This window comes from Burkholderia sp. AW33-5 (genome assembly GCF_053427615.1).
Window position 1 is genome coordinate 115,344 of record NZ_JBSAXA010000003.1, and the last position, 114,338, is coordinate 229,681.

The following is a 114,338-nucleotide window of genomic DNA, read 5'->3' on the forward strand; positions in this document are numbered from 1 at the left end:
CGTGATCCCGGAGCTGAAGCAGGCGAAGGTGTCGGCGCTGCTGCTGCCGGGCATCGGGACCGTCGAACACTTGCGCATGGCGCACGAACTCGGCGTCGGCACGATCCGCGTGGCCACGCACTGCACCGAAGCGGACGTGTCGGAACAGCACATCGGCCTGGCGCGCACGCTCGGACTCGATACGGTCGGATTCCTGATGATGGCGCACATGTCGTCGCCCGAGCAGCTCGTCGTGCAGGCGAAGCTGATGGAGTCGTACGGCGCGAACTGCATCTACATCACCGATTCGGCCGGCCACATGCTGCCCGACGACGTGACCGCGCGGATCGGCCAGGTGCGCGCCGCGCTGAAGCCGGAGACGGAACTCGGCTTCCACGGGCATCACAACCTCGCGATGGGCGTCGCGAACTCGGTCGCGGCGGTCGCCGCCGGCGCGAACCGGATCGACGCGGCCGCAGCCGGCCTCGGCGCGGGCGCGGGCAATACGCCGATGGAAGTGTTCGTCGCCGTGTGCGACCGGATGGGGATCGAGACGGGCGTCGACGTGTTCGCGATTTCCGACGTGGCCGAGGATCTCGTCGTGCCGATCATGGACGCGCCGATCCGCCTCGACCGCGATGCGCTGACGCTCGGCTATGCGGGCGTCTACTCGTCGTTCCTGCTGTTCGCGAAGCGTGCGGAAGCGAAATACGGGATTCCGGCGCGCGACATCCTCGTCGAACTGGGTCGCCAGCGGCTCGTCGGCGGGCAGGAGGACATGATCGAGGATGCGGCGCTGACGATGGTTCGCGCGCGGGAGGTGGCGGCGCAACCGGCGTGATCGACGATATCGGGCCGCCATCGCCCGATACGTCGGCGAATCTGCGGAACGGAGCGCGATGCGCCCCGTTGCCGTCAGCCGTCAACCACAACCACGCACCGCATCAGCGGTGCTTTCCGCCATGCCTGCGTCGCCGATGCGCCGCGCGCGCCTGCAGCAGCGTCGGCATCAGCTCCTCGATGTACTGCCGCGCCTGTCCGCGCGTGACGATCTCGCTGAACCGCCGATGCGCGTGGTCGTGCCCGACCAGCGCCGCATGCGCCTTCTTCAGGATGTGCAGATACGCGATCAGGCTGGTGCCGTCACGCACGGGCAGCGCATCGCGCGGGTCCGTCGCCGAAGTCGTGTTCATGAGCCGATCCTCGTCGGGCAGTCGGTGCGGCAGGTCGTGGTCACAAGCGACAGCAGGTCGTTCGCGGCGCGATCGCGGTCGGTCAGCGGCGCGAGACCGAACAGGCGCCCGAGCGTCGCGACCACCGAGCTGTGATCGTACGGCGTGTGATCGACGTGCCCTGCCGCAACCCACGGCGACACGACGATCGCGGGCACCCGCACGCCATACACGTCGAAGCCGAAACCGCTCGCGTTCAGCGTCGCGGCCGCGCCGTCGTTCGGCGGCGGCGCCGCGCCCGGCCGGACCGAATCGTAGAAGCCGCCGTGCTCGTCGTAGACGATCACGAGCAGGCTGCGCTCCCACACCGGAGAATTGCGGATCGCGTCGTACACGCGCGCGGCGAGCTGGTCGCCGCCGGCAAGGCCGTCCATCGGATGTTGCGAGCTGCCGTTCTGGTAGGTGCCGTGCACGATGTCGCCGTAACCGGGCTCGATGAACGTGTAGCGCGCGGTATAGCCGGCCGCGAGATCGGCTTCGAAGTGGGCCAGATCGTCGACGTCGAAGAAGCTCACGCCCTTCAGCGAGGCCACCTGCGGCACGTGGCCGAGCGGATCGCCCGACTGGTCCTGGTAGATGCGCCAGTTGTCGTCGCCGAGTGCGGCGAAGATCGAGCCTTTCGGATAGGGGAAGCCGTCGAACGTATCCCATCCGGCCATTTCTTCGCGGGTCGGCGAATGGTCGAGGCCGGCGGACGACGCGCCGTGCAGGAAGAAGCGGTTCGGCCAGGTCGGCCCCGGCATCGACGCGTGCCAGCGGTCGCACAGCACGAACGCGTTCGCGAGCGCGTACAGCGACGGCGCCTGCGTGCGCACATCCACACCCTGCATGATCGCGCCAATGCTGCCCGGTTGCGGCGGCGTGCCTTCGGAATGCGACGTCGCGTAATTCGACACGAATCCCGAATTGTCGACGCTCGGATAAGGCCGCCCTTTGACGAACGGCACGCCCGCGCCGCACAACTGTTCGAGCACGTCGGTGAATTCGTGGCACGGATCGGTCGGCATCCGGTCCGGCGCGCCGCCGCCGAACGGATGGACGGTGCCGCCGTATGCGTTGCTGTCGCCCGGCGTCGCGGCCGTGATGCCGGCGATGCCCGAGAGCGCGAACAGATGGTCGAACGAGCGGTTCTCGAGCATCAGCACGAACACGTGCCGGATGCGGTCCTGAACCGACTGAACTGCGGGAACGGAAGGAACTGCGGGGGTTGCGTCTGCACTCATGGCGCCTCCTGGCGTCGCGCGACGAATATCCGGCTGGCACGATCGCGGCGGCACGGAAAGAAACCGAAAGGAAAGGCGCTGCAACGTGCGCGGGCCGCGAATTGCCGACGAGTGTACGGCTACGCCGGCCCGCGCGTAAAGCCGGTTACGGCGCGCGGCAAGACGCGTGCATTCAGCCGGCGATCAACGTGGAAGAGAAAAGTGATGCGCGGCGAATCGGCGAGTGCGGGGAAAACGAGACGAATCGGGCGATTCGACCGGAGAGAATGCGGCCTCGGCCGCCGCGGCACTGCCCCGCCGCCGGCGACCGTCGAACGGCGCGAACCGCGCCGTCCATCCGGTGTGCCCGGCCGCATGAACGGGCCGGACGGATTTCGATCGGTGCGGCGTTGCGCTGCCCGATCGCTACTGCTTCAGCGACGCGGTTGCCCGGTTCGCGGCGGACGCGGCGAATTCGCGTCCTTGTGGCGGAAGTTGATGCGGCCCTTCGTCAGGTCGTACACCGACAGTTCCAGCGTCACACGGTCGCCCGCGAGAATGCGGATGTGGTTCTTGCGCATGCGGCCCGACGCATACGCGCCGACCACGACGCCGTTTTCCAGCGTGACACGGTATTTGCTGTCCGGCAGCACTTCGTCGACGATTCCGTCCAGTTCCAGCAGTTCTTCTTTTGCCAAACCAATTCCTCCAGACAAGGTGATGACCGCGGCCGCGGCGAACTCACCGGCGCCGTGCCCCGCAACGGGACGGCGGCCGGCGGGATGCCGGGGATCAATTCGTTCAGACGGGCGACGCGCCCGTCTTGCAATCGGAGCCCGGCGCAATGCGGCGGTCGGTGGCGGCGATGCGATCGGCACCGCGCAAAGTCGGGACCGCGCCGCGTGCGGCATGGCGACGGTCTACTCGGGTTCAAGCATGGGCCGCTGGCGATGCGGCGAGCGCGTCGCGAGGGCGTTGGATCGCACGTCGTACGGACCTGCGATGGATGAGGGAAGCACACGACCGATGCATCGTGAATTCCGCGATGCATCGGTCGTGTGCGTCGAAACGCGCAGGACGCCGGCTCGGGCCGGCCTCCGCGCGAAATCCGACCGGCAGCGGCCGCCATTCGACGGCCGGTGCCGAAGCGGCTTACTGCGGCGTGATGTTCGACGCTTGCAAACCCTTCGGGCCACGCTTCACTTCGTAGCTGACCTTCTGGCCTTCGGCCAGGGTCTTGAAGCCCGTGCCGCGAATTTCCGAGAAATGGGCGAACAGATCGTCGCCGCCGTTGTCCGGGGAAATGAAACCAAAGCCCTTGGTTTCGTTGAACCACTTGACGGTACCGGTATCCACAAATACTTCCTTAATACGAATAATTGAACATGCGCCCCGTGACGGGCACAGAAAGAATCAAAAGAGGGAGAGACCAACGACTGCCGCACGCCGTGCGGCCAATGATGAGCAATCGAACTTCTTGAAGACTTCGGTCTCGGACACTACGCGGTACAGGCCGATCCGTCAAGCTCTTTCGATGCGTTGCAGGCGCGCGGCGGCGCGCGCGCCTTGCCTGGCGGGCGTCGGCGGCGATCGGGACATGAAACGATGCGCCCCCTATTTTCGCCGCGCTTCGCCGCTCCTGCCCGTCACCGCGGCTCGAACACGTGATGCAGCGGCGGCGGCGCCGCACCGTCGCGGATCTTCATCTCGAACGTCTTGCGCGCGACGCTCGACGGCCGCACGTCGGCCGCGTCCAGATAGAACTGCGAATACCAGTCGCGCATCTGGTACAGCGGCCCGTCGCCTTCGCACAGCAGCGGGTTGTCGATGCGCGTCTTGCTGTGCCAGATGTCGACGTCCTCGTAGAACGCGCGCTGCGCTTCCTTCACATATGCGTTCGCGATCTCCATGTTCTGCGCGTCGCTCAGGCCGGCCACCTTCTTCACGATCACGCCGTAGCGCAGCTCGAAGCTGTTCATGTCGATCGGCACGTGGCAGTTCAGCAGCACCGAATGGATCGGCTGCCCGCCGCTCTGCCCCGTCATCTGCGTGATGTGCACGGCCGGCCCGAAATACGTCGACAACGCGGTCAGGCTGTCGCCGCCGAGCTTCTCGCTGCGGCCGACCATCAGCTGCGTCGCCTTGTGATCCTCGAACAGGTTCGCGAAATAGTCGATCGGCGCGTGGTGCACGGTCGCGAAGTGCGCGACGTCCGAGATGTTGTCGACCAGCTCGCGGCAGTTCGCCTGAATCACCATCTTGTCGACGACCCAGTCCGACCATTCGCCGGAGAAACACACGTCGAGGCGCGGAATCGCGACTTCCGGCGGCGGCGCATTGCCTTCCGGGTCGTTCCACACGAACAGCAGGTTGTTTTCCTCGCAGGTCGGCCACGCGCCGATGCGCGCCTTCGGCGGAATCCGCTTGCAGTACGGGATCGACGCGCACTGCCCGTCGCCGTTCCACGCCCAGCCGTGGAACGGGCAGACGAGATTGTCGCCTTCGACCGTGCCGAGGCTCAGGTCGGCGCCCATGTGCGGGCAATACGCGTCGACGACGTTGATCTTGCCGGTCGAATCGGCGAACGCGGCGAGCTTGCGGCCGAAGACGTTCAGCGTGTGCGGCTTGCCGTCCTTGTAGTCGCGGGCGAGCCCGAGGCAGTGCCAGCCGCGCGCATAGCGCTGCGCGAGCGGCTGGGCTTCGATCTTGTAAGGGCGTGCGGACATGTGGGTTGACTCCTCTTTGGGGGACGCGCGGCGGCCCGCCGCGCACCGGGGTAACGGGGTTGCGTCGCTCAGCGCACCGGATTGCCGGGTTCGAGCGTGCGCGTCGGCTTGAGCGCGGGGGCCGGCGCGGCCTGCGGCGATGCCGGCTGCGGCTCGCGCGACACGCGGCGCTCCGCCCGCTCGACGCCGAGCCATGCGGCCAGCGCGGGCAGCAGGAACACCGCGCCGAACAGGTTCACGAGGAACATGAACGCGAGCAGCACGCCCATATCGACCTGGAACTTCAGCGCGGAGAACGCCCAGGTGCCGACGCCGATGAACATCGTGACGGCCGTGAACAGCGCCGCGGTGCCGCGCTGGCGCATCGCGTCGGCGAATGCGTCCGGCAGCGTCGCGCCGTGGCGGATGTCGTGCTGCAGGCGTTCGTACAGGTAGATCCCGTAGTCGACGCCGACCCCGACGCCGAGCGTGATCACCGGCAGCGTCGCGACCTTCAGCCCGATGCCGAGCCGCGCCATCACCGCGTTGCACAGGATCGACACCAGCGTGAGCGGCACGATGATGCACAGCACCGCGCGCCACGAGCGGAACGTGACCGCGCAGAGCAGCGCGATCGCGCCGAAGATCGACAGCAGCATCGCGATCTCCGCGTCGCCCACCGCCTCGTTGGTCGCGGCCATCACGCCGACGTTGCCGCCCGCAAGCCGGAACGCGACGTTCGGCGTCGGGTTCTCGGCCGCGAAGCGCTTGATCTCGTCGACGATGTGCGCGATGGTCGTGCCTTCGTGGTTCTGCGTGTAGATCAGCACCTGGATCGCCTTGCAGTTCGCGGTGTTCATCCCGTTGTCGGGATCGAACGCATTGGAGCCCTGCGTGAGCCCGTCGCTGGAGCGCGGCAGCGCGGCCCAGCGCGGGTTGCCTTCGTTGAACGCGGCGATGAACACCTTGCCCTGCGACGACACGCTCGTCACCGACTGCACGCCGGCCACGCCGCGCATGTTCATCTCGAACTTCTCGATCGCGCTCATCACCGGGTAATGCAGGCACGCATCGTCGAAACCGGTCGTCTCGACGATCACCGACAGCACGTCGACACCGATGTTGTACTGGTGCGTGATGGCCGCGTTGTCGATGTTGTAGCGCGAGTTCGCGCGCAGTTCCGGCGCGCCGGTGCCGATGTCGCCGATCTCCAGCTTGCGCGACTCGAGCGTGCCGTATGCGAGCAGCGCGAGCGCCACCGCGAACACGCCGAGCGCCGGCGCCGGCCGCGCGAACACCGCGAAGCGCGACCACTTCCCGCTGCCGCCGGCCGCCGCCGAGCGCTGGGCACGCGCGAGCGTGCCGCGCTCGAGGCGCGTGTACGACAGCAGGATCGGCAGAAACACCTTGTTGGTGACGATCATCAGCAGCACGCCGAGGCACGCGGTGATGCCGAGTTCGCGCACGATGTCGATCTTGATCCGCATGATCACCATGAAGCCGAGCGCGTTGGTCAGCAGCGCGACCGTGCCCGGCACGAACAGCTTGCGGAACGCGTCGCGCGCGGCCTCGACCGACGACGCGCCGCGCACCAGCGCCTGCTTCCACGCGTTGGTCATCTGCACCGCGTGCGACACGCCGATCGAGAAGATCAGGAACGGCACGAGGATCGACATCGGGTCGATGCCGAGCCCGAGCAGCGGCAGCGCGCCGAGCAGCCAGACGACCGGCAGCAGCGCGACGACGAGCGCGAGCACGGTGGTCTTCAGCGAGCGCGTATAGGCGAACAGCAGCGCGGCCGTCACGAGGAACGCCAGCGCGAAGAACGCCATCACGCCGGCGATTCCGGCCTCGACGTCGCCGACCAGCTTCGCGAAGCCGATGATGTTGACGTCGATGCCCTGCCTTGCGTAGCGCGCGCGGATTTCCTCGAGCTGGCGCGCGACCGCGCTGTAGTCGAGCCGCTTGCCGGTGGCGGGATCGGTCTCGCGCAGTTCCGCGCGGATCAGCGCCGACTTCAGGTCGTTGCCGACCAGCCGGCCGATCTGCCCGGAGCGCGCGACGTTGCGGCGCACCTTCGCGAGATCGTCCGGGTTCGCGCTCGAGAACTGGCCGGGCACGACCACGTCGCCGCGAAAGCCGGCCTCGGTCACTTCGGTGTAGTGGACGTTCGGCGTGAACAGCGAGAACACGCGCGAGCGGTTCACGCCGGGGATGAAGAACACGTCGTCGGTCGCGTGGCGCAGCGCGTCCATGAACGTCTGGTTGTAGATGTCGCCGTCGCCCTTCCAGCGCAGGCTGACGAGGATCGTGTTCGCGCCGGGGAACGCGCCGGCGTAGCGCTCGAACACCTGCATGTACGGGTGCTGCATCGGGATCATCTTGTTGAAGCCCGGATCGAGCTTCAGGCGCGTCGCGGACAGGCCGAGCGCGAGCGTCGCCGCGATGCACAGCAGCATCAGCAGCCGGCGCTGCCGGATGATCGTGTCGGCGCAGCGCTCGACGAACGCGGCGAGGCGCGATGCGGGAACGGCTTCGGTGGGGCGTGACAGGTCGTTCATGGATTTCTCGGGTCGGAACGGACGGGACGGACGATGCGGGCGGTACGGGTCGGCGCAGCGACGCGAACGGATGCGGGCGGCGGCAAGCGCCGCCGCCGCGCATCAGGACGGCGACGCGGCGAGCGGCGCGACGCCGGCCTCGCCGCCGAGCAGCAGCGCGCCCCGGCCCATGTCGAGCACGGCCGCGAGGCTCTGCACGCCGCCGAGCTTGCGCACGTCGAAGGTCAGGCCGCCGTCGCGCGACGCGACGATCGCGCCGCCCTGGCCGACCAGCACGAGTTCGCCGTCGGCAAGCTGGGTCGCGCCGAAGTACGACACCGGCACGTGGCTGTCGACGTGCGTCCAGGTCATGCCGCGATCGCTGCTGCGCAGCACGTTGCCGCGCATGCCGTACGCGATCCAGTCGCCGTTCGCGAGCATCAGCGCGCCGAACAGCGAGCCTGCGTACGGCGACGGGCGCTTGTCCCAGGTCACGCCGTTATCGGTCGAGCGCAGCAGCGTGCCGCTCTCGCCTGCGATCAGCAAATTGCCGTGGCCGTCGCCGACGATCGCGTTCAGGTGGCGGTCGCCCGCCGGTGTCTTCAGCGGCTGCCACGTGAGCCCGGCGTCGTCCGAGCGCAGCAGCTGGCCGAAACTGCCGGCCGCGAACAGCGGGCCGTTCGCGCTGCCCCAGACGGACAGCAGCGGATCGGAATGCGCGTTGTCGCTGTGGACCGCGCGCCAGTGCACGCCCGCATCGTCGCTGCGCACGATCCGGCCGTCGTGGCCGACCGCGATGCCGAGCGTCGGCGTGACGAAGCTCACCTGCGTGAGCGTCGAGCCCTGGTCGGGCGTGACCGATGCCGGCCGCCAGCGGCGGCCCGCATCGTCGCTGAGCAGAATCACGCCGCGCTCGCCGACCGCGACGATGCGCGTGCCGGCCCGGGCGAGCCCGTTGATCTGCAGGCGGTCCGCATGGATCGCGGTGACCGGGAACGCCGGCAGCGGGCGCGGCGAGAACGCGAACAGCGCGGCGCCGAGCACGAGCGCCGACATCGCGAGTCCTGGCAAGGTACGTTTCATCGGTTGTCTCCTGTCCTGGCAAGCGGCCCGGGCCCGCGCCGACGCGCTCGCCCTGCCGCTGCAAGTCTCCGGGCCGTCGGTCGTTGCCGCGGCCTCGCATGGTTCCGAATGGATGGCGGCCGAACCGGGTTGTCGGTCCACCGCCGGTGCGGCTGCGTCGAACGCCGTTACATGCCGTTACGCGCCGACTTCGAACAGCGCGGCGGCACCCATCCCGCCGCCGATGCACATCGTCACGACCGCATGCCGTACGCCGCGGCGCGCGCCTTCGAGCAGCGCATGCATCGTCATCCGCGTGCCCGACATCCCGAACGGGTGGCCCAGCGCGATCGCGCCGCCGTCGACGTTCAGCCGCTCGTCGGGAATGCCGAGCGTGTCGCGGCAATACAGCGCCTGGCACGCGAACGCCTCGTTCAGTTCCCACAGCCCGATGTCGCGCACGGTCATCCCGAAGCGCGCCAGCAGCTTCGGAATCGCGAACACCGGGCCGATGCCCATCTCGTCCGGCTCGCAGCCGGCCACGGCCAGCCCGCGGAACGTGCCGAGCGGCGCGAGCCCTCGACGCGCGGCCTCGGCGCGCGACATCACGACCACCGCCGCCGCGCCGTCCGACAGCTGCGATGCGTTGCCGGCCGTCACGAACTCGCCCTGCTCGACGACCTTGCCGCCGCTCCACGACGGCTTGAGCCCCGCGAGCCGCTCGGCCGTCGTATCGGCGCGCACGCCTTCGTCGCGCGCCGCGCGCACGGCCTCGTGACCGGTCGGGTTGCCTTCCTTGTCGAACAGCGCGCGCGTCACGTCGAGCGGCGCGATTTCCGCGTCGAAGCGGCCGGCCGCCTGTGCGTCGGCCGTGCGCTGGTGGCTCTGCAACGCGAATTCGTCCTGCGCCGCCCGCGAGATCCCGTAGCGGCGCGACACGATCTCGGCGGTTTCCATCATCGCCATGTACGCGGCCGGCTGGTGGTCGAGCACGGCCTGCGAACGCGCGCGGTAGCCGTTCTTGTGCTTGTTCTGCGTGAGCGAGATCGATTCGACGCCGCCCGCGACGACGATCCGCGCGTCGCCCGCGCCGATGCTGCGCGCGGCGCTCGCGATCGACATCAGGCCCGACGAACACATGCGGTCGATCGACATGCCGGGCACCGACGCCGGCAGCCCCGCCGCCGCGGCCGACAGGCGACCGATGTTGTAGCCCTGCGTGCCCTGCTGCGCGGCGCAGCCGATCAGCACGTCGTCGACGTCGGCCGGCGCGACGCCCGCGCGTTCGAGCGCGGTACGCACGACGTGGCCGCCCAGCGCGGGCGCCTCGGTGTCGTTGAACATGCCGCGAAACGCCTTGCCGATCGGCGTGCGTGCGACGGAAACGATGACTGCGTCTTCCATGAGCTGGCTCTCTGAATCTAGAAGTAGTAACGGCTGATCGTGTCGGCCACGCAGCCGGGTTTCGCGTCGCCTTCGATCTCGACGGTCACGCGAATCCATGCCTGCACGCCGCCGTCGAGCGGCTCGACGCGCAGCAGCTCGCCGACGCCGCGCACGCGTGCGCCGACCTTCACCGGCGCCGGGAAGCGGATCCTGTCGCAGCCGTAGTTGACGCCGAGCCGCGCGCCGTCGATGCGCACGATCTGCGGCAGGAAATGGTTGACGAGCGACAGCGTCAGGTAGCCGTGCGCGATGCACGCGCCGAACGGGCCGTCCTTCGCGCGCACCGGGTCGACGTGCACCCACTGGTGGTCGCCCGTCGCGTCGGCGAAGCCGTCGATGCGGATCTGGTCGATCGCGAGCCACGCGCTCGCCCCGAGCGTGTCGCCGACGGCCGCCGCGAGTTCATCGGGATGCGCGAACACGCGGGGCGTCGCGCGCACGGGGTCGAGGGTCGTCTCCATCATGCGTGCTGGCTGCTGACCGACAGCACTTCGCCCGTCATGTACGACGCGTAATCGCTTGCAAGGAACACCATCACGTTCGCGACCTCCCAGACTTCGGCGGCGCGCCCGAAGGCTTCGCGCGACGCCAGTTGATTCAGCAAGTCGGCCGGGGCCGACTTCTTCAGAAAATCGTGCATCGCGATGCTCGGCGCGACCGCGTTGATGCGCACGCCGTAAGGCGACGCCTCGAGCGCCGCGCAGCGCGTGAGCGCCATCACGCCCGCCTTCGCCGCCGCGTAGTGCGCCTGTTCCGCCTGCGCACGCCAGCCGAGCACCGATGCGTTGTTGACGATCGCGCCGCGGCCGCGGGCCTGCATGTGCGGCAGCATCGCGCGCGTCATCCGGAACGTCCCGGTGAGGCTAATGTCGATCACCCGCGACCATTCGGCATCGTCCATTTCGACGATGCGTTTGGCGCCGCCGAGCCCGGCGTTGTTGATCAGCACGTCGACGCCGTCGAGCCTGTCCTGCGCATCGGCCACGAGCGCCTGCACGTCGTCCTCGACCGCGACGTTGCACAGGCGGCCGTAGATCTGCTGCAGCCCCGTTTCGGCGCGCAGCGTCTCCACGGCCTGTTCGAGGCGCTTCTCGTGGATGTCGGAGATGAACAGCGCGCGGCAGCCTTCCTCCGCGCAGCGGCGCGCGGCCGCGAAGCCGATGCCGGCGCCGGCGGCGGCCGTGATCAGCACCGATTTGCCGGCGAGCAGCTGGTGGCCCGGCACGTAGGCCGGCGCTTTCTGGATCTGGGGTTCGGTCATGCTGTGCCTCGTGGTTCCCTGGGCATGCCGAGCCCGCGCTCGGCCATGATGTTGAGCTGGATTTCGTTGGTGCCGGCGTAGATCGTGTCCGCACGGGAGAACAGGAATACGCGCTGCAGATGGGTGAGCTTCTCGTCGGCCGGATCGATCACGTTCGCGCGGGGCCCGAGCGCGTCCATCGCGAGCTGGCCGAGGTCGCGGTGCCAGTTCGACCAGAAATACTTGTAGATCAGCGCCTCGCGGCGCAGCGGCGCGGTGGCGCCGTTCGCGTCGTCCGCGCCCGACAGCATCCGCAGCGCGTTGTAGCGCATCACGCGCAGCCCGGCCCACGCGCGGCCGATCCGCTGGCGCAGCACCGGGTCGCGATCGGCGCCCGTCTCGCGCGCGGCGTCGATCACCCATTCGAGCTCGCGGACGAACTGCATCTGCTGGCCGAGCGTCGACATCCCGCGCTCGAAGCCGAGCAGCGTCATCGCGATGCGCCAGCCGTCGCCCGACGCGCCGACCAGGTCGCGTGCTGCCGCGCGCGCGCCGTCGAAGAACACTTCGTTGAATTCGGCGCCGCCGTTGAGCTGCCTGATCGGGCGGATTTCGATGCCCGGCTGGTCGAGCGGCAGCAACAGGAACGACAGCCCCTTGTTGCCCTTCGATGCCGGATCGGTACGCGCGAGCACGAAGATCCAGTCGGAATCGTGCGCGAGCGACGTCCACACCTTCTGGCCGAACACGCGCCAGGTGCCGTCGGCGTCCTGCTCGGCACGCGTGCGCACGTTCGCGAGATCGGAGCCCGCGCCCGGCTCCGAGTAGCCCTGGCACCAGAACTGCGTGCCGGCGAGAATCCCGGGCAGGAAGCGCGCGCGCTGGTCGTCGGTGCCGCACGCGACGAGCGTCGGCCCGAGCAGCCCCTCGCCGATATGGCCCATCCGGCCCGGGCCGCCGGCACGCGCATATTCCTCGTGGAAGATCACCTGCTCGGCGACCGTGAAGCCGCGGCCGCCCGCGTCGGTCGGCCAGCCGAGGCCGGTCCAGCCGCCGTGCGCCAGTTCCCGTTCCCACGCCTTGCGCAGTTCCGGAAACGCTTCCTCGTCGCCGGGGCCGCCGCGGTATTTCAGGCACGCGAATTCGCCGGTCAGGTGCGACTGCACCCAGTCGGCGACTTCGTGCCGCAATTGCTGTTCGCGCGTTTCGCTGTTCATTGGCGTGCTCCGGTGCGCGCGGCGGACGGACGCGTGGCGATCGACGCCTGTGGCGACGCCAATGCCGCCTCGCGCCGCGACGTGTCGCCGTCGATCGCATGGCGTGCGATCCATTCGAGCAGTTGCGGCGTGCTGCCGAACTGCGTGCCCGACGCCTGTGCGCGCTTGAAGTAGAGATGCGGGTCGTATTCCCACGTGAAACCGACACCGCCGTGCAGCTGGATCGCTTCCTGCGCGCAGAACGCATATGCGTCGTTCGCGGCGGCTTTCGCGGCCGCAACGTCGGCGCGCAACGCCGCGCCCGGCGCCACCCCGCCCGCTTCCGCATCCCATGCGTGCGCCGCGCCGAGCACCGCCGAGCGTGCGGATTCGATCAGCACCATCATCTGCGCGCAGCGATGCTTGACGGCCTGGAACGACGCGATCGCACGGCCGAACTGCACGCGCTGGCCCGTGTAGTCGAGCGTCAGGTCGAGGCAGTGCTGTGCGCCGCCGAGCTGTTCGGCGGCCAGCGCCAGCGCCGCGAACCATGCGGCACGCTCGAGCACCTGCGCGGCGACGGTGCCGCCGGCGAACAGCGCGTCGCGGTTCACGCGGATGTCGTCGAGGACGATGCGCGCGATCGGCCGCGTCGCGTCGAGCGTGTCGAGCGGCGCGATGCTCAGGCCGGGCGCCGTCGCGACGTCGATCGCGAACAGGCCGATCGACTGCCCCTCGTTCGCGATCCGCGCGGGGATGAGCAGCAGATCGGCGCGCGCGCCGTCGATCACCTGTTCGATCGTGCCGGACAACGCATAGCCGCCCGCTGCTTCTTCCGCGACGACCGGCAACTGCCATGAACCTGCGGGCAGCTCGAACGGCAAGGCCAGCGTCGCGCTGCACGCACCTTCGGCGATCTTCGCGAGCCAGCCCGTCGCGAGCGGCACGTCGGAGCAGCTCGCCAGCGCGGTCGCGGCCAGGCACGCGGTCGAGAAATACGGCACGCACGCGACGCGCCGGCCGAGCTGCTCCATCAACAACGTCTGCTCGACCGCGCCGAGCCCCATCCCGCCTGCCGCCTCCGGCAGCGACAGCGCGTTCCAGCCGAGCTCGCCCGCGAGCGCGGCCCACAGCGTGTCGTCGCGGCCGGCCGATTGCTCGAGCGCGCGTCGCACGTCGGCGGACGCGCTGCGTTCGGCGAGCACGTCGGCCGCCGCGTCGCGGATCATCGCCTGTTCGTCGGTGAGCGCCAGATCCATGCGTCAGCTCCCGTATACGCGCTGCGCGGGACGCGCGTCGGCGATCAGCCGCGCGACCGCCGGGCCGACCTCGGCCGGCGCCCAGCGCGCGCCGCGGTCGACGCTCGGGCCGGTGCGCCAGCCTTCGGCGACCGCGATCATCCCGCCCGCGACCTCGAACACCTGGCCCGTCACGTCGGCCGACAGCGCACTGCCCAGCCACACGACCAGCGGCGCGACGTTGGCCGGATCGAAATAGTCGAAGCCGCCGTCCTCGGGCTTCTTCATCATGTCGGCGAATACGCCTTCGGTCATCGACGTGCGCGCGGCCGGCGCGAGCGCGTTCACGCGCACGCCGTAGCGCTGCAGCTCGGCCGCCTGCATCAGCGTGAGCGCCGCGATGCCGGCCTTCGCCGCGCCATAGTTCGACTGACCGATCGACCCTTGCAGCCCGGCGCCGGAACTCGTGTTGACGATCCGCGCGTCGACCGCGTGGCCGGCCTTCGCGGCGTCGCGCCACACGCGCGCCAGCACGCTCGACAGGCAGAAGTGGCCGCGCAGATGCACGCGCATCACGTCGTCCCAATCGGTTTCCGTCATGCTGGTGAACATCTTGTCGCGGCAAATGCCCGCGTTGTTGACCAGCACGTGCACGTCGCCGAACGCTTCGCGCGCGGCATCGACGATCCGCTGCGCGGTGTCGATCCGCGTGATGTCGTCGGCATTCGCGAGCGCGCGGCCGCCGCGTCGTGCGATCTCGTCGCACACGGCCTGCGCGGCCTCGTGACGGATGTCGTTGACGACGACCGCCGCGCCTTCGGCCGCGAACGCGAGCGCGTATTCGCGCCCGAGGCCGCCGCCCGCGCCGGTGATGATGGCGGTGCGTCCGTTACAGATTCCCATGCTTGTGCCTCCTGGATCGAGAGATCGTGAAAGTGCCGCGCTCACAGGCGCTCGATGATCGTGACATTCGCGAGGCCGCCGCCTTCGCACATCGTCTGCAATCCGTAACGACCGCCGGTGCGTTCCAGTTCGTGCAGCAGCGTCGTCATCAGCCGTGCGCCGGTCGCGCCGAGCGGGTGGCCGAGCGCGATGCCGCCGCCGTTCGGGTTGGTCTTCTCGTGCGGGAAGCGCGTGTCCGCGAGCCACGCCTGCGCGACCGACGCGAACGCCTCGTTCATCTCGACGACGTCGATCCGCGACCAGTCGAGCCCGCTCTTCTTCAACGCGGCCCGGGTCGCCGGGATCGGCGCGGTGAGCATCCAAAGCGGATCGTCGCCGAGCACGCTCAGGTGGTGAATGCGTGCGCGCGGCGTGAGCCCGTAGCGCTTCAGCGCATCCTCCGACACGATCAGCAACGCGGCGGCCGCATCGCAGGTCTGGCTCGCGACGGCGGCCGTCAGCGAGCCGCCCGGCATCAGCGGTTCGAGCGTCGCCATCTTTTCGAGCGACGTGTCGGGGCGCGGCGTCTCGTCATGCAGCACGCCTTCGAGCGGCACGATTTCCCGCTTGAAATGGCCTGCCTCGATCGCCGCGACCGCGCGGCGGTGGCTTTCCAGCGCGTAGCGCTCCATCGCATCGCGCGACAGGTTCCAGTGATCGGCGATCCGCTGCGCGGCAACGAACTGCGACACCGGCGCGTCGCCGAAGCGCGCGCGCCAGCCGGCGCTGCCCGAGAACGGATCGTTGAAGCCGAGCGGCGCTGCGCTCGTCATCGCGGACGAGATCGGGATCTGCGTCATCGTCTGCACGCCGCCCGCGACCACCACGTCCTGCACGCCGCTCATCACGGCCTGCGCGGCGAAGTGCACGGCCTGCTGCGACGAGCCGCACTGGCGATCGACCGTCACGCCCGGCACCTGCAGCGGCAGCCCGGCCGCGAGCCAGCAGGTGCGCGCGATGTTGCCGGCGAGCGGGCCGATCGTATCGACGCAGCCGAATACCACGTCGTCGTATTCGTCGGCCGGGATCGCGTTGCGCTCGACGAGCGTCTTGAGCACGAAGCCGCCGAGGTCCGCCGCATGCACGTGCGCGAGCCCGCCCTTGCGGCGGCCGGTCGGCGTGCGCAGCGCGTCGACGATATAGGCTTGTTTCATCGGTGGGTTTCCTCGAAGTCGAAGGTCTGCGCGGGGCCGATCGGCAATGCGTCGCCGAGGATCGCGTCGGCCACGCGGGCCTTGTGGAATGCGTTGTCGCCCCAGCTGCCGGAGAGCGCCCAGATCCGCTTCATGAAGATCTGCAGGTCGAGCTCCCACGTGTAGCCGATCGCGCCGTGCACCTGCATCGTGTGACGCGCGGCCAGTTGCGCGGCGGCGGTCGCCGCGAGCTTCGCGTGCGACACCAGCACCGCGCGCTGCGGGTGATCGTCGGCGATCGCCCGGGCCGCGCGCGCCACCACCGGCCGCGCGAACTCGTAGCGAATCGCGACGTCGGCGAGCAGATGCTTGAGCGCCTGGTATGAGCCGATCGCCTTGCCGAACTGCTTGCGCTGCGCGCTGTAGTCGATCGCGACGTCGAGCACGCGCTGCGTGAGCCCGAGCAGTTGCGCCGCGACCGCGAACGCGCCGTGGTCGAGCGCGCGATCGAGCAGCGGCGCGGCTTCGTCGGCGCGCGCGATGCGCGTGGCCGCCGACGGCTCCCAGTCGAGCGTGAACAGGCGCCGCGACGGGTCGACGCTGTCGACCGCGCGCCACGCGCACTGCGCGGGATTCACGCGGTGCAGCTCGCCGCGGTGCTCGCACAGCAGCGCTTGCGCGACGTGCACGTCGGCCGCATACGGGTTCACCGGATGCACGAGCGCGACGCGCGCGTGCCCTTCGGCGATGTCGCGCAGCAGCGCGTCGCGCCAGTCGGCGGCGGGCAGCCGCGCGAGCACGCCGGCCGACACGAGCGCGGTGTCGAGCAACGGCTCGGGGCTGCCGAAGTAGCCGTAGGTCTGCGCGAGCAGCGCCCATTCCACTTCGGTCAGGCCGAGACCGCCGTGCGCCTCGGGCACCGACACGGCGGTCAGCCCCTGCGACGCGAACAGCGACCACAGCGCGTCGGAGCGGCCCGTCGGCGTGGCCCACAGCTCGCGGATCAGCTCCGGGGTCATCTCGGTCATCAGCAGGCGCTTCACGCTGTCCGCGAGCGCCTCCTGGTCTTCATCGAATACGAAATCCATACGATGTCCGTTCAGTGAGGTTGGCGCCGGCGCGCTTACGCGCGCGGCATGCCGAGCATCCGTTCGGCGACGATGTTGCGCTGGATCTCGTTGGTGCCCGCGTAGATCGGACCGGCCTGCGCGAACAGGAAGCCGTCGAGCCAGTGGCCGAGCGTCGCGTGCTGCGCGGCCGTCTGCGGGACGACCTCGCCGTGCGCGCCGAGAATGTCGAGCGCGGTCTGGTGCATCCGCAGGTCGAGCTCCGACCAGAACACCTTGTTGGTGCTCGACTCCGCGCCGATATGGCCGCCCTTCAGCAGCCGGCTCGCGGTCGCGTAGGTCGACAGCGCGTACGCCTGCGCATCCATCCATGCGGCGACCACGCGTTCGCGCAGCGTCGGGTCGCGATCCGCGCTGTCGCGGTGCGCCAGATACAGGTCGCGCAGCGCCTGCGCGGTGCGCTGGAAACGGGCGGGCGAACGCAGCATCAACCCGCGCTCGAAGCCGGCCGTCGCCATCGCGACCTGCCAGCCCGCGCCTTCGGCCGCGAGGCGGTTCTCGACCGGCACGCGCACGTCGTCGAAGAAGATTTCCGCGAAGCCCGTCTGCCCGTTCAGCTGGCGGATCGGTCGCACGGTGATGCCCGGCGTCGACAGCGGCACCATCAGGAACGTGAGCCCGTGGTGACGCGACGATTCGGGATCGCTGCGGAACAGCCCGAACAGCCAGTCGGCCCACACCGCGCGGGTCGACCAGATCTTCTGGCCGTTGAGCACGTATTCGTCGCCGATGCGGATCGCCGTCGTGCGGATCGCGGCCATGTCCGAGCCCGCGTTCGGCTCCGACCAGCCCTGCGCCCACACGTGCTCGCCTGCGGCCATCGCCGGCAGGAAGCGCGCCTTCTGCTCCGCCGTGCCGAAATCCATCAGCGTCGGGCCGAGCAGGAAGATGCCGTTCTGGTTCACGCGCATCGGCGCGTCGGCGCGCCAGTACTCTTCCTCGAAGATCAGCCACTCGATCAGGTCGCAACCGCGCCCGCCCAGCTCGCGCGGCCACGTGACCATGCTCCAGCGGCCCGAATGCAGCGTGCGCTCCCATTCGCGGTGCGCGATGAAGCCTTCCTCGGTGTCGAAACTCGGCAGCCGCTCGCGCGGCACGTGCGCGGCGAGCCATTCGCGGATTTCCGCGCGGAACGCCTGCTGTTGCGGCGTATAGGTCAGGTTCATGCGCGTGCCTCCTCGACGCTGGTCCGTGCGTCGAAATGCGCGTCGCGCTTCTCGACGAACGCGGCACGCGCCTCCGTCGAGTCGTTGGTCATGTACGCCTGCAGCGTGAAGCCCTGCTCCCAGCGGTACTTGTCCTCGAGATCGCCGTCCTCGACGCCGTTCAGCGCCTCCTTCGCGAGCCGCACCATCGCCGGGCTCTTTTCCGCGATCTTGCGGGCGATCGCGAGCGCCGCGTCGCGCAGCGCATCGCGCGCGACGACCTGCTCGACCGCACCGAGCCGGTATGCCTCGGCCGCGTCGATCATCTCGCCCGTGAAGTACATCGCGCGGACCTTCTGCACACCGAACAGTCGTTGCAGATGCGCGCCGCCGCCCATCGCGCCACGGTCGATCTCCGGCACGCCGAAGCGCGCGCAGTCGGCCGCGACGACGATATCCGCCGCGCCGCAGATGCCGATCCCGCCGCCGAGCACGAAGCCGTGCACGGCCGCGATCACCGGCTTCGGGTTGCGGTGCACCGCGCGGAACGTCTCGTAGTTGCCCGCGTTGACCGACACGATCCGTTCCGGATGCGCGGCCAGCTCCTTGATGTCGACGCCCGCGCAGAAGCCGCGGCCTTCGCCGCGCACGACGATCACGCGCACGTCGTCGTCCTCGCCGAGCGCATCGAGCGCCCGCGCGAGCGCGTGCCAGCCCTGCGCATCGAGTGCGTTCACGGGCGGATGGGCGATCACCAGTTCGGCGATGCCGTCGGCGCGCTCGATCCGGAACGGCATCGCGCCGCCCGGTTGTTTGGATGTAGTCATCTCCACTGCCTCCCTGTGATGTCTTTCAAGCCGCGTGGGCCGCCGCCACGCCGCGCAACGCGGCCAGCGCGTCGAGCCGCTCGCCGGCCTCCGCGACGATCCGCGCGATCAGCGCGTCGCACGATTCGATCGCGCCGATCATCGCGGCCGCCTGGCCGCTCGGCAGCACGCCCTCGTCCGGCCGCCCCTCGACGATCGCGCGCTGGATCAGGAACGGTGCGTTCGCGGCCATCAGCGTCTGGCTCGCCGTGTAGTCGTGCGAGCGCAGCGCCTTGATCGCGAGGCCCAGCATGTCGGTCGTGCGCAATCCGTTCTGACGGCGCCACGCTTCGGCCGTCTTCAGCGCGAACAGCGTGCGGCGCAGCGGGCCGAAGCGTTCGAGCTTCAGCAGATACGGGTTGTCGATCATGCGTTGCGGCAGCCCGTCGAGCGCGTCCGACACGCGGATCCGCGCCGGATCGCCCACCGCGACGTAGCGCTCGAGCGTCGCGCGCGGCACCGGCGATTCGGCGCTCATCAGGAAGCGCGTGCCCATCGCGATGCCGGCCGCGCCGTACGCGAGCGCGGCAGCCAGCCCGCGCCCGTCGAAGAACCCGCCGGCCGCGACGACCGGCACCCGCACCGCGTCGAGCACCTTCGGCAACAGCAGCGTGGTCGGCACCGAGCCCGTATGGCCGCCGCCTTCCGCGCCCTGCACCGTCACGATGTCCGCGCCGAGCTCGACCGCCTTCGCCGCGTGCTTCGGCGCGCCGACGGTCGGCATGCAGACGATGCCGGCGTCCTTGAAGCGGCGGATCGTCTTCGCGTCCGGCCCGCGCCCGTAGCTGACCGCGCGCAGCCGATGCTCGATCGCGAGATCGACCACCTGCGCGGCGTTCTTCTGAAACATGTGGAAGTTGATGCCGAACGGCTTGTCGGTCAGCGCCTTCACCTTCAGGATCTCGGCCTCGACCTGCTCCGGTTCGAGCGTCGCGCCGGCCAGGAAGCCGAAGCCGCCGGCGTTGGCGGTGGCCGCGACGAGCCGCGCGTCGGCTACCCAGCCCATCGCGGTCTGCACGATCGGGTAGCGGCAGCCGAGCAGGTCGCACAACGGGGTATGCAGCGTCGTGCTCATGCGGCGGCTCCGTTGACGGCGGCCGCTGCCGCATCGGTCCGCCCTTCGCCTTCCGCCTGCTCCGGCCTGCGCTGCGAGCTGGCCATCTTGCGCGCGTCGTAGCCGCCGAGGCGGTCGCCGCTGACGAGCTCGTTGTGCGCATGCGCGAAGTGATGCCATGCGAAGGCCGCGTCCATCGCCGCGCGCTTGCCCTGCAGCTCCTCGACGTGGTTCAGCGCCTGCTTGGTCAGCGCGAGGCCGAGCCGCGGCATCGTTGCGATCTTCGCGGCGATCGCGTAGGTCGCGTCGCGCAGCCGCTCGCGCGGCACCACACGGTTGACCATGCCCATCTGATACGCGCGCTCGGCCGGCATCCGCTCGCCGAGGAACAGGAACTCCTTGGCAATGCGTGGGTTCAGCTCGTACGCATGCGCGAAATACTCGACGCCCGGAATGCCCATCCGCACGACCGGATCCGCGAAGAACGCGTCCTCCGACGCGACGATCAGGTCGCATACCCACGCGAGCATCAGCCCGCCCGCGATGCATGCGCCGTGCACCATCGCGATGGTCGGCTTCGGCAGGTCGCGCCAGCGCCGGCACATCCCGAGGTACACCTCCTGTTCGCGCGCATAGAGGAATTCGCCGCCCTCCTTGTCGACGTGGTCGTACCACAGCGACGCGCGATCGAACGACTCGTGAATGTCGCGGCCCGGCGTGCCGATGTCGTGGCCCGCCGAGAAATGCTTGCCGGCGCCCGCGAGCACGATCGCCTTCACCGCGTCGTCGTGCGACGCGCGCCGGAACGCCGCGTCGAGCGCATACGTCATCTTCGAGTTCTGCGCGTTGTGATACTCGGGACGGTTCATCGTGATCGTCGCAATGCCGTCCTCGACCGCGTAGTCGACGACACCGTCGCCGAACGTCATCTGGGTCGCTTCCATGTCGGACCTCATCCGCGGCGCGGCGCCGGATTGTTGCGCACGATCGTCGCGCGCAGGTTGTGAGGGTCGAGCGCACGCACGATGCGCAGGTCTTCCGCGCTCGGCGCGGCCGTCGTGCCGAGTTCCGGTGCGGCAACCAGCGGGAAGCCGGTCGCATCCTGCACCTCGTCGAAGCTCACGCCCGGATGCAGCGAACGCACGCGAATCGCGTGATCGGGGCCGCCGAAATCCATCACGCACAGGTCGGTGACGATGCTGCGCAGGTCGACGAAGGTCTTCATGCCGGGCAGCCGGCGCGCCGGGTTGTAGCCGACCGTGCAGACCATGTCGACTTCGCCTTCGACGAACGTGCGCTTGCCGTGGCCGCTCACGAAGAACGAGTTCGCGTGATTCGTCGAGTTGCCGGGGAAGCCGCGCGCGCCGAGCAGCTGCGTCTTTGGACGCGCGTAGTCGTCGCCGAGCCACGAGATGTTCGCCTGGCCGAAGCGGTCGATCTGCGTCGGCATCACCAGCGCGTGGCGGCGGCCGTGCCACAGGCAGTCGAACACGCGTTCGTAGGTCATCCAGCCGCTCGCCTTCACGCGATAGCCGTCGGGACGGGGGCCGAGCGGGACCGGCTCCTCGACGAGGTACGCCTCGCCGTCGGTCAGCATCAGCCCGTTGTTGTAGGCGAGCCGCGCGAGGCCGGCCGCGAGCCGCGGGCCCGTGCCGATGCCGGTCGCCAGCACTTCGCCGTCGTCGCGCCAGAGTCGCGCGGACGCGACGATCATCAGTTCCGCGAGGGAATGGTCGAGAGATTCGCTCACAAGCGCTCCTTTACAGAATCGGCAACGGCAGCGTCGTCACATGCGGCAGGCCGCCGACGCCTTCGAGATACTGGCGTTCGTCCTGGCCGACCACGTCGCGCAGGTACGCCGCCGTCTTCGCATCGTCTTCCGCGCTCGCGCAGTACGCGCGCAGGTGCGGCAGGTCCCAGCCGTAGGCCGGCCCGCACGACGTCGGGTGCGCGCCGCCCGGCGCAGGCACGACGCCGGTGACGAGCGAACGCTCGAACGGGTTGCGTTTCGCGGCATCGAGGTCTTCGGTCGCGAGCGACGCGTCGACCGTTTCCGCCGACACGTAGCAGCGTCGCGCGGCGCGCGCCATCCATGCGTCGAAGAATGGATCGGGGCCGTCGATGCGCGTGTTGCCCATCCGGTCGGCCGCATTCACGTGCAGCAGCGCGACGTCGAGCTCGAGCGCCGGCATCGCGAGCAGCGTCTCGCCGTCGTCGTACGGCGACCTGACCGTGCGCAACTCCGGCGCGTGATCGAGCAGCGCGGTGCCGAGCCCGGCGCGGGTCGGCAGGAACGGCAGCCGCGCGGCGGCCGCGCGCAGGCCGAGCTGCAGCATCCCTTCGTCGAGTTCGAGCACGTCGACACGGCCCTGTTCGCGGGCGCGGCGGAAATGCGGTTCGAGCGGGATCACGTCCAGCGACACGAAGCCGAACACCACCTTGCGCACCTTGCCCGCCGCGCACAGCAGGCCGACGTCGGCGCCGCCGTAGGCGACGACCGTCAGGTCCTTCAGGTTCGAGCGCGCGATCTCGCGCACCAGCGCCATCGGCTTGCGCCGCGGCCCCCATCCGCCGATGCCGATCGTCATGCCGTCGGCGAGTTGCGCGACCACGTCGCGCGCGGACATCGTCTTGTCGAGAGGTTTCATCGTCATCGTGCTGGCTTACCGGTATCCGATGCTGAAATCGTGGCCCCACTGGCTCACCTTGGTGGCCTCGAACACCGCATGCTTCGACCAGTCGACCGTGAGGCCGCCGAAGCCGTATTCGAGATCGAAGCCGCCGGGGGTCTTCATGTAGAACGAGATCATCTGGTCGTTGCAGTGCCGGCCGAGCGTCGCCGACATCTTCACGTCGTGCGCGGCGACCCGATCGAGCGCGCGGCCGACTTCGTCCATCGAGTCGACTTCGGCCATCACGTGCACGCAACCCGACGGCACGGCCATCTCGAACAGCGCGAGGCTGTGATGGCGCGCGTTGCGGCAGTGCATGAAGTGAATGCGCTTCTCGGGTTCGGCGGGGTCCGGCGTGAACTTCACGCGGTAGATGTCGGACAGTTCGAAGCCGAGCACGCCGCGCACGAATGCGTCGGTCGCGTCGAACTGCGGCGCGGGCAGTACCGCGTGGCCGAGCCCCATGTCGCCGGTGACGAAGCGCGCGACGCCGAGCGGCGACACGAAGCGGCGGAAGTCGCAGCGCGCGCCCCAGTACAGCTCGTGACGATTGCCGGACGGGTCGGTGCACCACGCCATGGCCTGCACGCGGCGCAGTGCAGCTTCGTCGCGCGTGGCGCGCACGGCTTCGAGGCCCGCACGTTGCAACGCCGCGAGCGCGGCGTCGAACGCGGCGCCGTCGGGCAGCTCCCAGCCCGACGCGAAATAGCGGTCGGTCGCGCCGGGGACGATCACGTAGCGGAAATCACGCTCGTCCATCTTCAGGTACAGCGCGCCGTCGGGTGCGTCGAGCGCCTGCATGCCCAGCACGTCTTCCGCGTAGCGGCGCCACGCATCGACGCGGGTCGCCTCGACGACGACGTAGCCGAGCGCACGGACATCGATCATGTCGGCCTCCTCCAGGTTCAGATTCCGTTGTTCGTGAAAGGATTCTGGCCGGTCGGGGATGGCGTCACATCGTCTGTTGGGACGAGAGCCGGCGGGGGGCGGGAGCGCGGCGCGGCGGGTGCGCGCAGCGAAACGATGCCGCGTTGCTGCGGCGCCGCAAACGACAGTCGACGGAGCGTGGCCGCAACGACGCGCGGGCATCGGCGACGACGCCGACAGCATGCGTGCGGCTCGGCCGGAATAACCGGTTCGGCGGATTATCTTTCTTACGGTCGAAACATCAGGAATGCCTGAAAAAATCGGCCGGAATGCTTATTTCTTCTGCGTAGAAATCAACCATTTACCCACTCGCCGGGAATCGTCGTCGATAACCCGGCGTCATGGCGTCTGCCCCGTCGGGACAAGCGCCGCGGCCTTCCGCCGGCTTTCTGGAAACGCGTCGCGAAGCGCCGAGACAAACTTCGACACGCGCATCATGGACTTCGATCCTTGTAACGGGTATGTTACGCAGGCGGCGTTTAATGTCTTTCATAAATATCAATAACGGCCTACGAGGATGACAAATTGAAAACCACAAAAAACCCGCTTTCGCTGTCCGACCTGTACGAGGCGTCGGCGGCGATGAACCGGCGCGACTTCATTCGCCTTGGCGCGTATGCAGCCGTATCGATGCTGGCCGCATGCGGCGGCGGCGGGTCCGACGCACCGCCGCCGGACCCGCACCCTGACGGCGTCTCGCTGACGCTCGCCGTGCAGCAGCCCGCGTCCGGCACCGCCGCGCTCGATGCCCACTTCGCGAGCCTCAGCTTCGAAAAAGCCGACATCAACAACAACTACTTCCGCGCCGACAACACGAACCTGATCGGGCTGCTCAACGCGCTCGGCGGCGGCGTGCTGCGCATCGGCGGGAACAGCGTCGACCGCATGACGTGGGCGCCCAACGGGCCGGGGCAGATCCGCGGGCAGGTGTCGCGTGTCGACGTGGCGCGATTCGTCGCGTGCCTCAAGCAATGTCCCGCATGGAAAGTGATCTACGGGATCAATTTCGCCGGTGCGCGCGGCTCGGTGGCATCGCCGGCGCAAGCGGCCGACGAAGCGCTGTATGTGTCGCAGCAGCTCGGCGGGCAGTTGCTCGCGTTCGAGATCGGCAACGAACCCGATCAATACGGCGACAGCAGGACGCCGAACCTGGCCGGGATCACCTACGGCATCTTCCTGAACGGCGGCACGGTCGCCCAGGGCACGATCGCGGGATGGAACCAGTTCGCGCAGGCGATCGCGGGCGCCGTCAGCGGCGCCGTGTTCAGCGGGCCGGCCGCCGCCAGCGACACGCCGGGCTGGGCGGAGTCGTTCGCGGCGAGCCAGGGCAGGAACATCGCACTGCTGACCGAGCACTACTACATCAGCAACTACAACGAAAACGCGCCCACGATCGCCGGGATGCTCGCCTACCCCGATGCGAATCTCGTCACGGCCCTGCAAAACATGCGGTCCGCCGCGCAGAAGGCCGGCGTGCCGTTCCGGATGGACGAGACCAATTCGTATTTCAACAGCACGAAGCCGGCCGGCGTCAGCAACGTGTTCGCGAGCGCGCTGTGGGCGATCGATTTCATCTTCACGCATGCGCAGTACGGCGCGAGCGGCCTGAATTTCCACAACAACGGATCGATCGCGAGCTATACCGCGATCGCCGATTCGCAAGGCGAAGTCACGGCCGTGCAGCCGCTCTATTACGCGCTGCTGTTCTTTTCGCAAATCTTCGCGGGCGGCGGCGCGGGTGAATTCCTGAATACGACGCTCAGCGCGAGCACGGCGGCCGTGAGCGCATTCGCGGTCGCGACCAGTCAAGGCGCGACCTACGTCATCATCAACAACAAGGATACGGTCAGCACCGCAAACGTTACCGTCACGCTCGGTTCGCAGGCGTCGCGCGCGACGGTGATGACGCTCGCTTCGTCAGGTGACGCAACGGGCGCCCAGCTCGCCAATCCGGGCATTTACAACGGCGGGACACCAATCACGTTCGGCGGGCAGGCGGTCGCGCTGAATGGCGCATGGAACGGCACGCCGCAGCTGACGCTTGCCGTGGCGAATCGGCAGGTGACCGTGAAGGTGGCACCGGTGAGCGCCGCGCTGATTCGCATCCAGTAGCACGTCCGGCTCAGAACCGGTACGAGATCCCGATCTGCAGCACCGGATACCAGCGATACCGCGACATCATCCGGTTCAGTTCGTCGAGGCCGCTGGAGGCCAGGACCTGGCTCTTCTGCGGTCCGGCCGCGGCGGCGAGTTCCGGCGACAGCGTGTACGAGCAGCGCGGGATTCCGTATGCGACGCCGATGTCGGCGACGAAGCCGAGCCCTTTCGACGCCGGCCGATGCCCATAACCGATCCCGACATACGGCATCACGGTCGGATAGCGCGCCTCCGCGACCGCGTACATGCCGGGCAGCGCCGGGTAGCGCTTGCCGGCGAACACGTAGGTGCCGTTGGTCGGCACCGACACGCCGCGGATTTCGTCGTCATTGAAGCGCAGTCCGATCGTCGCGCGAAAGCCGCTGCCGCGCCATGGAAAGATGTCCGCATACAGGCCGCCTTGCCGCAGCTTGATGTCGTCCTGATAGCGATTGCCGGCCACGGTGAAGTCATGCGTCAGATTGATCGCATTGAAATCCGCGTGTGCGCCCAGCACCGAGTTGAAGCTCACGGCCGCGCCGATGCCCACGCCTTGCGTGCCGCCCTGCAGGTAGATTTCCTGCGCGTGCGCGCCAGCCGCGAACACCATCGCCAGCGCTGCCCATTGGTTCACTGTCGTTTTCACGGGCGTCTCCCCGACATGTGCCGGGCGAGCCGACCCGCCGCGTGCAGCGCATGCCGCCACGCGCAGCGGGTCCCCCGGCACGACATCTTGCAAGCAAGCTTGCTGTTTGACGGATCGCACGTGCGGTGTCCGTTCGTGTCGCCGATACGACGCATCGCGCGTCCGACACGACCCGCCGTCATCCCGCGGCGCGATCCGATCCCCGATATTTCGATGTCGTTGCGTGCCGCTCCCGCGATTCGTGGTTGCCATCGATCGCGGTTATGTCGAGCAGCCCCGGCCTAACCGCAAGGGGTGTGCCATGCGGCGCGGATCGGCGCGGGGCAAGCGTCGCGGCCTGACGTCCGGGGTTACGCGGGAGGGAATCGACGGAAATGTTTCAGGAACGCATCTGTTTTCGGCGCGTCAGCGTCGTGCCCGATGCCGGAAAACAGCGCATCGGGCAGAGCGACGCGCATCGTGCAAGCGTGCGCGGCCGTCGGCAGACGCGAAGTCGCGACGGCCGGCAAGCGCGTGTGTCGCCACGCCCGGAAGAAAATGTTTCATCGACGTGACTTCGCGCCAGCCGTGCGTGGTCTGGGATGCGAGATCGTGCGGTGCGGGTCAGGGTGAATACCGAGGACGGTGCGTGCGCAACCAGTCGCTGGTGAGATGGCCGTTCATGCGCGTCGATGCATGCAATGTGGGCCGACGATCTCGTTGGCCGGCGGTGTGCAGATTCGCCGAATTCGGTGCCGAGAGCAACTGACGCGTTCGTCTGCCAAGCCCGCTCGCCCGAGCGGGCCCCATGCATCCGCTACAACCCGTACCCACCGGACACATTCAACTGCTGCCCCGTGATGTAATTCGCGCGATCCGACGCGAGAAACACCGCCGCGCGGCCGATATCGTGCGCCTTCCCCCAGCGCTTGAGCGCGAGCATGTTCTGCGTCTCGTCGATCCACACCTGGTCGAACTGTCCTTGTTCGAGCAGCACCGGAAACATCCCGGCCTCGATCACGCCGACCAGAATCGAATTCGCGCGAATCTCGTGACGGCCCTCCTCGCGCGCGAGCCCCCTCACGAGCGCCTCGTTCGCCGCCTTCGGCGCGACCGACAATCCATCCCGATCCGGCCAGCGCAGATGCCCGGCCGAGCCGAGCGTCACGAACGACCCGCCGCCCGACGCGCGCAAATGCGGCAACGCGGCCTTCGCCGCATTGAAGAAGCCGACCGTCTCGACCTCGATCGCGCGCCGCCAGTCGTCGTGCGTCACGTCGCCGATATGGCGCTGGTTCACGAACGGGCCGGCCGCCCACACGATCGTATGCACGCGACCGTGCGCGGCGATCGCGGCCGCGAGCGCCGCATCGATCTGCGCGGGATCGGTCACGTCCACGCGATGCGTGGTGGCCGCGACACCCGTGCCGCGCAGGTCACGCGCGACACGCTCGGCCACGTCGGCCTTGCTGCGATAGCCGAGCGCGACCGACACGCCGACACACGCGAATTCGCGCGCGACGCCCTGCCCGATCCCGCCGCTGCCGCCGAACACGAGCACCGCGCCCTGCGGAAATCCGTTGTCGTTCATGCGTTCATCCCGTTGGTGACGTATCGCACGCCGGCGGTCAGGCCGCCGCTTCGGTGCCCGCGCGCAGCCGGTACTTCAGCACCTTGCCGGCCGCGCTCGTCGGCAGTTGCTCGACGAACGTGAAATGCCGCGGCACCTTGTAGTTCGCCATGTTGCTGCGCGCCCAGTCGTTCAGCGCGGTGGCGTCGGTGTGCGCGCCCGGACGCAGCACGACGTATGCATGCCCGACTTCGCCGAGCCGCGTATCGGGCACGCCGACCAGCGCAACCTGCGCGATCGCCGGGTGCGCGGCCAGCAGCCGCTCGATCTCGGCCGGATAGCAGTTGAAGCCGCCGACGATGAACATGTCCTTGATCCGGTCGGTGATCTTCAGGTTGCCGTTCGCGTCGACGCAGCCGAGGTCGCCGGTATGCAGCCAGCCGTCCGCGTCGACGGTTTCGCGCGTCGCGTCCGGCTGGTTGAAATAGCCGCGCATCACGTTGTAGCCGCGCACCCAGATCTCGCCGGTCTCGTCCGGCCCGAGCGCCGCGCCGTCGTGCCCCGCGATGCGTAGCTCGACGCCTGGCATCGGTCGGCCCGAGGTGCGGGCGATCGTCTCCGCGTCGTCGCCATGACGGCACAGCGTCGCGAACCCGCACGATTCGGTCAGCCCGTAGCCGGTCAGCACGGTCTCGAAGCCGAGCTCCGCGCGCATCCGCTCGATCAGGCTCGGCGCGATCGCGGCCGCGCCCGTCACCGCGATCCGCAGCGACGACAGGTCGCGCGTCGCGCGATCGGGCGCATCGAGCAGCGCGTAATACAGCGTCGGCGGGCCGGGCAGCACCGACACGCGTTCGTCGGCGATGCGCCGCAAGACGTCGGCGGGCTGGAACACGAGATGCGGCAGCACGGTCGCACCGCTCGACAGTGCGGCGAGCCAGCCCGCCTTGTAACCGAACGTATGGAAAAACGGATTGACGATCAGGTAGCGGTCGTCCTGGCGCACGCCGGCGATCGCGGCCCACGCCTGCGCGGCCCGCAGGTTCTGTCCGTGCGCGGTCATCACGCCCTTCGGGCGGCCGGTCGTGCCGGACGTGAACATCAGGTCCATCACCGTATCCGGTGTCACCTGCGCCTCCCGCTCGCGCACGGCGGCGAGCGGCACCGCCGCGCCGCGCGCGAGGAACGCGTTCCAGGTTTCGTCGCGCGCGCCGGACGGCGGTTCGCCGTCGAACACGACGACGCGTTCGAGCGTCGCGGGCCGATGCGGCGCGAGCATCGCCGGATAGGATTCGCCGAGGAAGGTGCCGCAGCAGAACAGCAGCCGCGCGCCGCCGTCATGCAGGATGCCGCCCACCTCCATGCCCTTCATCCGTGTGTTGACCGGCACGAGAATCGCGCCGACGGTATGGATCGCCAGCGCCGCGACGATCCATTGCGGCAGGTTCGGCGCCCATACGGCGATCCGGTCGCCCGCGTCGATGCCGCTCGCGAGCAGCGCGCGCGCCGCCTCGAGACGCGCCGCGTCGAGTTCCGCGTAGGTCAGCCGGCCGTGCTCCGACTCGATCGCCGGATGCGCGCCGTGGCGCGCGGCAGCCCGCGCGATCAGCGCGGGCGTGGTGAGGATTTCGTTGTCCATCGTCATAGGCATCGCAACAGGGTTGCCGCGCGCGCCGCCGGCGCGCCACGGCTCAATCGGGGAACACCACGCGCAGCGCGTCGCTCGCGGGCCGCGCGCGGCAGGCGAGCGTCCAGCCGGCCGCGATCTCGTCGTCGTCGAGCACATGGTTATCGTCGAGCGCCACCTCCCCGCGTTCGACGCGGCACATGCACGCGCCGCACTGGCCCATTCGGCAGGAATTCGGCGCGGGCAGGCCGGCGCGCAGCATCGCGTCGAGCAGCGTTTCGCCGGGCGCGCTGTCGAACGCGAACGCCTCGCCGTCGAGCACCGTCTCGATCGCCGCGCCGTCGCCGGAGTCGACCGCGGAAGTCGCTGCGGACGATGCCGCCGCGTCGCCCTGCACCGGCGCGTCGGGCAGCGACGCGAAGCGCTCGACATGCACGCGCGCGCGCGGCAGCCCGAGGCCGAGCATCGCGGCCAGCGCGTTCTCCATGAACATCGCCGGCCCGCAGATGAACGTTTCCTGCTGGCTGAACGGCCGCGCGAGCTCCTCGAGATGCCGCTGCTGCGGCACGCCCTGCACGCTGTCGAGCCAGTGGATCACGCGCAGGCGACCCGGATGGCGGTGCGCGAGCTGCTGCAGTTCGTCGCGGAAAATCACCGAGCGCTCGTCGCGGTTCGCATAGATCAGCGTCAGCATCCCGCGGCCGTGCACGAGCGCCGATTTCAGGATCGACAGCACCGGCGTGATGCCGCTGCCGCCCGCGAACAGCAGCAGGTCGCCGTCGAGCGTGCGCGGCGTGAAGACACCGGCCGGCGGCAGCACGTCGAGCGCATCGCCCGCACGGATGCGGTCGCACAGCCAGTTCGACGCACGGCCGTCGCGCACGCGCTTGACGGTGATCTTCGGTGCCGCATCGATGCCCGGCGCGCTCGACAGCGAGTAACAGCGTGCGACGGCCGCATCGGCGCACGGCACGTTCAGCGTCAGGAACTGGCCGGGCCGGTACGCGAACGCATCGCGCAACGCGGCGGGCACGTCGAACACGAACGAGCATGCGTCGTCGCTTTCGGCAATGACGTCGGCAACGGTCAGCCGGTGAAAACGGGAATCGCTCATCGCCGGCTCCTCATGCCGCACCGGCCGCATCCCGGCCGGTTTCGCCCGCGCGAATCCGTGCCGGGTTCGACGCGAGCGCCGGTGCAATGCATGCGAACGCGTTCAGCACTTGCGTTGCCGCAGCGCCGATCAACGGCACGAGCGCTCGCATGATCGTTGTGTCCGCATCGTTCGCGATATTGCGGTTCAGTCTGCGTGTCATGAGTCGTCTCTTTCCGATGCGGTAAAGCGCGCGGCCGTCACGCGGCCGCGCGGTTCGCGGGCGCGCCCGGCGTCGTATATGCGCCGTCGAGATAGACGAGCGGATCGACGTCGCCGCTCATCAGCACTTCGCGGATTCGCCCGATGAACACCGTATGCGTGCCGTATTCGAAACGGCCGTCCTGCTCGCACACGAGGCTCGCCTGCGAATCGTGCAGATACGGGACGCCGAGCGGCGACGTGCGCCACTCGCCCGTCGTGAAGCGCGCCTCGCCCTTCAGGCGGCCGCTGCAGTCGATCGCGATGCCTTCGTGGCGCGCCGACAGCACGTTCACGCAGAACGGCGCGCCCGCGTCGAGCGGCGGATACAGCGACGCATTGCGGTTGATGCAGATCAGCAACGAAGGCGGCTCGGTCGACAGCGAATCGACCGCCGTCGCGGACATCGAGTAGCGCCGGCCGTCGTGCGCGCTGCTGATGACCGTGACGGAGCGCGCGAGGCGGCGCATCGCCAGCAGCATGTCGGTGCGCAGCGGATGGGTAGTGAGATCGCTCATCATTGGACTCCGTCAAGTTCAGTCGTGGACGGCCGGTCTGACCGGCCGCCGGCGTCGGCCGCTTGCGCGGCCAGGTGGTCGGCGGCGATGAACCCGAAGGTCATCGCCGGACCGAGCGTCGAGCCCGCCCCGGGGTAGCTCGCGCCCATCACCGATGCACTGGTGTTGCCGATCGCGTACAGGCCGTCGACCGGCGCGCCGTCGGCGCGCAGCACGCGCGCGTGCGCGTCGGTGACGAGCCCGCCCTTCGTGCCGATGTCGCCCGCGTCGATCCGCACCGCATAGAACGGCGCCTCGTCGACCGGCCCGAGACACGGATTCGGCTGGTTCCTCGGATCGCCGTAATACGTGTCGAACAGGTTGTCGCCCTTGCCGAACGCTTCGTCGATACCGGTTGCCGCGTAACGCGCCATGTCGCGCAGCGTGTCGTGCAGCCCCGCCACGTCGACGCCGATCCGCGCGGCGAGCGCATCGATCGTGTCGGCCTTCACGAGCACGTCGCGAAACGCATCCGGAATCCGCGAATCGGGCATCATCGGCGCCGGCATGATCGGACCGCACGGATACTTGCGGCGAAAGCGCGCGTCGAACACCATCCACGCCGGCACGCACGCGCCGGTGCGCGCATGGTCGCGATACATCGCCGGCACGAATTCGGAATACGGCGCAGCTTCGTTGACGAAGCGCTTGCCGAGGCCGTTGACGATCACGCAGCCCGGCAGGTTGCGTTCGACGAACAGCGCGCGCTGCTTCTCCTCGCCCGCGACGCCGACCGTCGGCGCGCCCCAGACGTGTTCCATCAGCGCGAGCGCGCCGCCGAGCCGGTGGCCTTCGGCGATCGCGTCGCCGGTGTTGGCCGGCGGCGTCGCGCTCCATCGCATCTGCGTCGGTTGCGGCAGGTAGCGTTCGCGCATCGGCTGGTTGCGCTCGAAACCGCCCGCGCCGAGGATCACGCCGCGCCGCGCGACGATCGTCACCGGCTGCCCGAAGCGCTGCGCGCGCACGCCCGTCACGCGGCCGTCGACGTCGAGCAGGTCGCGCATCGGCGTGTCGAGCCAGACGGGCACGTTGCGCTCGAGCAGCGCGCGGCGCAGCCCGCCGATCAACGCATTGCCGAGCGTCAGGCGCCGGTCGCGCCGCGTGCGGCGACGCACGCCGACATCGAGCCAGTAGCGGCCGAATTGCGCGATCGCGAGCTTCATGAAGCCCGGCCCGCGCGAGAACAGCGTGTGCGCCTCCTTGGACGTCACGGCCACGCGGCCGCCGATCAGCGTGCCGGGCGACGGCGGACGCAGCCGGTCGAGCTCGTCGCCGAGCAGCGCACCGTCGAACGGCAGCGGATCGAGCGCGCGATAGCCCGGCATCGCGCCCGGCAGCTTCTGGAAATAGTCCGCGTACTTCGGCAGCGCCTGGTAGCGCACCGGCGTCTTCGTTTCGAGGTAACGCAACATCGCGGGCGCCTGGTCGAGATACGCGTCGAGCCGCTCGCGCGACGATGCGCCGGCCGTGCACGCGTCGAGATAGCGGCGCGCGGCCTCGCGCGTATCGGTCGCCCCGAGTTCCGCGATATGGTGGTTGCACGGTATCCAGATGCCGCCGCCGGAGATCGCCGACGTGCCGCCGTACAGCGTCGTCTTCTCGATCACGACGACGGACAGCCCGCGGTCGGCCGCGCGGCATGCCGCGAGCAGCGCGCCCGCGCCCGAGCCGACGACCACGACGTCGAACACGTATTGCTGCGCTTGCGTGTCGTTCATCGCGGCCTCGTCAGATGAAGTAGTCCGTGTTCTCGCGCCCGAGCATCACGGCGCCGAGGTTCTGGCCGAAGCGGTCCACGTTGTTCGCGTAGTGCGCGCGGGCCGCGTGCAGGTCGAGGAAGCGGCGCACCAGCGGATTGCGGTGATAGATGCCGTTGCCGCCCGCATAGCGCAGCAGCGCGTTCGCGGCCTGCGCGCAGCGCTCGGCGACCTGCGCGGACTGGTAGCGGAAATGCACGCGGCGCTCGATCGACACGGCCGGGCCGCCCGTCACCGATGCCATCAGTTCTGCGAAATTGCGCTTGAGCAGCACCTTCATCTCGTCGATCGCGACGGCCGCGTTCGCGCACGCGTTCTGCGCACCCGGATCGTCGGTCGTCTTCGCGCCGCTGTTGGCCGACACGCGCGTGGCCGCATAGCCGGTGAAATCGTCGAGCGCGCCCTGCAGCGCGCCGATGCACGACGTGCACACCGCGCGCACGAAGATCTGCGCGAACGGCAGCTTGAACAGCGGCGCGTCGTTGACGGCCAGGCCCGGGCTCGTGCCCATCATCCCGTCGAGCGCCTTGTGCGTGCGATACGCGGGCACGAACACGTCGTCGACGACGATGTCGTGGCTGCCGGTCGCGCGCAGGCCGAGCACGTCCCAGTCCTGCTGGATCCGGTAGTCGGATTTCGGCAGCAGGAACGTGCGGTATTCCGGCGGCTGGCCGGCCTCGGCTGCCGGCACCAGCGCACCGAGGAACACCCATTCGCACAGTTCGCTGCCGCTCGAGAACTTCCAGTGGCCGGACAGGCGGAAGCCGCCTTCGACCGGCGTCACGCGGCCGACCGGCATGTACGTCGACGCGATCAGCGTCGCGGGATCCGTGCCCCACACGTCCTGCTGCGCGCGTTCGTCGAACAGCGCGAGCTGCCAGTTGTGCACGCCGACGACGCCGTACACCCATGCCGTCGACATGCAGCCGCGCGCGAGCGCCATCTGGATGTCGAAGAAGGTCTGCGGATCGAGCTCGTAGCCGCCGTAGCGCTTCGGCTGCAGCACCTTGAAGAAGCCGGCGGCCTGCATGTCGGCGATCGTCTCGGCCGGGATGCGGCCCTGCGCTTCCGCCTGCGCGGCGCGGCCGGCAAGCGTCGGCGCCAGCGCCTCGGCCCGGGCGATCAGGGTGGCGGCCAGTGCGTTCGAATCGTTGTCGCGGTGCACGAATGTCTCCTGTGATACGGGGCGCGCGCGGCGGCGCTCATCCCGGTCTCTCTCTAAGTGGTTCGTCGCGGCCGGCGCCGCGAGCGAGGGCTCCTGCCGACGATGCTCGGGCTCGCGCGGCCGCGCCGCATCGTCCGAAGGGACGACGGGCGCGGCACGGCACGGCCCGGCCCGCCTTACGCGCAGGCGCGCTCCTTCTCCTTGTTGAAGAACGGAATCACGTGCTCGCCGATGTTGCGGATCGTCTCCATCTGCGCGTCGTGCGGCACCGTGCCCATCTGGCAGAGGAACAGCACTTCGTCGACGCCCGCCTCCTGCAGGCGGCCCACGTAGCCGATGCAGTCGTCCACCGTGCCGTACGCGTGGTTCGGGTTCATCATCGCGAGCGCCGGATCGGCGAAGTTCACGACGACTTCCTCCGACGCGAAGCGCGAACGGATCACCATCTCGCCGGTGTCGGCCTGCACGAGGTCGTCGCCCCACTTCGCCGGGTCCGGACGCTCGCCGCCCGTGTACCAGTACGCGAGCGATTCCATGAAGTAGCGCTGGCCGCGGATGCCGATCTTGCGGGCCTTCTGGCCGTCGGCCATCACGACCGTCGGGCACAGCGCCGCGAGGTGCTGGGTCGGGCGGAAGCCGACCTGGTCTTCCGGCTTGCGGTTCGCCCATGCCTCGCGATAGATCGCGTTCTTCTTCGCGACTTCGTCGGGGCCGCCGAAGCCGAGTACCAGCGCGCCCATCCCGCGCTGGCCGGCACGCAGCAGCGCGTCGGTGTTCGTGCAGGCGAGGTACATCGGCGGATGCGGATCCTGGAACGGCTTCGGGTGGATCGGACGCTTCGGAATCTTGATGTACGTGCCGTCGTGCTCGATCTCGTCCTGCACGAACATCTTCGGCACCAGGTACATCGACTCGTCGATCATCGGCTGCAGTTCGTTGAGGTCGTAGCCGAACGCGCCCGCTTCCTGCTGGCTGCCGCCCTTGCCGACGCCGAAATGCACGCGGCCGCCCGACAGGATGTCGAGCAGCGCGACGCGCTCGGCCACCTTGATCGGATGGTTCATCGCCGGCGGCAGGCACACGACGCCGTGACCGAGGCCGATGCGCGTCGTGCGCCCGGCCAGGTACGCAAGGAAGGTTTCCGGCGCGCTCATGTGCGCATAGTTGGTCAGCGACGTGTGCTCCACGCACCAGATCGTGTCGAAACCGACCTGCTCGGCCAGCAGCGCCTGCTCGACCGTCTCCTTGAACACCCGGTGGTCGCCCTCGCGCGATGCGTCGGTGGTCTGGGCTTCGTAGATGAGGGAAAACTTCATTGCGTGCGTCTCCATGTATGTTGGACGAGTCGGGGTCGTGCAGCCGCCCGCACGATACGGACGAATAGCGACGGTCCACGGATGGGAGTGTCGGCGCGCGGGCCCGCACGGGCATCGTCTGTTTGGAGTAACGGCATGCATGCGGGGACAGAGGGGTTTCACCGTCATCCGAACAGACTGCGTCGCGGCCGGCACCGCGCGCTAGCATCGAACGACGGCCCGGTGCGGCCGTACACACCACGACGAGGGAGAGAGGGAATGAAGGTATCGATGCTGCTGTACCCGGTCGACGACATCGACACGGCCTTGCCGCTGTTCGTCGACGGGCTCGGCCTGAACGTGAAGTTCCGCGACGGCGACCGCTATTGCGCGCTCGACGGCGGCCCGCTGACGATCGCGCTGGTGGCCGGCGACGAGCAGATCGTCGAACGCGCGGCGCTCACGCTGCGCGTGGACGAGGACGACGACCTGTACGCGGCGATGGCGCGGGTCGTGAAGGCCGGCGCGTCGGTGCGCGTGCCGGTGCAGGCGGGACCGCACGAATACCGCGCGGTGCTGGAGGACCGCAACGGCGCGCTGCTGGTGATTTCGCAGAAACGCGCCGCGTGACGCGGCCACGTGTGGCGCGCGTGCCACGCGATCCGGCCGGCGGGAACCCGGCCGGATGCCGCGGGAACGGTCGGTGTCGGGTCATGAGCCAGACGGGATCGAGCGTCCCGCCGCTTCATCGGCACGTTCGATGACGGTCAATGCGCTCGGGCAGCTTCCCGATGGCCACCGGAATCGGTACCATCGAACGCTTGAAGACCGGCCGTGCGCCGGCGCGAGCCTGCCGGGCCGCGTCGCCCGTCACGTCGCCGCCGCGCCGGTCGCCGCACTTCCCGTTTCGTCATGTCCCGCGAACCCTCACACTCCGCGCTGCTGTGGATCGTCGCCGCCGCGTTCTTCATGCAGTCGCTCGACACGACGATCGTCAACACCGCGCTGCCGTCGATCGCGCAAAGCCTGCATGCGTCGCCGCTCGCGATGCAGCCTGTCGTGGTCGTCTACACGCTGACGATGGCGATGCTCACGCCGGCGTCCGGCTGGCTCGCCGACCGGTTCGGCACGCGCCGCGTGTTCTCGCTCGCCATCCTGGTGTTCTCGCTCGCGTCGATCGGCTGCGCGGCGTCGCACACGCTCGGCCAGCTCGTCGTCGCGCGCGCCGTGCAGGGCATCGGCGGCTCGATGCTGCTGCCGATCGGGCGGCTCGCGGTGTTGCGCCGCGTGCCGGGCGAACGGTACGTCGCGGCGATCGCGTTCGTGTCGATCGCCGCGCAACTCGGCCCGATCGTCGGGCCGACGCTCGGCGGCTGGCTCACGCAGGCGATTTCCTGGCACTGGGTGTTCATCGTCAACGTGCCGGTCGGCATGGTCGGCTTCCTCGCGGTGCAGCGCTTCCTGCCGCACGATCAGGCGATGCGGCCGCCGCCGTTCGATTTCGTCGGCTGCGCGCTGCTGTCGGTCGCGATGATCGCGCTGTCGCTCGCGATCGATCCGCCGATGCCCGCGCACCGCAGCGGCTGGGCGATCGGGCTCGCCGTGCTGGGCATGGCGAGCGCGCTCGCATACCTGCCCCATGCGCGGCGCCGTGCGCAGCCGCTGTTCCGGCTCGGATTGTTCCGCGAGCCGAACTTCGGTGCGGGGCTGCTCGGCAACCTGCTGTGCCGGATCGGCACGAGCGCCGTGCCGTTCATGCTGCCGCTGCTGATGCAGGTGCAGCTCGGCTATACGCCGCTGCGGTCGGGGATGATGATGCTGCCGGCCGCGATCGCCGGCGTGATCGCGAAGCGCTGGATCGCGCCGCTCGCGAAACGCTTCGGCTATGCGACGTTCCTGGTCGTGAACACGGGGATCGTCGGCTGCGCGATCGCGGGGTTCGCGCTGGTCTCGGCACGGCCCGCGCCGGCGCTGGAGATTGCGTTGCTGATCGTGTTCGGCGCCGCGAACTCGATGCAGTTCGCCGCGATGAACGCCGTGACGCTGAAGGGCCTGTCGCACGCCGACGCCGGCAGCGGCAACAGCCTGTTCACGATGATGCAGATGCTGGCGATGGGGCTCGGCGTGTCGATCGGCGGCGGGCTCGTGAACCTGTTCGCCGCGCATTGGGGCTCGATGGCGAACGGCTTCATGCTGTCGTTCGTCTGCATGGGCTCGGTCACGCTGCTGTCGTCCGTCGTGTTCCGGCGGATCGATGCCGCCGCGCCGCCGAGGCCGGTCGCGTCGCGCCCGTCCGCGTAAGCGGCGCCGCGGGCGGGCACGGCCGGCCGTCAGTTCACCTGACGGCGCTCGACGACCCGCTTGAGCACCCAGCGGATCGACGAACCGTCGGCCGGCGGCTGCGCGACGCGGTATTCGTCGACTTCCAGCACATATTGATAGCCGGGCTGGTACGCAAAGCCCTCGATACCGGCGTACCACAGGCTCCACGGCTCCGCCGGGCTGCTGCGCACCTGCAGGCAGTCCATCGGCGCGACGCCCGTGCAGCGCGCCGCCTGCGGCGCGACATACACGGTCCTGCTCACGGGCCGGCCGTCGGCCGGGCGGGCCGCGCGCGCGTCCGTCGCGGCCGCATCGGTCTGGCATCCGGCGAGCAGCGTGCTGCCTGCGATCATGGCCGCACCGAGCAGCGTTCTGGTCTTGCGAATCATCGGGTGTTCCTCGGGAAGCGTTGGCGGGCCGATTAGACGAACGGCGTTTCGGGAAAGTTCACGAATTGCTTACAACGGCGTGCCGCCACCCTCATTCGTGCGATGTCGCGCGTGCGCCGGCGCGCTACCGTATTCCGGTGCAGGCCGCTGCGCGCCGCCGCCGGCGGTCCGGATACGCCCGTGCACGCACCCGCACGCCCGGCGCACCGCGACCCGGCGGCGGCAACAGGAGACACCCCCGATGACCACGGCGCCCCCGGCCCTTCCCCCGAGCCTTGCCCGATCGAGCCTGACGCTCGAGCAGTTCGACGCGCTGCTCGCGACCATCTACGAAGGCCCGCTGGAGGACGTGCCATGGGGCGGCGCCCTCGAACGGATCCGCGCTCACCTGGACGCGAACTACGTGACGATGATCCTGCGCTGGCCCGCCAGCGGTCACACGGGGCTGATGATCAATGCGTCCGGGCACGGCGCGCCGCTGCCGGGCGTCGCCTCGTACAACAACTACTATTACGCGCTCGATCCGTTCGTGAACCTGCCGAGCGATCGCGTCGTCACCGTCGACGAGCTGCTCGGCGTCGGCGTGTGGCGCGGCAGCGCGATGTATCGCGAGTTTCTCGAGCCGTTCGACGTCGGCTACCTGATGGGCGCGGACCTGCGCACGCCCGACGGGATCGAATGCCGGTTCCGCGTGTGCCGCTCGCATCACGGCCGCGCGTTCTCCGTGACCGACAAGGCCGTCTGCAACGCGCTGCTGCCGCACCTGAAGCGCGCGGTGCGCCTGCATGCGAAGTTCGGGATGGTCGAATCGGAGCGCATGCTGTACGCGAGCACGATCGACCGCATGCTCGTCGCGACCGCGATCCTCGACGAGCGCGGCACGATCATGAAGACCAACTCCGTCGCGGACGAGATCTTCGCCGAATGCGACGGCCTGCGCGTGCGCGGCGGCGCGCTCGAGGCCGCGTATCCGCTGGAGAACCGCAAGCTGCAGAAGCTGATCCGGCAGGTGCTCGCGGAGCGCGCGGGCGGCGCGCCGACGGTCGCGCAGGCGATCGCCGTACCGCGCCCGTCCGGCAAGCCGCCGCTCGGCGTGCTGATCCGCACGGTCCCGCTCAGCGAATGGTCGGAGGACAATCCGCGCCGGCCCGCGTGCGCGATCTTCATCCGCGATGGCGAACGCAAGTCGCAGGCGTCGCACGACATCGTGCGCAAGCTGTTCGACCTCACGCCGGCCGAGACCGCCCTGGCGCTCGCGCTCGTCAACGGATCGACGCTCGAGGAAGCCGCCGACGAGCTCGACATCAGCAAGAACACCGCGCGCTCGCATCTGCGCGCGATCTTTTCGAAGACGGGCGTCACGCGGCAGGCGACGCTGGTGCGGACGTTGCTGAACAGCGTGTTGTCGCTGGGGTGAGGTGCGCGAAACATGGCGGCTTATCGTCACTATGACGCTGAACGTGTCATCGCTCTTCTACGACTATCAGCCCTATCGATTCGGATTGATCCATGCGCTGCTTCTCATCGCCGCAGTACTGCTGCTGACACCGGAAAGCAGGAAATGGTTCGCGCCTGAACGACCGATGTAGACGGTATAAGCGCCAACTGGAAACTCGTTGCGTTTCGCCAAATGACGATCGTGTATTACCATCGGCGCTTCCTCGTACGCTTTGTCGCGCCGCGTGCGCCCGCCCGGTCATCGGCGAGCCGCGCCCCCTCTTCGCATGACCTCACCCGTTCCGTCCGGCGTCGCGCTGCGGCCGCAGCCGATCGATACGCTGACCGTGCCGGCCGCGCTCGACGGACGCGCGGGCACCAACCGCTCGACCAGCGCGCATCCGCAGATCGCCGCGACGCATGATCTCGACGCCGTGCGCGCGTGGCTCGCTCGCTTCGTCGATACGCCCACCACGTTCCAGAATTACCGCAAGGAAGCCGAACGCCTGCTGCTGTGGGCCGTGATCGCGTGCGGCAAGCCGCTGTCGTCGCTCACGCACGAGGATCTCGTCGGCTATCGGCAGTTCCTGCTCGCGCCCGCGCCGGCCGAACTCTGGTGTGCGAACGGCGGCCGCAAGCATCCGCGCGGCGACCCGCGCTGGCGGCCGTTCTACGGCCCGCTGTCGGCGGCCAGCCAGCGGCAGGCGATGGTGATCCTGAACGTGATGTTCTCGTGGCTCGTGCAGGCCGGCTATCTCGCCGGCAATCCGCTCGCGCTGTCCCGGCAGCGGCAACGACGGCCCGCGCCGCGCGTCACGCGCCATCTCGGGCCGCCGCTGTGGCAGGCGGTCAAGGACGCGATCGCCGCGATGCCGCGCGACGACGCGCGCGCCGCCCTCCATGCGGATCGCGCGCGCTGGGTGTTCACGCTGCTGTATCTCGGCGGGCTGCGCATCACCGAAGCAGCCGACACCACGATGGGACACTTCTTTGCACGGCGCGATGCGAACGGGCGCGACCGCTGGTGGCTCGACGTGACCGGCAAAGGCGGCCGGCAGCGGCTCGTGCCGGCCACCGCCGAGATGATGGCCGAGCTCGCGCGCTACCGGCGCGCGCATGGCCTGCCCGCGCAGCCGGCCGACGGCGAATCCACGCCGCTCGTGCTGCCGGCCAATCGCACGCGCAAGCCGCTCACGCGCGCGGCGCTGCACCGGATCGTGAAGCAGGTGTTCCGGTTCGCGGCCGATCGGTTGCGTGCGCAAGGGAATGGAGGCGAGGAACAGGCGCGCGTGCTCGAACAGGCATCCGCGCACTGGCTGCGCCACAGTGCGGGCTCGCACATGGCCGATGGCCGCGTCGACCTGCGGCTCGTGCGCGACAACCTCGGGCACGTGTCGCTGACGACGACGAGCCAGTATCTGCACGCGGACGACGACTGGCGGCACAGCGAAACCGAGGAGAAGCACCGGATCGGGTGGTGAGCGGCGCGCCGTGCGCGCGCTTCAATACACGCAGCGACGACACGGCCCACTCCCACAGCGTCTTGAACTTGCAATTGACCGGCGACCACGCGTCGGGCGCATCGACCAGCGCGCGATAGACGGTCGGCAAATCTCCGCCGCCCGTCTCGAACGCGCGGGCGAGCCAGTCGGTGAGCGCCGGCGGCGGATTGTTGGCGACGAAATGGCGGGTAAGCTGGAACGTGATATGCCGGCCCGTCGCCGGCGAACGTGCCAGGTTGGCCAGGATCGCGCGTGCCTGCGTTTCGCCCTGCTGGTCGTACGTGCGCCCCATCACCGTGCGTGCGCCCGGTTCGTGCAGCTTCGGGTGGAACACGAAAGCGCCCGGCGCCGCATCGCCGGGCTGCGGCCCACGTCCGCCCGCGATGCTCCAGCCGGTCAGCGCACACGCGAATTCCGTCACGTCCGCCTGGGTGTAGCCCGTCCGTACGCCGAGCGTATGCAGTTCCATGATTTCGCGCGCGAGGTTCTCGTTGAGGCCGCGTCGCACCTCCGGATTGCGTGGTTCGGCGCGCAGCGCGGCCGGGCTGTCGGGACCGACCGAGCGCGCCTGGTCGAGGAATAGTTGCATCGCGGGATGCTGCTCGACGGCGATGAGCATGTCCTCGAAGCGGCCGAGCACGTGCGGGCGGATCGCATCGCGCTCGAATGCGCCCGCGTACGCGGCCACCTGCCCCTTGTCGACCGACACCGCGAAATGGTTCGCCCAGAAATGCACCAGACGCTCGACGAACGGCGCGGGCGTGACGAGCGCGCCGTTCAGGCGTGCGGCGACCGCGCTGCGATAGGCGTCGTAGCCGTCGCGGCGAATCGACTGCTCGGTCGCACGCCTGGCCGCCGCCTCGTCTCTCGTCGTCGCGTTGCGGGTCGTCGCGAAGCGCGTGGCGAGCGTGACCGCGTCGGGTTCGCCGGCCCATGCGGCCGGCCTCGGGGCGTAGCAGTCGAACTGGGCGAACAGCGAGGCCTTCGGATCGACAGGCGGCGCTTCGTCGGCCGCGCGCCGAGACCGAAACGGTTCAGCGCGATGGCGGCCGGTGAGATGTCGATCGGATGGTCCCTGACGGGGCTCTCGCGATGCGTATCCGTGTTTAACGGGGGCCGGCGGAAAATCCGTCGCGGGATGAGCGAAATATTTTCGGTTCAGCGCGAAGATGTCGGCGCTTGCTATCGGCTTTCAAGCCGCGGCAAGCATGCGTTTGTCCTGCCCAATCGGCAGATCGTTCGCCCCCGCCGGCCGATAGGCAAAAGGAACAATGATGGCGCCTTCCGCCCTTGCCACCATTCCAAGGGCATGCGGTCTTGCCGGCGTGCAACCGTTCCCCGCTGTGAGGATGTCATGAAACCCGGAACCTCCGCGGCGCCGTGTTGCGCGCTGTTCGCTTCGACAACTGCCGTTGCCCAGGAGAAGCATGTCGCCGCGTTCGATGCGCCACCGAGCGGAAACAAGTACACGCAGCAACACGTCCTCGAGGTTGGCGATGTTCCCGGGCACCAGTTGCGGCTATACGAACTGGTCCGCAGCTACGGCGGCAAGGTCCAGACCATCGAAGGCGTCGTTCTCAAGGAAGCCGTCATCCGCGCGACAGCGATCTGACCGACTTGAACGGGCTCTGCCGCAGCTACGTGGAATACAGAATGGAGAACGGCGACTGGATTTTCGCGCGCGGTTATTTCCTCAACCACAAGCTGCCGGACGGCAACCGGCTGAAGAACCTCACGGAACTGGACATCACCGGCGGTACTGGCAAGTTCCGTGGCATCCACGGCATCGTGCGCGCTGAAACGATGTCCGACGCAAAAGACTTCAACCAGAACCACACCGGGTTCGAATACTGGTTCGAGAAGTAGTCAGGGGATGGCTTCAGGTCGGCGAACGCGTGGACGAATCCGGCGTCCGTTCCGGGGCCGCCATGCTCGCGACGATCATCCCAGATCGAACGACGTCACCCCGAATACGCGATCGATCGCAATCGCGGGCGGCTCTTTCGTATACATCCGCGCGGTCTCGAACACGCTCGACATGCCGTGCCGTTTCGCCAGCGCGACGGTCGCGGGATTCGTTTCCGGCACGTCGAGCACGATCACCTCGCCCGGCATGCACGATGTCAGCGCACGAAACAGCCCCGTGGCAACGTCGGCGTCATTGGCAAAGAGCGGACCGATCTTGCAGCCCGCGTGGCAGCGGCGCACGACACCGTATCCGGCGACACGGCCGGCCTCGACCGTTGCGAGCGCAACGGCATCCGGATGTGCGATCCAGGCGGAGACGAAACGCTCGCGCGCCGCCGGAAAACACTGGCGATCGTACGCAAGCAGCAGCTCGAACGGTGCATCGGCCGCCGCCACATGCGCGCACCCGATGTCATCCACGCGCCCCTGATAGCGGATGTTGCGATATGCGAGCCGGAACCCGGACTTCCTGTAGTTCGCCTGCTGGGCAACGACACCGTCCAGGCCGATGTTTCGTTCTCCAAGGTAACGCATGCCGTGCTGCCGACGCGCAAGCCGAAGCCTTGACCGCGAAACCCAGGTTTCACGATGTAGAGACCGATGAAGCCGAAGCGCTCGTCGTAGGCGACGGCAGCGATGCACGCGACCGGCTCGCCGCGCCAGACACCGACGAAGAACCCGGCCGGGTCCGCTTCCCTGAAACAATGCGGGTCATGCCGGCCGGGGTTCCACCCTTCCTCAGCCGCCCATTCGACCGACATGACCACTTCGCCGGCCGACATGGTGCGCACGATAAAGTCTTCGCTTCGATCCATGGTTCGCTCCTGGCGCGGCGCTCGAGATTGCCGCCTCGCGTTACGGTGAATACATCGGAGTGGTGTTGACCTGAGACGGATCATATGGCCAAACGGCAAGTGAGTTCTCTTATCCTGGAATCAAGGAGAACTCGATGCAGAAGCAACACCCCGACGAACAGATCATCCGCATTCTGCGGGAAGCCGAGAGCCGTGAAGAGCCGGTGAAAGACCTGTGCAAGCGGCACAACATCACGGAGCAGACGTTCTACCGCTGGCGAAACAAATTCAGCGGTATGGGTGTGGCCGAAGCCCGTCGGCTTAAAGAGCTTGAATTGGAAAACGAGCGGCTGAAACGCCTGATCGCCGAGCAACTGCTGGTGATCGATGGCATGAAGGAGTTCGGTCGAAAAAATGAACACCCCGACGGGCCGGCGCGAAGCGCTGGAAGTCCTGACTTAGCGGGGATGCCACAACGCAAGGTATATCGTTACCTGGGGTTGAGTCGCCAGGTGCCGGCCTATAAACCCAAGCAGCCAGAGAAAGATCGGCTTCTGGGCGCGCAGTTGATCGCAACATCTCAGGAGGCGCCGCGCTTTGGCTATCGCCGTATCTCGGCCTGGCTGTCGTTGGGCGAATCGCAGGTGCGTCGCCTGTGGCGAGCCCTGAAGCTGAGCATCCCGAGACGGCGAGCCGGCGACGCTGCGGCAGCGACATTCGCCTGCCCGTGCGATGCGGCCCAATTCGGTCTGGGGCTACGACTTCGTCCACGATCAGCCGGTGGACGGCCCGGTCTTGAAGACGCTGTGTGTAATCGATGAATACACGCAGGAATGTCTAACGATCAAGGTCGGCGCCAGCCTGCGCTCGCAGGACGTGATTTTGGTGCTGTCGAGGTTGATGCGGTTGTATGGCAAGCCGGAGTGTATTCGGTCGGACAACGGCGCGGAAATCACCGCCGCCTGCGTCATGCGCTGGTTGCGCGGTGCGTCTATCGCGCCCGACCTTCATCACGCCCGGAAGCCCATGGCAAAACGGCTTCGTCGAAAGCTTCAATGGCAAGCTGCGCGACGAGTTGCTGAATCGCGAATGGTTCCACAGCCGCGCCGAAGCCAAGGGGATCATCGAGCAGTGGCGGCAGTGTTACAACGAGCGACGCCTGCATAGCGCTCATCGCTACCAACCTCCAGCTACGATCCGTCGAGCGTGGCTGGAGTCCGATAATATCGACATGCGACTCACTGCTTAACTGGCAACAAAATCCTGCCGTGGTCAGGGCGCGCGAAGGATTCAAACCGTTGCCAATACGTTGAACGCCAGGTCCCGGAAAACGCTCGCCTGGAAGGCGCAGGCTGAAGCTCTCGACGAGTACCTGAAATCTGTTCAGAAATGCGGTGTTACGGTAACTGGTTGACTCTGCCCCATCAAGCTGTTGAATTGATCGGTTGAATCTGCCACCGCTCACGGCGGTTCACTGCCCCTTCGGAGGCGATAACGACAGCGGCAGGACATGCAGAGCAACTTCGGGATCCGGCGAAACGCCGTGCACGATGACCGGTCGGCAAGGCAATGGTCGTTGGTCAGGTATCGGTACCTGTCGCTTCCCCCGGCATTGCTTCGGGTATTGGTTGCCGCAACGCGCGCAGCCAACGTGCAACTCTGCGGCCTATGAGCTGCCACTCAAACGGATTGCGGAAATCGAACGTATACATTTCGCGTCTGAAGTACGGCCAGTATCCGCGCAGACACCAGGACGCCCGGGATCGTGAGATGCGCAACGGTTGCCACTCGTCGTGCCAAGGGAAGTTCACCGCGCTGTTCGAGCGTCGTCGCGGCAGCCGGAAATGGAGCGCGTAGGCGTAACGCGGCTCGTTCGAGGGGTTCGGACCTGCGGCATGCAGTGTGCGCCCCGCATGCACGGTGCAGTCTCCGGTTATGAGCGGGCACGACACGGCGCGCGCTCGATCAAACTCGCCAATACACTCGAGTCCATGTGCCGTCGCGTCACCCCTAAGCATCGTATGCGGCAGAACGTCGTACAGATGCGATCCGGGGATGAATTGCATACAACCGTTATCGACCGAGACGGCTTGCAGTGGAATCCAGAAGTTGACTTCGCGATGGTCGATGCGCGCATCGGTGAACGCGTCGTCCTGATGCCATGGCGTAGGGGTGTGCGTATGTGACTGCTTCAGGAAAAAGCTGTCGCCGGCAAAACGAACATCCGGGCCGAGCAGCGCCTTTGCAATGTCGAAGGCGTTCCGGCGGACGTGAAGTTTCGACAGCCGACGCTCGTAATATGACGCCCAGTGGAGTTGGAGAAGTTGAGGTGCAGAATTGCATTCATCCGACTCCGGATAGAAGTCAAACATCAGACCCTGCGCATAGCCGGTGCGGTTGCTGAACAAACGATGGCCGATTTCATGCAAAAGTTCGATTTCCGATACGTCGACCAGCTGGTTGATAACCGCAAAACCATCGTGATGAAACCGGGAAGGAAGATTGGCGCGCACAGGGGCATTGATGACGAGAGTTTAAGGATCGCGGAATAATAACGTCGCCATACTAATGTTTTGGGCGGAATGCTTTTGTTCGATACCTTACGTTAGTCGTCGATGGCGGTCGAAATCCGTACGTTTCCAGCGGTGTCATTCAGAGGCGGCGTAGCGCAGACGCGTTCCTCAAATTCAGTTGCTATCCGATCTGTCGGAATAGAGGGTTGGCCGGAGTGTGTCACGTACGCTGGCGGAAGCCAGCGATGCTGTTCAGAAGATGGAAGACGGCCTCCCGAAGTCGGCTTTCAGGAGCAGGCTTGCGGTGAAGCGTCGGCCTGATCCGGCGTCTGATCGATCAAGCTCGAATGGGGCCGTTTTCGGTTGTACAACTCGATGTATTCGCCGATGGAACGCGGGCATGGTTGATCGACTCGTATGCTTTCAGGTAGACATCCTCGTACTTGACGGGACCTATCCGCCATTATGTGGGCGGTGCATATCATGAGAGGTAAAAATCATGGATATGCCGATGAAGAAGAAACGACGAATGGTAGCGTCCCAGGCAGCGGCCCGCGGGCCGCTGCCTGAACTGCCGAAGGAATAGAAAACGCCGTGGCGCGATTTGGCGAGGTGCGAAGGCAGGTGCAAGGTGGTGATCCGCGATGAACCAAAAAGTGGGACACCGGTCCGTGACACCTGTCGCTTGAACCAAAGAAAAACGCCCTTGACGAATCAATGGCTAAGAGGCCAGTTCAAAAAGGCCCTCGAGGGGCTGTTAGCTTCACCGGCGAGCTGTTAACCTCAAGCATCTGAGCAACAGGATCATGAGGAATGCAAGCGCCGATCGTTGATGACGAATTGTGGGTACTCATCGAATCATTGCTCCCGCCGCCGAAACCGCGACGCTCGAAGAATCCAGGACGGTTTCCGGTTCCGGACCGGGCAGCATTGAACGGCATCCTGTTCGTGCTCAAGACCGGCATTCGATGGAACCATCTGCCAACCCAGCTCGGCTTCGGTTCGGGGACGACCTGTGGCGCCGACTTCGCGACTGGCACGAAGTCGGCGTGTGGGATCGCCTCCACGAACTATTGCTCGCCGAATTGCGGGCGGCCGACCAGATCGATTTCTCACGTGCGGCCGTCGACTCATCATCGGTACGGGCTGTTGGGGCGGGCCAAAAACTGGCCCGAACCCCACGGATCGCGCGCGACCCGGCTCCAAGCACCACATCGTCACCGACGCCAACGGCACACCTCTGGCTGCGATCCTGACTGCCGCGAACGTCAACGATGTGACGCCGTTGCTGCCGCTGATCGACGCGATTCCGCCAATTCGCGGCCTGCGCGGCCACCCGACTCAACGGCCTCGCGTGGTTTACGCCGATCGCGGCTACGACTCCGAGCGGCATCGCCAAGCCCTGCGCAATCGCGGCATCCAGCCGATGATCGCGAAGCGCCGCGCCGAACACGGTATCGGACTTGGCAAATATCGCTGGGTGGTCGAACGCACGCACTCCTGGCTCCACAATTTCCGTCGCCTACGTACTCGCTTCGAGCGACGCTCTGACATTCACGAAGCATTCCTCAAACTCGGTTGCTCGCTTGTCTGTTGGAACATCCTCAGGCGCATCGAGCAGCCTTTTTGAACTGGCCTCTTAAGAGACGGAGCGGCGCGACAGCTCAGCCTGTACTGCCCCAGCGTGTCACCAGTCGGCACTCACGTCGGCACCGTATAACGCCGCCGACATAGCAGAATCAGCCGCTGAGCCGGTGGGGAGGGTCGATTTTTGCGATAGGCCAACGCGAGATGTGATGTTAGGTCCGTCTGTACCAGCGCGCGAAACACGACATCGGGCTGAGCAAAGCGAGATAGGGAGGCGGGAACGAGCGCCACCCCGAAACCCGCCGCTACCATGCTGATGATTGTCGACATCTGCCGCGACAGCGCCTCGATGCGCGGATGAAACCCGGCAACTGCACAAGCCTCGATCGTGGTCGCATAGAAGCCCGTTCCATGCTGGGTATCGGTACAAATGAAGGTTTCATCCCGCAAGTCGGCGACGTCGACGCGCGCGCGCCGAGCCAGCGGATGTTTCACATTGAGCACGGCCACCACTGGCTCGGCCTCGAGCATCCGCAAGTCCACCTCGTCGGACACATCGCATATCGGTAGCCGCACGAAGCCAACTTCAAGCGTTCCGTCCGCCACGGCCGCGAGCTGGGCCGTCATGTCCATTTCGCGGATCGATATCTGAACGTCGGGATAGGTGTCGCGAAATTCGGCGAGTAGCGGGGGCAGCATGCCCGACAGCGTGGCTGATGCCACATAGCCGATCGACAAGGCACCAATATCGCCGCGGCATGCTCGCGCAATCACCAGTTCAGCTCGTTCGACTTGGTTCAACACGGCCTGCGCCTCGTCGCGAAACACAGTGCCAACCTCCGTCAATGCGAGACGCCGTCCTGAACGAGTCAGCAGGGGCACGCCGACGGCTCGCTCGATTACACGCAACTGCTGGCTGAGCGCGGGTTGCGAGATGCCAAGCCGTTCGGCGGCCTGACCGAAATGGAGGAGCTCGGCCAAGGTGACGAAATAACGATAGTGCCTCAGCTCAAGATTCATGCGCTCATTTCAATAAGATAAAGTTATCAAATTTTAACCCAATACCAGTTGAAACTATGGGTTATCGGGACGAGCATGACGGCAAGCGATGCTCGAGCGAGGAAGCTCGAATCGAATACGGAGCGGATTGCTCATGCAACAAGTGAACAAGATTGTGAATCGCGATGTCGCCGCACTCGCCGGTTTGCACGACAGCGCAGTCGTGATGGTAGGAGGATTCGGCAGCTCGGGGCTGCCCGACGCCCTGATCGACATCACGCTAGCACACGGCGCCACCGATCTTACCGTTATCTCGAATAACGCCGGCTTCGACAACCGGGGCGTATCCAAACTGATCGCGGCCGGGCGCGTGCACAAGCTGATCTGCTCCTACCCGATCACTGCAGGAGCCACAGCATTTCGCGACGCATACCGACGCCACGCGATCGAACTCGAACTGGTGCCACAAGGCACGCTGGTCGAGCGGATCCGGTGTGCTGGCGCCGGTCTGGGCGGCTTCTTCTGCCCCATTACAGTCGGCACGCCACTCGCAGCGGGAAAGCGCACCGAATGGATCAACGGAATGCAGCATGTCCTCGAACTGCCACTACATGCTGACATCGCCCTGGTGCGCGCACACACTGCCGATCGGTTCGGCAACCTCATTTATCACCTTGCGGGACGTAACTTCAATCCCGTCATGGCCACGACCGCGCGTATCGTAATCGCGCAAGTCAACACGCTTGTCGAAGCGGGAAGCCTGAATCCGGAACACATCGACACACCTGGCATATTCGTGGATCGCGTAGTTGTCGTGCCCGGAGCTGGAGCATGAAGCACTGGACTCGACAACGGATTGCGCAGCACGCCGCGCGCGATATCCCGCACGGTGCCCACGTCAACCTCGGCATCGGCCTACCTACCCTCATCGGCGACGAGCTTGTGCAGGACCGTGAAATCTTTTTGCATAGCGAAAACGGTATCCTGCATCTCGGTCCGCGCCCGCCTTCTGGACTCGAGGATGTCGATTTGATCAATGCCAGCAAGCAAGCCGTCAGCCTGCAAGCAGGCGCGTCGATCTTCGACTCGGCGCTCAGCTTCGCCATGATGCGCGGCGGTCATCTCGACTTGGCGATCCTTGGCGCTTATGAAGTCGCCGAAAACGGCGATCTCGCGAATTGGACGCGTGCGGATCCGAATCAACAGCCAGCAGTCGGCGGTGCAATGGAGCTGGCATTCGGCGCCCGCGAAGTGTGGGTGCTGATGGAACACGTCACCCGCGATGGCCGCCCCCGTCTACTGCGCGAATGTCACCTGCCGCTCACCGCGCGCGGCGTAGTTAAGCGCATCTATACGGATCTTGCCATCTTGCGCGTCGAACGCGATGGCCTGCGCGTCGAGCAGATTGTCGATGGCCTGACGCTGGATCAGCTCCGCTCGCTCACGGAAGCGAAGCTCTTGACCTGAGTGCGAAACACGACCAGTGCACCGCTCTATCCTGACTGTCACCCGGACTGCGAAGCCAGCAAGTCCGACCGCTTTAGAAGCTGTTGCGAAATTAGTTAAGAAAGGGCTTTAGCTGTTTCCAGCAAATCAGAGAACAGGCGAGCGACAGGAAGGCCTCGTGAACATGGGCATATCGTTCATAGCGAATTTTCAGGCGTCGGAAGGAATGAAGCCAGGCAATCGAGCGCTCCACGACCCAACGGGTTTTACCCAGGCCGCTACCATGCGGCGAGCGAACTTTGGCCAGCAATGGAGTGATGCCTTGTTCGCGCAAGCGTTGTCGGGGCGGTTCGGAACTGTAGCCCCGGTCACCTTGAACGACGCGCGGCTTGTGCAGCGGACGTCCCCGCTTGCCACGAATGTGCGGAATCGCGCCGACCAAGGCATCAAGCTGGGTGATGTCGTGACGGTTCGCGCCGGTCAGGATGACCGCGAGCGGAATGCCTTGCGCGTCGACGATGAGGTGGTGCTTGCTGCCGAGCTTGCGCCTATCCGTTGGGTTCTGCCCGGTTTTTTTCCTGCCAGCATGGCGCGAATTGAAGAACTGTCGACGATGACGCGTGCCAGATCGAGCTGGCCGCGACGGCGTAACTCGGCCAGCAACGTCTCGTGGATACATTGCCAGACTCCCGCCTGCTGCCACGCGACCAGTCGTCGCCAGCAGGCGGTGCCCGAGCCGCAACCCATCTCTTGCGGCAGCAGGTTCCACGCAATGCCTGAGCGCAGCACGAACACGATGCCGGTAAGTACAGCGCGGTCCGGAGTCGGTTTGCGCCCGGCGTATCGGCGATTGCGCGACGCTGGTACGGGCAGCAACGGCTCTATAAGTGACCACAGCGTCGTCTATGAGTTCTTTAGGCATCGCTTCCTGTCGGACAAAACAAGACAGAAAGTTAACACCAACGGGAAAAAGTAAACAGCCCCCTACGGGTAATTTCGCAACAGCTTCTTAATCGAATCAAGGAACGCCATGCAAACCCGAATCACCGAACTGCTCGGCATACGCTACCCTATCGTCCAAGGCGGCATGCAATGGGTCGGCCGCGCCGAACTGGCCGCCGCCGTCTCAAATGCGGGCGGCCTCGGCATCCTGACCGCGCTGACCCAGCCCACGCCCGATGCTTTGCGTTCGGAGATCGACCGAGCCCGTGAACTGACTGCCCGGCCTTTCGGCGTCAACCTGACAATTCTTCCGTCGATCAACCCGCCGCCCTATCAAGCCTATGTCGACGCAATCATTGAAAGGGGTGTGAAGATCGTCGAAATCGCCGGCAACAACCCTTCCCTCTTGATTACGAGACTCAAGGAGCACGGCGTCGCGATCATTCACAAATGCACCTCGATTCGCCATGCGCGCTGCGCCGAACGCCTGGGCGTCGACGCCGTATCGATCGATGGCTTCGAATGCGCTGGGCACCCAGGGGAGGACGATATCGCCGGCATGGTGCTTATCCCCGCGGCCGTGCAAGCACTCAAAGTGCCCGTAATCGCCTCAGGCGGCATCGCCGACGGCCGTGGCATGGCGGCTGCACTCGCGCTCGGCGCCGAAGGGGTGAACATGGGTACGCGTTTTTGCGCGACGCAAGAGGCCCCCATACACGTCGAGATCAAGCACGCACTTGTTGCCGCCACCGAACGCGATACCCGACTCATTTTTCGCACGTTGAATAATACGTCGCGCGTCCTCAATAACGCGGTATCAAGAAAGGTCATATCGATTGAAACACGCCCTGGCGGCTGCACGTTCAGTGAGATTCGCTCACTCGTGCTCGGGGAGCGCGGACGCGCCGCGCTCGAGTTCGGCGATCGCGACGGCGGCATCATCACGGCAGGCCAATGCGTCGGACTCTTCAACGATATTCCTAGCTGTGCGGAACTGCTCGAACGCATGGTGCGTGAGTGCCAGGACAGCCTCCGGCGCGCTAGCCAATGGGTCGCCTGGTAGACGCGTCAATACACTCTTAAGTTCATTTTGGCGGAGAGGGTCGATTTCACCGAGATCCAGTTCGAACGGCATATCGATCCTGTCGATCGCCCACCGACCGGCGCGATCAATATACGACGACCGGCGCGGGCCGGTAATACACCGGACGCGCCGGCACCACGACGCAACCGGCCAGCACGACGGCCGCGGCTGTCAGGACAAGTATGGTTCGAAAAGGCATGGCTCAGCCGATGAGGTTGTGTGGAAATCCCGCCGCGCGGGCAGGCACTGCGCGCCGCGCGGCGCCCTGCGCGTTACGCCCAGTGGCCCGGTACCCAGCGCCAGTTGGGGCCGCGCGCGGCCCATTGTCCGGGCACCCAGTGATAGCCGGCACGTACCACTTGCCAGTGCCCCGGAATCCACACGTAGCGGCCCTGCCGCCAGTGCCAGTGGCCTTGATCCCAGACGTAGCCCGCGCGCGGCGCCGGCATCACTTCGACACGCGGCGGCGGCGGTGCGACCGGTGCGACGATGACGGCCTGCGCGAATGCGGCGGACGTCGCCAGCGCGGCCACGCATCCCGTGGCAAACCGTAATGAAATGGAAAGTTTCATGCAAGACTCCGAAGCATCGTTTCCCGGCCGGAGGTGGCCGTTCGTTCGTTAAACGACGCATGCGAAAAAAATCCGTCGCGACACACGCAAATAAATTTCTGCCGCGCCGGCAACGCCGCGCGCGCCATCGACGCATCGGGCCGACGCATCGATTACCGTCTGTCACAACCCGGCAAAACTGCCCTTCGACAATGCGTGTCACCGGGATCCCGCTCGTTTCCGGCCTACGCCCCCGACGCGCTCGCGCACGGCCGGGCAGTTCCTCATCTCGCGTGTCATTCAACGAAAATACGATCATGTCGAACCAGGAAAACCTCCCCGCCGAGTCGAACGAGCCGGCCGCTTCCGTATCGCGTCGCGGCTTCCTGAAACTGGCCGGCGTTTCCGGCCTCGCCACCGCCGCGGGCGGGCTCGCGGCCGCCCGCGCCGCCGCGTCGAACCCGGACGGCACGCCCGAGCAGGTGCACCTGACGTGGGGCAGCGACCCGACATCGGAAGTCGCGATCTCGTGGGCGTCGCTCGCACCGGCCGTCAATCCGCGCGCGCGGATCGTCGCCGACGGCGAACCGGCACGCACCGTGCACGGCGTGCAGCGCCTTTACACCGACGGCCTGAACGGCGAAACCGTGTTCACGTACCACGCACGCGTGCACGGCCTGAAGCCGAACACGCGCTACCGCTATGAACTGACGGCCGACAACGACAGCAACGCCGCGCAGCCGTTTGCCGCGACCTTCACGACCGCGCCGCGCGGGCGCGCGCCGTTCCGCTTCACGAGCTACGGCGACCTCGCGACGCCGAACGGCGCATGGGTGCTGTCGTCGCCGCAAAGCCGCTTCGCGGTGCAGGCCGTCGAGCAGTTCCAGCCGCTGTTCCACCTGCTGAACGGCGACCTCTGCTACGCGAACCTGAACCCCGCGCATCAGCCGGAGGTGTGGCGCGATTTCGGCAACAACAACCAGACGTCGGCCGCGAACCGCCCGTGGATGCCATGCCCCGGCAATCACGAGATCGAATTCAACAACGGCCCGCAGGGGCTCGACTCGTATCTCGCGCGCTACACGCTCCCGGAGAACGGCACGCGCTTTCCGGGCCGCTGGTACAGCTTCCGCGTGAGCTCGGTGCTGTTCATCTCGCTCGACGCCGACGACGTCGTCTACCAGGATGCGGCCGCATTCGTCGGCGGCCCGAATCCGCTCGTGCCGGCCGCGAGCACCGGCCGCGCGCCGATCGAACCGGGCACGTCGTTCTACGTACGCGGCTACAGCAACGGCGAGCAGACGCGCTGGCTCGAGCACACGCTGCGTCACGCGTCGCACGACGACGACATCGACTGGATCGTCGTGCAGATGCACCAGGACGCGCTGAGTTCGTCGAAGACGGGCAACGGGTCGGACAAGGGCATTCGCGAGGCATGGCTGCCGCTGTTCGACCGCTATGGCGTCGACCTCGTGCTGTGCGGTCACGATCACGACTACGAGCGCAGCTACCCGGTGCGCGGCTGCAATCACCGCGCGGGCGTCGATGCCTCGACCGGCGAAGTCGTCGAGACGCTGCAGCCGCGTCCGGTCGGGTCGACCGATCCGAACAGCACGACGTTCGACACGAGCCACGGCACGATCCACCTGATTCTCGGCGGCGGCGGCACCAGTGCGCCGCTCGACGTGTACGGAGAAAACCCGGCGACCGGCTTTGCACAGGCCAAGGTCTTCACGAAGCCGAACCGGCCGGTGCCGGGCACCGCGCCGAACACGTTCGTGCGCAAGCCGGCCGACGCGCTCGAGGATGCGATCTGGTCCGCACGCCGCGATACGGGCACGGGCTACGGGATCGCCGTGTTCGACCACGATCCGGGCCAGCCGGGCGGCCACACGACGATCACGATGCGCTATTACCACGCGCCGGGCGCGGATCAGCACCCGACCGCGCAGTACGAGCTGTTCGAGACGATCGAGCTGAGCAAGAAGCGCCGCGAGCGCTGAAGTGACGGCCGCCCGCGGCGCGCGATCGCGCGGCGGGCGGTCGAGGTTGGGTGCGGCTCGTGCGGGACATCGCGCGCAACGCGCGCCGTCCGCTTACCGGTATGGCGAATGGGCGGTGGCCTGCCTCACGCGGATCGGCTGCATCCGTTCGCCATCCGAAGGTTGCGTGCGCATCGGTACGTCCATCGCGTCCGCAAGCCGTTCAACCGGCTAGCGGCGCGATTCCAGCGCGATACGCACGGCCAGTCCGGCCAGCACGGTCCCCATCAACCAGCGCTGCACGCGTGCCCAGACCGGCCGACCGGCAAGAAACGCCGCGATCGCACCGGCCATGCTCGCGATCAGCGCGTTGACGCTGACGCTGACCGCGATCTGCACGCAGCCCAGTGCCAGCGATTGCGCGAGCACGCTGCCGTGCCCCGGCGAAATGAACTGCGGCAGCAGCGACAGATACATCACGGCGATCTTCGGGTTCGCGAGGTTGGTGACGAAGCCCATCGTGAAGAGCCGCGCGCCGCTGTCGTGCGGCAATTGCCGGACCTGAAACGCCGAGCGCCCACCCGGCTTGAGCGCCTGCCACGCGAGATACGACAGGTACAGCGCACCGGAGAAACGCAGCGCGTCATACGCGTACGGCACGGTCAGCACCAGCGCGGTGATGCCGAATGCCGCGCAGAACATGTAGAACACGAACCCCAGCGCGACGCCGCCGAGCGACACCAGCCCCGCGCGGCGGCCCTGGCAGATCGAGCGCGAGATCAGGTAGATCATGTTCGGGCCGGGCGTCAGGACCATGCCGAGCGACACGAGTCCGAAAGCGATCAGGGTGGGCAAGGCCGGCACGGCGGTCTCCTTCGAGGCAGTGAGGTCAGGGCAAGTGACCCACAATGTATTGCATGTCAACAGCTGCCGGCATGAATAAACTGCAAGTCGCCCATGAGCGCTCTTCATCGCCTCATCGCGCCGCCGATGCGCTACCTTCCCTTTTTCGTGCGCGCCTGAATCGCCTTTCCCGCCTTCGCGCGCTGGGCGTCGACCAGCTTCACGAAGGCGTCTGCGACCGCGTTGCCGGTCGCATTCCACGACAGCCGCACGGAACGGTGCAGCCTGGGCGACAGCGCCAGCACCTGGCCGCCGAACCGGGTGTAGGTGAGCGTGATGCGCGGGACGATCGACACGCCCATTCCCGCCTCCGCCATCGACAGGATGGTCCGCATCTCGACCACGTTGAACGCGGCGCGAAGCGACGCACCGTTGCGCGCGAAGTAGTCCGCGATGAGCGGCCCGCACCCCGCCTTCGAGAAAATGAACGGCATCGCGGACAACCGTTTCGCGGATATGCTCTTGCGGCCGTCGAACATGCCGTCCGCCGCCACCGCGACGAAATCCTCGTCGAGCAGCGGCAGATTGTTCGCAAAGGTCTTCGTGCCCGCGACCACGCCGACGTCGGCGGTGCCGTCATCGAGCCATCCTTCGACCTCCGCGTCCGTGCCTTCGAGCAGTACCGCCGTCACGCCCTCATGCGCCGCCTTCAACGCCTCGAGCGCGGGCACGACGAATGCGAGCGAAACACTCGGCAGCGACGCGACCACCAGACGCCCTTCGAGCTTGCCGCGCGACAGGCCGAACTGCTGGCGCAGCGTCCGTGCCTCGCGAACCACGTTCTGCACGTACGGCCACAGGCGTTCGCCGGCGGCAGTCAGGACGACCGGCTGCCGGTCGCGCAACAGCAGCTTGACCTCGGTGATGTCCTCCAGTTCGGTCAACGCATGACTGATCGCGGATTGACTGCGACTGAGCCGCTCGGCCGCGGCCGTCAGCGAGCCGAGTTCGACCACGGCCGCCAGGGCCTGCAACTGCGCAAGCGTCATTTCGCCTCCTTGTTTCGGTCCATGTATTTTTCACATGATAGAGCCGTGCATCATGAATTGCATCGAATCGCCTCAACGACATTCGACGAACGCGCGCCCTCGACCACGCCCGATGCCCCGCGCCGCGCTCGGGTAAGATTCAGCCTCGAAACGTGTCGAATGCCGACGGCGGACGATGCACCGGGGCGACTGGTTCGACCCAAAACCATACAACGGCGTGCGCGATCGCACGCACCGGCAACGGGTGCCGTCGACCGTCCCGCCGCCGCTCATGTCCCGACCTGCTCCCGATGACTCATCTCGATCTGACTGAAGGTGTATTGGTGTCCAGCCTGCACGGGCTCGCGCTGCTCGACCTGATCGGCATCGCCGTCGCGCTGCTGCTCGGCGGGATGGTCAAGGGAATCACGGGCATCGGCGTTCCGCTGGTGGCGATGCCGATCCTGAGCCAGTTCCTGCCGATCCGTCACGCGGTGCTGCTGCTGTCGATGCCGATCATCCTCGGCAACATCCCGCAGGCGCTGGAAGGCGGCGAGGTACTGGCGACCGCGCGCAAGATCGCCGCACCGATCGCCGGCACCGTGCTCGGCAACGTCGTCGGCGTCGCGATTCTCCTGTCGCTGAACGCGGGCCACGCACAGGCCGCATCGGGCGCGCTGCTGATCGTCGCCGCGGCGCTGATGCTGAGCGCGCCGAAACTGAACCTGCCCGAGGCATGGCAAAAGCCGGTCGGGTTCGTGCTCGGGTTCGGCGCGGCGCTGATGGAGAGCATCGCGTCGGTGCCGGGGCCGCTGCTCGCCATCTACCTGATTTCATCCGGCGCGACCGGCCGAGCGTTCACGAAGCAGATCGCGATCATCCTCGTGGTGTCGATCGTCACGCTGATCACGACGTTCAGCGGCGCCGCGCACGCGAGCGCCGCCGACCTCGCGATTTCCGCCGCGGCGAGCCTGCCCGCCATTGCCGGGATGTGGCTCGTGCGGCCGCTGCGGGACAAGATGTCGCCGCGTGTATTCCGGATGGTCGTCCTGCTGTTCGTGCTCGTGGCCGCGTCCCAGATGATCTGGAAGTCGGGCGTCTTCCGGCACGCAGCCTCGCCCGTCGCACCGGTCGACAGCCCGCACGCGAACGCGAAATGACGTCGGCCGCCCGCCGGCCCGGTCACGGTCCGCGCCCCCCTTCGGCCCCGATCCCCAAGACGCGTTAGACTGTCCCGATGGAACAATGCCGTTATTGCCAGAGAATCCGCGATGAATGGGATTGCCACGGGGACGAATGCCGCCGGGCAATCGCGAAGGCCCTGCGCCGGCAGCGCGCGGGCCTGCCGATGGTGCCCGATCGCATCCGCAACGAGCTGCCGTCCGGCGCGCCGACCCAGCAGGTGATCGCCGTCCTGTCGCGCCAGCGCCTGCGGGCCCGCCGCGGCAACGAGGAACGCCGCGAGCGCAAGGAAATCGACGACGCCGACGGCGTCTGATCGCGCAACATCCCCGTTCCCGCCCCGACGGCCGGCGCCGCGCCGCGCCGCCGGGAGCTCGTCCGTGCACCGTGCCCTCGTATCTCCCGCCCGCCATCGGTTTGCCATTCCCGCAACGCCGGACGGGGACGGATCGAATTTCCGCAGCGATTATTACCTCGGCCGCAACGATCTTTCGTCGGAATCCACGTTTACCCTGAATCGGCTGACGCCTACGATGTAATCAATCGCTTACGACATGGTGTCGCCGGCGAACTCAATAGAACATCGGAGGTCATCATGAAATCGCTCGTTTCCGCAGTCGTTGCCGCTGTTGCCCTGTCCGCTTCGTTCGGCGCATTCGCCCAAAGCACCGTGACCCGCGCACAAGTGCGCAACGAACTCGTCCAGCTCGAAAGCGCCGGCTACAAGCCGAGCCAGTCGAGCCCGTACTACCCGGCCGACATCCAGGCCGCGCAAGCGCGCGTGCACGCCGCCGACGCCAGCGGCTACGGCGCGCAACCGGCCCCGGTCGTCCAGGGCGGCGCACCGGCAGTCAAGGTGCAGAACGCGCGCGACTCGGTCTACTTCGGCCACTAAGCCCGCCGCTGCGCGCATCGCGCAGTCCGCCCGGTTCCGACGAGCCCGTCCCGTGACGGGCTCGTCGCGTTTGCGCGGCACGCAGGGCCGACCCGCCGTCAGCCGCTGCCGCCCGCCGCCACGCGGGCGCCCGCATCCGCGCCGATGCCGCCGCCCAGCAATTCCTGGTAACGCACGTACGCGCATTGCGCGGACGCCTTCGCCGCATACATCGCCGCGTCGGCCTTGACCAGCAACTCCTCGGCCGACGCGCCATCGGCCGGATATTCGCTGACGCCGATGCTCGCGCCCACGGCCAGGTGACGTTCGCCGAACTCCAGCTCCTCGGCCATCACGATCTGGATACGCGACGCGATATCGCCGATCACCTCGGGCGATCGCACGTCCGAAATCAGCACGATGAATTCGTCGCCGCCGAGCCGCGCGGCCATGTCGCCGCTACGCAGCACGAGGCTCAGCCGTTTCGCGACCGCGACGAGCGTGCGATCGCCGGCCGCGTGCCCGTGCTGGTCGTTGATCTGCTTGAAGCGGTCGAGATCGACGAACATCACCGCCAGCCCCTCGCGCACCGCCGCCGCATGCCGGATCGCGGCCTCGAGATGCTCCATGAACAACAGGCGGTTCGGCAGCCCGGTCAACGGATCGTGGCCGGCCAGGTGCGTGAGCTCCAGTTGCTTCGCGCGCAGCATCGCGACCTGCGTGCGGATCTCGACGCGCATGCTGTCGAAACAGCGCGCCAGCACGCCGATCTCGTCGGCCCGCGCAACGGGCAATCGCTCGGCGGCCGGATCGTCGAACACGTGGGTCGCCGCGCGCGCGAGCATCTGCAACGGACGCGTGATCGCGCGCGCGAACAGGATCGCGAGAATCACCGCCGCCAGGCTCATCAGGAACACCATCCGGATGATCCGTTCGCCGAGCATCCCGGCCGGCGCCAGCACGTCCGTGAGCGGACGCGCCATGCCGAGGACAACGAAGCGGTTGCCCTCGTTGTTGCCGAACGGCGTGCGCACGAACGCGAGCATCTCGCCCGGTACGTCGTCGGGCTGCGCGAGACCGTTGAGCGTCACGTTCGTGCGCGTCCCGGCGAACAGCAGCCGCGTGCCGGGAAAGCGGTCCTGCATCAGCACGCGCCGGCCGCGATCGAAGCCGAAGGTCTGCGACGGATCGGGATGCACGAGGAAGTCGCCCCACTCGTTCGCGAGGAACACCGCGTAGTCCTGCGGCAGGTCGCGCTCGAGCCGATCGAACATGCGCGACAGCTCGACGTCGACGACCAGCGCGCCGACCACCACGTCGGCCTGGTCGACGACCGGCGTGCCCACGCGCAGGATCGGCAGCCCTTCGGCCGCATGCGCGCCGGTCTCGTGATTGATCACGATCGGCGACAGGTAGATATGACCGGGCGCCGTCGCGAGCGTATCGAATACATAGGAAAACTGTCCTTTCTCCTGGAATGCACTCTCCGGCAGCACGACGATGCCGCGCGCGTCGCGATCGACACGAATCCGCTCGAGCCCGAAATCGCCGCGCGCGATCAGCCGGATCTGCAGATACTCGGGATGGTTCTTCATGAAGCTGACATACACCTGCTCGAGCCGCGAGCGCGGCGCAGGATCGGTGCCCTCGCCGCTCGCGACGCTCGCCGCGGACGGCAATTGCGCGAGCACGAGCGCATCGTCGGCCACGTCGGACAGCGCGGTCGTGAAGCGCTGTCCGAGCAATTGCGTCGACATCAGCAGGTTGTGCTGTGCTTCCTGCACGAGCATCGTCCGGTTCGCGCGGTAGGTGGAGTAGCCGGTCGTGCCGGACGCGATCACGCCGATGCACGCGAACAGCACCGACAGCTTCGACGTGAGCCCGAGCCTGATCATTTGTCGAACCGCTCCGGTCGGTCGCCCGACACGATGCGGCTCCACAGCGACTCGCGCCGCGCGATGTCCTCGACCGGCTGGATCCACACGAGGTGCTGGTTGCCGGACTCGAGACCGGGTGGCGGCTCGAGGGTATTCGCGAGCCCCTGGCGTTCGGTCAGCAGTGCGCCGATCGCCGGTTCGAGCATGTAGTTGATCCATGCGAACGCGAGCTCGCGATGCTCCGCGCCGCGCGTGACGCCCCAGCAGTCGAGCCACGCGAGCGCGCCTTCATCCGGAATCACGTAGCCGACGTCCGCACCGGCGCGACGCAGTTGTTCGACCTGCTGCGTGCCGTAGTTGCCGAACATCAGCGCCGCGTGATGCTGGACGAACAGCGCGGTCGCCTCTTCCGGAAGCGTGTAATACGTGAGCAGGTTGCGTCGCAGGTCGACCAGCTTGTGCGCAACGGCAAGCGTTTGCGCGGGCGACAGGTGAAAGGGGTCGGGGTAGCGGAGTGCGAGTGCGGTGAACGAAAAATTATGCTGCGCGCTGTTGAAGTCGAGCACCTTGCCGCGGTAGCGCGGATTCCACAGTTCCAGCATCGAGCGCGGCGCGGCGGGCACCTGCTTGCGATCGTAGATCAGTCCCATCGACGAATATGTGAACGGAATCGCATAGGTCGAGCCGTTGTGCACGAGTCCGCCGATCGTCGCGAGCTGCTGGAAATTCGGTTGTTGCCGCCGACGGTTGGGGACCTGTGACAGGTCGATCGGTATGAGCAGGCCGTCGCGCGCGTAGCGCTGGATCTCTGCCGTGTTGGCCGCGAGCACGTCGTACGGCGGCGGCGACGCGCTGTGCATTCGCGTCCACAACGCTTCGTCGGAATCGACGAACGTCACTTCGACGCGTACGTGGAATTGCGTCTCAAACGCATTGACGACATCGTTGTCCGCGTAGCCGGGCCATGCAAGGACGCGCAGGACGTTATCGTTGACGGTCTCGGGAGAAGCAGCGCACGCAGGCAGGCCCTGCAAGCCCAGCGTCAGGATGACAAACCACCGGCATACGGCCCGGCGCGCACGCCGACGCGCGCCGATTCCCCTGATCAATCGGTCCTCGCCCGCATTCCCCGTATGCATTCGACTGGCCTTTTTTAAGTCGATGCTTGAGCTTGCAACAAGACCACAAAAAATATCGCCGCGCAATTGGAACAAGCCGCACGCACACCGCGTCCGCGCGCGAAGAATCATCAGGTGAAAGGCATGACTCGACGCGTGCCGCTTCCGGTTGCAGCCACGCAGCACACGAGTGAACGCCGCGATCACGCGCGACGGATGCGCACGCATCGGCATCGCCACGACGGCGCGACCGGCCCCGGCCGTCGCACTTTTCTTTTCGGGCCGCTCGTCGGACAATGTCCCGCCCCCGCCGCGCGCGGCGCCGCACCGGCCCCCGCGCGGCGCACGCATGCTCCACCCGCGCACATGAAACGCTACGAAACCCTCGCCCATACGATCGCCGACGAAATCCGCAACGGCAACCTCGCGGTCGGCACGCGCCTGCCATCGCTGCGCCAGATCATCGCGCAGCATGGCGTGAGCCAGTCGACGGTGTTTCGCGCGTACTACCTGCTCGAACAGTGGGGGCTGATCCGCGCACGCGAACGCTCCGGCTATTACGTCGCGCCGGGCGCGGGCCCGGCGGCGCACCCGCCCGCGAAACACCGCGCAAGCCGCGCCGGCGCCACGCGCAAGGTCGACATCAGCGATCTCGTGTTCTCGGTGCTCGACGCCGCGACGCAACCCGGCATCGTGCCGCTCGGCTCCGCGTTCCCCGCGCCGCAGCTGTTTCCGCTGCCGCGCCTCGCGAAATCGCTCGCTCAGGCGACGCGGCTCGTCAGCCCGTGGAGCACGGTCGTCGACCTGCCGCCGGGCAACGAGGCGCTGCGCCAGCAGATCGCGCGGCGCTATCTGGCAACCGGCGTCGCGCAACCCGTCGACGAGATCGTCGTCACGAACGGCGCGCTGGAGGCGCTGAACCTGTGCCTGATGGCCGTCACGCGGCCCGGCGACGTCGTCGCGGTCGAATCGCCCGGCTTCTATGCGGCGCTGCAGGCGATCGAGCGGCTCGACCTGCGCGCGGTCGAGATTCCCGTCGATCCGCGCACGGGCCTCGATCTCGATGCGCTCGCGAACGCGCTCGACCGGCACGACATCCGCGCGTGCTGGTTCATGACCAATTTCCAGAATCCGACCGGTGTCACGCTGCCGCTCGACAAGAAGCGCGCGCTCGTGGAGATGCTTGCCGCGCGCGAGGTGCCGCTGATCGAGGACGACGTGTACGGCGAGCTGCATTTCGGCCCCGACTATCCGCTGCCCGCGCGCGCCTTCGACCGGCACGGTCTCGTGATGCACTGTAGTTCGTTCTCGAAGACGCTCGCGCCGGGCTACCGGATCGGCTGGGCCGCCGCCGGCCGGTTCGCGGAAAAAGTGCAGCGGCTCAAGCTGATGACCACGCTGTCGGCGAGCATCCCCGCACAAGCCGGCATCGCGAACTATCTGGAGCACGGCGGCTACGATCGTCATCTGCGCAAGCTGCGCGGCGCGCTGCAGACGCAGCTCGCCCGCATGGACGACGCGCTGCGGCGCTGGCTGCCGGACGGCGTCGAGTGGGTGCGGCCGGACGGCGGATATTTCCTGTGGCTGTCGTTTCCCGATGCGATCGACGCGATGGAACTGCATCGCCAGGCGATCGCGCGCGGCATCAGCTTCGCGCCGGGGCCGCTGTTCTCGGCCGCGCACGGCTTCGAGCGCTGCGTGCGCGTGAACTTCGGCCATCCGTGGAGCCGCGACATCGAACGCGCGATCCGCGTGCTTGGCGAACTGGTCGCCGAGCCCGCGGTACGCAAGGCCGGTTGAGCCCGCACGCAGGCGGCCGCCGGCGCATCGCTGATCTGCTGCGCCCTTTTCGTCCCGATCTGCTGCTTGTCCCGCCGCCCCGCGTTCCCTACGCTGTCTCCGGTTGCCCGACACCCGTCGCAACGTCCCCTTCCGAGCGGCGCGCGCCCTGCACCGCCGCTCCTCTCGCGTATCACGTCATGTACCGATATACCGATTTCGACCGGGCGCTCGTGCACAGCCGCGCCGCCCAGTTCCGCGACCAGCTCGAACGCTGGCAGCACGGCACGCTGAGCGAGGACGCGTTCCGGCCGTTGCGCCTGCAGAACGGCTGGTACGTGCAGCGCCACGCGCCGATGCTGCGCGTGGCCGTGCCGTACGGCGAACTGTCGAGCACGCAGCTTCGCGTGCTGGCCCGGATCGCACGCGACTACGACGTGCCCGACGATGCCACCTATCGCGCCGCCCGCGACGCGCAGGCGCTGCTCGGCACGCTGCGCCTGCCGATCCGCAACGCGCACTTCACGACCCGCACCAACGTGCAGTTCAACTGGATTTCCGCTCGCGAAGGCGGCCGACGTGATGGACCTGCTCGCGACCATCGACATGCACGGGATCCAGACGAGCGGTAATTGCATCCGCAACATTTCGTGCGACGAGCGCGCGGGCGTCGCGCCGGACGAGATCGCCGATCCGCGTCCGTTCGCCGAAGTGATGCGCCAGTGGACGACGCTGCATCCGGAATTCGCGTTCCTGCCGCGCAAGTTCAAGATCGCGATCACCGGCGCGGCCGAGGACCGTGCGGCAACCGACTGGCACGACGTCGGGCTGAAGCTCGTGCGCAACGACGCGGGCGAGCTCGGCTTTCGCGTGAGCGCCGGCGGCGGCATGGGCCGCACGCCGCTGATCGCGACGCCGCTGCGCACGTTCCTGCCGTGGCGGCACGTGATGAACTACATCGAGGCGATCGTCCGCGTCTACAACCGCTATGGACGGCGCGACAACAAGTACAAGGCACGCATCAAGATCCTCGTGAAGAGCGAGGGCCAGCGCTACATCGACGACGTCGAGGAAGAGTTTCGCCAGATCGTCGAGCATGACGGCGGCCCGCACACGATCCCGCAGGCTGAATTCGACCGCATCGCGGCATCGTTCGTGCCGCCGCGCATCGCGCCGCGTGCGCTCGACGTGCAGGATGCCGAAGCACGCATGGCCGCGCACGCCGGTCGCCATCCGGCCTTCGCGCGGTGGCTGGCGCGCAACGTCGCCGCGCACCGCGACCCGGCGCTGAGGATCGTCACGCTGTCGTTCAAGCGCCGCCTGCAGGCGCCCGGCGATGCGTCGCCCGAGCAGCTCGACGCGCTCGCCGAACTCGCCGACCGCTTCTCGGCCGGCGAAGCGCGCGTCACGCATGCGCAGAACGTGGTGCTGCCGTGGGTACACGTCGACGACCTGTTCCTGCTGTGGGAACACGCGCGCGCGATCGGTCTCGCCAGCGCGAACGTCGGACTCCTGACCGACATGATCGCGTGCCCGGGCGGCGATTTCTGCGCGCTCGCGAACGCGCGCTCGATTCCGATCGCCGACGCGATCGCCGAACGGTTCCAGGATCTCGACATGCTGCACGACGTCGGCGACATCGACCTGCACATCAGCGGCTGCATCAACTCGTGCGGCCACCATCACAGTGGGCACATCGGCATCCTCGGCGTCGACAAGGACGGAGCCGAGTGGTATCAGGTGACGCTCGGCGGCTCGGACGGTTCGAGCGCGAGCGGCCCCGCGCGGCCGGGCAAGGTGATCGGCCCTTCGTTCTCGGCGGACGAGATCGTCGATGTGGTGGACGCGCTCGTCAACGTCTATCTCGACTCGCGGCTCGACGCCGACGGCCGCGACGAACGATTCATCGACACGGTGCGCCGCATCGGCGTCGAGCCCTTCAAGGTTGCGGCAAACGACGCACGTCACCAGGCGGAGCACGCATGAACGCGACCGACCCAAACACCCACGCACGCATCCGGCTGCTGACACCGGCCGAACACGCCGACGACACGCACTCGCCCGACACGGCGACGCTCACGCCCCTGACGATCGGCAACGACGAGGAACTGGCGCCGCTCGCGGAGCGGATCGCGCAGGCCGCGCGCATCGACCTGCACTTCCCGTCCTTCACCGACGGCCGCGCATACAGCCAGGCGTATCTGCTGCGCAAGCGCTTCGGCTTCGCCGGCGACCTGCGCGCGACGGGCGACGTGCTGATCGACCAGTTGCTGCTGATGGAACGCACCGGGTTTTCGAGCGCGGTGCTCGGCGCCGATGCCGATCTCGCGGCCGCGCGCCGGCAGCTCGACCGGTTTCCCGGCTTCTATCAGCGCGACGCGAGAACGGTAGCGCCGCGGCAGGACGCGGCGACGCAGACGGCGCAATGAAAACGGGCGGCCCGCAGGCCGCCCGTCCGATGAACGACAACCGCGCCCGCCGCGAAGCGGGCGCCGGCGTTCAGCGCGCCGCCACCGCCTTGCCGAACGCGCCGAGGATCTTCTTTTCGAGCGCGATGTAGTCGTGGCCGAAGTGGTGGTCGCCGCCCGTCTTGATCACGTCGGCGCCGGTATTCGCGAGCGCCGGACACATCGTGTCCTTCTCTTCCGCGCCGTAGAAGCACTGCACGAGCTGCGGCGGCACCTTCGCGATTTCCGGCGCGACCTTCATCGCCTTGTCGCTCGCCGGCATGCCGAGCCAGCCCGTCACGCGGATCTGGAAGTCCGCCGCCGGCGCGAAGCCGAGCAGCGACATCACCGCGACCTTGTCGCGCAGGTCGGCCGGCAGCCGGTTGTATGCGAACGGCATCACGTCCGCGCCGAACGAGTAGCCGACCAGCGCCACGCGGTTCGCATGCCAGCGCGCCATGTACGTGCGCATCACGCGCGCCAGGTCGCGGCTCACCTGCGCGGGCGGCTTCTCGCTCCAGAAATAGCGCAGGCTGTCGATGCCGACGACCGACACGCCGTCACGCTGCAGCGCCTCGGCGATCGTCTTGTCGAGATCGCGCCAGCCACCGTCGCCCGAGATCACGATCGCGAGGCGGTCGCTGCCGCCCTTGGCCGGCAGCTCGACGAGCGGCAGGTCCGACACGTCGAGCTCGTCGCTGCTGCTGGTGTCGTGCAGGTGCGACGTGACGAGCGATACGAGCTTCGCGGTGTCGCCGGCCGCGGCCGTTTCGACGAAGCCCGGCATCGCGCGGCGCACGATCGTCGGATCGGGCGGGCACGGCTTGAAGCGCGCATCGAGCTTCGCCGCCGGCGCGACCGACACGACGCCGGCGATGGTGTTTTCCGGCGCCATCGACAGGATCTGCTTCGCGATCGCGCCGCCCTGGCCCACGCCCGCGACGATCGGCGTGTAATAGCGCGCCGATTGCGCGAGGCGTTCGAGCTGGTGGCTGACCGCCTCGGCGTCGCCGTCGAGGTGGTGACAGGTTTCCTGCTTCGCGGCGAGGTTCGCCGCATAGCGTTCCGAATCCACGCCGACGGTCATCGCGCCCGCTTTCGCGAGTGCATCGGCCGCCTGCTGGTCGGCGGCGCCCCAGCCCCGCTCACGCGAGAACAGCACGACGAAGCCGCGCAGCGGGCCGCCCGGCTTCGTCACGGTCACGGGACCGTAGCGGCCGCCCGATACGGTTTCCGGTTGCGCCGCGAGCGCGGCGCCGGCCAACATCATTCCCGCACAGGCGAGCGCCGCCTGCGCGATACCCTTCTTCAACATCATGAACGCCGACCTCCAGCCAGCAGGGACAGATCCGCGAGCGTGACGAACACGCCGACCGAGCCCGAGGCCGCGAGATAGCGCGGCTCCCAGTGCGGCTCGAACTTGCTCTTGAATGCACGCAAGCCACGGAAGTTGTAGAAGCGGCCGCCGAAGCGCCAGACCATCAGCCCGAACCGGTGCCACGGCGACGGCATCTTCGCCGCCCCCATCCCCGAGAACGGCGCGATGCCCAGGCTCAGCTTGCGGAACCCCGCTTCCTTCAGATGCAGCGCGAGCTGCGTAAACAAATACTCCATCGCATACGGCGACGCGTCCGGCAGATGACGCATCACGCCGACCGTCGCCTCGGTGTTGAGGTCGGTCGTCATGAACGTGACGAAGGCGATCGGCTTGTCGGCCTGACGCACGAGCATCACCGATTGCGTCGCGAGATAGCCGTCGTGGAATGCGGCCACCGAGAAACTCTTCTCGCGCGCGTCGCGGCTGTCGAGCCAGCCGTCGGAGATGTCGCGCAGCGACGGCAGCGCGGCCGGCACGTCGCACGGCGCGATCACCTCGACCGTCAGCGCGTCCTTGTCGCCGCGGCGCAGCGCATAGCGCAGGTGCGACCGGTTCGAACCCTTCAGGTCGAACCGGTCGAGCGCGATGTGGGCTTCCTCGCCGAGCTTCATCAGCGTGAGCCCGGCGTCGAGATACAGCGGCAGCGCGTTCGCGCGCACCTGGTAGAACGCCGCGCGGCCGCTGTGCGCGTGCGCCAGCGCGATGAACTTGCTGATCAGCGCCGGCCATTCCTCGCGCGGCCCGACCGGGTCGTGCAGCGCGGCCCACGTGCGGCCGTTTTTCGCATACATGAGGAACGCGCGGCGCGATTCGGAAAACAGGAACGACTTGTCGCCCATCAGCGCGAGGCCCGCATCGCTGCATTCCTGCGCGCGGATGATCTGCTCCGCGTCGACCAGGTCCTGCTCGGCAGGCTTCACGAAACGTCCGGGCGCCGGCCGCAGCAGCTGCCACAGCGCGAACATCGCGACGAACACGCCGGCCGCGAGCGTCGCGCGCAGCGCCCGCGGCGCGCGGGCGTCGAACGAGAAATGCGACCACAGATCGCGCGTGTAAGGCACGTCGCGGAACGCGAAGCACAGCACCCACACCGCGAGGATCAGCACCATCGTCACCGACACGAACCAGCTCACCGTGAAGCGCTCGGCGAGCAGCGACGAATGCCGGTTGAAGCGGCGGCGGCTGACGAGCAGCAGCACCAGCAGCGTGCCGAGCACGCCGGCCTCGACGAACGCGAGACCCTTCGCCAGCGACAGCGCGAGGCTCGCGAGCGTCAGCGCGAAGGTCATCCACCATGCACCGTCGAGCCGGCGCAGCAGCCCGCGCGCGACGAACAGCAACGCGACGCCCAGCACGCTGCAGATCACCTGCGAGCCTTCGAGCACCCACAGCGGGACGATGTTGCGCAGGATCGCGATCCGGTACCAGAACGCAGGCGTCGCGCTCGAAATCACCAGCATGCTGCCGACCGCGAAGGTCACCAGGCTCAGGAACAGCGGCGCCAGCTGCGACACGCGCGCGGCCTGCCGCGACACGAGCCGGCGGCGCAGCGCGCGGCCCTCGAAACCGGCCAGCAGGCCGGCCGACAATACGAGCGGCACGCCGAAGTAGATTGCGCGATAGGCGATCAGCGCGGCGACCATCGCATGCGCGGGCACTTCGCGGCCCAGCGTGAAGACCATCGCCGCTTCGAACACGCCGATCCCGCCCGGCGTATGGCCGATCATCCCGAGCAGCAGCGCGGCCGCGTATACGGTGATGAAGGTCGGGAGACCGACCGGCGCGGCCGGCAGCAGCACCCACAGCGTCAGGCCGGCGGCCACGACGTCGAGCACCGCATAGACGACCTGTGCGACGAGGTCGCGCCGCGCCGGCACGTCGAACGAGAGCCATTTGAAGCGCGTGACGACCGGGCGCGCGGTGTTGCCGCACATCATCGTCATCACGGCCAGCACGACGAGCAGCGCGGCGCCGCTCCACATGAGCACGCCGGGCGCGACATGCAGCATCGCGGCGAGCGTCTGCGGCACGCAGACCATGCCGACCGCCGTCATCAGCACCAGCGCGAGCGCGAGCGTGCCGCTCGTGAATACCGTCATGCGGCCGATCTGCGCGGGCGTGACGCCCGACACGCCATACACGCGCGCGCGCACGGCGCCGCCCGTCAGCGCGCCGAAGCCGGTCGCGTTGCCGAGCGCGGACCCGGCGATCGCGCCGATCCACAACGCGACGCGCGGCACCTTCGCGGCGACATAGCGCAGGCCGACCGCGTCGCGGGCGACGAGCGCGAGATAGCTGAGGGCCGTCGCGGCCAGCGACGCGCCCCACTCTTCGGCGGACATGTGACGCAACTCGCGGATCACCGACCGGTAGTCGACGGATTCCGACAGGTGCTGGAAAACCACGATCAGCAGCAGCCCGATGCCGAGCGCGAGCAGCGGCGACAGCACGCGTTCGTTGCGGATCAGCGCCCGGACACGGGCGATCACCGCCGCGGCGCGGCCGGGCGAACCAGGGTGGCGGGAAGACATAGGTTGTTCAGTGGCGGTGCATAGCGAGTCGCGGCGCGGGTTGGCCCGGCGGCGACATATCGGGTTGTTCTGCGTGGGCGGTCGGCCGAAGACGGAGGCAGGCGGCGCCTGGATCAGAACTTACGAGTATACGGAATTTATATTACAGAATCTTTCAAGTTCGGATTGTGCGGTTTTGTGGCACGCGAGGCGCATCAATACCGCATCAAAATCGTGGGTTCGACACACGCAAGGTGCGCATGATACCGGGAACCGACCGGGTTTTCTCATCAGATGAATGACTTGTGATGCATTTGGGAGAAATTCTCCGGCCCGGCCGGGCGAGCGAGGGCAAAACCGCGACCGGGCGCGGGTTTCAGCGAATAGGGACGGATCGCCGCGCCGCGCCCTTCGTCACTTCGCCCGCTCGTGCGCCGCGAGCCCGATCGCCTTGTAGTCGTAGGTCGGATAGAACTCCGTCCGGTACGCGCCCCAGGCCGTGTCCTCGAGCACGCGATTGACCTCCCGCACCCGCGACGCCGGCAACCGCAGCACGACGATCTGCCCGATTCCCATCGCCACCGTCCAGCTCACCACCTCGACGCCCGGCGGCGGAAACGCCTTGTAGAACCCCTGTTTCGCGAGCTGCGCGTTCAGCTCGGCGAGCGGGCGCGACTGGTCGTGCTTCAGGAAGACCGTCAAGAGCACCGCGTTGTCGGGCGTCGCGGCGGCCGTGCCGGCCGGTACCGTCGACGTCTGCCCGACGGCCGGCGCGCCGCAGAATGCGGCCGCGGCCAGCGATGCGACGATCGCAAGGGTTCGAAGCGGGTGATTCCGGCGTGCCGTCATGACGCGACTCCGTGGCTGTATGGATGACGCCGTCATCATGCGCCGTCCCGCGCATCGCTGCAGCGTGCGCGCTCGTCGGTGCCGGCCCGTTCGCGCAGCACGCCCGGAGGAAATGATCGCGAAGATGCCATGCCGGCAACCCGGGCCGCCGGCGGTTTCGGCTTGCCGGCCGCCGTGTCGGGCCGGCAAGCCCGCACGGCCGCGTCAACTCGCGCCGCCTGCGCTCAATACACGTCCCGCATGTAGCGCCGCGCCTTCGAAAGCCGCGAGACGTAGTCGTTCGCGGCGTCGTACGACATCCCGCCGTGCTCGGCGACGACCGCCTTCAGCGCGGTATCGACGTCCTTGGCCATGCGTGCGGCGTCGCCGCACACGTAGAAATGCGCGCCCTCCTCCAGCCACTTGTACAGCTCGGCGCCCTGCTCGCGCATCCGGTCCTGCACGTAGATCTTGTCGGCCTGGTCGCGCGAAAACGCGAGATCGAGCCGCGTGAGGAAACCGCTGTCGCGCATCGCGCTCAGTTCGTCGCCGTAGTAGAAGTCGGTCTGCGCATGCTGCTCGCCGAAGAACAGCCAGTTGCGTCCGCGCGCGCCGCGCGCCTGCCGCTCGTGCAGGAAGCCGCGGAACGGCGCGACGCCGGTGCCGGGCCCCACCATCACGACGGGCACGTCGCCGTTCACCGGCGGCCGGAAATGCGCGGACTTCTGCACGAACACCGGCACGCGGCCGTCGTCCGCGCGATCGGCGAGGAACGTCGACGCGACGCCTTTACGCGCGCGCCGGCCGTTGTGATAGCGCACGGCCGACACCGTCAGGTGAATCTCGCCCTGGTGCGCGCTCGGGCTCGACGCGATCGAATACAGGCGCGGCTGCAGCCGCTTCAGCATCCCGACCAGCTCCGTGCCCGACAGATCGACCGGGAACTCGTGCAGCACGTCCGCGAGTTGTTGCCCCCACAACCATTGCTTCAGGTCGGCCTTGCGATCGTCGCCGAGCAGCGCCTTCAGCGCGCCGTTCGCGCTGCGCGACGCGATGAACGCGAGCGTGTCGGGATGCGGGCGCGTGATGTCGAAGTGGCGCGCGAGCGCATCGCCGAGCCGCACGTCGCCGATGCCCGCGACCGACACGGGCGCATCGGCCTTCAGCGCGGTGACGGACAGCAGCTCGTCGACCAGCTCCGGGCAGTTGGTCGGCCACACGCCGAGCGCGTCGCCGGTTTCGTATTCGAGGTTCGCGCCTTCGGTCGACAGCGACACGTAGCGCGTGTCCTTCGCGGCGCCCGGCCGGTTGAGACGCAGGTTCGCGACGAGCTTCGACGGCGCCGGATGCGCCTTGGTCGGCAGCAGCCCCGACGCGCTTACCCCGGCGGACGGCACCGCGTGCAGCGCGGCATCCGCTTCCTTGATCCGGGCAACCACGCGTTCGAGCCACTGGTCCGCATCGCGCTGGAACTCGACGTCGCAATCGACGCGCGCGCACAGGCGCGCCGCGCCGAGTTCCGCGAGCCGCGCATCGAGCCGGCGGCCGTGCCCGCAGAACTGGTCGTAGTTGCGATCGCCGAACGCGAGCACCGCGAAGTGCACGCCGTCGAGACACGCGGCGCTGCCGGCCTGCAGCGCATCCCAGAACTCGCTGCCGTTGTCGGGCGCGTCGCCATCGCCGAACGTGCTCGTCATCAGCAGCACGTATTGCGCGCCGGCCAGCGACGCGACCGGATAGTCGGACATGCACGCGGTGCGGATCTCGAAGCCGGCATTCATCAGCTGCGTCGCGTAGTCCTCGGTCAGCGACTCGATGTTGCCCGTCTGCGACGCCCACAGCAGCACGACCTTCGGCCGCGTGCGCACGATCCGCACGCCGCCGGGCGCGGCGGCCTCGGACGGCAGCGCGGGCGCGGCACCGTCCGATGCGTGGGCAGGCACCGAGCGGCTGAACAGCCCCGCGAGCATCCCCTCGACCCAGAACCGCACCGGCGGCGCGAGCGGCGCGCCGGCCGGCAGCACCGGCACGCCGCCGTCGCGCCGCCCGGCGCTCGCCTTCAGCCCGCTGACGAGGCCGGCCACGTACAGGCGCTCCGTATCGGAGAGCGGCGGCGGCGCGAGATCGGCCACGCCGAGCGCGGCCGCGAAAGTGTCGAGGTCTGCCATGTCGGATTCCTGTGAAGCCGTGATCTGCGCCGGCGCGGGCGCGGGCCGCGCGTCGGCAGCGGAGGCATCGGGCCGCGCCGTGTCGTCGGCGGCGGCGTCGGCGGACGCGAACGCGTCCGTGTCGACGCGCGTGAGCGCGACCGCGCAATATTTCAGTTCGGGCTGCTGAGATTCCGGATCGATCGCGTCGTTCGTCACCGCATTGATGCACAGGTCGTCGCCGTACACGTCGTTCCAATGCATCGGCGCGAAGCAGTTGCCGCGCCGCACGCGCTCGGTCACGACGGCCGGCAGCACCGCGCGGCCGCGCGCCGAGCGAATCTCGACGCTGTCCTTCGTCGCAATGCCGAGCGCGCTCGCATCGTCCGGATGCAGTTCGACGAACGGGCGCGGATTGAGCTTGTTCAGCATCGCGACCTTGCCCGTCTTCGTCATCGTGTGCCATTGATGCTGCAGCCGGCCGGTGTTCAGCACGATCGGGAACGTGTCGTCGGGCAGTTCGGCCGGCGCGACGTGCGGCCGCGCGAGGAAGCGCGCCTTGCCCGACGCCGTCGGAAACGCAATACGCGGCGCGTCGTGCCCGTCGGCCGCCGGGCGCGGCGTCTGGCTCACGCCGTCGTTCAGGTAGCGGATCGGGTGCCGCTCGCGCGCCGTGCCCGGCGCGACCGGCCATTGCACGGGGCCGTCGCGCAGCGCCGCGTGGCTCGCGCCGCGCAGGTCGTAGCCGGTCGCCGGATTCGAAAACCGCACGATCTCGTCGAACACGTCGGCCGCCGACGCATAGTCGAACGCATCGCCGAAGCCCATCGCGCGCGCCACTTCCGCGACGATGCGCCAGTCCGGCAGCGCGTCGCCGGGCGGCGCGACCGCGGCACGCATCAGCGTCATGTTGCGCTCGGAATTGACCATCACGCCGTCGCCCTCGGCCCACAGCGCGCCAGGCAGCAGGATGTCCGCGTAGCGGTTGGTCTCGGTGTCGAGGAACGCGTCCTGCGCGATCACGAGTTCCGCGGCCTGCAGCCCCGCGATCACGTTCTGCCGGTTCGGCACGGTCGCGACCGGATTCGTGCAGACGATCCAGCACGCCTTGATGTCGCCGGCCGCCATCCGTTCGAACAGGTCGACCGTGCCGCGGCCGGCATCCTTGCGCAGCGTGCCGGCCGGCACGCGCCACAGGTGCTCGACGAAGCGCCGGTCGTCGTCGGACAGCACCGAGCGCTGGCCCGGCAGGCCGGGGCCCATGTAGCCCATCTCGCGCCCGCCCATCGCGTTCGGCTGGCCGGTCAGCGAAAACGGCCCGCTGCCCGGGCGGCAGATCGCGCCCGTCGCCAGATGCAGGTTGCAGATCGCGTTGGTGTTCCACACGCCGTGCGTGCTCTGGTTGAGGCCCATCGTCCAGCAGCTCGTCCATTCCTGCGCGTCGCCGATCCATTGCGCGGCCGTGCGGATGTCAGCTTCCGCGAGACCGGTGATTGCCGCGACGCGCTCGGGCGTGTAGTCGGCGAGAAACGCGGGCATCGCGTCCCAACCTTCGGTGTACGTATCGATGAACGCGGCATCGGTGCGGCCGTTCGCGTGCAGCAGATGCAGCAACCCGTTGGTCAGCGCCAGATCGGTGCCGGGCCGGATCTGCAGGAACAGGTCGGCCTTGTCGGCAGTGCCGGTGCGGCGCGGATCGACGACGATCAGCTTCGCGCCGGCCTTCACGCGATCCATCATGCGCAGGAACAGGATCGGGTGGCAGTCGGCCATGTTCGCGCCGATCACGAAGAACAGGTTCGCGCGATCGAAATCCTGGTACGACCCGGGCGGGCCGTCCGCACCGAGCGACTGCTTGTAGCCCGTGCTCGCGCTCGCCATGCACAGGCGCGAGTTCGACTCGATGTTGTGGGTGCCGACGAAGCCCTTCGCGAGCTTGTTCACGAGGTATTGCGCCTCGATCGACATCTGCCCCGACACGTAGAACGACAACGCATCGGGCCCGTGCGCGTCGAGCACCGCGCGCAGCCGCCGCGCGGTCTCGACGATCGCGTCGCGCGCCGGCAGCGGCACGAGGTCGTCCTCGCGCGCGCGCCGCACGAACGCGCGGTCGAGCCGCCCGGAACGGCGCAACGCGACGTGCGCCGACGAGCCCTTCGTGCACAGCCGCCCGAAGTTGGTCGGATGATCGGAGTCGCCGGACACCTTGACGACTTCGTCATCCTCGACGTGCAGCACCATTCCGCAGCCGACGCCGCAGTATGGGCACACGCTCTTGACGGAGGTGGCGGTCATGCGTGCTCCGTCGGCGCTCAGACGGCGATCCACACGAAACCGTCCTCGACCCGCGACGGATACGCGTGCACCGATTTCTCGGGGGATTCGAGGCATTCGCCGGTCCGCAGGTCGAAATGCTGCTTGTACAGCGGCGACGCGACCACCACGCGCTCGCCGAGGCTGCCGATCAGCCCGCGCGACATCACGGCCGCCTGCGACACCGGGTCGACGTTGTCGATCGCGAACACGCCGCCTTCCTCGGCATGCGCGACATGAAACACCGCGACCTGCTCGCCGTTGACGAGCGCGCACACGCCGGTGTTCGGCACGATGTCGTCGAGCGGGCACACGCGGGTCCAGGACAGGTGAAGACGATCGTTCATGATGGGCTCCTTGAAAAAGACGCGGCTGTCGGTCAGCGTCAGACGGTTGCGGGTTCGGCGACGACGGGAATCGCAACGGGCCTGCCGCCCGCGCGCTCGTCGGGTGTGGCGGGACGGATCTGGCCGCGCGTTTCGACGAACGCGATGGTCGCATCCGGCGCGTCGCTGTTCACGAAGTGGCGGAAGCGCTTGCGCGTTTCCGGATCGGTGACGGCCTTCTTCCACTCGCATTCGTAGGTGTCGACCACGTGCTGCATGTCGGCCTCGAGTTCGGCCGCGATCCCGAGCTTGTCGTGCACAACGACGTCGGTCAGGTAGTCGAGCCCGCCTTCGAGGTTGTCGCGCCACACGCTGGTGCGCTGCAGCCGATCGGCGGTGCGCACGTAGAACATCAGGAAGCGGTCGATGTAGCGGATCAGCGTGGCGCGGTCGAGATCGGACGCGAGCAGTTCCGCATGGCGCGGCTTCATCCCGCCGTTGCCGCACACGTACAGGTTCCAACCCTTCTCGGTCGCGATGATGCCGATGTCCTTGCCCTGCGCTTCCGCGCACTCGCGCGTGCAGCCCGACACGCCGAACTTGATCTTGTGCGGCGCGCGCAAGCCCTTGTAGCGGTTCTCGATGTCGATCGCGAGGCCGACCGAATCGTCGACGCCGTAGCGGCACCACGTCGAACCGACGCACGACTTCACGGTGCGCACCGACTTGCCGTACGCATGCCCCGATTCGAAGCCGGCCGCGATCAGCGCTTCCCAGATCGACGGCAGCTGCTCGACGCGCGCGCCGAACAGGTCGACGCGCTGGCCGCCCGTGATCTTCGTATAGAGCCCGTACTTCTTCGCGACCTGGCCGACCGCGATCAGCCCTTCCGGCGTCACCTCGCCGCCCGGCATGCGCGGCACGACCGAGTACGTGCCGTCGCGCTGGATGTTCGCGAGGTAGTAGTCGTTCGAATCCTGCAGCCCCGCATGCTCCTTCTTCAGCACGAACTCGTTGAAGCACGACGCGAGGATGCCCGCCACCGCCGGCTTGCACACGTCGCAGCCGAGCCCGTGGCCGTGCTTCGCGAGCAGTTCGTCGAACGTCGTGATGCGCTCGACGCGGATCAGGTGGAACAATTCCTGGCGCGAATGCGGGAAGTGCTCGCACAGATGGTTGTTGACCGTGAGACCCTGCTTCTTCATCTCGGCCTTCATGATCTGCGTGACGAGCGGCACGCAGCCGCCGCATGACGTGCCCGCGCCCGTGCACGACTTCAATGCCCCCAGGCTCGTCGCGCCATCCGCCACCGCCGTGCAGATCTGCGACTTCGACACGTTGTTGCACGAGCAGATCTGCGCGCCGTCCGGCAGCGCGTCGACGCCGATCGCCGGCTTCGCCGCGCCGTCCGACGACGGCAGGATCAGGAATTCCGGCGACTCGGGCAGCTCGATGCGATTCAGCATCATCTGCAGCAGCGTGCCGTATTCGGCCGCGTCGCCGACCATCACCGCGCCGTGCAGGAACTTGCCGCAGTCCGACACCACCAGCTTCTTGTAGACCTGGCGGCGTTCGTCCGCGTACTGGTAGATGCGGCTGCCGGCCGTCGCGCCGTGCGCGTCGCCGATGCTCGCGACGTCGACGCCCATCAGCTTCAGCTTGGTGCTCATGTCGGCACCGGCGAACGCGGCTTCGGCCGCTTCTTCCGTGTCGCCGCCGACCTGCTTCGCGACCACGCGCGCCATGTCGTAGCCCGGCGCGACGAGGCCGTACACCATCCCGTTCCAGGCCGCGCATTCGCCGATCGCGTAGATGTCGGCGTCGCTCGTGCGGCACGCGTCGTCGATCGCGACGCCGCCGCGCGGGCCGATCTCCAGACCGCACGCACGCGCCAGTTCGTCGCGGGCGCGGATGCCGGCCGAGAACACGATCATGTCGGCGTCGAGATGCGAGCCGTCGGCGAACGCCATCCGGTGCGTGCCTTCGTCGCCGTCGACGATCTCGAGCGTGTTCTTGCCCGTATGCACGGTCACGCCGAGCGCCTCGATCTTCGCGCGCAGCATCCGGCCGCCGCCGTCGTCGACCTGCACCGCCATCAGCCGCGGCGCGAATTCGACGACGTGCGTGTCGAGCCCCATGTCGCGCAACGCCTTCGCGCATTCGAGGCCGAGCAGCCCGCCGCCGATCACCACGCCACGCTTCGCGTGCGTGCCGCACGCCTGCATCGCTTCGAGATCCTCGATCGTTCGGTACACGAAGCAACCGGCGCGATCGCGGCCCGGCACCGGCGGCACGAACGGACGCGAGCCCGTCGCGAGCACCAGCTTGTCGTACGCGAGCGTTTCGCCGGACGCGAGCGTGACCGTGTGCGCGGCACGGTCGATCGACGCGACCCGGGCGTTCAGGCGCAGATCGAACTGCGGATGACGCTCGAAGAAGCCGGGTTCGACGAGCGACAGATCGTCCGCCGACTTGCCCGCGAAGAATTCCGACAGGTGCACGCGGTCATACGCCGGGCGCGGTTCCTCGCCGAGCACCGTGACCTGCAGCGTGCCCGCCGCGCCGGCTTGCGCGGCGACGCATTCGAGGAGCTTGTGGCCGACCATCCCGTGGCCGATGACGATGAGTTTCATGATGACGTGTCCTTCGGTCGATCAGTTCGCGACGCTGGCGGCGGCCAGCGCGCGATCGCGCAGCTCGGCCTCGCGTGCCTTGTGTTCTTCGCTGAAGCGCACGGCCATCGCGCACAATGCGGTCGCGGTGACGGCGAGCCCGAGCAGGCTCAGCGTGTGCTGCACGTCGCCGACGCCCTTCAGCAGGAACGCCGCGGCCACCGCGCCGACGTTGCCGCCCGCGCCGACGATCCCCGCGACGCCGCCGAGCGCCTTGCGATCGATGAACGGCACGAGCGCATAGGTCGCGCCGCAGGCCATGTGCGTGAAGAGGCCGAAGGTCAGCATCGCGACGAGCGCCATGCCGATGCCTTGGGCATGCGAGAACCAGATCAGTCCGAGCCCTTCGCCGACGATCAGCGCGCACAGCAGCGTGGCGCGCACGTCGAGGCTGCGCCGCGCGGCGATCTTGTCCGACAGCCAGCCGCCGAGCGCGCGGGCGAACAGCGCGAGCAGCCCGAACATCCCGACCGCGAAGCCGGCGTCCTTCAGCGACAGCTTGAAGTGATCGACGTAGTACAGCGCCGCGATGTTGTGGATGAACACCTCGACGCCGAAGCACGCGCCGTACGTGACGAACAGCATCCACACGCGATAGTTGCCGCATGCGGCGAAGAAGCTCGCCCAGCCGCCCTTCTTGCCGCTGTCGACCGTCACGCCCTGCTTGCGCAGCGCGACGAAATCGCCTTGCGGGCAGTCCTGCGTGAAGCGCCAGTACGCCCAGGCCATCGCGAGCATCGCGACGCCCGGCACGACGAGCGCGATGCGCCACGACGCGTCGTCGCCGAAGCCGAGCATCAGGCCGGCGGCGACGAGCAGCGGCATCATCGCCTGCGTCGCGCCCGCGCCCGCGTTGCCCCAGCCGGCCGTCGTCGCGTTCGCGGTGCCGACCACGTTCGGCGCGAACATCACCGACGTGTGGTACTGCGTGATCACGAAGCCCGCGCCGATCGCGCCGATGCCGAGCCGGCAGATCAGGAACGTCAGGTAGTCGTGCGAGAACGACACCGCGAACACGGGAATCGCGCCGAGCACGAGCAGCCCGACATACACGCGGCGCGGGCCGAAGCGGTCGCACAGCGGGCCGACCAGCAGCCGCACGGCGATCGTCGCGGCCACCGCGGCGATGTTGATGTTCGCGACCTGTGCCGCGGTGAGGTGAAATTCGCGCGCAATCAGCGGCATCAGCGGCGCACACGCGAACCACGCGAAGAAGCATACGAAGAACGCCATCCACGTCATGTGGAACGCGCGCATCGGCGCGGTGCGGAAGCTGAAGAGATCGATACGGGTAGCTTTGTCGGTCATTGTCATCCGCCAAACGAAAAACGGCGTCCTGCACACCCGGTCTCGTCGAGACCCGATGTGTAGGACGCCGTTGCCCATGAAGCCCGTTTCCGGGCGCGTCGGTAATCGGTACTGCGGACGAATCGCCGTTGATCCGCCCTGACGAGCTTACGCAAACGCCATGCCATGTCGGCCCGAATCGCGCCGGCGGCCCCGTCGCACAAGGCGCGCGGGCCGCCGGACGCGTGGCTGCGGTGCGCGGCGCGCGGTGCGTCGCGATGCAGCCAGGCACAGATGTGGTGCGCTGCAGCACTGTCGCCGTGCGACATCGCGGTGCGCGATGACGGGGCGCGATGCATGTCGATGCGGCATCGCGTGCGCCGCGTCAGCGCGGTCGCATGCTTGCCTGCCTCCGTCGCGCGGGGCGTCGCGCCGCGCATGTCGGCGCGCTCGCCGCCGCGCGGTCAGGTTGGCCCGGATATTGCTGAATTCCGTCCACACACCGGCAACGGCGCCGGTGGGCAGTCCCCGCAAGTCGGCCCGCCATCGCAGGCGGGCGCAGCAGATCAGGACAACGACGTCCCCCCGTGCGCGGCACGACCGGATGCCATGGTCGCTTCGACCGCCCGCCGCCGCCGCAAGCAACAACGCGTTATCGACAGCCGCTCGCTCGCACGCGCGCGGCAATGGAACACGACATGACGACTGGAAAAGTCACGCTGCTGGGCGCCGGCCCCGGCGACCCCGATCTCCTCACGCTGAAGGCCGTGAAAGCGCTGGCGGCCGCCGACGTGCTGCTGCTCGACGATCTCGTCGCGCCCGGCATCGTCGAACTCGCGCCGCACGCGCGCGTGATCCGCGTCGGCAAGCGCGGCGGCTGCCGCTCCACGCCGCAGGCATTCATCGAGAAACTGATGCGCCGCCATGCGCTGCGCGGCGCGCACGTCGTGCGCGTCAAGGGCGGCGACGCGCTGCTGTTCGGCCGCGCCGGCGAGGAACTCGCGGCGCTGCGCGCCGCCGGGATTCGGGTGGACATCGTCAACGGCATCTCGTCGGGCTTCGCGGCCGCCGCGAGCCTCGGCGTCTCGCTCACGCACCGCGAGCACTGCCAGGGCGTCACGTTCGTCACCGCGCACCGCCAGGACCACGGCGAACCCGACTGGGCGACGCTCGCGGCGACCGGCACCACGCTCGCGATCTACATGGGCATGAACCGCGTCGACAGCATCGCGGCGGGCCTGCTCGCCGCGTTGCCCGCGTCGACGCCGGCCGCCGCCGTGCAATGGGCCGGCACGTCGCACGAGCGCCGCTGGACGGGCACGCTCGGCGGCCTCGCGCGCGGCGTCGCGGCAGCCGGGCTCGGCAGCCCGGCCGTGATGCTCGTCGGCGCGGCGATCGGCGAAGCCGCCGTGCACGGCACCGATGCCGCCGGCGAAGCGATGCTGTTCCGGGCGGCATAGCATGCGCGGTCCGCATCGGCATTCCGGTCACCGCAGCGGCGTTCGCGCCGGCTGTCGGGGATGCGGTCGGGAGGCCCTGAATCCGTCGACATCCGTGAGCACCCCGCAACCGCCGTTCAACCGTTGCACCGACGCTCGCTCGTCCCCGTTCGCGTCATGAGTTCGTCCGTCCCGCCCGCACGCCTGCGCGTGCTGCTCGTCACCGACACCGACAAGCCGATCGGCGAACTCGGCGACGCGCTCGCGCGCCTCGGCTACGAGATGCTCAACGACGTCGCGACGCCCGCGCGCCTGCCCGCCGCCGTCGAGGAGCAGCGCCCCGACGTCGTGATCATCGATACCGATTCGCCGTCGCGCGACACGCTCGAGCAACTCGCCGTGATGCACGCGACCGCGCCGCGCCCCGTGCTGATGTTCAGCCACGATGCCGACCAGGCGCTGATTCACGCGGCGGTCGGCGCCGGCGTCAGCGCGTATCTCGTCGAAGGCTTGTCGGCCGAGCGCCTCGCGCCGATCCTCGAAGTCGCGCTCGCGCGCTTCTCGCACGACGATGCATTGCGCCGCCGGCTCGCCGACGTCGAGCGCGAGCTCGCCGAACGCAAGCTGATCGATCGCGCAAAGCGCCTGCTGATGGATCAGCGCAGGCTGTCCGAGCACGATGCGTATGCGTTGCTGCGCAAGCGCGCGATGGATCAGGGCCAGCGCATCGTCGACGTCGCGCGCCAACTGCTCGATGCGACCCACCCGTCATGAATGCCATGAAACCTTCGCCTCCCGCCGCGCCGGAACGCGCGCATCTTCGTCTCGGGTTCGTCGCGCTCAGCGACGCCGCCCCGCTGATCGTCGCGCAGCACCTGAATCTCGGCGCGCGCCACGGCCTGACGCTGGAGCTGTGCCGCCAGCCCTCCTGGGCCGCCGTGCGCGACAAGCTGCTGACCGGCGAACTCGACGCCGCGCACGCGCTGTACGGGCTCGTGTGCGGGCTGCAGGTCGGCATCGGCGGCCCGCAGGCCGACATGGCCGCGCTGATGGTGCTGAACCGCAACGGCCAGGCGATCACGTTCGCCCGCGGCCTCGCCGACGCGTACCGCGCAAGCGGCGACGTCCGCGCGGCGCTCGCGACGCTCGGCCGCAAGCCGCTGCTCGCGCAGACCTTCCCGACCGGCACGCATGCGATGTGGCTGAACCACTGGCTCGCGTCGCACGGCGTCGATCCGCTGCGCGACGTGCGCAGCGTCGTGATCCCGCCGCCCGAGATGGTCGCGGCGCTCGCGAGCGGCGAGCTCGACGGCTTCTGCGCGGGCGAGCCGTGGCACGCGGTGGCCGAAGCCTGCGGCGCGGGCCGGACCGTCGCCGTCACCAGCGAGATCTGGCCCGATCATCCGGAGAAGGTGCTCGCGGCCCGGCGCGATTTCGTCGCGCTGTATCCGGCCACCGCGCGGGCGCTGATCCGCACGCTCGTCGATGCGTGCGCGTGGCTCGACAACCCCGTGCACCGTCGCGACGCGGCGGACTGGCTCGCGTCGCCCGACGCGCTCGGCGTGCCGGCCCGGCTGATCGCGCCGCGCCTGCTCGGCGACTACGGCGCGGGGCCGTTCGCGCAGCCGCCGCTGCCGATCCGCTTCCACGACGGCGGCGCCGTGAACCGGCCGGATCCGCAGGAAGGCCGCTGGTTCCTGCTGCAATACCGGCGCTGGGGCATGCTCGACGGCACGCACGACGACGCGGCGATCGCCGCGGCAATCGCGCAGACGGCGTTGTATGATGCTGCGGTCGCCGAGGGCGATGCGGCGGACAGGTGATCCCGACACGGGCTGCCGGAGCCGCCGCGCAGCGCGATGCCGTATCCCGCGGAACGCCTGACGCGATGCGCCGGTCCGCGCCGGCCCGCCGCGTGGCATGGACGCATCTGCGTGCGTGCCGCCACTCCGTCCCCGTTCAGAATCGATGCCGAAACGAACGCGCACGCCGCTCGACGTGCTGCTCACCGAAATCCGCGCGTGCCGCGCCTGCGAAGCCGACCTCCCGCTCGGCCCGCGCCCCGTCGTGCGCGCCCATCGCGACGCCCGCATCCTGATCGTCGGGCAAGCGCCCGGCGCCCGCGTCCACGCGAGCGGCATCCCGTGGGACGATGCGAGCGGCAAGCGGCTGCGTGACTGGCTCGGCGTCGAGCCCGACACGTTCTACGACGAGACACGCTTTGCGATCGTGCCGATGGGCTTCTGCTACCCGGGCCGCGGTGCGAGCGGCGACAACCCGCCGCGCCCCGAATGCGCGCGACTGTGGCTCGACCGGCTGCTCGCCGGATTGCCGTCGATCCGGCTGACGCTGCTGATCGGCCAGTACGCGCAGCGGCATTTCCTGCGCGACACACGCAAGGCGACGCTGACCGACACCGTGCACGCGTGGCGCGACTATGGGCCCGGCGTGCTGCCGCTGCCGCATCCGTCGCCGCGCAACCAGGCGTGGTTCAAACATCATCCGTGGTTCGACGCCGAGATCGTGCCCGAACTGCGCCGGCGCATCGCGCCGCTGATCGCCGGCTGACGCATGCCGGCCGTGCCCCGTTCCCTACCGAAATGAATCAGAACGACATCGACTTTTCATGCACCGGCTGCGGCCGTTGCTGCCACGACCTGCGCATTCCGCTGACCGTCGCCGAGGCCACTGCCTGGCTGCGGCGCGGCGGCCACGTGGAACTGTTGTGCGACGCCATGCCATGGCCCGTCGAACCGGCCGCCGACGACGCGTTCGCCGCGTACAAGCGCGCCCGTTCGTCGCCCGCGCTCAGCGGCACGCTGCCGGTGCGCGTCACCACCCTGCTCACCGCGTCCCATGCCGGGCCATGCCCGAACCTGCTCGACGATTTGCGCTGCGGCATCTATGAAGAACGGCCGCTGGTGTGCCGGATCTACCCGGCCGAGGTCAATCCGTTCGTGCCGCTGGTGCCGGACGGCAAGCAGTGCCCGTCCGACGCGTGGAAGCACGCGCCGCTCACCCGCGGCGGCACGATCGTCGACGCGCTCACGCGCGAGAACATCGTGCGCGCGCGGGAAGCAAGCGCGGCCGAGGCGCCGCTGCGCGCGCGCCTGTGCGCGGCGCTCGGCATCGATACGGCAGCCGTCGCGAACGAAGGCTTCGCGATTCATGCGCCGCCCGCCGACCTGCTGCTGGCCGCGCTGAGCCTGCTCGACGATGCGCGCGCGACGGCCGCCGCCGAGACCGCCCCGACGGCATGGACGCTGCTCACGAATCGCAGCGCGACGGCCGACACGCTCCGCTCGGTCGGCGCATCCAGCCGGCTTGCCGCGTCCGACGAGGCCGGCACGCGCTGCCGCTACCTGGGCTTTCATCCGGCCGCCTGATTGACTCGTCGCCGGGCGGGTGCGCGCCGCCCCGCCGGCCGATGCGGATCGCGCCCGCGGATTCCGGCCGCGCCCGGTTCGCTGTACCATCGCGGCTCAACCGCGTCACGAACAGCAGAATCCTTCATGCCCTCCACCGCCCCGCCGCGCCTGTACGGGATGCCCGAACGCAGCGACCGGCTCGATTTCTACATCCGCGACCAGGCGTCGCGCCAGGCGATCACCGAGCCGCACCGGCACGCGTATTTCCAGATCCAGTTCAACCTCGGCGGCGACACCGAACAGCGGATCGGCGGCGTCACGCGGCCGTTTCCGCGCGGCGCGCTCGCGTTCGTGCTGCCGCACCGCGAGCACCTGATTCCGCATCCGGAAGGCGCGCACTTCATCGTGATCAACTTCAGCCAGGCGTTCCTGCGCGCCGATCTCGACGTCGATCCGCTCGATCTCGAGGACGTGCCCGCGCACCGCTTTCCCGAGCTGACGCCGTTCCGCTTCCAGGAACATCTCGACTTCATCCTGACCGGCGACGCCTTCGACGAGGCGCGCCGCCTCGCGCTGTGCATGCTCGATGCCGACCGCGTGCGCACCTTCGGCTCGACCACGTTGCTGCGCGGCTACCTGCTGCAGCTGATCGGGCTCGTCTGCACGCAGTACGCGGGCGCGCTCGACAAGCTCGCGCAGCGCGGCGCCCAGCGCGCGGGCCGGCGCGACGCGCTCGCGCGCGTGCTGCGCCACGTGCGCGCGAACCTGACCCGCGAGGACCTGACGCTCGCGGCCACCGCCGAGGCCGCCTTCCTGTCGCCGAACTACCTCGCGCATCTGGTGCGCAAGGAAACCGGCAGCACCTTCACCGATCTCGTGACCGAGCGCCGGATCGCGCTCGCGCAATCGCTGCTCGCGCATACGAGCCGGCGCATCGCCGACATCGCGCGTTCCGTCGGTTTCCGGGACGAAGGGTATTTCGCGCGGCGCTTCCGCGCGCGGGTCGGCGTGTCGCCGAAGGCGTACCGCGACGCGAATGCCGCGCTGCCGGATGCCGACGACGCGCCGGTGGCCGGCGACGCGTAGATTTGTCCGGTTAAAGCGCAGTTGCGTCGCATCCGGGCACGCATGCGTCGGGTATCGTTCCATGCATGCCGGCCCGTGGTGGATTGCGCGGGCGACGGCATCCGTCTTTTCATCGAACGAGGCCATCCGATGTCCGCATACGTCATCGACGCTTCCGAGCGTCCTTCCGTCGAAGTCGAACAGTCGTCCGCGCGCTTTCCGGTGCGCCGCGTGTTCTGTGTCGGCCGCAACTACGCCGACCACGCGCGCGAAATGGGCGCCGATCCCGACCGCGAACCGCCGTTCTTCTTCACGAAACCGGCCGACGCGATCGTCCCGGCCGCCGGCACCGTCCCGTATCCGCCGCTGACCGGCGACCTCCATCACGAAATCGAGCTGGTCGTCGCGATCGGCAAGGACGGCCGGTCGATCGACCCGGCCGAGGCGCTGTCGCATGTGTGGGGTTACGGCGTCGGCGTCGACCTCACGCGCCGCGACCTGCAGGCCGAGGCGAAAAAGCTGAGCCGGCCGTGGGACTGGGCGAAGGGCTTCGATGCGTCCGGCCCCGTGACCGCGCTGCGCGCGGCGACCGCGACCGGCCATCCGGCCAGCGGCCGGATCTGGCTCGCGGTCAACGGCGAAACCCGCCAGCAAGGCGATCTCGCCGACATGATCTGGGCCGTGCCGGACGTGATCGCGTACGTGTCGCGCTCGGTCGAGCTGAAGGCCGGCGACCTGATCTTCACCGGCACGCCGGCCGGCGTCGGCGCGCTGCAGCCGGGCGACCGCGTGACGGGTGGCGTCAACGGCGTCGCGACGTTCGAGTTCGTGATGGGGGCGAAGCCGTAACGCAGCGTGCGGGGGCATGTGACGTGGCGTTCGTCCGACGGACGTCGCGTCGTGTCGCTCCCTGCCGATCCGGGCTGCGACCGCATCGCGCCGGATCGGCATGCCCCGTGCGTGTCACATCGATTACGCACCCCGTTCGCGTGCGTCGAAAATTCGTATGCACACCGCGGCCGCCAGCGCGATCGCCGCGGACAGCAGCATCATGACCAGCGGCGCATGACCGGCGTTGCCGACGGTCGGCACAGCACCCGTCAGCGACGATAGCGCCGCCCCGCCCGCGATCGTCATCGCCCCGGCCAACCCCGATGCGCTACCGGCCAGTTCCGGCCGCACGGACATCGCACCCGCATGCGCGCCCGGATTCGATAGCCCGTTGCCGATGCCGATCAGCACGCACGGCCCGAACCATGCGATCGCGTGCGTCACCCCTCCGAAAAGCAGCGCGAGCGCGATCGCTGGCCCCATGCACGCGACCACGCGGCCGCACAGAATCGCCGTGGCGAGCGGATAGCGATGCGCGTGACGCGCGGCCAGAAAGCTGCCGCACACGAAGCCGGCCGTGATCGCCCCCATGTAGAAGCCGATTTCCGCCGGCGGGATGCGGAACACGGCCTGGGCGGCGAGCGGCGCGCCGGCCAGGAACGCGTAGAACGCGCCGGTCGAAAACGCCATGCAAAGCGCATAGGCCCAGAAGCGGCGCGCCTGGAACAGCGCAGGATATGCGCGAAGCTGCTGGGCGAGCGTCGTGGCGCGCGTCGTATGCGTCTCCGCGAGATCGAACGCGCACCAGCCGAGCAGCACGATACCGCCCGCACCGAGCAGCCAGAAGCTCGCGCGCCAGCCGACCGTCTGATCGAGCACGCCGCCCAGCGTCGGCCCGATCATCGGCGCGAACGCGGCCGCCATCGCGGCATAGCCGATCCGGCTCGCCGCGCGCGCCCCGCCGGCGGTGTCGCGCAGCGTCGCCATCGACACCGGATAGACCGACGTGATCGCCGCCTGCATCAGCCGGCACGCGAGGAACGCGCGGATGTCGGACGCCATCGCGCAGCCGAGCGACCCGAACGTGAAGACGCCGAGGCTCGTCAGGATGATCGGCCGCCGCCCGAAGCGGTCCGACAGCGGCCCCATCACGAACTCGAGCGACGCGGCGACTGCTGCGTAGCCGCCGAGAGACAGTGCGACGAGTGCGTAGTCGGCGCGCAGGTCAAGCGCGATCGCGGGCAGTGACGGCAGGAACAGGCTCAACGGCAGCACCGAGAACGCGCATAGCAGGATCAGCGTCGCGGGTCGCGGTGCGGCTCGTTCGGAAGCGATCGGCGGGTTTGGTTGCAAGCGGGTGGCCTCCGGGCGCGTGGCCGTGCGCAATGGAAAAGGAGCTTGTGGATTTCCGTGGATGTCGCTTGTCGACCCGGAGCGGTCAGCCGCTTTTCTCCAAACCGGTCGCTCGATCTAGGCATGCATTTGATCCGAGCACATCCCAATCCGGAACTTCCGCGGTCAGGATTCGAAGCCGAAAAGCAGACTCCCGAAAACTATGGGCTGATGTCACTTCCGTACGTCGAGTGTTGTGTCATGCCGAGTCTTGCTCGCGCGCGTCACAATCCTGAACCGAACAACTTTGGCAGTCCGGTTGTTTGCCGCAAACAGGCTTTGGGCGCCACTCGTGCTCCTCCTTCGCTCGGTCCTGCGCGTACCACATAACCAAGCGATCGACTTGGCGAGAGCTGAGCTCAGAGACACCTGGGAACATCACACCGTTGCGCGATGGCGGTGGCGCCAGCGCACTCGAAGAGAAGGGTGCGCAAGCGTCCTGCCATGCTCTCACGAACGGAAGCGTGAGCGCTGGGCGGAGATCATCCGTAGCGCCGTCAGGAAAGTATCGTTTCCATTGGCCACCTAGCCTGCTGACGAACCGACAAATATGCCGATCCGGTTTTACCACTCCCCATCCCAGGTCCATCAGGATATGAAGCGCCGCCTTGTCTGCGACACCTGTAAAGGTATAGAGGACCGTGAATGGATCTACGATATCGTCGAGTGACCAATTCTTCTTCGGTTGAAGAACCGTCGCGAGCCGGTCCGTTCCATAAGCGGAAATCTCTTTCGCCCGCATGAAGAGTTCCTCGACGCGCCTGCGCATCCCGAATTCTTTTCCGCCGACAACGGCGAGCTGCTCAATGTCGGCAACCGTCTGTCTACCACTGACGGCATCTTCTATCGTGAATGGCAGCGCTCGGAGCGCGTCAATGCGTCGAGTTATGCCGGCTTGGCCCATTCCCATCGAATACATCGGCAAGTAGAGGACAGCGTCGACAGCAGTGAAATTGTTTACGACGCTGTCCAGTCGCCGCTTAAGTTCTGCAGGATTCAGCGTCCTCTGGCAGAGATTCTGGTAGACGGCGTTAATCTGATCGGGTGTCATAGTGATGAGGTCGTAAGTGCCCTTGTGATTTTCCAACCGCAAGGCGGCCGTTGGCGAAGGTCGGCTCGTGGCCAACTGCAACCCAACGCGCTTGGCTGTAGCCGACCCGAAAGCGACAATCTCAATTTCCGACAGCGGCCATTCAAACCCATCGCGCAATGTCGTCATCGGCGTTGACGGCACGTACCGTTAGCACCCTACAACTGCGAGTAAATGACGGTCATCCCTCGGTCCCCACGTCTGTATCCGGGGCGTGGAGAAGCGAAATTCTGATTCTGTAACACGACTAGATTCTGAATTTTGCGAACCTCCATGAACCGCCAGTCTGGGATCGGCGGATGATGGCTTTGGCCCGTCGTTTGATAGCAACGAAGCACGTCGTGCCCGGCTGTCGAGCGCCCAACTGCGTGAGGTTCGACGGTTCGCGAGAGTCCGTCATACACGAAGCTGAGGATGCGCCTATTCTGCACGGCGTCGATAATTGTCTGTAACATGGGACTCCTCTGCTCAGGAAGCGTGAGCGACCCTCCCGAACTTCGATGAATTAAGGATGGCTCACCATTACAAACTCTCTAATCTGCCTTCCACCGACGGCTGTGACGCGAAAGCAAGGGGCGTTGTTGTCGGGCCTTAGATATAACGCGTACCCCCGCTCCTTCAGTTCGTCGATCCGCTGTTCCGCTACCCATGCACATCCACCGCCTTCATAGCCGGCGGGAACAAAGCGCCGGTCAACTTCAACGGGCTCTGGCGGAGGAGGGTTGGCCTTCTTCTTCGTCCACAAGTAAAAATCCTCTCCTGCCTTCTTAACAAATCCAGTCCCGAAGGCGGTAAAGGCAGATATTGCCACACCCCACAAAAAGCTTGGCAAGTCGGTGGGAAAGATAGTCACTGCAACTAAAGCCCCTCGAGTTCAATTGAGCCTATAAGGCCGGAATTCCGACGCTCATCCCTCGATTAAAATTGACGGATACGGCGTGCCCTTCGAAGCGCAGGCGACATTGTTGATTGTCACCGATCTCGGTAGCGATGTCGAATGACCCAAGTTGGCCGAACGCGGCCGGCCGCCGCCCCGTGACGCGCGACCGGCGCAGATCGACCCATTGCTGCCGCTTGCGTGCGCTGGATCGAGTGCCAGAAACTGGACGTTCGAAAACCCATGTGGTTAGCCTATATACTCCTATCTGAGCGGAGCTATCGTGCAGCACAGCATCATCCGAGTCAGATGAAATGTCCACGCAACCTCACGTGAATCTGAGTGAACCTAGCTTGCAGATTGCGAGCTTGAAACTCTGGGTCCATTGCCGTCAATTTCCGTTGGCACAAGATTACTGGGATGGAAACTGGTTGTACGTGACAGCGCGATGCGACTCTGGACACTCATCCGTTGCAACACGCGGCTCCATCGTTCACTTGGGTGAGTTGGCGCGGCTCCTTGATGAATGTGAGCGTCTCTACGAGTCTCTATCTGGGGTTGCGAAACTTGATTGCATCGAGCCAAATCTCAGCGTTACCTTGACAGCCCAAACAGTTGGGCACATCGACGTGCAGATTGACATCACGCCCGACCACATGTTGGAGAGGCACGAGTTCAAGGAGTCGATTGACCAATCGTACTTACCGGCAATCATCTCGCAGTGCCGCGAAATTCTGACCGAGTACCCGGTTCGCGATCCGAAAATGGGGGCTGATTAGCGCAAGCCGATCCGCGTCTGCCGAGAACTTTACCGCCGACTTAATGAACTGCCCCGAAAGCTGCCTTTCGCGACCGTCTGCTTCTGGCCGCCAACCGACGGATGCGGCCGACGGTTGCCGACCCATAAGAGACAACGATCTTTCTACAAAGCGGCCATTAGACTCGGCGACGTTTGCGACTCAAAGCAGGAGCAGCAGCGCACCGAAGAAAAACAGGAAACATCCTGTAGCAAACTGGGCTTGGAGAAAGCCGCGCCATCCTGGATAGCCATATGGCACCGGTTGGGAGTATCGGGTCGGGATAGGCAGGCGCAAAAGCCAAGTGCGCAAGGCGTGTGTGAGCGCGAGCACGCCCCCGGCCAGGATAAATAGCGAAAACGTCAGAGGCGTATCGAACGGAATCGGAATGTCAAATACTTGCATCACAATGAGGACAAGCGCGCCTAGTACCAAAAGTCCGCATAGCAAGCGATAGAGCGGAGTAAGGCTCGTCTTTAACCACGTTGGCGCATTGCTCTCGCCTTGAGGTGGAGGCGTCCAGGTCATTCTGTTTGGTGGATGGGGTCCGTGCGTGGGGACAGGATTTGGCCGTGATTTGAATTTAACCTCATCTCATGGTCAATCGCCTGATTGTTTACGATTCCGGGATTCCCGTCGAGCGTCCAATTCTGGCCGAACGCGGCCGACCGCCGCCGACCGCCGCCCGGTGACAGACGACCGGCGCAGATCGACCCACAAGAGGCGCTCGACGTTACCGGAAGCGGACATACACCAAGAACATCAGAGCACAGTTGGGAGTCGCCGTACCCACGGTGCTTCACGATGTAGGGCGAATGCGAAGGCCGTTCCAATCCAGACGAAGGAAACCCATCGAGATCGCAGGACCACCCGTCGGGAGAATGCAATATTCCGTACCACCCGGTGCGTAGCCTAACTCCTTCCAGTTCAGCGAGATCAGTTTTCCCCATGAGTGGCGCACGGTGCGCACAGCGCCTCGCACTTTGGTCTCGCTAAGGCCAGACGTATCGGGTTTCGTCAAAAGGTGGTCAACGACTTCGCTTTCAATGAAGATGTGCGGCGAAATGATCTCGACCGCATGTGGGCCTTTCTCGGCAAACCGACCCGTCACCCCAATGACTTTGGTCGAAGTTTCACCTTGGAGGATCACAATTTCCTGCCGTATATCGCCCCATTCCTCGTTCATCCAGTCATAGTCGGCATTGTTCGGCACCGTGATCAGGGCGGCGTCGAAATCGAGCGTGAGCGGTCCGAGAGTGATGGAGTACATGGGGGTGCGAGATTTCCAATATAGGAGTTTCTTGGCACGGATTGTCGGCGATTTCGGCCATGCGGTCGAACGGCTCATAATGGCCGCTCGCGGCCGGCCGCCGCCCTGCAACGCGCGACCGGCGCAGATCGACCCGGAGCTGTCTCTGGCCAATGCCACGATCGGTCGTTTGTCGTCGGTATCGACCTAGTTTGCAGACGGATAGCCTGTGTCATGAATAAAGAGAAGCCGATAATCCAAGGAAGCTCGGGCCACTGAGCGTGGCCCCGTCCAGCGAGCCACCGCTACTAAGAGCATTGGATACGGCAGCGAGAATGCCACTCCTGGCCGCGTTGTTTCTCAATACGTGACGAGGGCCGGAATGAAAGATGTGTTGGGCAATCTCCAGCGCCGCCACGAAAACCGGCTCATGAGTGATTGGAACCTCCACCCAAGCTCCGGATTCATCTCGCACTGCAAAAGTGTCCGGTAGCGTCATGCCCGATGCCGCCGGCAGATGTGACGCCACAACCAAGCCAAACGCTTCCGGAATGATATCGACTAGTCTACGCACTGTCGTGTCATCTCTGACTAATGCTCGAATTCGGTTTTCGATTTCGTCATCGATACATTCTTGAGCACCGAGAATTTCGACTGCAGCAACAATTATGTTGATGGAAACAGGCGCCATTCCGTCGATTGATTTTCTGATTGCGGGGTTGGTAGTCTTGGTCTCAGTACGACCATTGTCAATGGCCTCAGCTCCGACGTCGAACGTCTCTTCATGGCCGCACGCCGCCCCCTCCCCACGCCCCCTCAACACCCCTACCGCGCCCGCACCGACACAAACTTCCGCGCATTCTCGCGCTGAATCAACACGGCGATCACCCCACCTTTCGCTTCGAGCGACTGCACGTCGTCCGGCGTTTCGAGCAGCGTGTCGTTGAGTTCGAGCACGACGTCGCCGGGCCGGATTCCCGCGTTCGCGGCCGGCCCGTGCACCGCATCCACCATCATCCCGACCGCGAGCCCGGTCGAACGCCGTTCGGCATCGCTCAGCGGATGCATCGTCAGCCCGAGCCGATCGCCGCTGTCAGCCGGCCGCGCGGCCGCCATCGCCACGCCGGCGGCACCGCCCGCGCCGACCGTGCCCGCGCTGCCCGTGTTGCCCCCGTTCCCCGTCACTCCCGCGCTGTCGATCGCATCGCCGGTGCCCACGCCGGTAACCGTCAGCATCATCGGCACGCGGTTGCGGATCACCCGCAGCGGCGCCTTCGCGCCTGACGGCAATTCGGCGGCGAGGTCGTTCAGTTCGGCCGACCTGCCAATCGGCTTGCCGCCAAACTTCACGATCACGTCGCCGGGCCTCACGCCGGCCGCGGCGGCGGGCGAGCCGGGATCGACGCCGTTGACGAGCGCGCCCGCCGGACGCGGCAGGCCGAACGCCGCAGCCAGCCCGGCGCCGACGTCCTGCACGTCGACACCCAACGCGTTGCCGGACGACGCGCGCTGCGTCTGCGCACTGGCCCGCATCTGCGCCTGCACTTGCGCACGCACCTTCACGGCGAGCGCGATCGGAATCGCGAACGTCGTGCTCGCGTAGCGGTCGGCGCCCGTATAGACCTGCACCGCAATGCCAATCACGTCGCCCGCGCGGTTGAATACGGGGCCGCCCGAGTTGTCGGGATTCACCGCGATGTCGGTCTGGAAGAACGGAAACGCGCTGCCGTCGGGCAGCGCATGCGACGTCGCGCTGACGATGCCGGCCGTGACCGTGTTGCCCGAGCCGTCCGGCGCGCCCATCGTCATCACCGGTTCGCCGGCGCGCACCCGCGACGAATCGCCGATGCGCACGACCGGCAGCTTCGTCGCGTCGACATGCAGCACGGCGACGTCGCTTTGCGGATCGACGACCAGCACCGTCGCCTTCAGGTCGCGGTGATCGGCGAGTCGCACCGTGACGTCGGTCGCATCGTCGACGACATGCGCGGACGTGAGAATCAGCCCGTCGGCGCTGACGATGAAACCCGAGCCGCTGCCCGACAGCGTGCGCGGCGCCGTATCGGGCGCCGGTGGAACCTGTGCGGACATCGGCGGACCGCCGCGGCGGAAGAACGCGGCGAGCGGATCGTCGGAATCGAGAATCGCGAAGGACGGGCCACCGGCCTGCTGGTCGGGCGCGGCGGTCATGATGGTCACGACCGCCGGGCCGTATCGGTCGACGATCGTCGGGAAGTCGACCGGCATCGCGTGAGGCGATGCGGCGAGCCGGTTCTTCATGACAGGCGGTGTGGCGGGCGGTGCGACGGTTCCGGCAACGGCTGGCGACGGCGACAGCAACGAGGCGAATACGCCCCCGATCAACGCGGTGCGAAGCACGGCGCGAGCAAGCGTCTGGCGAACCACGGTGCACCTCCCCCGGCAGTCGCGGCCCCGCCCCGCGCGGGCGCCGACAAGCACCGGTACACCCCTCCATTTATAGTCCACGCAGCATGCGGAACATACGAATCGAAACCCGCATGCCGGGTCGTCGCGCGGCGTGGGAGCCGCGACAGCGTTCGTTCCGGGCAAAGTTCACGGTTCGTCAATCGGAACATTCACCCGCCATCGCGGCGATGCGCGCGGCGAAGTACGTCCCGCGCTACCAGGCCAGCTGCAGAAAGTTGCGCACCACCGCCGACGGATCGTCGCGTCGCGACGCAATCGCGAGCCGCGCGCGCAGCCCGTTGCCTGCGACCTGCCGATACACGACGCCCGCGACCTGCACCTGCGTGATCGCCTTCGGCACGATCGACACGCCGAGCCCGGCCGCGACGAGCGTCACCGCCGACGCGATTTGCGGCGCGGGCTGCGCCATGCGCGGCTGGAAGCCGGCGGCATTGCACGCCGCGACGATGTCGTCGAACAGCGCACTGCCCGCTTCGCGCGGCACCTGCACGAACGCCTCGTCGGCCAGTTCCGCCAGATCGATCCGGCGCCGCTGCGCGAGCCGATGCGCGACCGGCATCGCGACGAACATCGGCTCCTCGTCCCAATCCGCGGCCAGCAACGTGTCCGCGATGCGACGCTCCGGCCGCACGATGGCGACATCGAGCCGCCCGGCGTCCAGCGCCTCGAGCAACACGCCGGAGGTCGCCTCCTGCAACGTCAGGTCCGTATCCGGAAACGCTTCGCGAAAGCGACGAATCAGGTCGGCCACTTTCGAATTGAAGGCCGCCGTCCCGGTGAAACCGACTCGCAGTTGCCCGATTTCCCCACGCGCGGCCCGTTTTGCCGCGCGCGCGGCGCGCTCCGCATCGTCGAGCACGCGCCGTGCCTCCTCGGCGAACACCTCTCCCGCGACGGTCAGCTCGGCACCGCGTGCGGTCCGCCTGAACAGCTCCACGCCGAGTTCGTTTTCGAGCGCCTTGATCTGCTGGCTCAGCGGCGGCTGCCCCATGCCGAGCGCTTCCGCAGCCTTCGTGAAGTTCGACGTGGCCGCCACGGCCAGGAAGTATCGGAGATGTCGAAGTTCCATGTGATCTCGGGTAGACGGAAATGGCGATCGAGCCATTCTCAAAAAGTATTGCTACGGTTTCTTTCATATATTGGACATATATATGATCGTGCGCAAGAATTCGGGCATTCCCCAGCCCATCGGGTACATAGCATGTCGAATCCCGCGATTTCGTCCACCACGACTCGCGCCCCGAGCGCCGCGCCGGATGCGCTGCCCGCCGGCGTGTCGCCGCGCTCGGCGGCGTACAAGCGCATTGCACTGGCGCTCTTCCTGGCCGGCTTTTCCACCTTCTCGCTGTTGTACTGCGTGCAGCCGTTGCTGCCCGCGTTCGCACGCGAGTTCAACCTGGGCGCGGCGTCGAGCTCGCTGTCCCTGTCGCTGTCGACGGGGATGCTGGCGGTCTCCATCCTGTGCGCCGGCGCGCTGTCCGAACGCTTCGGCCGACGCGGGCTGATGTTCGCGTCGATGACGCTCGCGGCGCTGTTCAACGTGCTCTCGGCGATCGCGCCGAACTGGAACCTGCTGCTGATCTGGCGCGCGCTCGAAGGTTTCGCGCTCGGCGGCGTCCCGGCAGTGGCGATGGCCTATCTCGCCGAGGAAATCGCCGCCGACGGGCTGGGCCTGTCGATGGGGCTCTATGTCGGCGGCACCGCGTTCGGCGGCATGATCGGGCGAATCGGGATGAGCGCGCTCGAGGAGTATTTCTCCTGGCGCACCGCGATGCTGACGATCGGCGTCGTCGACCTGGTCGCGGCGATCGCGTTCGTGATGCTGCTGCCGCAGTCGCGACGCTTCGTGAAGCGAACCGACCTGACGCTGCGTCACCACCTGCGGCTGTGGAACGCGCAGTTGCATCACGCGCGCCTGCCGTTCGTGTTCGCGATCGGTTTCCTCGTGATGGGCGCGTTCGTGACCGTGTACAACTACGCCGGGTTCCGGCTGACGGCCGCCCCGTTCAACCTGAGCGCGACCGCATGCGGGCTGATCTTCGGCGCCTATCTGTTCGGGATGGTGTCGTCGTCGAGCGCCGGTGCACTCGCCGATCGTCTTGGGCGCGCGCCCGTCCTCGTCAGCGGCATTCTCGTGTTCGCGGCCGGCCTCGCGCTGACGTTATCGCATTCGCTCGTCGCGATCATCGTCGGGATCGTGCTGATCACGATCGGCTTCTTCGTCGCGCATGCGGTCGCGAGCGGCTGGGTCGGGCAGCTCGCCGGGTCCGCGAAGGGGCACGCCGCGTCGCTCTACCTGCTGGCCTATTACCTCGGGTCAAGCGTGCTGGGCTCGGTCGGCGGCACGTTCTGGCAGCACGGTGCGTGGCGCGCGGTCGCCGCGTATGTCGCGGTGCTGCTCGTGCTCGGCCTGGCGGCTGCGCGCCGGATCATGCGCGACGAACGCGTGCGGTAAGTTCCGATTCGCAGCGACGCGACTGCGGTTCACTCTCCCGCGACCCGATGCGCGATCGTCGACAACGTCCGCAGCATCGGCGCGAACGCATCGGCCGACGTATTGCCGAAACCGAGCACGAGCCCGTTGGCCGCCGACGTCGCGTGGATCGAAAACCCCGACAGCGGAAACGGCCCGATCCCGTGCGTGCGCGCCGCCTCGACGATCGCGCGGTCGCGATAGCGTGCCGGCAGCCGCAGCGCCAGGTGCAGCCCGCACGGCCCGCCCTCGACCTGATGCGGCACGGCGAACGCGTCGTCCAGCGCGGCGAGCAGCAAGCGCCGCCGGTCGCGATACAGCCGGCGCATCCGCCCGAGATGCCGTCCGTATTCCCCCGTCTCGATGAAATCGGCGAGCGCGAGCTGCACGTGGCGCGTCCCGCCGCGCAGCATCTCCGGCAACGCCGGCCGCACCGCGGCCAGCAGCGCGTCGGGCAGCACGAGAAAGCCGATCCGCAACGCCGGAAACATGGTCTTGCTGAACGAGCCGAGATAGACGACCGGCGAATCGGCCGCGAGCCCGTGCAACGCGCCGATCGGCTCGCCCGTGTGGCGAAACTCGCTGTCGTAGTCGTCCTCGATGATCCACGCGCGATGCCGGCGTGCGGCGTCGATCAGCGCGAGCCGGCGCGAGATCGACAGCACCGCGCCGGTCGGGAACTGGTTCGACGGCGTGGTGTAGACGAGCCGCGGCGGCCGCTCGCGCCAGTCCGCGTCTTCCGCGCGCAGCCCCTCCGCGTCCACCGGCATCGGCACGACGTCGAGATCGGCCGCCTGCATCGCGGTGCGCGCGCCGCGATAGCCGGGCTCCTCGACCCAGACCGTGTCGCCCGGGTTCGTCAGCAGTTGCGCGCACAACGCGATCGCCCCCTGCGCGCCCTCGGTGATCACGATCTGCTCGGGATCGCAGCGCACGCCGCGCGTCACGGCCAGATGGCGCGCGATCGACTCGCGCAGGGCGCGCTCGCCGAGCGGGTCGCCGTACGCGAGCAGGTCGCGGCCGGCGCGGCGCAACGCGCGGTCGATCGCGTGCCGCCACGCATCGACCGGAAAATGCGACAGCGCGGGCACGCCCGGCCGGAAGCCCTCCGATTCGCCGGTGCCGATCAGGCTCGGACGGATCCGGCCAAGCCGCTGCGCGACGGCCGGCGGCGCGGCCCGCCGACGCGGTGCGGCCGGCCGCGACAGGCCGACCACGCGCGTGCCACGGCGATCGGATTGCAGGAAGCCTTCCGCGACGAGCTGTTCGTAGACGGCCGCCGTCGTGTTGCGCGACACGCCGAGCGTCTCGGCCAGCGCGCGCGTGCCGGGCAGCCGCGTGCCGGCCGGCATCGCGCCGCCGAGAATCGCGTCGCGCACACGGCGCAGCAACTGCCGCTGCAAGGAAGGAGCGCCGGCCGTGCGCGCGAGCGGCGCGTCGAGCGGCAGCAGCGGCGCGGCGCCGGAAGGAATGGCAGTCGTCATCGGGATATCGCGGCGTGGAAGTGTCGGTGCATGGCGCCATCGTCGCGCGTTCGTGGCACCATAAATTTGCCATTGTCTGGCGCTTCTCATGGTACCTCGCCGGGACTACGATCGTCTGCATGCCGGCATGTCGCCGGCCGCCAACCGAAGCGAGATCGACCTTGTCCACGCTCACCAACGACTTCCAGCAGCCCATCGGCCACCCCGTTCCCGACTGGTCCGCGCGCCCGCGCCCGGAGCGCATCGTGCTCGAGGGCCGCTACTGCCGCCTCGAACCGCTCGACGCCGACCGCCATGCCGCCGACCTGTACGCCGCGTATGCGCAGGCGCCCGACGGCGGCGACTGGACCTATCTCGCGCACGGGCCGTACACCGACGAGTCGAGCTACCGCGACTACGCGCGCGGCGCGGCGGCAAGCGCCGATCCGCTGCACTACACGGTGATCGACCGCGCGACGAACCGAGCGGTCGGCACGCTCGCGCTGATGCGCATCGACCCGGCCAACGGCGTGATCGAGGTCGGCTCCGTCACGTTCTCGCCGCTGCTCAAGCGCACGCCGATTTCGACGGAAGCGCAGTACCTGCTGATGAAATATGCGTTCGACACGCTCGGCTACCGGCGCTACGAATGGAAGTGCGACGATCTCAACGAGCCGTCGCGCAAGGCGGCCGCGCGGCTCGGCTTCCGTTACGAAGGCACGTTCCGGCAGGCGATCATCTACAGGGGCCGCAATCGCGACACGGCGTGGTTCTCGATCGTCGACGGCGAATGGCCAGACGTGCGCGCCGCGTTCGAAGCCTGGCTCGCGCCGGAGAACTTCGACGCCAACGGTGCGCAGCGCGAGTCGCTCGTTGCGATCCGCCACGCGCGGGCTCGTGCGCGCGACGCAGCCGGCCGCGCGAACGATGCGACGCGCGTCACGGTCCGCCCGCTCGTCGCCGCCGACGAAGCCGCATGGCGCCCGCTGTGGCAGGGTTACCAGAGGTTCTACGAGACCGCGCTGAGCGACGCCGTGTTCGCGACGACGTGGGCGCGCCTGATGGACCCCGCCGAACCGATGTTCGCGCTCGGCGCCTTCGACGCGTCAGGCACGTTGGTCGGCATCGTGCACGCGATCTATCACCGCTCATGCTGGACCGAAGGGCCGTACTGTTATCTGCAGGACCTGTTCACGGCGGCCGACGCCCGCGGACAAGGCGCGGGCGGTGCGTTGATCGAAGCCGTGTACGAGCGGGCCCGCGAAGCCGGCGCAAGCCGCGTGTACTGGCTCACGCACGAAACCAATACGACGGCACGCGCGCTGTACGACAAGCTCGCGACCAACGCGGGGTTCATTCAGTACCGGAAGGATCTCAAGTAACGCGCGGGTGCGACCGGTCGCGCTCAGCCCAGGGCGTCGACCGGATCCGTCGCCTCGCCGCAGGCTGGTGCAACGTGACACGCGGCGCCGGCCGCAGGCGGCACCGACGCGGGGTGGATCATCTCGTCGCCGTTGACGGGCACCGGCCGCCGCACCGGCCGGTACACCGGTTCGCCCGGCTCGATCGCCTGCCCCGAGATCGCGCAGCGGCCCGGCTGCAACGCGACGCGCAAGCGCCAGCGTTGCTCGCCGTAATGGCAGCGCCCGCTTTCGCTCCAGCGCACCAGCAAGCCGTCGTCGCCAGCCTCCAGAATCGACACGAACAGTTGCGGCCGCAACGGTGAAACGCCAGGCGCGACAGGCTCCGGAAACGGCGCGCGATCGGCGCGCTCCGACTGCCGGGCCATCCCGACCTCTGCCGGCAACGACATCGCGTCCCGCTCGTCGGCTACCAGCATGTGGTACGACACGTACTCGCAGATCAGGCTTTCGATGAGGTTTGGCATGCTGGACAACATTCCGTGAAGATTGAAACGAGCCGCGCCGCGCACGCACGCGATCGGACATTGCCGCAGATGATACAAATTGAAGTTAACTTTAAGTAAAGAGGTGGCGCGCGCAACGGTGCGTTTCGCCGATCGGCACAATGGGTTGCCCGACGGCGGCGGCAGCGTCTCGCGTTTCGTCTCAATCGGCTGAGACGAATGTCCCGGCGTCTCACCCGTCCCAGCCCATCGCAAGCGCAGCACGTTTCACGTGCGATTCGCTCTGCACGCCCTGATCTCGCCGCAAAACCGGATGCTGCACCGCACACCGCCCCTCCCGCTCCGTCGCCACCCGACCGCCGATTCGGGCTGGCCCCGTTCCTGCATGTCGGTCGCTCGCGCAATCGCGCGACGGACGCGCCGGCTCCCTTGCCGCGCGTCCGACGACAACCTGACGGAGACAACAACGTGAGTACACCGGCACCGAACACCGCTCCCAGCATGAAGGCCGCCGTCTGGCACGGCCGCAACGACATCCGCGTCGAGGAGGTTCCCGTTCCGGCGCATCCGCCGGCCGGCTGGGTCCAGATCCGCGTGCACTGGTGCGGGATCTGCGGCTCCGACCTGCACGAGTACGTCGCCGGACCCGTGTTCATCCCCGTCGACGCGCCGCACCCGCTGACGGGCCTGAAGGGCCAGTGCATCCTCGGCCACGAATTCAGCGGCGAAATCGCGGCGCTCGGCGCCGGCGTGACGGGCTTCGCGGTCGGCGAGCGCGTGACGGCCGACGCGTGCCAGCATTGCGGCACCTGCTGGTATTGCCGGCACGGGCTGTACAACATCTGCGAAAACCTCGCGTTCACCGGGCTGATGAACAACGGCGCGTTCGCCGAATTCGTCAACGTGCCGGCCGAACTGCTGTACAAGCTGCCCGACGACTTCCCGACCGAAGCCGGCGCGCTGATCGAGCCGCTCGCCGTCGGGCTGCATGCGGTGAAGAAGGCCGGCAACATCGTCGGCCAGACCGTCGTCGTGGTCGGTGCCGGCACGATCGGCCTCTGCACGATCATGTGCGCGAAGGCCGCGGGCGCCGGACGCGTGATCGCGCTGGAAATGTCGGCCGCGCGCAAGCAGAAGGCGCTGGAAGTCGGCGCGACGGTCGTGATCGATCCGAAGGCGTCCGACGCGATCGCGGAAGTCAAGGCGCTGACGGGCGGCTACGGTGCCGACGTGTCGTTCGAGTGCATCGGCCACACGGCCACCGCGCAGCTCGCGATCGACGTGATCCGCAAGGCCGGCAAGTCGGTGATGGTCGGCATCTTCGAGGAGCCGACCTCGTTCAACTTCTTCGACATCGTGTCGACCGAGAAGGAAGTGATCGGCTCGCTCGCGTACAACGGCGAATTCGCGGACGTGATCCGCTTCATCGCGGACGGCCGCATCGACGTGCAGCCGCTGATCACCGGACGCATCAACCTCGGCGACATCGTCACGCACGGCTTCGAGGAACTGGTCAACCACAAGGACCGGAACGTGAAGATCATCGTCCAGCCCGCGACCGCCTGACGAACCGGGGCCGGCCAACCGGCACATGTTCCCGCCCGTTTTCGGTGCGCGCACAACGGCACGGGCGCGGGCGCGCGGGGTCGGACTTCGATATACTCGAAGCGACATCACCGCCCCGCGCGCCGCCCGCGCGCCCGCTTCCGTGAAACCACGAGCCGGCCTGATCCTCGAACTCGTCGTCAACCTGCTGCTGCCCTGGGTCGCATACCGGGCGGCACATCCGTATTTCGGCGAAACCGGCGCGCTGTATGCGTCGGCGATTCCGCCCATCGTCTGGTCCATCGTCGAATTCATCCGCTCCCGCCGCATCGATGCGGTGGCCGCCATCGTGCTGCTCGGCATCGCGCTGTCGATCGCCGGCATGGCGCTCGGCGGCAGCGCGCGCACGCTGCTGATGCGTGAATCGCTCGCGTCCGGCACGATCGGCGTCGTGTTCCTGCTGTCGTTGTTCCGCGATCGTCCGCTGATTTTCTATCTCGCGCGCGCGACGGTGGCCCGCGAGATGGCCGGCGGCGCCGCGCGTTTCGAGACGGTCTGGGCCGAGCAGCCGGGGCTGCGCCAGATGCTGCGGCTGATGACCTTCGTGTGGGGCGCGTGCATGACGCTCGAGATGCTGCTGCGCCTGTGGATGGTCGTCACCTGGCCCGTCGAGCGCGTGCTCGTCGTGTCGCCGATCATGGGCTACACGGTGTTCGGCACGCTGCTGCTGTGGACCTTCTGGTACCGGCGGCGAATGCGCGAGCGCAACCGCGTCGACATCCCTGGCCGCGATGGCATCACCGAAATCGCCGGCCGCTGAGCGCCCGCCCCGCGGCATGTCACGGCCGCTAGGGTATGATGCGCGGCGTTTCGTCCGACCCTGCATCGCCCCATGTCTCTCTCGCTTCTCCCGTGTGCCACGATCTGGCTCGCGCTGTTCGCGGCCGCCGCATTCGCGTGGCAGCGCCCGCTGCACGGCCTGAGCATCGCCCTTGCCGCGCTCGGCTATGCCGCTGCGCTGGCGTTCGGCAAGCTGGAGCCGATCGTGCTCGCGCCGCTCGCGCTGCTCGTGGCCGCCGCCTGGGGCGTCGCGCCGGGCCGTCCGGTCGCGGTGCGGATCGGCGCGCACGTCGTGTTTGCCGCGCTCGCGATCGCGCTGAGCCTGCATCTGATCCCCGGCTTCCACAATCCGCGCGTGATCGAACCGACGCGTTTCACGCCGGATGCCGTGCCGTTCACGATGTACCTGAATTTCGACAAGCCGCTCGTCGGTCTGTGGCTGCTGTGGGCGCTGCCGTGGATCGCGCCGGACGTCCCGCCGGCACGCGCGCTGCGCACCGGCGCCGTGGCGGCCGTCGCGACGGCGGCGGCCTGCCTGGCTGGCGCACTCGCCTTCGGGATGGTCGGCTGGGCGCCGAAATGGCCGGCGTCGGGCTGGATGTGGCTCGTCAACAACGTACTGCTCGTCACGCTCGCGGAGGAAGCGCTGTTCCGCGGTTACGTGCAGGGTGGACTCACGCGCGTGCTCGGCCGGTTCGGCTGGGGGCCATGGGCCGCACTTGCGATCGGCGCGGTGCTGTTCGGCGCCGCGCACGCGGCCGGCGGCTGGCCCTGGATCGTGCTCGGTACGGTCGCCGGCATCGGCTATGGCCTTGCCTGGCGGCGCGGCGGGCTGCTCGCGTCCGCGCTCGCGCATGCGGGGCTGAACGCGATCCACTTCGGGCTGTTCACCTACCCGATGCTCGCCGCCGCGCGCTGAACGCCTTGCGCGGCGGTGCGGCGGCGGGCACGAACGCCGCGGCATGCATCCGCCGGACGTCGCATGGTATCCCGCGGCGCGCAAACGCGTATCGGTGCACTCGCGCGCTACCGGCCAAGGCTGGACGGACGAACGCCGCCCCCGCAGCCCGGATGCGTCTCGGTTCCGGGTTGCGCGTCGAACGACAAACGGCGTTACTTGATCTGGTCGGCGAGCGGCTGCAGGAATTCGGAGAAGCCGGTCAGCATGATCTGCACGCCGATGCACAGCAGCAGGAACGCCGACACGCGCTTCGCGACCTTGGTGCCTTCGGTGCCGAGATAACGCGACAACAGCGCGGCACGGCTGTAGGTCAGCCAGATCACGACCGCGACGAGCGCGGAAACCGCGATCGACACGATGCTCGACAGCATGAATTCCGACAGCTTGTGCGTGCGGTTCGCATTCAGCGCGATCGCGGTGGCGATCGAGCCGGGGCCGACCGTCAGCGGCACGGTCAGCGGGAAGAACGCGCGGGTCATAATCGCGTTCGCATTGATCGGCTTGATCGGCGTATCGCCGCCGCCCGCCGGGCCGTCAGGCTCGTTCAGCATCTGCCAGCCCGCGACGGCGACCGCGAAGCCGCCGCCGATCCGCAGCGCTTCCATCGAAATCCCGAAGAAATGCAGCACCGGCGTGCCGGCGAAGAACGCGACCAGCAACACGATGAACGCGTTGAACGCCACCTTCTTCGCCAGCAGGTTCCGCTCGTCTTCGGTCAGCGCCTCGGTGCGTTCGAGAAACAGGAACGCGATGCCGATCGGATTGATGATGCCGATCAGGCCGGTGAAGCCGAACAGGATCTCGGAGATAAGGCGATTGACGATCATCGGAAGCGAGGAAACGGTCGGGGCTGGGCCGGCGGCGCGCCGGGGGTCACGCATTGTAGAGCAAGCGCCCGCGCCCGCGACGCAAATCGCGCCCCCGGGCCCGACGGGCCGCGCGACGCCCTTATTCGGCGACCGGCTCCCACGCCGGCGGCCGCTTAGCGAAGAACGCGGCGAAGCCCTCCTTCGCTTCCGGCGTCGCACGCACGCGGGAGATCGTCTGTGCGGTGAACGCCGCGCGTTCGTCCGACGGCGGATACTCGCCGATCGCGTCGAAAAAGCGCTTGATCTCCATCAGCGCGTTCGGGCCATTGCGGCTCAGTTCGGCGAGCGTCTTGTCGAGCGCCGCGTCGAGTGAGTCGGGCGGCACGGCCTGGTGGATCAGCCCGATCGCGACGGCCTCGCCGGCCGCGATCTGCGTCGCGGTCAGCGCGAGCCGGCGCGCCTGGCGCTGGCCGACCGCCTCGACCAGATACGGGCCGATCACCGACGGCAGGATCCCGAAACGGGCCTCGCTGACCGAGAAGCGCGCGTGATCGCTCGCGATCACGATGTCGCACGCCGCGCACAGGCCGACGCCGCCGCCGAACGCGTGGCCCTGCACGCGCGCGACCGTCGGCTTCGGGCACTGCCGGATCGCCCGCATCATCGCGGCGAACCGCTCGGCGTCGCGCAAATTCGCGGCCGCGTCGTTCGCGCTCGCGCGCTGCATCCACTGCAGGTCGGCGCCCGCGCAGAACGCGCGGCCGTCCGAGCGCAGCACGATCGCGCGCACGTCGTCGCGCCCGCCGAGCGTCGTGAACGCGTCGGTCAGCTCGGCGATCATCGTCTCGTCGAACGCGTTGAGCACGTCGCCGCGCTGCAGCGCGACGGTCGCGATGCCGCGCGCATCGACGGCGACGGCCAGGGTCTTCAATCCATCCATCGCACAGGTTTCCTCGGGGTAGAACAGGGAACGGCGAAACTCAGGCGGCCTGCCGGCGGTCGATCACGCGCCGGGCCTTGCCGGTCGCGCTCGCGGGAATGCCGCCCGCGCCGAGCACCGTCACGCCCGCCGACACGCCGACCATCGTCTTGATCCGGTGCTGCAGCTCGCGCGCGATCGCCGCGCGGTCGCCGTCGGTCACGCACGCGGCAGCCTCGGAGCGCAGCTCGACCGCGAGATCGAGCCGGTCCATGTGGCCGTCGCGCGAGATCGTGATCTGGAACTGGCCCGACAGCTTCGTCTGCGCGACGACGATTTCCTCGATCTGGCTCGGGAACACGTTCACCCCGCGCACGATCAGCATGTCGTCGGAGCGGCCCGTGATCTTCGCGAGCCGGCGCATCGCGCGCGCGGTCGGCGGCAGCAGCGCGGTGAGGTCGCGCGTGCGGTAGCGGATCACCGGCATCGCTTCCTTCGTCAGCGACGTGAACACGAGTTCGCCCTCGCTGCCGTCCGGCAGCACTTCGCCGGTCACGGGATCGATGATCTCCGGATAGAAATGGTCTTCCCAGATCACCGGGCCGTCCTTCGTCTCCACGCATTCGCACGCGACGCCCGGGCCCATCACTTCCGACAGCCCGTAGATGTCGAGCGCGTCGATGCCCACGCGCGTCTCCACCTCCTCGCGCAGCGCCTGCGTCCACGGCTCCGCGCCGAAGATGCCGATCTTCAGCGACGACTCGGCCGGGTCCATGCCCTGCCGCACCATCTCGTCGATCAGGTTCAGCATGTACGACGGCGTGACGAGGATGATCTTCGGCTCGAAATCGCGAATCAGCTGCACCTGCTTCTCGGTCTGGCCGCCCGACATCGGCACGACCATGCAGCCGAGCCGCTCCGCGCCGTAGTGAATCCCGAGGCCGCCCGTGAAGAGCCCGTAGCCGAACGCGTTGTGCAGCGTGTCGCCCGGACGGCCGCCGGCCGCGCGGATCGAGCGCGCGGTCACGTTCGCCCAGGTATCGATGTCGCGCGCCGTGTAGCCGACCACCGTCGGCTTGCCGGTCGTGCCGCTCGACGCATGCACGCGCACGACCTGCTCGCGCGGCACCGCGAACAGCCCGAACGGATAGTTGTCGCGCAGGTCGTTCTTGGTCGAGAACGGGAATTTCGCGAGGTCGGCGAGCGTCTTCAGGTCGTCCGGATGCACGCCGGCCGCGTCGAACGTGCGGCGATAGTGCGGGACGTTGTCGTACGCGTGGCGCAGCGACCACCTGAGGCGCTCGAGCTGCAGCGCCTGCAGTTCGTCGCGGCTGGCGGTCTCGATCGGCTCGAGGGCGGCGGCGGGATGCGTCGGGTGAGTCATCGGGGTGCTCCTCCAATGGAGTGATGTCGTTATCGTGATCGGGGTGCGGCTGCCGGCGGCTAGCGGAACGTGCGGCCGGCCGCCTGCAGCGCGGCGATGCGCGGCGACACGCGATAGCGGTCCTCGCCGTAGCCCGCCGCGAGGTTCGACAGCACGCGATGCACGCGGCCGATGCCGATGGCATCGGCCCACGCGAGCGGGCCGCACGGGTAGTTCACGCCCTTCTCCATCGCGAGATCGAGATCGGCGGGGGAGCACACGCCCTGGTTCACCGTGTCGGCCGCCTCGTTCGCGAGCATCGCGACGGTGCGCATCGCGACCATGCCCGGCACGTCCGCGATGCCGACGACGCGAAAGCCCGCTTGCTGGAACAGGCCCACCGCATCCGCATAGGCGTCGTCGCTGCACTGGAGCGCGCGCGTCAGCGCGACGAGCCCGGCCTGCGCGTAATCGCGCGCGAGATCGACGAGCACGAGGTCGGCCACGCCCGTTTGCGCGGCGCGCACGGTCGCGGTGCGGCCGTCGGTCAGCGCAATCGACGCGCGGCCGGCCACGGCCAGCAGTTCGTCGGCATGCGCGCCGCTCTGCCGCGCGCCCGCGATGCGTTCGGCGAAGCGTGCATGCAGCGCGGCGGCCGGGCCGTCCTGCGCGAACAGCGCGACGTCGGCCGGCGCATCGCGCTGCGCTTCGAGTTCGGGCGCGGGCGGCGTCGCGCCGTCGGCATAGGAATAGAAGCCACGGCCCGACTTGCGTCCGAGGAAGCCTGCGTTCACGAGTTCCTGCTGGATCAGCGACGGCGTGTAGCGCGGGTCATTGAAGTAAGCGCGAAACACCGACTCGGTCACCGCGAAGTTCACGTCGTGGCCGATCAGGTCCATCAGCTCGAACGGCCCCATCCGGAAGCCGCCGGCTTCGCGCATCACGGCATCGATCGAGGCCGGCGTGCCGCCCTGCTCGTTCAGCACGCGCAGCGCCTCCGCGTAATACGGCCGCGCGACGCGGTTCACGATGAAGCCCGGCGTCGACTTCGCCAGCACCGGCCGCTTGCCCCACGCGACGGCCGTGTCGTACAGCGCCCGCGCGACTTCCGGCGCGGTCGCGAGCCCGCTGACCACCTCGACGAGCGCCATCAGCGGCGCCGGATTGAAGAAATGCAGGCCGGCCACGCGCTGCGGCGCGCGCAGTCCGGCCGCGATCGACGTGATCGAGATCGACGACGTGTTGGTCGCCAGCACGCAGCGATCGTCGACGTGACGCTCGAGCGTCGCGAAGATCTCGCGCTTCACGTCGAGCCGCTCGGCCGCCGCCTCGACGATCAGCGCCGCGCCGGCGAACTCGGCCAGCGCGCGCACCGCGCGAATCCGGTTGCCGGCCGCCTCCGCTTGCGCCGGCTCGAGACGGCCCTTCTCCGCGAGCCGCGCGAACTGCGCGCGGATGCCGGCCAGCGCCTTGTCGCACGCGGCTTCGTTCAGGTCGTACAGCAGCACCGCATGGCCGGCCGCCGCGGCAACCTGCGCGATGCCCGCGCCCATTGCGCCTGCGCCGATCACGCCGACGACCGCCGATTGCGCCAGCGCGCCCGAATTCACCGAATGTGCAGAAGAAACAGCCATCGCTTGCGATCCGTCATGAAGTGGAAGTGCGAGCGATTATAAACCGACCGGTCGGTAGATTTATGTCAGAGCGAGCCCGAATTTGTCGTGCAAGAGACCGTTACGGAAACTGTAGAACTCAAAAAATCGAACGATTGGGGCACTTTTTGTAAACCGAAAGGTCAATGAAAGCGTCCAAATATGAGATAGTGGCCCCCGAACGCCTGATAAAATTCGACAATTCGCCGGATTTCAGGGGGAAACCGCGTGTCACGCCGTTGCCGTCCATCGTCCGCGCCCTTTCGGGGTCGGTTCAGTCCCGCCGGAACGTCTGTCGTCAGGTGCAAGCGTCCCGCCTTCGGCACTCGGTCGCATCGAACCGTTTCATCCAGCGACGGGCCTCGGCCCGCCCGCGCCCCTCGTCGCCTCACGGCGGCGAACCCGAGGCAGCGCCGTTCCGTGCTGCCGTGCATCAGCTTCATCGTCCTCGTTCGGCGGATCATCCGGCCGGGCTTCGTCAACCCGTGACGGCGCGTCGCGCCGCCACCCGCATAGGAAACCGTCCATGCCGCTCTCGTCCAACCAGCTCCCGCGCTGGACCCTCTGGGCCCCGCTTGCCGCATGGCTGGTACTCGCGCTGTCGCGCGTCGTGCCGGCCGAAGGCCTCGTCATCGCCGTGTTCGCCGCCGCGCTCGCCGGCGCCGTGTTCGCCGCCGTCCACCATGCCGAAGTCGTCGCGCACCGCGTCGGCGAGCCGTTCGGCACGCTCGTGCTCGCGGTCGCCGTGACCGTCATCGAAGTCGCGCTGATCGTGTCGGTGATGCTCGGCGCGGGCCCCGAGAAATCGGGCCTCGCGCGCGACACCGTGTTCGCCGCCGTCATGATCATCTGCAACGGCATCGTCGGCCTCTGCCTGCTGGTCGGTGCGTGGAAGCACGGCGAACAGGATTTCCAGGGACGCGGCGCCAGCAAGGCGCTCGCGGTGCTCGCGTCGCTGTCGGTGCTGTCGCTCGTGATGCCGAACTACCTGAACGCCGCGCCGGGCCCGTTCTTTTCGAAATCGCAGCTTGCGTTCGCCGGCGTTGCGTCGCTCGTGCTGTATGGCGCATTCGTATTCGTGCAGACCGTACGCCACCGCGACTACTTCCTCACCGAGCATGACAGCGCGAACGAATCGGTGCATGCAGCGCCGCCGAGCAGCCGTACCGCGCTGATCAGCCTCGTGCTGCTGTTCGCGAGCCTCGTCGCGGTCGTGCTGCTCGCGAAGCTGCTGTCGCCGGCCGTCGAGCATGCGGTGATGAAACTCGGCGCGCCGGAAGCGGCGGTCGGCATCGTGATCGCCGCGCTCGTGCTGCTGCCCGAAGGGCTCGCGGCCGTCACCGCCGCCCGTGCGAATCGTTTGCAGACCAGCATGAACCTCGCACTCGGCTCGGCGCTCGCGAGCATCGGGCTCACGATTCCGACCGTCGCGGCCGTGTTCATCTGGGTCGGCCAGCCGCTCACGCTCGGCATCGGCGCGATGGAAACCGTGCTGCTGTCGCTGACGCTGCTGGTCAGCACGCTGACGCTCAGCCAGGGACGCACGACGGTGCTGCACGGTGTCGTGCATTTGTCGCTGTTCGCGGCTTACCTGTTCCTGTCGATCACGCACTGACGCAAAACGGCGCGCGGCACGGCGAAAACGATTCGCCGTGCCGCGCGCCGTGCTTCATCTTCCCCGCTTCACCTTCTTCGCTTCACGCCGCGCCTATCGGGCCGGAATCACGAGATGCTGGCCAGCCAGGATCAGGTTCGGGTTCGCGAGGTTATTGCGGCGCTGGATCTCGCGATAGCGCTGGCCGCTGCCCAGCTTGCTCGCCGCGATCATGTTCAGCGTGTCGCCCGCCTTCACCACGTACGTCTTTTCGCCCGACGCGGCCGCGGTCGTCATCGCCTGGTCGCTGACGAAGTACTTGCGCAGCAGGTCCAGATACTGCGGCGACTGCTTGAGCTTCGCGATCGCGGCGTTCAGGTAGATCAGCAGGTCCTGGTCGTCGGCACGCACGCCGATCTTGTACGCGATGTTCGAGCCGTCGAGCTTGGTCACCGCGAACTTCAGGTCGGTGCCCTTGATCGAGCTGACCGCGAACGGATAGTCGTAGATGAACGCGTCGACCGCATGGCCGTCGAGGCTCTTCGCGATGAACGCCGGGTCGGAATCGTCGACCTCGACGAACCGGACGTTCGGATACTGGCGCGTGACGAAGGCACGCACGTCCGGGTCGCCCTTCAGGATGCCGACCGTCTTGCCGGCCAGATCGTCGGCCGAGCGGATCGCGGAGCCTTGCCGCACGATCAGCGAATAGCCGAAATCGTCGACGTACGGCACCGAGTAGACGACGCCCGCCGGCGTGTTGTCCGGGAACGTCAGCCCGTCCATCGCGACGTCGACGACATGGTTGCCCTTCGCATCGGTGTCGAGCAGTTGCTTGGGCACGCCCGGGTACGTGTCGACTTCGTGACGCGTATCGACGACGACCGGCTTGCCGCCGTGCGAGAACGACGGATCCGAGAACAGCAGCCGCGCGAATTCGACGTTGAAGCCGTGCGGCGCGCCCTTGTCTTCGCCGAAGAACGGCTCGCTCGGGTTCTGCACCGAGACTCGCACGACGCCGTTTTCGGCGATCGATTTCAGCGTGCTCGCCTGCGGCGTGAAGCCGGCCGGCAGCACGTTGCCCGACGTCGACGGCTGCGCGGGCTGGCCTGCGCCGCCCGCCTGCGCGGACGTCGCGCCGGGCGCCGCATCGTGCGCGGGAATCAGTGTCGACAGGCCGCCCTGGTGGACGATCCATACGCCGACGAGCACCACCAGAAACACGACTGCACCGAGAAGTTTTTTCATGGTTGCGTGCCTGCGGGAAGTCATTGTTGTTTCGACGGCAATGCAGCGGCCCGTGCCGCATCGGGGCCGGGCACGGGCGTGCCGTTCATCGCCGCCTGCTGTTGCGCCTGCTTGACCTCGGGATTGTCCAGCAGCGACGTCTCCATTTCGGAGAACGCCTTGTTCACCGAGCGCATCACCGAATCGACGGCCACGTCGGTCTTGATCTGCTCGAACGTATCGGCCGTCTGCCGGCCCGCGAGCTTGTTCATGTGCTGCGCCGCCTGCGACATGTCCCACATCGCCTTCGCGCGATCGATCGCGGACGCGAAATTCTTCAGTTCCGTCTGCACCTGCTTGTAGCGGCTTTCGCGAAACGCGAGCAGTTGCTTCATCGTGTCGAGCTGCGCGCGAAAGCGTGGCGCGTCGTCCGGATACTGCTTCTCGAACAGTTCGGTCTTGTCCCCGAAGTTCTTCACTTCGGTGCGGAACGCGGTGATGCTGTCCGCGAATTTCTGCGCCGCCTGGCGCTTTTCCGCGAGCTGGTTGATGAGCGTCTCGATCGGATTCGACTGCGCTTCCTCGACGATCATCTTCACCTTCTGGTTCGCGAACTTCATCGCGACGACCGGCGCGAAATAGATCGCCCCGAGGCCGATCACGGCCGCCGTGATCAGCGCGATCATCCCCTTCAGGATGAACAGCGCGGCCGGTGCCGCGATCGCGACGCCGGCGACGATGATCGCCCATTTGATCAGCTTTGCCTTGCCACTCCCCGAACTGCCGTTTGCTTCATTCGAAAGCTGCGACATGAGTTTTTCTCCTTGAACCTCGAACTGAACTGCGTGCGTAAGCTGCGTCTGCTCAATCGAAATGCTTCGGACTCCGGTGCCGCCGCGCGCGCGGGACGGTCGACGGCACGATGCGTGAACGCGTGGCGGCGGCGTCACGAAACGCCGGTGTAAGCGTCATGCGCGATACGGTATTCGGGCGCGACAGGCTGACGCACGACGCGGCGGCGCCGATCGGCACCGCCCATCGTCGCGGCCGGCGCGCGAACGGGAAAGTGTACCGATGCACGGTACGAAACGGGATGACGGATACGTGACGCGACGGGCGTCGGGAAAATCGCGATTCCGGCAGGCCGGTGGCTGCGGCGCCGGGATTCCGGTACGAGTGCGTGAAGGCTCATCGTTGTTCTTGTGCGCGTCGCTGATGCGGGAGCGCGCGGCCAGCGCGCCCCGCTCCAAATGCACGCACGTATCCTGCGCCGACCGGCATGCAGCGTCAAGCGGTCGGCGCGGTGCGTTGCCCTTTCGCGATCGAAAGCGTGCGCGGCGCGTCAGCTTTCCGAACGGTAAGGATGTTGCCGACGCCGCGACGCGTCGCGCTCGGTCGAAATCGACGTCGATCGAAACGCGGCCCGCGGCCGGCCGCCGGGATGTTACGTCTCGGCGCCGATCGCGGCGTCCGCATCGAACCCGTACAGCACGGCCGGATTGTCGACGAGCATCGCGCGGCCGACCGCCTCGTCCGCCGCGCAGGCGTGCAACCAGCCGAGCAGGTGCGCATCGTCGGGCACCGGCGACGCGTTCGGATGCGGCCAGTTGCTACCCCACACGCAGCGCGCCGAATGCTCGCGCGCGAGCACGGTGGCAAGGCGCGCGACGTCGTCGTAACCGGGCGCACCGGATCGCGAAGTCTCGTAAGGCGCGGACAGCTTCACCCAAACGTGGCCGCGATCCAGCAGGCGCCGCAATGCGACGAACGCCGGCACATCCGGCGTCACCGGCGTCAGGAACTTGCCCGTGTGATCGACGACGACATGCGCCGGCAACGACGTCAGCATCGACTCGACGTCGGGCAGCGTCCGGCCGTCGAGCTGCAGGTCGATGTGCCAGCCGAGCGGCGCGATCCGCGTGGCCATCCGCTCGAGCTCGTCCCATCGCGCGACGCCGCCCGACAGCGTCATGAACCGCACACCGCGGATGCCTCTTGCGTGCAGCCGCTCGAGTTCGGCGTCCGGCACGTCGACGGGCAACGTCGCGACGCCACGCGCCTGCGGGCCGAGCGCGGCCAGCGCATCGAGCGTGCAGCGGTTGTCGAACCCGTAACCGGTCGGCTGCACGACGACCACGCGCGCGAGGCCGAGCGCCCGCTGCACGCGGCGATACGCGTCCACCGGCGCATGCGGCGGGCGAAACGTCGCCGTCGGTGCGAGCGGATACGCATCATCGTAAATATGAATATGGCAATCGCAGGCGGGCGACGGCCGTGCGCCGGGGCGGTCGTGCGTCATCGTGCGCCCGGCGCGGCGGATGCGTCGGCCGATCGCCAGCGTGCGAGCCGCGTCGCGCGCGCGGCGTTGACCGCGCCGTTCGGCACACGTGCGTCGAGCAGCGCGGCGAGTTGTTCGACCGTCTCCAGTGCCTGATGCTCGACCGCCGGCCGCGTCAGTCCTCCGATATGCGGCGTGGCGATCACGCGCGGATGCACGGCGAGTGCGGGCGTCGGCATCTGGTCCGTCGCGCGGCCGACATCGAGCGCGCAACCGGCCAGCCGGCCGCTGTCGAGCGCGTCGGCCAGCGCCTGCTCGTCGACGAGCTCGCCGCGCGACGCATTGACGAAGCACGCGTCCGGCTTCATCGCGGCGAATGCACCCGCATCGAACAGGTTCGCGGTGGCGGGCGTCGCCGGCGCGAGGCACACGACGTAATCCGCGTCGCGCAGCAAGGTCGCGCGGTCGACCTGTTCGATCGACGGCGTGTCGATCCGCACGTACGGATCGCACACGAGCACGCGCATCCCGAACGCCGTCGCGATCGGCGCGAGATGGCGCGCGATCTGTCCATAGCCGACCACGCCCAGCGTGCCGCCGCGCAATTCGCGGCCCATCCGCGGCAGCGGCGGCGTGCCGCGGTGGTACGCATCGGCGTACGCGCCGATACCGCGCGCGAGGTCGATCATCGCGCCGATCACCCACTCCGCGACGGCCGGCCCGAAACCGGGGCTCGCCTGCGTGACCAGCACGCCGAATTCGCTCGCCGCGTCGACGTCGACGGTACGAATGTCGACTGCGCAACGCAGGAACGCGGCGAGCGCGGGCAGCCCTGCGAACAGCGCGCGCGGCGCCGGCGTCTGCCGGTACGCGA

Annotated in this window: 96 protein-coding genes and 7 pseudogenes (2 of these 103 cut by a window edge); 36 read left to right on the forward strand and 67 right to left on the reverse strand. The window is 67.8% G+C overall.

All coding sequences use genetic code 11. The features are described from left to right. On the forward strand, positions 1 to 820 hold the 3' portion of the coding sequence (dmpG, locus tag ACV22V_RS07245) for a 4-hydroxy-2-oxovalerate aldolase (protein ID WP_059691330.1). Its footprint begins 221 nt before the window's first position; the window shows 820 of its 1,041 coding nt (coding positions 222-1,041); the start codon falls outside the window, past its left edge; its stop codon occupies positions 818 to 820. Between the two features lie 103 nt (positions 821 to 923). On the opposite strand, the gene ACV22V_RS07250 is transcribed toward dmpG, so the two are convergent. From ACV22V_RS07250 to ACV22V_RS07355, 22 genes are all read right to left on the reverse strand, one after another. Continuing rightward, on the reverse strand, positions 924 to 1,172 hold the full coding sequence (locus ACV22V_RS07250; protein ID WP_059691331.1) for a hypothetical protein: 249 nt from the start codon (positions 1,170 to 1,172) through the stop codon (positions 924 to 926). Then, positions 1,169 to 2,434, reverse strand: a complete 1,266-nt coding sequence (locus tag ACV22V_RS07255) for an alkaline phosphatase family protein (RefSeq protein WP_448013382.1) — start codon at positions 2,432 to 2,434, stop codon at positions 1,169 to 1,171. The genes ACV22V_RS07250 and ACV22V_RS07255 overlap by 4 nt, the downstream gene beginning before the upstream one ends. Positions 2,435 to 2,847: 413 nt before the next feature. Next, positions 2,848 to 3,111: a translation initiation factor IF-1 gene (gene infA, locus ACV22V_RS07260; protein WP_011355053.1), complete on the reverse strand. Its 264-nt coding sequence runs from the start codon at positions 3,109 to 3,111 to the stop codon at positions 2,848 to 2,850. A 454-nt stretch (positions 3,112 to 3,565) separates the two neighbouring features. Next, the gene (locus ACV22V_RS07265) at positions 3,566 to 3,769 is read right to left on the reverse strand and encodes a cold-shock protein (RefSeq protein ID WP_006751843.1); all 204 of its coding nucleotides are present in this window, start codon (positions 3,767 to 3,769) and stop codon (positions 3,566 to 3,568) included. 290 nt (positions 3,770 to 4,059) lie between these two features. Next, entirely contained in the window at positions 4,060 to 5,139 is a 1,080-nt protein-coding gene (locus tag ACV22V_RS07270; protein ID WP_059697658.1) for a Rieske 2Fe-2S domain-containing protein, read from the reverse strand. A 68-nt stretch (positions 5,140 to 5,207) separates the two neighbouring features. Continuing rightward, on the reverse strand, positions 5,208 to 7,679 hold the full coding sequence (locus ACV22V_RS07275) for an efflux RND transporter permease subunit (protein ID WP_448013383.1): 2,472 nt from the start codon (positions 7,677 to 7,679) through the stop codon (positions 5,208 to 5,210). Positions 7,680 to 7,781: 102 nt separating this feature from the next. Further along, entirely contained in the window at positions 7,782 to 8,741 is a 960-nt protein-coding gene (locus ACV22V_RS07280; protein ID WP_448013384.1) for a WD40/YVTN/BNR-like repeat-containing protein, read from the reverse strand. Between the two features lie 177 nt (positions 8,742 to 8,918). Further along, positions 8,919 to 10,124, reverse strand: a complete 1,206-nt coding sequence (locus ACV22V_RS07285) for an acetyl-CoA C-acyltransferase (protein ID WP_448013385.1) — start codon at positions 10,122 to 10,124, stop codon at positions 8,919 to 8,921. Between the two features lie 17 nt (positions 10,125 to 10,141). Continuing rightward, positions 10,142 to 10,627 (reverse strand): MaoC family dehydratase, encoded by a 486-nt coding sequence (locus ACV22V_RS07290; RefSeq protein ID WP_448013672.1) that lies wholly within the window; start codon positions 10,625 to 10,627, stop codon positions 10,142 to 10,144. Then, positions 10,627 to 11,427, reverse strand: a complete 801-nt coding sequence (locus ACV22V_RS07295) for an SDR family oxidoreductase (RefSeq protein WP_059819174.1) — start codon at positions 11,425 to 11,427, stop codon at positions 10,627 to 10,629. Before ACV22V_RS07295 ends, ACV22V_RS07290 begins: the two co-directional genes overlap by 1 nt. After that, a complete protein-coding gene (locus ACV22V_RS07300; protein ID WP_448013386.1) occupies positions 11,424 to 12,623 on the reverse strand; it encodes an acyl-CoA dehydrogenase family protein in 1,200 nt (399 codons plus the stop codon). The genes ACV22V_RS07295 and ACV22V_RS07300 overlap by 4 nt, the downstream gene beginning before the upstream one ends. Continuing rightward, complete coding sequence (locus ACV22V_RS07305) at positions 12,620 to 13,861, reverse strand: acyl-CoA dehydrogenase family protein (protein WP_448013387.1); 1,242 nt, start codon at positions 13,859 to 13,861, stop codon at positions 12,620 to 12,622. The genes ACV22V_RS07300 and ACV22V_RS07305 overlap by 4 nt, the downstream gene beginning before the upstream one ends. Positions 13,862 to 13,864: 3 nt before the next feature. Further along, positions 13,865 to 14,743, reverse strand: coding sequence for an SDR family oxidoreductase (locus ACV22V_RS07310; RefSeq protein ID WP_059537721.1), 879 nt, complete (start codon positions 14,741 to 14,743; stop codon positions 13,865 to 13,867). A gap of 41 nt (positions 14,744 to 14,784) precedes the next feature. After that, positions 14,785 to 15,936, reverse strand: a complete 1,152-nt coding sequence (locus ACV22V_RS07315) for an acetyl-CoA C-acetyltransferase (protein WP_175915462.1) — start codon at positions 15,934 to 15,936, stop codon at positions 14,785 to 14,787. After that, on the reverse strand, positions 15,933 to 17,003 hold the full coding sequence (locus ACV22V_RS07320; RefSeq protein WP_448013388.1) for an acyl-CoA dehydrogenase family protein: 1,071 nt from the start codon (positions 17,001 to 17,003) through the stop codon (positions 15,933 to 15,935). Before ACV22V_RS07320 ends, ACV22V_RS07315 begins: the two co-directional genes overlap by 4 nt. A 35-nt stretch (positions 17,004 to 17,038) precedes the next feature. Continuing rightward, complete coding sequence (locus ACV22V_RS07325) at positions 17,039 to 18,208, reverse strand: acyl-CoA dehydrogenase family protein (protein ID WP_059691343.1); 1,170 nt, start codon at positions 18,206 to 18,208, stop codon at positions 17,039 to 17,041. Further along, entirely contained in the window at positions 18,205 to 19,014 is an 810-nt protein-coding gene (locus ACV22V_RS07330; RefSeq protein ID WP_059537705.1) for an enoyl-CoA hydratase family protein, read from the reverse strand. Before ACV22V_RS07330 ends, ACV22V_RS07325 begins: the two co-directional genes overlap by 4 nt. Positions 19,015 to 19,039: 25 nt before the next feature. Beyond that, on the reverse strand, positions 19,040 to 20,128 hold the full coding sequence (locus tag ACV22V_RS07335) for an NAD(P)H-dependent flavin oxidoreductase (RefSeq protein WP_059691344.1): 1,089 nt from the start codon (positions 20,126 to 20,128) through the stop codon (positions 19,040 to 19,042). After that, positions 20,125 to 21,051 carry an enoyl-CoA hydratase gene (locus ACV22V_RS07340; RefSeq protein ID WP_059691345.1) on the reverse strand — a complete coding sequence of 309 codons (927 nt, stop codon included), beginning with the start codon at positions 21,049 to 21,051 and terminating at the stop codon, positions 20,125 to 20,127. The genes ACV22V_RS07335 and ACV22V_RS07340 overlap by 4 nt, the downstream gene beginning before the upstream one ends. 8 nt (positions 21,052 to 21,059) lie before the next feature. Then, on the reverse strand, positions 21,060 to 21,857 hold the full coding sequence (locus ACV22V_RS07345) for a CoA-transferase subunit beta (protein ID WP_059691346.1): 798 nt from the start codon (positions 21,855 to 21,857) through the stop codon (positions 21,060 to 21,062). 10 nt (positions 21,858 to 21,867) lie between these two features. Further along, positions 21,868 to 22,761 carry a CoA transferase subunit A gene (locus ACV22V_RS07350; protein ID WP_059537693.1) on the reverse strand — a complete coding sequence of 298 codons (894 nt, stop codon included), beginning with the start codon at positions 22,759 to 22,761 and terminating at the stop codon, positions 21,868 to 21,870. Positions 22,762 to 22,770: 9 nt separating this feature from the next. Then, a complete protein-coding gene (locus ACV22V_RS07355) occupies positions 22,771 to 23,667 on the reverse strand; it encodes a VOC family protein (protein ID WP_448013389.1) in 897 nt (298 codons plus the stop codon). A gap of 286 nt (positions 23,668 to 23,953) precedes the next feature. Here ACV22V_RS07355 and ACV22V_RS07360 point away from each other — a divergent pair, with 286 nt between their 5' ends. Then, positions 23,954 to 24,211 carry a hypothetical protein gene (locus ACV22V_RS07360; RefSeq protein WP_156441493.1) on the forward strand — a complete coding sequence of 86 codons (258 nt, stop codon included), beginning with the start codon at positions 23,954 to 23,956 and terminating at the stop codon, positions 24,209 to 24,211. A 20-nt stretch (positions 24,212 to 24,231) separates the two neighbouring features. Then, positions 24,232 to 25,818 carry a hypothetical protein gene (locus ACV22V_RS07365; protein WP_448013390.1) on the forward strand — a complete coding sequence of 529 codons (1,587 nt, stop codon included), beginning with the start codon at positions 24,232 to 24,234 and terminating at the stop codon, positions 25,816 to 25,818. A 10-nt stretch (positions 25,819 to 25,828) separates the two neighbouring features. Here ACV22V_RS07365 and ACV22V_RS07370 read toward each other — a convergent pair whose 3' ends face one another. The 9 genes from ACV22V_RS07370 to ACV22V_RS07410 all read right to left on the reverse strand — a co-directional run bounded on the left by ACV22V_RS07370 (position 25,829) and on the right by ACV22V_RS07410 (position 35,813). Next, on the reverse strand, positions 25,829 to 26,452 hold the full coding sequence (locus tag ACV22V_RS07370) for a hypothetical protein (RefSeq protein ID WP_373557217.1): 624 nt from the start codon (positions 26,450 to 26,452) through the stop codon (positions 25,829 to 25,831). A gap of 832 nt (positions 26,453 to 27,284) precedes the next feature. Beyond that, complete coding sequence (locus tag ACV22V_RS07375) at positions 27,285 to 28,058, reverse strand: SDR family NAD(P)-dependent oxidoreductase (RefSeq protein ID WP_448013391.1); 774 nt, start codon at positions 28,056 to 28,058, stop codon at positions 27,285 to 27,287. Positions 28,059 to 28,095: 37 nt separating this feature from the next. Next, the gene (locus ACV22V_RS07380) at positions 28,096 to 29,682 is read right to left on the reverse strand and encodes a FadD3 family acyl-CoA ligase (RefSeq protein ID WP_448013392.1); all 1,587 of its coding nucleotides are present in this window, start codon (positions 29,680 to 29,682) and stop codon (positions 28,096 to 28,098) included. Between the two features lie 46 nt (positions 29,683 to 29,728). Continuing rightward, a complete protein-coding gene (locus ACV22V_RS07385; RefSeq protein ID WP_448013393.1) occupies positions 29,729 to 30,778 on the reverse strand; it encodes a 2Fe-2S iron-sulfur cluster-binding protein in 1,050 nt (349 codons plus the stop codon). 10 nt (positions 30,779 to 30,788) lie between these two features. Next, positions 30,789 to 30,980: a hypothetical protein gene (locus ACV22V_RS07390; protein WP_223964670.1), complete on the reverse strand. Its 192-nt coding sequence runs from the start codon at positions 30,978 to 30,980 to the stop codon at positions 30,789 to 30,791. A gap of 37 nt (positions 30,981 to 31,017) precedes the next feature. Further along, complete coding sequence (locus ACV22V_RS07395; RefSeq protein ID WP_059951051.1) at positions 31,018 to 31,536, reverse strand: flavin reductase family protein; 519 nt, start codon at positions 31,534 to 31,536, stop codon at positions 31,018 to 31,020. Beyond that, the gene (locus ACV22V_RS07400; RefSeq protein ID WP_448013394.1) at positions 31,536 to 33,293 is read right to left on the reverse strand and encodes an FAD-dependent oxidoreductase; all 1,758 of its coding nucleotides are present in this window, start codon (positions 33,291 to 33,293) and stop codon (positions 31,536 to 31,538) included. Before ACV22V_RS07400 ends, ACV22V_RS07395 begins: the two co-directional genes overlap by 1 nt. Positions 33,294 to 33,303: 10 nt before the next feature. After that, complete coding sequence (locus ACV22V_RS07405) at positions 33,304 to 34,497, reverse strand: acyl-CoA dehydrogenase family protein (protein WP_448013395.1); 1,194 nt, start codon at positions 34,495 to 34,497, stop codon at positions 33,304 to 33,306. 176 nt (positions 34,498 to 34,673) lie between these two features. Beyond that, on the reverse strand, positions 34,674 to 35,813 hold the full coding sequence (locus ACV22V_RS07410) for an LLM class flavin-dependent oxidoreductase (protein ID WP_059537661.1): 1,140 nt from the start codon (positions 35,811 to 35,813) through the stop codon (positions 34,674 to 34,676). Positions 35,814 to 36,071: 258 nt separating this feature from the next. Here ACV22V_RS07410 and ACV22V_RS07415 point away from each other — a divergent pair, with 258 nt between their 5' ends. Then, complete coding sequence (locus tag ACV22V_RS07415; RefSeq protein ID WP_057925050.1) at positions 36,072 to 36,422, forward strand: VOC family protein; 351 nt, start codon at positions 36,072 to 36,074, stop codon at positions 36,420 to 36,422. Between the two features lie 282 nt (positions 36,423 to 36,704). Continuing rightward, positions 36,705 to 38,093: a DHA2 family efflux MFS transporter permease subunit gene (locus tag ACV22V_RS07420; RefSeq protein ID WP_448013396.1), complete on the forward strand. Its 1,389-nt coding sequence runs from the start codon at positions 36,705 to 36,707 to the stop codon at positions 38,091 to 38,093. 29 nt (positions 38,094 to 38,122) lie between these two features. Here the strand turns inward: ACV22V_RS07420 and ACV22V_RS07425 are convergent, their stop codons facing one another. Continuing rightward, positions 38,123 to 38,503 (reverse strand): DUF4377 domain-containing protein, encoded by a 381-nt coding sequence (locus ACV22V_RS07425; protein ID WP_321852520.1) that lies wholly within the window; start codon positions 38,501 to 38,503, stop codon positions 38,123 to 38,125. Positions 38,504 to 38,744: 241 nt separating this feature from the next. Between ACV22V_RS07425 and ACV22V_RS07430 the strand changes: the two genes are divergently transcribed. Together ACV22V_RS07430 and ACV22V_RS07435 are read left to right on the forward strand one after the other, a co-directional pair. After that, positions 38,745 to 39,920, forward strand: a complete 1,176-nt coding sequence (locus ACV22V_RS07430) for a helix-turn-helix transcriptional regulator (protein ID WP_059697696.1) — start codon at positions 38,745 to 38,747, stop codon at positions 39,918 to 39,920. Positions 39,921 to 40,227: 307 nt separating this feature from the next. Beyond that, positions 40,228 to 41,421: a tyrosine-type recombinase/integrase gene (locus ACV22V_RS07435; protein ID WP_448013397.1), complete on the forward strand. Its 1,194-nt coding sequence runs from the start codon at positions 40,228 to 40,230 to the stop codon at positions 41,419 to 41,421. Positions 41,422 to 41,443: 22 nt separating this feature from the next. On the opposite strand, the pseudogene ACV22V_RS07440 reads toward ACV22V_RS07435, so the two are convergent. Next, positions 41,444 to 42,507, reverse strand: a pseudogene (locus ACV22V_RS07440) (DUF1800 domain-containing protein); the annotation flags it as partial. Positions 42,508 to 42,796: 289 nt separating this feature from the next. Here ACV22V_RS07440 and ACV22V_RS07445 point away from each other — a divergent pair. Both ACV22V_RS07445 and ACV22V_RS07450 read left to right on the forward strand, forming a co-directional pair. Beyond that, on the forward strand, positions 42,797 to 43,054 hold the full coding sequence (locus tag ACV22V_RS07445) for a hypothetical protein (RefSeq protein WP_448013398.1): 258 nt from the start codon (positions 42,797 to 42,799) through the stop codon (positions 43,052 to 43,054). Positions 43,055 to 43,095: 41 nt separating this feature from the next. Next, entirely contained in the window at positions 43,096 to 43,308 is a 213-nt protein-coding gene (locus tag ACV22V_RS07450) for a hypothetical protein (protein WP_448013399.1), read from the forward strand. A gap of 75 nt (positions 43,309 to 43,383) precedes the next feature. On the opposite strand, the pseudogene ACV22V_RS07455 reads toward ACV22V_RS07450, so the two are convergent. Then, positions 43,384 to 44,225 (reverse strand): annotated as a pseudogene (locus tag ACV22V_RS07455) (GNAT family N-acetyltransferase). Between the two features lie 134 nt (positions 44,226 to 44,359). Between ACV22V_RS07455 and ACV22V_RS07460 the strand changes: the two are divergent. Further along, positions 44,360 to 45,453: pseudogene (locus ACV22V_RS07460) on the forward strand (IS3 family transposase). Positions 45,454 to 45,784: 331 nt separating this feature from the next. On the opposite strand, the gene ACV22V_RS07465 reads toward ACV22V_RS07460, so the two are convergent. Together ACV22V_RS07465 and ACV22V_RS07470 are read right to left on the reverse strand one after the other, a co-directional pair. Then, positions 45,785 to 46,717 carry a phytanoyl-CoA dioxygenase family protein gene (locus ACV22V_RS07465; RefSeq protein ID WP_448013400.1) on the reverse strand — a complete coding sequence of 311 codons (933 nt, stop codon included), beginning with the start codon at positions 46,715 to 46,717 and terminating at the stop codon, positions 45,785 to 45,787. A 287-nt stretch (positions 46,718 to 47,004) separates the two neighbouring features. Next, a pseudogene (locus tag ACV22V_RS07470) lies at positions 47,005 to 47,165 on the reverse strand (integrase core domain-containing protein); the annotation flags it as partial. 365 nt (positions 47,166 to 47,530) lie between these two features. Here ACV22V_RS07470 and ACV22V_RS07475 point away from each other — a divergent pair. Next, positions 47,531 to 48,347 (forward strand): annotated as a pseudogene (locus ACV22V_RS07475) (IS5 family transposase). A 71-nt stretch (positions 48,348 to 48,418) separates the two neighbouring features. Here ACV22V_RS07475 and ACV22V_RS07480 read toward each other — a convergent pair. Beyond that, the gene (locus tag ACV22V_RS07480; RefSeq protein ID WP_448013401.1) at positions 48,419 to 49,324 is read right to left on the reverse strand and encodes a LysR family transcriptional regulator; all 906 of its coding nucleotides are present in this window, start codon (positions 49,322 to 49,324) and stop codon (positions 48,419 to 48,421) included. Between the two features lie 133 nt (positions 49,325 to 49,457). Between ACV22V_RS07480 and ACV22V_RS07485 the strand changes: the two genes are divergently transcribed. Beyond that, complete coding sequence (locus ACV22V_RS07485; RefSeq protein WP_448013402.1) at positions 49,458 to 50,138, forward strand: CoA transferase subunit A; 681 nt, start codon at positions 49,458 to 49,460, stop codon at positions 50,136 to 50,138. After that, a complete protein-coding gene (locus ACV22V_RS07490) occupies positions 50,135 to 50,770 on the forward strand; it encodes a 3-oxoacid CoA-transferase subunit B (RefSeq protein ID WP_448013403.1) in 636 nt (211 codons plus the stop codon). Before ACV22V_RS07485 ends, ACV22V_RS07490 begins: the two co-directional genes overlap by 4 nt. Positions 50,771 to 50,861: 91 nt before the next feature. On the opposite strand, the pseudogene ACV22V_RS07495 reads toward ACV22V_RS07490, so the two are convergent. After that, positions 50,862 to 51,671 (reverse strand): annotated as a pseudogene (locus ACV22V_RS07495) (IS5 family transposase). 108 nt (positions 51,672 to 51,779) lie between these two features. Here ACV22V_RS07495 and ACV22V_RS07500 point away from each other — a divergent pair. After that, positions 51,780 to 52,754, forward strand: a complete 975-nt coding sequence (locus ACV22V_RS07500) for an NAD(P)H-dependent flavin oxidoreductase (protein WP_448013404.1) — start codon at positions 51,780 to 51,782, stop codon at positions 52,752 to 52,754. Between the two features lie 293 nt (positions 52,755 to 53,047). On the opposite strand, the gene ACV22V_RS07505 is transcribed toward ACV22V_RS07500, so the two are convergent. After that, entirely contained in the window at positions 53,048 to 53,347 is a 300-nt protein-coding gene (locus ACV22V_RS07505) for a YXWGXW repeat-containing protein (protein ID WP_059691242.1), read from the reverse strand. 296 nt (positions 53,348 to 53,643) lie between these two features. Here ACV22V_RS07505 and ACV22V_RS07510 point away from each other — a divergent pair, with 296 nt between their 5' ends. Beyond that, entirely contained in the window at positions 53,644 to 55,329 is a 1,686-nt protein-coding gene (locus ACV22V_RS07510) for a purple acid phosphatase family protein (protein WP_321849935.1), read from the forward strand. Positions 55,330 to 55,539: 210 nt separating this feature from the next. Here ACV22V_RS07510 and ACV22V_RS07515 read toward each other — a convergent pair whose 3' ends face one another. Both ACV22V_RS07515 and ACV22V_RS07520 read right to left on the reverse strand, forming a co-directional pair. After that, complete coding sequence (locus ACV22V_RS07515) at positions 55,540 to 56,172, reverse strand: LysE family translocator (RefSeq protein WP_059697716.1); 633 nt, start codon at positions 56,170 to 56,172, stop codon at positions 55,540 to 55,542. A 131-nt stretch (positions 56,173 to 56,303) separates the two neighbouring features. After that, complete coding sequence (locus ACV22V_RS07520) at positions 56,304 to 57,200, reverse strand: LysR family transcriptional regulator (RefSeq protein WP_448013405.1); 897 nt, start codon at positions 57,198 to 57,200, stop codon at positions 56,304 to 56,306. A 290-nt stretch (positions 57,201 to 57,490) separates the two neighbouring features. On the opposite strand from ACV22V_RS07520, the gene ACV22V_RS07525 reads away from it, so the two are divergent. The 3 genes from ACV22V_RS07525 to ACV22V_RS07535 all read left to right on the forward strand — a co-directional run bounded on the left by ACV22V_RS07525 (position 57,491) and on the right by ACV22V_RS07535 (position 59,256). Then, a complete protein-coding gene (locus ACV22V_RS07525) occupies positions 57,491 to 58,339 on the forward strand; it encodes a sulfite exporter TauE/SafE family protein (protein ID WP_448013406.1) in 849 nt (282 codons plus the stop codon). Between the two features lie 77 nt (positions 58,340 to 58,416). After that, positions 58,417 to 58,677 (forward strand): hypothetical protein, encoded by a 261-nt coding sequence (locus ACV22V_RS07530; protein ID WP_006760082.1) that lies wholly within the window; start codon positions 58,417 to 58,419, stop codon positions 58,675 to 58,677. Between the two features lie 279 nt (positions 58,678 to 58,956). Beyond that, complete coding sequence (locus tag ACV22V_RS07535) at positions 58,957 to 59,256, forward strand: DUF4148 domain-containing protein (protein WP_059537592.1); 300 nt, start codon at positions 58,957 to 58,959, stop codon at positions 59,254 to 59,256. A 98-nt stretch (positions 59,257 to 59,354) separates the two neighbouring features. Here ACV22V_RS07535 and ACV22V_RS07540 read toward each other — a convergent pair whose 3' ends face one another. Next, entirely contained in the window at positions 59,355 to 61,130 is a 1,776-nt protein-coding gene (locus tag ACV22V_RS07540) for a diguanylate cyclase domain-containing protein (protein ID WP_059537587.1), read from the reverse strand. Then, positions 61,127 to 62,251, reverse strand: coding sequence for an extracellular solute-binding protein (locus ACV22V_RS07545; RefSeq protein ID WP_448013407.1), 1,125 nt, complete (start codon positions 62,249 to 62,251; stop codon positions 61,127 to 61,129). The genes ACV22V_RS07540 and ACV22V_RS07545 overlap by 4 nt, the downstream gene beginning before the upstream one ends. Before the next feature lie 345 nt (positions 62,252 to 62,596). On the opposite strand from ACV22V_RS07545, the gene ACV22V_RS07550 reads away from it, so the two are divergent. From ACV22V_RS07550 to ACV22V_RS07560, 3 genes and pseudogenes are all read left to right on the forward strand, one after another. Continuing rightward, positions 62,597 to 64,030, forward strand: a complete 1,434-nt coding sequence (locus tag ACV22V_RS07550; RefSeq protein WP_448013408.1) for an aminotransferase-like domain-containing protein — start codon at positions 62,597 to 62,599, stop codon at positions 64,028 to 64,030. A gap of 179 nt (positions 64,031 to 64,209) precedes the next feature. Further along, a pseudogene (locus ACV22V_RS07555) lies at positions 64,210 to 65,995 on the forward strand (nitrite/sulfite reductase). Then, the gene (locus ACV22V_RS07560; RefSeq protein WP_448013409.1) at positions 65,992 to 66,438 is read left to right on the forward strand and encodes a DUF934 domain-containing protein; all 447 of its coding nucleotides are present in this window, start codon (positions 65,992 to 65,994) and stop codon (positions 66,436 to 66,438) included. The pseudogene ACV22V_RS07555 and the gene ACV22V_RS07560 overlap by 4 nt, the downstream one beginning before the upstream one ends. A gap of 70 nt (positions 66,439 to 66,508) precedes the next feature. Here the strand turns inward: ACV22V_RS07560 and ACV22V_RS07565 are convergent, their stop codons facing one another. The 7 genes from ACV22V_RS07565 to ACV22V_RS07595 all read right to left on the reverse strand — a co-directional run bounded on the left by ACV22V_RS07565 (position 66,509) and on the right by ACV22V_RS07595 (position 79,938). Further along, positions 66,509 to 67,774 carry a virulence factor family protein gene (locus ACV22V_RS07565; protein WP_448013410.1) on the reverse strand — a complete coding sequence of 422 codons (1,266 nt, stop codon included), beginning with the start codon at positions 67,772 to 67,774 and terminating at the stop codon, positions 66,509 to 66,511. After that, positions 67,771 to 70,365, reverse strand: coding sequence for a bifunctional lysylphosphatidylglycerol flippase/synthetase MprF (gene mprF / locus ACV22V_RS07570; RefSeq protein WP_448013411.1), 2,595 nt, complete (start codon positions 70,363 to 70,365; stop codon positions 67,771 to 67,773). The genes ACV22V_RS07565 and mprF overlap by 4 nt, the downstream gene beginning before the upstream one ends. A 393-nt stretch (positions 70,366 to 70,758) precedes the next feature. Continuing rightward, complete coding sequence (locus tag ACV22V_RS07575; protein WP_059537561.1) at positions 70,759 to 71,193, reverse strand: hypothetical protein; 435 nt, start codon at positions 71,191 to 71,193, stop codon at positions 70,759 to 70,761. Positions 71,194 to 71,417: 224 nt separating this feature from the next. Then, positions 71,418 to 75,614 (reverse strand): molybdopterin-dependent oxidoreductase, encoded by a 4,197-nt coding sequence (locus ACV22V_RS07580; protein WP_448013412.1) that lies wholly within the window; start codon positions 75,612 to 75,614, stop codon positions 71,418 to 71,420. A gap of 17 nt (positions 75,615 to 75,631) precedes the next feature. Then, a complete protein-coding gene (gene nirD, locus ACV22V_RS07585) occupies positions 75,632 to 75,979 on the reverse strand; it encodes a nitrite reductase small subunit NirD (protein ID WP_059691255.1) in 348 nt (115 codons plus the stop codon). A 38-nt stretch (positions 75,980 to 76,017) separates the two neighbouring features. Then, the gene (gene nirB, locus ACV22V_RS07590; protein WP_448013413.1) at positions 76,018 to 78,591 is read right to left on the reverse strand and encodes a nitrite reductase large subunit NirB; all 2,574 of its coding nucleotides are present in this window, start codon (positions 78,589 to 78,591) and stop codon (positions 76,018 to 76,020) included. 21 nt (positions 78,592 to 78,612) lie between these two features. Next, a complete protein-coding gene (locus ACV22V_RS07595; protein ID WP_059691257.1) occupies positions 78,613 to 79,938 on the reverse strand; it encodes an MFS transporter in 1,326 nt (441 codons plus the stop codon). Between the two features lie 165 nt (positions 79,939 to 80,103). Here ACV22V_RS07595 and ACV22V_RS07600 point away from each other — a divergent pair, with 165 nt between their 5' ends. The 8 genes from ACV22V_RS07600 to ACV22V_RS07635 all read left to right on the forward strand — a co-directional run bounded on the left by ACV22V_RS07600 (position 80,104) and on the right by ACV22V_RS07635 (position 86,638). After that, positions 80,104 to 80,619, forward strand: a complete 516-nt coding sequence (locus tag ACV22V_RS07600; RefSeq protein WP_448013414.1) for a hypothetical protein — start codon at positions 80,104 to 80,106, stop codon at positions 80,617 to 80,619. Then, complete coding sequence (gene cobA / locus ACV22V_RS07605; RefSeq protein ID WP_448013415.1) at positions 80,616 to 81,377, forward strand: uroporphyrinogen-III C-methyltransferase; 762 nt, start codon at positions 80,616 to 80,618, stop codon at positions 81,375 to 81,377. The genes ACV22V_RS07600 and cobA overlap by 4 nt, the downstream gene beginning before the upstream one ends. 156 nt (positions 81,378 to 81,533) lie before the next feature. After that, complete coding sequence (locus tag ACV22V_RS07610; RefSeq protein ID WP_059537542.1) at positions 81,534 to 82,130, forward strand: ANTAR domain-containing response regulator; 597 nt, start codon at positions 81,534 to 81,536, stop codon at positions 82,128 to 82,130. A 5-nt stretch (positions 82,131 to 82,135) separates the two neighbouring features. Continuing rightward, complete coding sequence (locus ACV22V_RS07615; RefSeq protein ID WP_448013416.1) at positions 82,136 to 83,179, forward strand: CmpA/NrtA family ABC transporter substrate-binding protein; 1,044 nt, start codon at positions 82,136 to 82,138, stop codon at positions 83,177 to 83,179. A gap of 145 nt (positions 83,180 to 83,324) precedes the next feature. Then, positions 83,325 to 83,924: a uracil-DNA glycosylase family protein gene (locus tag ACV22V_RS07620; RefSeq protein WP_223963691.1), complete on the forward strand. Its 600-nt coding sequence runs from the start codon at positions 83,325 to 83,327 to the stop codon at positions 83,922 to 83,924. 32 nt (positions 83,925 to 83,956) lie between these two features. After that, complete coding sequence (locus ACV22V_RS07625) at positions 83,957 to 84,742, forward strand: YkgJ family cysteine cluster protein (RefSeq protein WP_448013417.1); 786 nt, start codon at positions 83,957 to 83,959, stop codon at positions 84,740 to 84,742. Between the two features lie 126 nt (positions 84,743 to 84,868). Then, on the forward strand, positions 84,869 to 85,810 hold the full coding sequence (locus tag ACV22V_RS07630; protein WP_448013418.1) for a helix-turn-helix transcriptional regulator: 942 nt from the start codon (positions 84,869 to 84,871) through the stop codon (positions 85,808 to 85,810). Between the two features lie 129 nt (positions 85,811 to 85,939). Beyond that, positions 85,940 to 86,638, forward strand: a complete 699-nt coding sequence (locus tag ACV22V_RS07635) for a fumarylacetoacetate hydrolase family protein (RefSeq protein WP_448013419.1) — start codon at positions 85,940 to 85,942, stop codon at positions 86,636 to 86,638. Between the two features lie 123 nt (positions 86,639 to 86,761). Here ACV22V_RS07635 and ACV22V_RS07640 read toward each other — a convergent pair whose 3' ends face one another. Together ACV22V_RS07640 and ACV22V_RS07645 are read right to left on the reverse strand one after the other, a co-directional pair. Then, on the reverse strand, positions 86,762 to 87,973 hold the full coding sequence (locus ACV22V_RS07640) for an MFS transporter (protein WP_448013420.1): 1,212 nt from the start codon (positions 87,971 to 87,973) through the stop codon (positions 86,762 to 86,764). Between the two features lie 238 nt (positions 87,974 to 88,211). Beyond that, positions 88,212 to 89,231: a hypothetical protein gene (locus tag ACV22V_RS07645; protein ID WP_448013421.1), complete on the reverse strand. Its 1,020-nt coding sequence runs from the start codon at positions 89,229 to 89,231 to the stop codon at positions 88,212 to 88,214. A 1,116-nt stretch (positions 89,232 to 90,347) separates the two neighbouring features. On the opposite strand from ACV22V_RS07645, the gene ACV22V_RS07650 reads away from it, so the two are divergent. Next, positions 90,348 to 90,758, forward strand: coding sequence for a WapI family immunity protein (locus tag ACV22V_RS07650; RefSeq protein WP_448013422.1), 411 nt, complete (start codon positions 90,348 to 90,350; stop codon positions 90,756 to 90,758). A gap of 180 nt (positions 90,759 to 90,938) precedes the next feature. Here ACV22V_RS07650 and ACV22V_RS07655 read toward each other — a convergent pair whose 3' ends face one another. The 5 genes from ACV22V_RS07655 to ACV22V_RS07675 form a co-directional block, all read right to left on the reverse strand. Beyond that, on the reverse strand, positions 90,939 to 91,304 hold the full coding sequence (locus ACV22V_RS07655; protein ID WP_448013423.1) for a hypothetical protein: 366 nt from the start codon (positions 91,302 to 91,304) through the stop codon (positions 90,939 to 90,941). Between the two features lie 271 nt (positions 91,305 to 91,575). After that, a complete protein-coding gene (locus ACV22V_RS07660; protein WP_448013424.1) occupies positions 91,576 to 92,046 on the reverse strand; it encodes a hypothetical protein in 471 nt (156 codons plus the stop codon). Positions 92,047 to 92,257: 211 nt separating this feature from the next. Beyond that, complete coding sequence (locus ACV22V_RS07665; RefSeq protein WP_448013425.1) at positions 92,258 to 92,716, reverse strand: hypothetical protein; 459 nt, start codon at positions 92,714 to 92,716, stop codon at positions 92,258 to 92,260. Between the two features lie 134 nt (positions 92,717 to 92,850). Next, entirely contained in the window at positions 92,851 to 94,431 is a 1,581-nt protein-coding gene (locus ACV22V_RS07670; RefSeq protein WP_448013426.1) for a trypsin-like peptidase domain-containing protein, read from the reverse strand. A gap of 235 nt (positions 94,432 to 94,666) precedes the next feature. Further along, a complete protein-coding gene (locus ACV22V_RS07675; RefSeq protein WP_448013427.1) occupies positions 94,667 to 95,542 on the reverse strand; it encodes a LysR family transcriptional regulator in 876 nt (291 codons plus the stop codon). A 132-nt stretch (positions 95,543 to 95,674) separates the two neighbouring features. On the opposite strand from ACV22V_RS07675, the gene ACV22V_RS07680 reads away from it, so the two are divergent. Further along, positions 95,675 to 96,928, forward strand: coding sequence for an MFS transporter (locus tag ACV22V_RS07680; protein WP_448013428.1), 1,254 nt, complete (start codon positions 95,675 to 95,677; stop codon positions 96,926 to 96,928). A 29-nt stretch (positions 96,929 to 96,957) separates the two neighbouring features. Here ACV22V_RS07680 and pdxR read toward each other — a convergent pair whose 3' ends face one another. After that, complete coding sequence (pdxR, locus tag ACV22V_RS07685) at positions 96,958 to 98,430, reverse strand: MocR-like pyridoxine biosynthesis transcription factor PdxR (RefSeq protein ID WP_448013429.1); 1,473 nt, start codon at positions 98,428 to 98,430, stop codon at positions 96,958 to 96,960. A gap of 161 nt (positions 98,431 to 98,591) precedes the next feature. Here pdxR and ACV22V_RS07690 point away from each other — a divergent pair, with 161 nt between their 5' ends. Further along, on the forward strand, positions 98,592 to 99,791 hold the full coding sequence (locus ACV22V_RS07690) for a GNAT family N-acetyltransferase (RefSeq protein WP_448013430.1): 1,200 nt from the start codon (positions 98,592 to 98,594) through the stop codon (positions 99,789 to 99,791). A 23-nt stretch (positions 99,792 to 99,814) separates the two neighbouring features. On the opposite strand, the gene ACV22V_RS07695 is transcribed toward ACV22V_RS07690, so the two are convergent. After that, on the reverse strand, positions 99,815 to 100,297 hold the full coding sequence (locus ACV22V_RS07695; RefSeq protein ID WP_448013673.1) for a DUF3331 domain-containing protein: 483 nt from the start codon (positions 100,295 to 100,297) through the stop codon (positions 99,815 to 99,817). 480 nt (positions 100,298 to 100,777) lie between these two features. Between ACV22V_RS07695 and ACV22V_RS07700 the strand changes: the two genes are divergently transcribed. The 3 genes from ACV22V_RS07700 (at position 100,778) to ACV22V_RS07710 (ending at position 103,580) form a co-directional block, all read left to right on the forward strand. Next, a complete protein-coding gene (locus ACV22V_RS07700) occupies positions 100,778 to 101,842 on the forward strand; it encodes a 2,3-butanediol dehydrogenase (protein ID WP_059607288.1) in 1,065 nt (354 codons plus the stop codon). 142 nt (positions 101,843 to 101,984) lie between these two features. Next, complete coding sequence (locus tag ACV22V_RS07705; protein WP_059691270.1) at positions 101,985 to 102,641, forward strand: VC0807 family protein; 657 nt, start codon at positions 101,985 to 101,987, stop codon at positions 102,639 to 102,641. Positions 102,642 to 102,713: 72 nt separating this feature from the next. Further along, positions 102,714 to 103,580: a CPBP family intramembrane glutamic endopeptidase gene (locus tag ACV22V_RS07710; protein ID WP_448013431.1), complete on the forward strand. Its 867-nt coding sequence runs from the start codon at positions 102,714 to 102,716 to the stop codon at positions 103,578 to 103,580. A gap of 194 nt (positions 103,581 to 103,774) precedes the next feature. Here ACV22V_RS07710 and ACV22V_RS07715 read toward each other — a convergent pair whose 3' ends face one another. The 4 genes from ACV22V_RS07715 to ACV22V_RS07730 all read right to left on the reverse strand — a co-directional run bounded on the left by ACV22V_RS07715 (position 103,775) and on the right by ACV22V_RS07730 (position 108,347). Next, positions 103,775 to 104,449 carry a MarC family protein gene (locus tag ACV22V_RS07715; protein ID WP_059533833.1) on the reverse strand — a complete coding sequence of 225 codons (675 nt, stop codon included), beginning with the start codon at positions 104,447 to 104,449 and terminating at the stop codon, positions 103,775 to 103,777. A gap of 121 nt (positions 104,450 to 104,570) precedes the next feature. After that, positions 104,571 to 105,371, reverse strand: a complete 801-nt coding sequence (locus tag ACV22V_RS07720; RefSeq protein WP_059533835.1) for an enoyl-CoA hydratase-related protein — start codon at positions 105,369 to 105,371, stop codon at positions 104,571 to 104,573. A 40-nt stretch (positions 105,372 to 105,411) separates the two neighbouring features. Next, positions 105,412 to 106,734 carry a phenylacetate--CoA ligase PaaK gene (gene paaK / locus ACV22V_RS07725; RefSeq protein WP_059533837.1) on the reverse strand — a complete coding sequence of 441 codons (1,323 nt, stop codon included), beginning with the start codon at positions 106,732 to 106,734 and terminating at the stop codon, positions 105,412 to 105,414. Positions 106,735 to 106,793: 59 nt separating this feature from the next. Then, a complete protein-coding gene (locus ACV22V_RS07730) occupies positions 106,794 to 108,347 on the reverse strand; it encodes a 3-hydroxyacyl-CoA dehydrogenase (RefSeq protein ID WP_448013432.1) in 1,554 nt (517 codons plus the stop codon). 544 nt (positions 108,348 to 108,891) lie between these two features. On the opposite strand from ACV22V_RS07730, the gene ACV22V_RS07735 reads away from it, so the two are divergent. Then, positions 108,892 to 109,980, forward strand: a complete 1,089-nt coding sequence (locus tag ACV22V_RS07735) for a calcium:proton antiporter (protein WP_059533841.1) — start codon at positions 108,892 to 108,894, stop codon at positions 109,978 to 109,980. 93 nt (positions 109,981 to 110,073) lie between these two features. On the opposite strand, the gene ACV22V_RS07740 is transcribed toward ACV22V_RS07735, so the two are convergent. The 4 genes from ACV22V_RS07740 to ACV22V_RS07755 form a co-directional block, all read right to left on the reverse strand. Next, a complete protein-coding gene (locus ACV22V_RS07740; RefSeq protein ID WP_448013433.1) occupies positions 110,074 to 111,207 on the reverse strand; it encodes a transporter substrate-binding and LysM peptidoglycan-binding domain-containing protein in 1,134 nt (377 codons plus the stop codon). A 20-nt stretch (positions 111,208 to 111,227) separates the two neighbouring features. Continuing rightward, positions 111,228 to 111,998, reverse strand: coding sequence for a hypothetical protein (locus tag ACV22V_RS07745; RefSeq protein WP_448013434.1), 771 nt, complete (start codon positions 111,996 to 111,998; stop codon positions 111,228 to 111,230). Between the two features lie 632 nt (positions 111,999 to 112,630). After that, entirely contained in the window at positions 112,631 to 113,485 is an 855-nt protein-coding gene (locus tag ACV22V_RS07750; RefSeq protein ID WP_448013435.1) for an amidohydrolase family protein, read from the reverse strand. Next, on the reverse strand, positions 113,482 to 114,338 hold the 3' portion of the coding sequence (locus ACV22V_RS07755; RefSeq protein WP_448013436.1) for an NAD(P)-dependent oxidoreductase. Its footprint extends 166 nt past the window's final position; only the last 857 of its 1,023 coding nucleotides appear in the window; its start codon lies beyond the right edge, outside the window; its stop codon occupies positions 113,482 to 113,484. The genes ACV22V_RS07750 and ACV22V_RS07755 overlap by 4 nt, the downstream gene beginning before the upstream one ends.

What these genes read in the sequence shown, in the direction of transcription:
- ACV22V_RS07615 (WP_448013416.1), top strand. Translation starts at nt 82,136, where the DNA reads ATGAAACCTTCGCCTCCCGCCGCGCCGGAACGCGCGCATCTTCGTCTC.
- mprF (WP_448013411.1), bottom strand. Translation starts at nt 70,365, where the DNA reads ATGTCTTCCCGCCACCCTGGTTCGCCCGGCCGCGCCGCGGCGGTGATC.
- ACV22V_RS07540 (WP_059537587.1), bottom strand. Translation starts at nt 61,130, where the DNA reads ATGATCAGGCTCGGGCTCACGTCGAAGCTGTCGGTGCTGTTCGCGTGC.
- ACV22V_RS07720 (WP_059533835.1), bottom strand. Translation starts at nt 105,371, where the DNA reads ATGGATGGATTGAAGACCCTGGCCGTCGCCGTCGATGCGCGCGGCATC.
- ACV22V_RS07395 (WP_059951051.1), bottom strand. Translation starts at nt 31,536, where the DNA reads ATGAGCGATCTCACTACCCATCCGCTGCGCACCGACATGCTGCTGGCG.
- ACV22V_RS07255 (WP_448013382.1), bottom strand. Translation starts at nt 2,434, where the DNA reads ATGAGTGCAGACGCAACCCCCGCAGTTCCTTCCGTTCCCGCAGTTCAG.
- ACV22V_RS07510 (WP_321849935.1), top strand. Translation starts at nt 53,644, where the DNA reads ATGTCGAACCAGGAAAACCTCCCCGCCGAGTCGAACGAGCCGGCCGCT.
- ACV22V_RS07335 (WP_059691344.1), bottom strand. Translation starts at nt 20,128, where the DNA reads ATGAGCACGACGCTGCATACCCCGTTGTGCGACCTGCTCGGCTGCCGC.
- ACV22V_RS07285 (WP_448013385.1), bottom strand. Translation starts at nt 10,124, where the DNA reads ATGGAAGACGCAGTCATCGTTTCCGTCGCACGCACGCCGATCGGCAAG.
- ACV22V_RS07620 (WP_223963691.1), top strand. Translation starts at nt 83,325, where the DNA reads ATGCCGAAACGAACGCGCACGCCGCTCGACGTGCTGCTCACCGAAATC.
- ACV22V_RS07310 (WP_059537721.1), bottom strand. Translation starts at nt 14,743, where the DNA reads ATGGGAATCTGTAACGGACGCACCGCCATCATCACCGGCGCGGGCGGC.
- ACV22V_RS07435 (WP_448013397.1), top strand. Translation starts at nt 40,228, where the DNA reads ATGACCTCACCCGTTCCGTCCGGCGTCGCGCTGCGGCCGCAGCCGATC.
- ACV22V_RS07355 (WP_448013389.1), bottom strand. Translation starts at nt 23,667, where the DNA reads ATGATCGATGTCCGTGCGCTCGGCTACGTCGTCGTCGAGGCGACCCGC.
- ACV22V_RS07520 (WP_448013405.1), bottom strand. Translation starts at nt 57,200, where the DNA reads ATGACGCTTGCGCAGTTGCAGGCCCTGGCGGCCGTGGTCGAACTCGGC.
- ACV22V_RS07270 (WP_059697658.1), bottom strand. Translation starts at nt 5,139, where the DNA reads ATGTCCGCACGCCCTTACAAGATCGAAGCCCAGCCGCTCGCGCAGCGC.
- ACV22V_RS07580 (WP_448013412.1), bottom strand. Translation starts at nt 75,614, where the DNA reads ATGACCGCCACCTCCGTCAAGAGCGTGTGCCCATACTGCGGCGTCGGC.
- cobA (WP_448013415.1), top strand. Translation starts at nt 80,616, where the DNA reads ATGACGACTGGAAAAGTCACGCTGCTGGGCGCCGGCCCCGGCGACCCC.
- ACV22V_RS07480 (WP_448013401.1), bottom strand. Translation starts at nt 49,324, where the DNA reads ATGAATCTTGAGCTGAGGCACTATCGTTATTTCGTCACCTTGGCCGAG.
- ACV22V_RS07315 (WP_175915462.1), bottom strand. Translation starts at nt 15,936, where the DNA reads ATGAAACAAGCCTATATCGTCGACGCGCTGCGCACGCCGACCGGCCGC.
- ACV22V_RS07500 (WP_448013404.1), top strand. Translation starts at nt 51,780, where the DNA reads ATGCAAACCCGAATCACCGAACTGCTCGGCATACGCTACCCTATCGTC.
- ACV22V_RS07420 (WP_448013396.1), top strand. Translation starts at nt 36,705, where the DNA reads ATGTCCCGCGAACCCTCACACTCCGCGCTGCTGTGGATCGTCGCCGCC.
- ACV22V_RS07655 (WP_448013423.1), bottom strand. Translation starts at nt 91,304, where the DNA reads ATGACCTGGACGCCTCCACCTCAAGGCGAGAGCAATGCGCCAACGTGG.
- ACV22V_RS07380 (WP_448013392.1), bottom strand. Translation starts at nt 29,682, where the DNA reads ATGACGATGGACAACGAAATCCTCACCACGCCCGCGCTGATCGCGCGG.
- ACV22V_RS07325 (WP_059691343.1), bottom strand. Translation starts at nt 18,208, where the DNA reads ATGAACCTGACCTATACGCCGCAACAGCAGGCGTTCCGCGCGGAAATC.
- ACV22V_RS07745 (WP_448013434.1), bottom strand. Translation starts at nt 111,998, where the DNA reads ATGTCGCAGCTTTCGAATGAAGCAAACGGCAGTTCGGGGAGTGGCAAG.
- ACV22V_RS07505 (WP_059691242.1), bottom strand. Translation starts at nt 53,347, where the DNA reads ATGAAACTTTCCATTTCATTACGGTTTGCCACGGGATGCGTGGCCGCG.
- ACV22V_RS07370 (WP_373557217.1), bottom strand. Translation starts at nt 26,452, where the DNA reads ATGGTGTTCGCGGCTGGCGCGCACGCGCAGGAAATCTACCTGCAGGGC.
- nirD (WP_059691255.1), bottom strand. Translation starts at nt 75,979, where the DNA reads ATGAACGATCGTCTTCACCTGTCCTGGACCCGCGTGTGCCCGCTCGAC.
- ACV22V_RS07375 (WP_448013391.1), bottom strand. Translation starts at nt 28,058, where the DNA reads ATGAACGACAACGGATTTCCGCAGGGCGCGGTGCTCGTGTTCGGCGGC.
- ACV22V_RS07430 (WP_059697696.1), top strand. Translation starts at nt 38,745, where the DNA reads ATGACCACGGCGCCCCCGGCCCTTCCCCCGAGCCTTGCCCGATCGAGC.
- ACV22V_RS07550 (WP_448013408.1), top strand. Translation starts at nt 62,597, where the DNA reads ATGAAACGCTACGAAACCCTCGCCCATACGATCGCCGACGAAATCCGC.
- ACV22V_RS07730 (WP_448013432.1), bottom strand. Translation starts at nt 108,347, where the DNA reads ATGGCTGTTTCTTCTGCACATTCGGTGAATTCGGGCGCGCTGGCGCAA.
- ACV22V_RS07630 (WP_448013418.1), top strand. Translation starts at nt 84,869, where the DNA reads ATGCCCTCCACCGCCCCGCCGCGCCTGTACGGGATGCCCGAACGCAGC.
- ACV22V_RS07740 (WP_448013433.1), bottom strand. Translation starts at nt 111,207, where the DNA reads ATGAAAAAACTTCTCGGTGCAGTCGTGTTTCTGGTGGTGCTCGTCGGC.
- ACV22V_RS07595 (WP_059691257.1), bottom strand. Translation starts at nt 79,938, where the DNA reads ATGACCGACAAAGCTACCCGTATCGATCTCTTCAGCTTCCGCACCGCG.
- ACV22V_RS07735 (WP_059533841.1), top strand. Translation starts at nt 108,892, where the DNA reads ATGCCGCTCTCGTCCAACCAGCTCCCGCGCTGGACCCTCTGGGCCCCG.
- ACV22V_RS07485 (WP_448013402.1), top strand. Translation starts at nt 49,458, where the DNA reads ATGCAACAAGTGAACAAGATTGTGAATCGCGATGTCGCCGCACTCGCC.
- ACV22V_RS07700 (WP_059607288.1), top strand. Translation starts at nt 100,778, where the DNA reads ATGAAGGCCGCCGTCTGGCACGGCCGCAACGACATCCGCGTCGAGGAG.
- ACV22V_RS07660 (WP_448013424.1), bottom strand. Translation starts at nt 92,046, where the DNA reads ATGTACTCCATCACTCTCGGACCGCTCACGCTCGATTTCGACGCCGCC.
- ACV22V_RS07390 (WP_223964670.1), bottom strand. Translation starts at nt 30,980, where the DNA reads ATGACACGCAGACTGAACCGCAATATCGCGAACGATGCGGACACAACG.
- ACV22V_RS07320 (WP_448013388.1), bottom strand. Translation starts at nt 17,003, where the DNA reads ATGGATTTCGTATTCGATGAAGACCAGGAGGCGCTCGCGGACAGCGTG.
- ACV22V_RS07385 (WP_448013393.1), bottom strand. Translation starts at nt 30,778, where the DNA reads ATGAGCGATTCCCGTTTTCACCGGCTGACCGTTGCCGACGTCATTGCC.
- nirB (WP_448013413.1), bottom strand. Translation starts at nt 78,591, where the DNA reads ATGAAACTCATCGTCATCGGCCACGGGATGGTCGGCCACAAGCTCCTC.
- ACV22V_RS07295 (WP_059819174.1), bottom strand. Translation starts at nt 11,427, where the DNA reads ATGACCGAACCCCAGATCCAGAAAGCGCCGGCCTACGTGCCGGGCCAC.
- ACV22V_RS07695 (WP_448013673.1), bottom strand. Translation starts at nt 100,297, where the DNA reads ATGCCAAACCTCATCGAAAGCCTGATCTGCGAGTACGTGTCGTACCAC.
- ACV22V_RS07610 (WP_059537542.1), top strand. Translation starts at nt 81,534, where the DNA reads ATGAGTTCGTCCGTCCCGCCCGCACGCCTGCGCGTGCTGCTCGTCACC.
- ACV22V_RS07625 (WP_448013417.1), top strand. Translation starts at nt 83,957, where the DNA reads ATGAATCAGAACGACATCGACTTTTCATGCACCGGCTGCGGCCGTTGC.
- ACV22V_RS07280 (WP_448013384.1), bottom strand. Translation starts at nt 8,741, where the DNA reads ATGAAACGTACCTTGCCAGGACTCGCGATGTCGGCGCTCGTGCTCGGC.
- ACV22V_RS07715 (WP_059533833.1), bottom strand. Translation starts at nt 104,449, where the DNA reads ATGATCGTCAATCGCCTTATCTCCGAGATCCTGTTCGGCTTCACCGGC.
- paaK (WP_059533837.1), bottom strand. Translation starts at nt 106,734, where the DNA reads ATGACTCACCCGACGCATCCCGCCGCCGCCCTCGAGCCGATCGAGACC.
- pdxR (WP_448013429.1), bottom strand. Translation starts at nt 98,430, where the DNA reads ATGACGACTGCCATTCCTTCCGGCGCCGCGCCGCTGCTGCCGCTCGAC.
- ACV22V_RS07645 (WP_448013421.1), bottom strand. Translation starts at nt 89,231, where the DNA reads ATGACGACATTGCGCGATGGGTTTGAATGGCCGCTGTCGGAAATTGAG.
- ACV22V_RS07635 (WP_448013419.1), top strand. Translation starts at nt 85,940, where the DNA reads ATGTCCGCATACGTCATCGACGCTTCCGAGCGTCCTTCCGTCGAAGTC.
- ACV22V_RS07710 (WP_448013431.1), top strand. Translation starts at nt 102,714, where the DNA reads ATGTCTCTCTCGCTTCTCCCGTGTGCCACGATCTGGCTCGCGCTGTTC.
- ACV22V_RS07445 (WP_448013398.1), top strand. Translation starts at nt 42,797, where the DNA reads ATGAAACCCGGAACCTCCGCGGCGCCGTGTTGCGCGCTGTTCGCTTCG.
- ACV22V_RS07575 (WP_059537561.1), bottom strand. Translation starts at nt 71,193, where the DNA reads ATGACGGCACGCCGGAATCACCCGCTTCGAACCCTTGCGATCGTCGCA.
- ACV22V_RS07250 (WP_059691331.1), bottom strand. Translation starts at nt 1,172, where the DNA reads ATGAACACGACTTCGGCGACGGACCCGCGCGATGCGCTGCCCGTGCGT.
- ACV22V_RS07560 (WP_448013409.1), top strand. Translation starts at nt 65,992, where the DNA reads ATGAACGCGACCGACCCAAACACCCACGCACGCATCCGGCTGCTGACA.
- ACV22V_RS07410 (WP_059537661.1), bottom strand. Translation starts at nt 35,813, where the DNA reads ATGAAGTTTTCCCTCATCTACGAAGCCCAGACCACCGACGCATCGCGC.
- ACV22V_RS07600 (WP_448013414.1), top strand. Translation starts at nt 80,104, where the DNA reads ATGTCGGCCCGAATCGCGCCGGCGGCCCCGTCGCACAAGGCGCGCGGG.
- ACV22V_RS07425 (WP_321852520.1), bottom strand. Translation starts at nt 38,503, where the DNA reads ATGATTCGCAAGACCAGAACGCTGCTCGGTGCGGCCATGATCGCAGGC.
- ACV22V_RS07525 (WP_448013406.1), top strand. Translation starts at nt 57,491, where the DNA reads ATGACTCATCTCGATCTGACTGAAGGTGTATTGGTGTCCAGCCTGCAC.
- ACV22V_RS07680 (WP_448013428.1), top strand. Translation starts at nt 95,675, where the DNA reads ATGTCGAATCCCGCGATTTCGTCCACCACGACTCGCGCCCCGAGCGCC.
- ACV22V_RS07675 (WP_448013427.1), bottom strand. Translation starts at nt 95,542, where the DNA reads ATGGAACTTCGACATCTCCGATACTTCCTGGCCGTGGCGGCCACGTCG.
- ACV22V_RS07275 (WP_448013383.1), bottom strand. Translation starts at nt 7,679, where the DNA reads ATGAACGACCTGTCACGCCCCACCGAAGCCGTTCCCGCATCGCGCCTC.
- ACV22V_RS07535 (WP_059537592.1), top strand. Translation starts at nt 58,957, where the DNA reads ATGAAATCGCTCGTTTCCGCAGTCGTTGCCGCTGTTGCCCTGTCCGCT.
- ACV22V_RS07450 (WP_448013399.1), top strand. Translation starts at nt 43,096, where the DNA reads ATGGAGAACGGCGACTGGATTTTCGCGCGCGGTTATTTCCTCAACCAC.
- ACV22V_RS07750 (WP_448013435.1), bottom strand. Translation starts at nt 113,485, where the DNA reads ATGACGCACGACCGCCCCGGCGCACGGCCGTCGCCCGCCTGCGATTGC.
- ACV22V_RS07340 (WP_059691345.1), bottom strand. Translation starts at nt 21,051, where the DNA reads ATGGAAGCGACCCAGATGACGTTCGGCGACGGTGTCGTCGACTACGCG.
- ACV22V_RS07545 (WP_448013407.1), bottom strand. Translation starts at nt 62,251, where the DNA reads ATGCATACGGGGAATGCGGGCGAGGACCGATTGATCAGGGGAATCGGC.
- ACV22V_RS07565 (WP_448013410.1), bottom strand. Translation starts at nt 67,774, where the DNA reads ATGATGTTGAAGAAGGGTATCGCGCAGGCGGCGCTCGCCTGTGCGGGA.
- ACV22V_RS07305 (WP_448013387.1), bottom strand. Translation starts at nt 13,861, where the DNA reads ATGGATCTGGCGCTCACCGACGAACAGGCGATGATCCGCGACGCGGCG.
- ACV22V_RS07415 (WP_057925050.1), top strand. Translation starts at nt 36,072, where the DNA reads ATGAAGGTATCGATGCTGCTGTACCCGGTCGACGACATCGACACGGCC.
- ACV22V_RS07400 (WP_448013394.1), bottom strand. Translation starts at nt 33,293, where the DNA reads ATGAACGACACGCAAGCGCAGCAATACGTGTTCGACGTCGTGGTCGTC.
- ACV22V_RS07530 (WP_006760082.1), top strand. Translation starts at nt 58,417, where the DNA reads ATGGAACAATGCCGTTATTGCCAGAGAATCCGCGATGAATGGGATTGC.
- ACV22V_RS07350 (WP_059537693.1), bottom strand. Translation starts at nt 22,761, where the DNA reads ATGACGATGAAACCTCTCGACAAGACGATGTCCGCGCGCGACGTGGTC.
- ACV22V_RS07330 (WP_059537705.1), bottom strand. Translation starts at nt 19,014, where the DNA reads ATGACTACATCCAAACAACCGGGCGGCGCGATGCCGTTCCGGATCGAG.
- ACV22V_RS07300 (WP_448013386.1), bottom strand. Translation starts at nt 12,623, where the DNA reads ATGAACAGCGAAACGCGCGAACAGCAATTGCGGCACGAAGTCGCCGAC.
- ACV22V_RS07490 (WP_448013403.1), top strand. Translation starts at nt 50,135, where the DNA reads ATGAAGCACTGGACTCGACAACGGATTGCGCAGCACGCCGCGCGCGAT.
- ACV22V_RS07360 (WP_156441493.1), top strand. Translation starts at nt 23,954, where the DNA reads ATGCCTGAAAAAATCGGCCGGAATGCTTATTTCTTCTGCGTAGAAATC.
- ACV22V_RS07665 (WP_448013425.1), bottom strand. Translation starts at nt 92,716, where the DNA reads ATGGCGCCTGTTTCCATCAACATAATTGTTGCTGCAGTCGAAATTCTC.
- ACV22V_RS07290 (WP_448013672.1), bottom strand. Translation starts at nt 10,627, where the DNA reads ATGGAGACGACCCTCGACCCCGTGCGCGCGACGCCCCGCGTGTTCGCG.